The organism is Pseudomonas sp. B8(2017) (genome assembly GCF_002113575.1).
GTDB classification, from domain to species: domain Bacteria; phylum Pseudomonadota; class Gammaproteobacteria; order Pseudomonadales; family Pseudomonadaceae; genus Aquipseudomonas; species Aquipseudomonas putida_Z.
Window position 1 is genome coordinate 1 of the sequence record NZ_NEIO01000006.1, and the last position, 113,527, is coordinate 113,527.

Below are 113,527 nucleotides of genomic sequence, written 5' to 3' on the forward strand. Positions count from 1 at the left end.
GACCTGGTGATCAAGCTGAGCAACGGTGAAAGCATCACCATCGCTGCGGGCTCGAAAGAAGCCTCGATCACCATCGATGCGCCGAGCGACGATGTGTATGTCGATGCCGAAAACCTGAGCGTGACCGTTACCGGCACCACCGGTGGTGACTTCGAGAAGCTGGACGTCAGCAGCACTGCGGCTGTGACCAAGGTCACTGACACCATCGACACCACCACCGTGACCCTGACCGCCACGCAAAGCGTGGTCGAGGGCGGCGTGGTGACCTACACCGCATCGGTCAACCACAAAGTCACCGGTTCGGACCTGGTGGTGAAGTTGGCCAACGGCCAGACCATCACCATCCCGGTGGGCGAGTCGTCGGCTTCGGTGCCGTTCACCGCACCGAACAACGTCCATAACACCAACCTGGACCTGACCAACAAGATCACCGACATCTCGGGCGGCAATTACGAGAAGACCGTGGCCGTTGGCGAGCCGGTGACCACCGTCACCGACAACCCGGCGACTCCGGACGTCACCACGCTTACCCTGACCGCGACGGACACCGTGGCCGAAGGCGGCAAGATCACCTACACCGCTACCTTGACCAACAAGGCCGGTACCGACCTGGTGATCAAGCTGAGCAACGGTGAAAGCATCACCATCGCTGCGGGCTCGAAAGAAGCCTCGATCACCATCGATGCGCCGAGCGACGATGTGTATGTCGATGCCGAAAACCTGAGCGTGACTGTCACCGGCACCACCGGTGGCGACTTCGAGAAGCTCGACGTCAGCAGCACCGCGGCTGTGACCAAGGTCACCGACACTATCGACACCACCACCGTCACCCTGACGGCGACTTCGACCGTCGCTGAAGGCGGCGTGGTGACCTACACCGCGTCGGTTAACCATAAGGTCACCGGTTCGGACCTGGTGGTGAAACTGGCCAACGGCCAGACCATTACCATTCCGGTGGGCGAGTCGTCGGCTTCGGTACCGTTCACCGCGCCGAACAACGTCCACAACACCAATCTGGACCTGACCAACAAGATCACCAATATCTCGGGCGGCAATTACGAGAAGACCGTGGCCGTTGGCGAGCCGGTGACCACCGTCACCGACAACCCGGCGACTCCGGACGTCACCACGCTCACCCTGACCGCGACGGATACCGTGGCTGAAGGTGGGGCGATCACCTATACCGCCAGCCTGACCAACAAGGCTGGCACCGACCTGGTGATCAAGCTGAGCAACGGTGAGACGATCACCATCGCCGCCGGCTCGAAAGAAGCCTCGATCACTATCGACGCCCCAAGCGACGACGTCTACGTCGATGCCGAAGACCTGAGCGTGACTGTCACCGGCACCACCGGTGGCGACTTCGAGAAGCTGAACATCAGCAGCACTGCAGCCGTGACCAAGGTCACCGACACCATCGACTCCACTACCGTCACCCTGACCGCGACTTCGACCGTCGCTGAAGGTGGCGTGGTGACCTACACCGCGTCGGTCAACCACAAAGTCACCGGTTCGGACCTGGTGGTGAAGTTGGCCAACGGCCAGACCATCACCATCCCGGTGGGCGAGTCGTCGGCTTCGGTGCCGTTCACCGCACCGAACAACGTCCATAACACCAACCTGGACCTGACCAACAAGATCACCAATATCTCGGGCGGCAATTACGAGAAGACCGTGGCCGTAGGCGAGCCGGTGACCACTGTCACTGACAATCCGGCCACTCCGGACATCACCACGCTCACCCTGACCGCAACGGACACCGTGGCCGAAGGTGGCAAGATCACCTACACCGCTACCTTGACCAACAAGGCCGGCACTGACCTGGTGATCAAACTGAGCAACGGTGAAACCATCACCATCGCGGCCGGTTCGAAAGAAGCGTCGATCACCATCAATGCCCCAAGCGATGACGTCTACCTCGATGCCGAAAACCTGAGCGTGACTGTCACCGGCACCACCGGTGGCGACTTCGAGAAGCTGAACATCAGCAACTCTGCAGCTGTGACCAAAGTCACCGACACCCTCGATAACACCGGGCTGACCCTGACTGCTACTCCTACCGTCCAGGAAGGTGGCCAGATCACCTACACCGCCACCTTGACCAACAAGGCCGGCACCGACATGACCATCAAGCTAAGCAACGGCGCCGTCATCAGCATCGAAGCGGGCAAGCTCTCCGGTAGCGTTACCGTTCCGGCGCCTACCGATGACGTCTATATCGATGCAGGCAACGTTTCGGCGAAGATCACCGAAACCAGCGGTGGCAACTTCGAGAAACTGAATGTCAGCGATACGGCGGCGGTCACTGCGGTAACGGATACCATCCAGACCACCACCCTCAGCATCAGCGGCACCTCCGCGGTCGCCGAAGGTGGCGATGCCACGTACGTCCTGAACCTGACCAACAAGGCCGAGAGCGACGTCACCGTCAAACTGACCTACACCGGCACCGCGGCCGATGGCACGGACTACACCGGCGTGGCCACCGTGGTGATCAAGGCCAACAGCACGCAGGCAACGTTCACCATCCCGACCCTCAAGGACAACTTCACCGAGGGCACCGAGCATTTCACTGTCAAGATCGATTCGGCCACTGGCGGCAACTTCGAGAAGCTCGACATCAGCTCCAGCGCCGGCAGCGTGACCACCCAGATCTTCGAGCCAGCCCCGGTTCTGGACCTGGATGGCAACGACTCCAGCGGCAAGACCGGTGCCGACTACCAGACCACCTTCACCGAGAACCAGCCAGGCAGTGGTGTGTCGATCGGCGATGTGGACGTCACCATCACCGACTTCGACAGCTCGAAGCTGACTGGCGCGACGGTCACCCTGACCAACCGCCAGCCGGGTGACGCACTGAACCTGGGCAACAGTGTCAACGGCATCTCGATCAATGCCAACAGCACCGACGGCAAGGTAGTCCTGACCCTGAGCGGCGCTGCATCGCTGGCCGACTATATCCAGGCGATCAAGAACATCACCTTCATCAACAGCAGCGAGAACCCGAGCACCACGCCTCGCATCATTACCGTGACGGTGACCGACGGCGTTAATACCTCGAACACCGCCACGACCACGGTGAATGTGATCGCAGTCAACGACGCACCGGTTGCCACCGGCGGCGCCGTCACTGGCGTCGAAGACACGCCGCTGGTGCTGACCTGGAACGACTTCAACATTTCCGACGTCGACAGCCCCCTGTCGAGCCTGGGTGTGACCTTCACCCAGCTGCCAGCGGGTTCCCTGCAGCTCTTCAACGGCACCGCCTGGGTCAACGTCGCCCAGAACCAGACCGTCAGCCAGGCCGACATCGCTGCCGGCAACCTGCGGTTCGTGCCGAAACCCAACGAGTCGGGTATCGACGGATATGGCGGAACGGGCGTCGGCAACAAGCAGGCCGACTATGCCCAGATCAAGTACAAGCCTACCGACGGTACCGCTGCTGGTGGCGAGGCCACGCTGAAGGTCGATATTGCACCTGTAGCCGACAAGCCTGGCCTGAACATCGGCAGCAACACCCCCGATTCGCTTGGCCTGACCAAGGAAACCTGGAACAGCCTCACGGGCCTGGGCACCAACGGCAACGGCATCAGCGGTACTGCGCTGAAGAACGTGTTCGCCAACTCTGGCAGTGCCAGCAAGACCGAGCAGGTTACCAGCGCCGATTCGGGCGGTAGCGTTGCCGCCGGCACTGGCTCCAAGACCTCCGGCCTGATCTACCTGGAAGCCGGCCAGACCTACACCTTCAGCGGCACCGCCGATGACAGCCTGCAGGTCTACATCGGCAAAACCAGCGTGGTCGGCGCCACCTGGGGGGCGGGCGGTACGATCTCCGGTAGCTTCTCGCCGCCTGTCAGCGGCTACTACACCCTGGAGATCTACCACGCCAACCAGTCCGGCCCGGGCAGCCTGGATATCAACGTCAAGGTCGGTAACGGCCCGGTGACCGACCTGAGCAGCTCGGCCATCCCGATGTACCCGAACGTTGCGGCGATGGGTAACGCCGGGCTTTCCGTGTCCGATTTCCATGGCAGTGACGGGCAGGGCTACTACGACGGCTACAAGCTCAACGAAGGGCCGGAGAACGGCACCGTCAAGCTGGTTGGCATTTCCACCAACCTGACCGACACTGACGGCTCCGAGAGCCTGAGCGTCAAGCTGGACGGCATTCCGGCAGGTTCGGTGCTCAGCGATGGTGCCGGTCATACCGTAACCGTCGGCGCCACTTCGGTTGACGTCACCGGCTGGAGCCTCAACGGCCTGAGCATCAAACCGCCGGCGTACTACCAGGGCAGTTTCGATGTGAAGGTCACCTCGACCGCCACCGAGAGCGTGGGCGGCAGCAAAGCCTCCACCGAAGGCACGATCAAGGTAACTGTCTATCCGGACACCTACACCGCCAACAACCTGACCACCGACAGCGACAGTTTCACCGGCACCGCCACCAGCGACATCATCGTTGCCGACATCAGTGGCCTGCATGTGACGCCGGGTCAGGACTACAACATTGCGTTCATCGTCGATACCTCAGGCAGCATGGGCAGCGCGGTCGATGCCGCGCGCAACTCGTTGAAGTCGGTGTTCGATACCTTGGCCAACAGCGTCAAGGGCGCGCAGTCCGGTACAGTGAACATCCTGCTGGTGGACTTCTCCACCCAGGTGAACAGTACGGTTTCGGTCAACCTGGGCGACAAGAACGCGTTGAGCACGCTCTACACTGCGCTCAATACGCTCTATTCCAGCGGCTCGACCAACTACGAGGATGCCTTCAAGACCACCGCCAACTGGTTCAAGCAATTGATGGACGCGGGCAACACCGGTAGCCGCCAGACGTTCTTCATTACCGACGGCCAGCCGAACGTGTACCAGGCTGGCGAACGTGAGGGCACCTTCAAGAACATCGGCACCACGGTGGATTCCGTGCTCAAGTCGATCAGCTACAAGTTGGGCGACGTGGTCACCAACAAGATGGTGGGCAGCGACAACCGCTTCAGCATCGATGCCAAAGGCAACATGACCGCCGAGTACTGGGGCAAAAAGGGCTGGACCAACGACAGTGGTGCGTCTGGACAGCTGCATGCCCAAGGTGATGGCACCTTTGAGTTCTCCTACGCTGAAAGCGGTTACTACTATGTGGACTACAACTCGCAACAAAGCTTCCTGTTGCTGTCCAACCTGTCTGGCGTGGAAGCCATCGGCCTGAACAGCGCGGTCAATGTCAACGACCTGAAGCCCTACGACACCGATAGCAAGCCGCAGACCAACATCGACCCGAGCAAACTGGCGGAAGCGATCCTGGGCCACACCGAAGCCACCGTGCCGGGCAATGACACCGTCAACGGTGGTGATGGCAACGACATCATCTTCGGTGACCTGGTGAGCTTCGGTTCGGTCGCCGGCAACGGTGTCGAAGCCATACAGGGCTATGTCGCAGGCCAGCTGGGTGTGGCCCTGGGTGATGTCGACGGTCGCGTGCTGCACAAGTACATCGTCGAGCACGTCAGCGAATTCGATGTCTCGCGCAGCAACGATGGCAATGACATTCTCAACGGTGGTGCGGGCAATGACCTCCTGTTCGGCCAGGGCGGCGACGACACCCTCGACGGTGGCAAGGGCAATGACATCCTGATCGGTGGCCTGGGCAAGGACACTTTGCTCGGTGGTGAAGGCAATGACATCCTGCTTGGCGGCAAGGGCGATGACACCATGACCGGTGGCAGCGGTGCCGACACCTTCGTATGGAAGGCTGGCGATACCGGCAATGACGTGATCAAGGACTTCAAGGTGGCCGAAGGCGACCGCATCGACCTGAAGGACCTGCTCCAGGGCGAGAAGGGCAGCACCATCGACAACTACCTGAAGCTCACCACGGTGGAAGGCACGACGACGCTGCAGGTCAGCAGCGAAGGCAAGCTCAATGCCGCCGGTGGTATCGCCAACGCCGATGTGACCATCAAGCTGGAAGGGGTGAACTGGTCCAACACCACGATCAACTCGTTGATCAGCGGTGCTGACCCGACCATCATCGTCCACAACAAGGACAGCTGATGCGCCAATGGGCTGCCCTGCAGCCCATCGCCATCACCGGCTTCAGGCTGGCGCTGTCCCTGTAGGAGCGGCCTTGTGTCGTGATGGGCTGCAGAGCAGCCCCCAGGTCTTCGGCATTGTTGCCGAAACCGTGGGGCCGCTTTGCGGCCCTATCGCGACACAAGGCCGCTCCTACAGGGCGCGTGCCTGGGCCTTTCCCGCAACTCCATGACAGCGCATACTCTGGTGCCGGGCCGGCGTGCCTGGTGATCTTTGCCTATGCTGCTGTCTACCACCAAGGAACCAATGTGACGAGGGACACCGCCATGTTCTACGTGCAACGCGATGCCGCTGGCCAGTTGCTGCGGGTAGAAGCAGCCGCTTTTGACGAGTTCACCGAAATGCTCCCCGCCGACCATGCCGATATCCAGGAATGGTTTGCCCATGACGTGGTGGAAAACAGCCTAAACCAGCTCAAGCAAAGCGACCTCGACATGATCCGCGTGCTCGAGGACCTGATCGATGTACTGACCGCCAAGGGTGTGTTCAAGATCACCGACCTGCCCCCCGGTGCGCAGGCCAAGCTGCTCAACCGTTCTACAGCGCGCAAGGCGCTCAGCAGTCTGAACAACCTCATTGATGAAGAAGAGCAGGGCGGCTTGATCTGATTGCGTAGCACCCCTGGCAGCAGTGCTATGGTTATTCTTTAACGGTATTTAAAATAAAGCTCTTATGACTTTATAGTCACTTCCACTGCGTACCCGTCGACCAATCGATGCGCCGCACGACTTGAACCCACACGGGAAATCCCCGTGCGTTTCTGATCGTTGCGCGCCATTGAAGTCGCGCACTGCGTGGGAGTGAAAAATGTCAGCCGCCTCGAACGCCTTGTCGATCATCGACAGCGCCCAGCCGCAACGCTTCGAAATCCGCCCGTTCTCCGGTGCCGTGGGCGCCGAGATCATCGGCCTGGACCTGGCCAAACCGGTCAACGCCGAGGATTTCGCCCGTATCCATCGCGCCCACCTCGACCACCATGTGCTGGTGTTCCGCGACCAGCGCATCAGCCCCGACCAGCAGATCGCCTTCAGCCGCCGCTTCGGCCCATTGCAGATCCATGTGCTCAAGCAGTTCCTGCTCGCCGGCCACCCCGAGATCCTGATCGTTTCCAACATCGTCGAAAACGGCCAGAACATCGGCCTGGGTGATGCCGGCAAGTTCTGGCACTCGGACCTGTCGTACAAGGAACTGCCCAGCCTCGGCTCCATGCTGCATGCCCAGGAACTGCCCGACGAGGGCGGCGATACCCTGTTCGCCGACATGCACAAGGCCTGGGACGCCGTACCCGCGGCCCTGCGCAAGGTCATCGAGGGCCGTGATGCTGCGCACTCCTACACCGCCCGTTACGCCGAGACCAAATTCGAAGGCAACTGGCGCCCGACCCTGACCGCCGAGCAACTGGCGCAGGTACAGGAAGTCATCCACCCGGTGGTCCGTACCCACCCGGAAAACGGCCGCAAGGCGCTGTTCGTCAGCGAAGGTTTCACCACCCGCATCGTCGGCCTGCCAAGCGACGAAAGCCGCGACGTGCTGCAACAGCTGTATGCCCTGAGCGTGCTGGAGCAGAACATCTACCGCCACCAGTGGCAGCCCCACGACCTGGTGTTCTGGGACAACCGCTCGCTGATCCACCTGGCCACCGGCTGCCCCGCACACCTGCGGCGCAAGCTGTATCGCACCACCATCCAGGGCGATGCCCCGTTCTGACGACTGAGGAAACCCATCATGCGTAAATCCATCAGCCGCCTGGCGGCAAGCATCGGCCTGGGCGCAAGCCTGGTCGTAGGCAGCCTGGCGGCCCCCGCCGCGGCGCAAGCAGAAGGCAAGATTCGCATCGCCGAACAGTTCGGCATTGTCTACCTGCTGCTGAACGTAGTGCGTGACCAGCATCTGATCGAAAAACATGGCAAGGAGCAGGGCATCGACATCGAAGTCGATTGGGCCCAGCTGTCGGGTGGTTCGGCCATCAACGACGCACTGCTGTCCGGTTCGGTGGACATCGCCGGTGCCGGCGTCGGCCCACTGTTGACCGTGTGGGACCGTACCAAGGGCCGACAGAACGTCAAGGCCGTGGCCTCGCTGGGCAACTTCCCGTACTACCTGGTCAGCAGCAACCCCAACGTGAAGACCATTGCCGACCTCTCCGACAAGGACCGCATCGCCGTGCCGGCGGTAGGCGTTTCGGTGCAGTCGCGCTTCCTGCAATACGCCGCCGCCCAGCAATGGGGCGACAAGGAATACAACCGCCTCGACAAGTACACCCTGGCCGTGCCGCACCCGGATGCCACTGCCGCGCTGCTGGCCGGCGGCACCGAACTCAACGGACACTTCTCCAACCCGCCGTTCCAGGACCAGGTGCTGGCCAACAAGAACGTGCACGTGGTGCTCAACAGCTACGACCTGCTCGGCCCCAACTCGCCGACCTTGCTGTTCGCCACCGAAAAATTCCGCAAGGACAACCCCAAGACCTACAAGGCCTTCGTCGATGCGCTGGCCGAAGCCGCGGACTTCGCCCAGAAGGACAAGGCGGCCGCCGCCGACACCTACATCCGCGTGACCAAGGCCAAGATCGACCGCGACACGTTGATCAAGCTGATCGACAACCCGCAGTACGAATTCACCGTCACGCCAAAGAACACCTACAAGCTGGCCGACTTCCTCTATCGAGTAGGCGCCATCAAGCACAAGCCGGAATCGTGGAAGGACTACTTCTTCCAGGATGAACGCCCGCTGCAGGGGAGCTGACCGATCATGACCGCCCCATTGCCAGGCCACACGGCCAGCAACCTGAGCCGTGTCGCAACGCCGCCTTTGCTCAAGGTGGATAACCTCAGCCTCGAATACCGCACCGCGCAACGCGTGGTGCGGGCCACCCACCAGGTCAGCTTCGAAGTCGACCGTGCCGACCGCTTCGTGCTGCTCGGCCCCTCCGGCTGCGGCAAGTCCACCTTGCTCAAGGCCGTGGCCGGGTTCATCTCGCCCCAGGAAGGGCAGATTCTGCTGCAAGGTCAGCCAGTCAGCGGCCCAGGCCCCGACCGCATCGTGGTGTTCCAGGAGTTCGACCAGCTGCCGCCATGGAAGACGGTGAAACAGAACGTCATGTTCCCTCTGCTGGTGTCGGGCCAGCTGAAACGCGCCGAGGCCGAGGAGCGGGCGCTGCACTACCTGGAAAAAGTCGGCCTGGCCGCCTTCGCCGATGCCTACCCACACACCCTGTCGGGCGGTATGAAAGCGCGCGTGGCGATTGCCCGGGCCTTGGCCACGCAGCCGAAAATCCTGCTGATGGACGAACCGTTCGCGGCACTTGATGCGCTGACCCGGCGCAAGATGCAGGAAGAACTGCTGCTGCTGTGGGAGGAGGTGCGTTTTACCCTGCTGTTCGTTACCCACTCCATCGAAGAGGCTCTGGTGGTCGGCAACCGCATCCTGCTGCTGTCGCCCCACCCGGGGCGGGTGCGTGCCGAAGTGCACAGCCACCAGTACGACTTGGGCAGCCTGGGTGGTAGCGACTTCCAGGCCAGTGCCCGGCGCATCCATCGTTTGCTGTTCGATGAGGCGGCTGCCCCCGAACAGCCCGACGATCTTGGTTTCAACGATATCCGTATCGCCTACTGACAGGAGCTTCAGCCATGACCACTACACCTGTACGCCAGGAATACGAGGTGCAGCTGGAGCCTTTGCTCAGTGTGCCTGTGGAGCGCAACCTGCCGTTGGCTCAGCGCCTGTGGCAGCACGGCTGGTTGCGCAAGGCGGTCATCCTGCTGGTGATCGCCGTGCTGTGGGAGGCCATTGCCCGCTACCAGGGCAACGATCTGCTGCTACCAACCTTCCTGCAGACGGCCACGGCGCTGTGGGACGGCATGGTCAGCGGTGAGTTGCCGGCCAAGGTTGGCGTGTCGCTGGTGATTCTGCTCAAGGGTTACCTGCTGGGGATCATCCTGGCCTTCGGCCTCACCAGCTTGGCGGTGTCGACCCAGCTTGGGCGCGATCTGCTGGGCACCCTGACCTCGATGTTCAACCCGTTGCCGGCGATTGCCCTGTTGCCGCTGGCTTTGCTGTGGTTCGGGCTGGGCGACAACAGCCTGATCTTCGTGCTGGTGCACTCGGTGCTCTGGGCGCTGGCGCTGAATACCTATGCGGGTTTTCTCGGCGTGTCGGAAACCCTGCGCATGGCCGGGCGCAATTACGGCCTGAAGGGGCTGCGGCTGGTGCTGCATATCCTTGTCCCGGCGGCGCTGCCATCAATCCTCTCGGGGCTGAAGATCGGCTGGGCGTTCGCCTGGCGTACACTGATCGCTGCCGAGCTGGTGTTCGGGGCCAGCAGTGGCAAAGGCGGGTTGGGCTGGTACATCTTCCAGAACCGCAACGAGCTGTACACCGACAAGGTGTTTGCCGGGTTGGCGGTGGTGATCCTGATCGGCTTGCTGGTGGAAGGGCTGGTGTTCAATACCCTCGAGCGGCTGACGGTGCGGCGTTGGGGGATGCAGCGCTAACTGGTATGCCTGTGCCGGCCTCTTCGCGGGCTTGCCCGCTCCCACAGGAAAACCACACACTTCAGAATCTGTAGAGTACCTGTGGGAGCGGGCAAGCCCGCGAAGAGGCCAGCACAGGCTAAAAATTCTGGTACTGCGCCGCCGCATTGCTCAGGATCTTGCCAATCTCCTCCCGCAAGCCGCCCGGCTGCTCCACCACCACCCCATCGCCATGGCTCAACAGCCACCAGCGCAACGGCCAGCCGTCACTCACCGTAGCCTGCAACCGATGCCCGTGCTCCAAGGCCGTCAGCTGCATGTCGCTACTCAACGGCGCAACCCGCAACTGCCGCGCCAGCGTATCGCTGATCCGCGCCACCAACTCCACCCCCTCGCCCCGAGCCGGTTGCAGCGCATCACCGCGCAGGTGCGTCAACAAGTCGAAATTGCCGCGCAAGTCGCCCACTGCGCTCGCCGACCAATGCCAGCCAAACGGGATGCTCTTGTCATTGCGCTCCAGCGGAAATATCAGCGACAGCTCATTGAGATCACGCTCGACAGTGCGTTTGCTGACAGTGAAGCCCACGTCACGCAGGCGCCAGACCAATTCGGCGCTGGTAATGCCTGGGGAACGGCTGGGCAACTGGCGCAGCAGCGCCCACTGTCGGCTGAGGGTGGCGCGAGTTGTGGCGAACGGCAAAAGATAACGTCCTTGTCTAGGCTTGCCGCAATAGGATGGCGGCAGGCGTGGGTCATGGCAATTGGCCACAGCCTGCTCAGATCAAGGAAGTCGCATTTGGTTGCCTGGCGCCGAATCGTTCGCGACAGGTTTTGACGTTACGTCACGCAGAATCACGCCTCATCACAGCCGAAGGTTGGGGTTGTGTGTCGTTCAATGAGGATGAACATGTCTGCTGCCAGCAATATCCATTCGCTGCTTGCCCGCCTTTTGCCCGAGCGGGTCATTGCCCCACCGGCCGCTGTCGGGAGGCGACAGCGACTGTTTGCCGGGATAGGGTTGCCCAGCCAGCGCTCGCTGCTGGTCAGCCGCCTGGACGAAGCCAGCGACTTGCAGGCGGTGTACGTCGACCTGCGCCGCCAGGCCTTGCAAGGCAGCGTGGCGGCGCTCAACGACCTTGGCTGGATCTGGCTCAACGGCAAATACTGGCGTGCTGACACCGTGTTGGCCGGCCACCTGTTGCGCATGGCGGCCCTGCAAGGCAATGCCGCGGCATGGTTCAACCTTGGGCAGCAACATTACTTCGGCAAAGGCATCGAGCCCTCTTACATGCAGGCGGCGGAGTGCTACCGGCAGGCTTTCGAGCGGGGCATGCTGCATGCCGCTGCCGCGCTGGGTGACCTGTACGAGGAAGAGGTGTGTGATGGCGGCCTGAAGTGGCAGGTCGACCTGGTGCAGGCCTACCAGTGGTTCCTGCGCGGGGCCGAGCAGGGCGAGGCACGCTGCCGTTTCGAGGTGGGCTACCGGCTGATGCATGGGCTGTACGTGGAGGCTGATCTCAAGGCCGCGCTGTACTGGCTGGAGCTGGCAGCTGCTGCGGGGGTGGTACAGGCGGCCGAAGAGCTGGCGGTGCACTTCAGCAGCCGTGACGAGGGCCGCTACCAGGAGTGGCGTGACCGGGCGGTGCAGATGGGCAGTACATTGGCCTTGACCATGAAGCTGGAAGACCAGATACAGCCCTGAATTTGCTGCTGCTTGTCCGGGCCCTTTCGCGGGCTCGCCCGCTCCCACAGGAATTGCACAAATTTCAGGTCCTGTGAGGTCCCTGTGGGAGCGGGCAAGCCCGCGAAAGGGCCAGTAAGACAAAAGCATGAACAACATTTCACCCGGGCTATCCGTCACCCCCGGTTGACGACAGGGGGAGGCACAGGCGTATATTGATAGTTAGCAAACTATGAATATCCTTGGTTCCTGTCATGTCCCTTGATCTCCTGCGCCTGCAAGTCAGCAGTGGCATGGTGGTTGCCGCCCGCCATTGGCGGCGCATCTGCCATACCGCCCTGACCGGTTACGGCATTTCCGAGGCCTGCGCCGCGCCGTTGCTGATGATCGTGCGCCTGGGTGACGGCGTGCATCAGGTGGCCGTGGCCCAGGCCGCTGGCCTGGAAAGCCCGTCGCTGGTGCGCCTGCTCGACCAGCTGTGCAAGGCTGGCCTGGTATGCCGCAGCGAAGACCCATTGGACCGCCGCGCCAAGGCCCTGAGCCTGACCGCCGAAGGCCGCACCCTGGCCGAGTCCATCGAAGCCGAGCTGGTGCGCCTGCGCCGCGAGGTGCTGCATGGCATCGACCAGGCCGACCTGGAAGCCGCCTTGCGCGTGCTGCGTGCCTTCGAAGCCGCCGGCCTGGGCAACACAGGCGGGGCAGCATGAACGGTTTCTTCAGCTCGGTGCCCCCGGCCCGCGACTGGTTCTATGGCGTGCGTACCTTTGCCGCCTCCATGATCGCCCTGTACATCGCCCTGCTCATGCAGTTGCCGCGCCCCTATTGGGCCATGGCCACGGTGTACATCGTCTCCAGCCCGTTCCTTGGCCCCACCAGCTCCAAGGCCCTGTATCGTGCCGTGGGCACGCTGCTCGGTGCCGGCGGGGCGATTTTCCTGGTACCACCGCTGGTGCAGTCGCCGTTGCTGCTGAGCATCGCCATCGCCCTGTGGACCGGCACCTTGCTGTTCCTTTCGCTGAACCTGCGCACCGCCAACAACTATGTGCTGATGCTGGCCGGCTACACCTTGCCGATGATTGCCCTGGCGGTGGTCGACAACCCGCTTGCTGTGTTCGACGTGGCGTCTTCCCGCGCCCAGGAAATCTGCCTGGGGATCGTCTGCGCGGCGGTGGTCGGGGCGATCTTCTGGCCACGACGGCTGGCGCCAGTTGTAGTCGGTGCCACTGGTAGCTGGTTCACCGAAGCGATCCGCTACAGCGACACCTACCTGGCCCGCCAGGCCAGCGCAGACCAGGTTGGAGGCATGCGCGGGGCGATGGTTGCCACCTTCAACTCGCTGGAGCTGATGATCGGCCAGCTCGGCCATGAAGGCGCCGGTCCGCACACCCTGAAGAATGCCCGCGAGTTGCGCGGGCGCATGATCCACCTGCTGCCCGTGATCGATGCCCTCGACGACGCCCTGGTCGCCCTCGAAGGCCGCGCCCCGGCACAGTTCGCCCAGTTGCAACCGTTGCTCGATGCCGCCCGCGAATGGCTCAAGGGCACCGTCGACAGCGCCTCCGTCGCCCGCTGGACCGCCCTGCACGAACAGATCGAGCGCCTGCAGCCCGGCGCCGCTGCCCTCGACCAGCGTGCCGAACTGCTGCTGTCCAACGCCCTGTATCGCCTGACCGAATGGGCCGACCTGTGGCAGGACTGCTGCAGCCTGCAACATGCTCTGCGCAGCGACGATTCCAAACCCTGGCGCGCGGTGTACCGCCACTGGCGCCTGGGCCGCCTGACGGCGTTCTTCGACCGTGGCCTGATGCTGTATTCGGTGGCCTCAACCGTGCTGGCGATCGTTGTCGCCTGCGGCCTGTGGATCGGCCTGGGCTGGAACGACGGCGCCAGCGCAGTGATCCTCGCCGCCGTGTCGTGCAGCTTCTTCGCCGCCATGGACGACCCGGCGCCGCAGATCTACAGGTTCTTCTTCTGGACGCTGATGTCGGTCATCTTCTCCAGCCTGTACCTGTTCCTGGTGCTGCCCAACCTGCACGACTTCCCGATGCTGGTGCTGGCCTTCGCCGTGCCATTCATCTGCGTTGGCACCCTGACCGTGCAGCCGCGCTTCTACCTGGGTACCTTGCTGACCATCGTCAACACCTCGACCTTCATCAGCATCCAGGGTGCCTACGATGCTGACTTCTTCACCTTCCTCAATTCCAACCTGGCCGGTCCCGTGGGGCTGCTGTTCGCCTTCATCTGGACCTTGGTGATGCGCCCGTTCGGCGTGGAGCTGGCAGCCAAGCGCATGACCCGCTTCGCCTGGCGCGACATCGTCGAAATGACCGAGCCGGCCACCCTGGCCGAGCACCGCCAGGTCGGTGTGCAGATGCTCGACCGCCTGATGCAGCACCTGCCGCGCTTGTCGCAAACCGGGCAGGACAGCGGCGTGGCACTGCGCGACCTGCGCGTGGGGTTGAACCTGCTCGACCTGCTGGCCTATATGCCGCGTGCCGGGCAGCAGGCTCGCGAGCGCCTGAACACGGTAGTCGAGGAAGTCGGCGCGCACTACGCCGCCTGCCTGCGCGCCGGCGAGCGCCTGCACGCCCCGGCCGCGCTGCTGCGCAACATGGAGCGCGCGCGCCTGGCGCTGAACCTGGATGAACTGTACGAGCGCGGCGATGCCCGTACCCACCTGCTGCACGCGCTGAGCGGCCTGCGCCTGGCGCTGCTGCCGGGCGTGGAGGTGATGCTCGAGCCAGCCGAACAACCGCAACTGCCCCCCGGCCTCGACGGAGCGCCCCTGTGATTGGTGAACTGGATATCAGCGGGGTATTCCTGCCCACGCTGCTGGTGATGATGTTTGGCACCTACCTGCTGTTCCTCGGGGTGCACGCGGTGCTGGTGCGCCTGCATTTCTACCGCCTGGTCTGGCACCGGGCGTTGTTCAACGTTGCTCTGTATGCCGTGCTGCTTGGTGCGGTGGACCACTTTTGCCGAAACCTGATGCTGCCATGAAAAAACCTTTGCTGACCCTGGGCCGTGTGGTCCTGACCTTGCTGGTAGTGACCTTCGCCGCCGTGCTCGTGTGGCAGATGGTGGTGTACTACATGTTCGCCCCCTGGACCCGCGACGGCCACATCCGCGCCGACGTGATCCAGATTGCCCCGGACGTGTCCGGGTTGATCCAGAAGGTCGAGGTGCGTGACAACCAGACCGTCAAGCGCGGCGATGTGCTGTTTACCATCGACCAGGACCGCTTCACCCTGGCCCTGCGCCAGGCCAAGGCGACCTTGGGTGAGCGCCAGGAAACCCTGGCCCAGGCCTCCCGCGAAGCGCAGCGCAACCGCAAGCTGGGCAACCTGGTGGCCGCCGAACAGCTGGAAGAAAGCCAGTCCCGCGAGGCCCGTGCCCGTTCCGCCGTCAGCGAAGCGCAGGTGGCCGTCGATACCGCCCAGCTCAACCTCGACCGCTCGGTGGTGCGCAGCCCGGTGGACGGTTACCTGAACGACCGAGCACCGCGTAATCACGAATTCGTCACCGCCGGCCGCCCGGTGCTGTCGGTGGTCGACAGCGCCTCGTACCACGTCGATGGCTACTTCGAGGAAACCAAGCTTGGCGGTATCCACATCGGCGATGCCGTGGACATTCGCGTCATGGGCGACAACACCCGCCTGCGTGGTCATGTGCAAAGCTTCGCCGCCGGCATCGAAGACCGTGACCGCAGCAGTGGCGCCAACCTGTTGCCCAACGTCAACCCCGCATTCAGCTGGGTGCGCCTGGCCCAGCGTATTCCGGTGCGCATCGCCTTTGATGAAGTGCCGCAAGACTTCCGCATGATTGCCGGGCGAACCGCCACGGTGTCGATCATCGAGGGCCAGCGCCCATGAAACAGCTGATCCTGGCGGGGCTGTGCCTGTCGTTGGGGGCCTGCATGATGGTCGGCCCCGACTATGAGGTGCCGAAGGACGCGGCGGTGCAACGCAGCGACCTCAACGGCCCGCTGCGCCAGGATGCCGACAGCGTGGTATCGGCACCGGTGCCTGAGGACTGGTGGCAGCTGTATCAGGATCAACGGCTGAACGAGCTGGTGCGCCAGGCCCTGAGTGCCAACACCGACCTGCGCGTGGCTGCCGCCAACATTGCCAAGGCGCGCGCCCAGGTCGAAGTGGCTGAGTCGCAAGGTGGCTTCAACGGCGGCGTCAAACTTGGCGCCCAGCGCCTGCAGGAATCGGGCGAGGCCTTCCTGCTGCCAGAGAAAGTGCCGGTGGCCAACATCGGCGAAGCCATCATCAGTGCTTCGTACCAGTTCGACCTGTGGGGTACTTTCAAGCGTGGCACCGAGGCGGCCAAGGCCAATGCCGACGCAGTGCAGGCCGCCGCCGATACCGCCCGCATCACCTTGGTGGCGGATGTGGTCAAGGCCTACACCCAAGTGTGCTCGGCCAACGAGGAATACCACATTGCCCGCGAGTCGCTCGATCTGCAGGAGCAGAGCGTGAAGCTCAACCAGCGCCTGCGTGATGCCGGGCGTGGCGACGAAACCCAGGTCACCCGCTCGCAGACCCAGTTCAAATCCTTGCGCGCCGAACTGCCACGCTTCAAGGCGGAGCGCGAGACGGGCATCTATACCCTGGCTGCCTTGTTGGCAAAACCGGTCGACCAGCTGCCTGCCGGCACTGCCGATTGTGCCGAGCTGCCGCACCTTAACCAGCTGGTCCCGATGGGCGATGGCGCGGCGTTGCTCAAGCGCCGTCCAGACGTGCGCCAGGCCGAACGGCAGCTGGCCGCTGCCACTGCCTACATCGGCGTGGCCACCGGCGCCCTGTACCCCGACATCAGCATCGGCGCCCAGGTTGGCACCATCGGTATCCTCGAGAACCTTGGCGAGCCGGCGACCAACCGCTGGGGCTTCGGCCCGCAGATCAGCTGGACCATCCCCACCAATGGCACCCGCGCCCGCATTCGCATGGCCGAAGCCTCGACCCAGGCAGCCCTGGCGAATTTTGACGGGGTAGTGCTGAACGCCATTCGCGAGACCCAGACCCGCCTGGCGCAGTACAGCGCCCTGCTGGACCGGCGTGACGCGCTGGCCGAGGCGGAGAAGTCGGCCAAGGAAGCGGCGGACCAGACGCACCGGTATTACCAGGCGGGGCGTGAATCGTTCCTGGCCGACCTGCAGGCGACGCGTACCTATACCGACATGCGCGCGCAGCTGGCAGCGGCCAATAGCCAAGTGGCTCAGGGGCAGATTGGAGTGTTCCTGGCGTTGGGTGGGGGGTGGAAGGACACCGCCAAGCCTTGAGGCCCAATCGCCGGCAAGCCAGCTCCCACAGGTACTCCACCGCCTTTGAGACCTGTGGTTCACCTGTGATAGCCGGCTTGTGCATGCCTTGAAGTTGGTCCGGACCATGTGGGAGCTGGCTTGTGCATGCCTTGAAATTGGTACGGACCATGTGGAAGCTGGCTTGTGCATGCCTCGAAGTTGGTGCGGACCATGTGGGAGCTGGCTTGCCGGCGATGAGGCCCAGGCAGGTCAGCGCCTGCCACAGGCCTGATGAGTACCCTGTGGGAGCTGGCTTGCCGGCGATAGGGCCCTGACAGGCAAAGCCCCATCAAAGCCAAATTGCATCCCAGTGCGGATAATCCCTCACCCTCGCGACCAATCCTGCCCGCTTCGGATTCATGACGATGTACCGCGCCATTGCCTGCACATTCTCCTCCCGGCGCAATGCCCGGTCATGAAATCCCTTCTGCCAGAGCTGGCCGCTTCGCCCTTGATACCTGTTGATCATCATGGTGCTGCGAGATTTCACCCTGCGCATCAAGCGCTTCAGGCTGCCCGGTCCAAGCTCGACCAGCCAATGAAAATGATCTGGCATCACCACCCAGGCCAGCGATCTGACGGCACCTTCCTCTTCAGCCTGGCGCAACTCGGCAACCAGCAAGCGGGCCGAGTGAAAATCAGTGAATATTGGGGCCCGGTCGAGGGTTGTGCTGGTAAGCAGATACAATCGACTGGTTTCCGAAAAACGGCCAAGCCGTAACTGGTCTGAGTGGGGGCGATCCATGTTCCCTGTCTCCTGATGGTTTGCTCCTCAGGCTAGTGGCTATGGATCTGCGAATAACCAATCAATTGGTACCCGGTGTTTCCAGTGACATCGGCGCAACCTTTATCGCCGGCAAGCCAGCTCCCACCTCGACCGCATCTCCCCAAAGCCATGTGCAATACCTGTGGGCAGGCAACACAAGACAGAATCTCCCACAGGTTCAGCGCATCCCCCTCTTCATCTGATTTGTACCAAGATTTTTCATGAAATCCGCCCGGCACCCTTGAGCGAAGCAAAGTGGGAGTGAACAATGTTCTCTTTCGCATTCCCTTCGAGACTGGCCATGAAAACCCGTTCCCGTCTGCTTGCCTGGCTGCCGGTTATATTGCTCGGCCCGGTGCTGGCGCTGTGCAGCACCCTGGCGCTGGCCGAAGCCCCCGCCGAGGCCACCAAGGCCCTGCACCTGCTGGACTACATTGGCGCCGACTACCCGCCCACCGTGCAAGGCGGCAAGGTGATCGACGATGGTGAATACCGCGAGCAGCAGGAGTTCAGCGCGGTATTGGCCGACTTGGTCAAAGGCCTGCCTGCGCATGCTGAACAAGCAGCCCTGGAGCAGGGCGTCCAGGCGCTGCGCCAGGCCATCGACCAGCGCCAGGACGGCCCGGCTGTTGCCAGGCAGGCCCGCCAGCTGGGCGCACGCCTGGCGGTGGCCTACGAGGTCAGCCAGGCTCCAGTGATTACCCCGGACCCAGCCCGCGGCGCTTCGCTGTATGCGCAAAACTGCTCGATCTGCCACGGCGACACTGGCGCTGGCGACGGCCCGGCCGGCGTGGGCCTGGAGCCTGCACCCGCCAACCTGCGCGATGTTTCGCGCCTCGACCAGTTGAGCCTGTTCGACCTCTACAACACCCTGGCCCTGGGCATCGATGGCACCGAGATGCCTTCGTTTGCCGACCAGCTGGACGACCGCCAGCGTTGGGATGTGGCTGCCTACATCGCCAGCTTCACCGCCAAGCCAGAAGCCGGAAAAGGCGACAAGACTTGGAACATCGCCGACCTGGCCCGCCAGACCCCGGCCGAAGTCGCCGCCAGCGAAGGTGCCACGGCCGTGGAGGCGTTCCGCGCCCAGCGCGCCCAGCCGCCGCAGGTCAAGCGAGGCCCTGCGCAATTGCTCGAATACACCGCGAGCACCTTGGACAAGAGCCTGGCGGCCTACCGCGCAGGTGATCACGACCAGGCCTATGACCTGTCAGTAGCGGCCTACCTGGAAGGCTTCGAGCTGGTGGAAAGCTCGCTGGACAACATCGACACCCAGGCGCGCAAGGACACCGAAAAATCGCTGATGGCCTACCGTCAGTCGCTGCAGGACGGCTTGCCCGTGGCCCAGGCCGAGCAACGCCTGAGCGAAGCCAAGGCCAAGCTCGAGCAGGCTTCCAAACTGCTGGGCAGCGATGGCTTGAGCTGGTCGCTGAGCTTTGTATCCGGCTTGCTGATCCTGCTGCGCGAAGGCCTGGAGGCGATTCTGGTGCTGGCGGCGATCCTGGCCTTCCTGCGCAATACCGGCCAGCAGTCGGCGGTGCGCAGCGTCAACATCGGCTGGGGCCTGGCGCTGGTGGCTGGGTTCGCAACCTGGGCGCTGGCAGCCTACGTGATCGACGTCGGTGGCGCCCAGCGCGAACTGCTGGAAGGCTGCACGGCGCTTTTCGCCGCGGTGATGGTGCTGTGGCTTGGCGTGTGGATGCACGACCGCCGCCATGCCGCCGCCTGGCAGGACTACATCAAGAGCAGCCTGGTCAGTGGTGGTGGACGTTTCGGTTTTGCCGTGCTGGCGTTCTTCTCGGTTTACCGCGAACTGTTCGAAGTGATCCTGTTCTACGAAACCCTGTGGCTGCAGGCCGGCCCAGCCGGGCACCAGGCGGTGCTGGCGGGTGGTGCCACGGCGCTGGTGCTGCTGGTGGGGTTGGCCTGGGTGATCCTGCGTGGCTCGGCCAAGCTGCCGCTGTCGCTGTTCTTCAGCATCAACGCCGCGCTGCTATGTGCCTTGTCGGTGGTGTTCGCCGGGCATGGCGTGAAGGCGTTGCAAGAGGCCGGGGTACTTGGAACACGGCCGGTGGCGTTCTTCGAGTTCGACTGGTTGGGGATTCACGCTGACGCCTACTCGCTTTCGGCGCAGGCGCTGGCCTTGCTGGCCATCGTGTTCCTGTACGGGCGCTCGCGCCTGGCGGAGAAGCGCAGGGCAGCGGCCAACTGATTGGGGCCGCGCTGCGGCCCATCGCCGGCAAGCCAGCTCCCACCCCGACCGCATCGGCTTCAAGCCATTTGCAGTACCTGTGGGAGCCGGCTTGCCGGCGATGGGCTGCAAGGCAGCCCCTGGCATTATCAGTTCAGGCCGGCTGTGGCGCCTTGAGAATGTTCTGCAGCAACTGGACACTTTCGACAGCGTCATGACCCAGGCTGGTCAGGTAGCCGCCATCAGGTTGATCGGTCAGCCCCTTTTCATGCAGGCGTTGCGCGGCGGCTACCAGGGCGGGGGAAGCGTTCTTGTGAATCTTGATGCCTTCCTGGCTGCTGTCGTGCTTGAACAGCGAAAGGACTTCCAGTTCAGCGATCAGATCGGGGGTAAAAGGCATGGCGACTCCTGACTTCCAGACAAGGATGACGGCACCGTTCTACGGTGCCTGATCTTCGAGTGTAGCCGGGTTATTCGTCCTCGCCTTGATCCATCTCAGGCGGCAGCTCCGGCAGCGCGCGCAGGGCATTCTCGTACCACTCGCGGTCGAACTCGCGGTCTTCCACCAGCATGTTGTCAATTTCGAAGGCCAGTACATGGGCCATCAGGTTGAGAATGTCTTCGCGCTCGTAACCGACCAGGGTCAGTTTGTTGAACGTGGCTTTCGCCGCCGCCGGGTCGCCGCTTTCTATCTGGTTCTCGATGGCCTGGGTCAGCGTTGCCTCGGCGAAGGCTTCGTCGTCGTCATTGTCGATGTCGGTGGGCTCGCTCATGGCGGTACTCCTAGGATGGGATGCACAGTGTGCCACGCCTGTGGCGGCAATGCCCGGGCATTGACGGGGCGCATGACGCTGGTCAGGAGCGGGCGTACGGTCTATAAAAGCCGGGCCAACCCCTTACGGCCTGGAGGCTGTTACCTCATGCTCAAGCTTCATGGATTCTCGGTCAGCAACTACTACAACATGGTCAAGCTGGCCCTGCTGGAAAAAGGCCTGCCCTTCGAGGAAGTCACCTTCTATGGCGGCCAGGCGCCACAGGCGCTGGAAGTGAGCCCGCGAGGCAAGGTGCCGGTGCTGCAGACCGAACACGGCTTCCTCAGCGAAACCAGCGTGATCCTCGACTATATCGAGCAGACCCAGGGCGGCAAGGCGCTGCTGCCGGCCGACCCGTTCGGGCAGGCCAAGGTGCGTGAGCTGCTCAAGGAAATCGAGCTGTACATCGAACTGCCGGCGCGTACCTGCTATGCCGAGTCTTTCTTTGGTATGCAGGTCGAGCCGCTGATAAAGGAAAAAGCCCGTGCCGACCTGCTGGCCGGTTTTGCCACGCTCAAGCGCAACGGCCGCTTCGCACCCTATGTGGCGGGTGAGCAACTGACCCTGGCAGACCTGATGTTCTGCTTCTCGGTCGACCTGGCCTGCGCGGTGGGCAAGAAGGTGCTGAACATCGACTTCCTGGCGGACTTCCCGCAGGCCAAGGCGTTGCTGCAGCTGATGGGCGACAACCCGCACATGGCGCGAATCGTGGCGGACAAGGAGGCGGCGATGCCGGCCTTCATGGAGATGATTCGCAGCGGCAAGCGCTAAAAGCTGGGGCTGCTTCGCAGCCCATCGCCGGCAAGCCCGCTCCCACAGTTACAGCCACGCTATACCTGTGGGAGCGGGCGTGCCCGCGAACGAGGGCGAAGCCCTCGCAATGGGCCTTAACGCGAAGCCAGCAGCGCCTTGCCGCGGGCGACGGCCGCACGCACCTGCGCCGGTGCGGTACCACCAATGTGGTTACGGGCATTCACCGAGCCTTCCAGGGTCAGCACGGCAAACACGTCCTGCTCGATCTGGTCGCTGAACTGGCGCAGTTCGTCCAGGCTCATTTCGGCCAGGTCCTTGCCGGTGTCCACGCCATACTTCACCGCGTGACCCACGATCTCGTGGCAGTCACGGAACGGCAGGCCACGGCGTACCAGGTAGTCGGCCAGGTCGGTGGCAGTGGAGAAACCGCGCAGGGCCGCTTCACGCATGATGGCGTGCTTGGGCTTGATTGCCGGGATCATGTCGGCAAAGGCACGCAGCGAGTCGCGCAGGGTGTCGGCGGCGTCGAACAGCGGTTCCTTGTCTTCCTGGTTGTCCTTGTTGTAGGCCAGCGGCTGGCCTTTCATCAGGGTCAGCAGGCCGGTCAGGGCGCCGAACACACGGCCGCTCTTGCCACGTACCAGTTCCGGCACGTCCGGGTTCTTTTTCTGCGGCATGATGGAGCTGCCGGTGCAGAAGCGGTCTGGCAGGTCGATGAACTGGAACTGCGCGCTGGTCCACAGCACCAGCTCTTCGGAGAAGCGCGACAGGTGCATCATCGCCACGCTGGCGGCGGCGCAGAATTCGATGGCGAAGTCGCGGTCCGACACGCCGTCCAGCGAGTTGCCGGCCACGGCTTCGAAGCCCAGCAGCTTGCAGGTGAGTTCACGGTCGATCGGGTAGGTGGTACCTGCCAGCGCGGCGCTGCCCAGGGGCATGCGGTTGGCACGCTTGCGGCAATCGACCAGGCGCTCGTAGTCGCGGCTGAGCATTTCGAACCAGGCCAGCAGGTGGTGGCCGAAGGTGACCGGCTGGGCCGTCTGCAGGTGAGTGAAACCGGGCATGATGGTCTCGGCTTCACGCTCGGCCTGCTCCAGCAGGCCCTGCTGCAGGCGGGTGATTTCGGCCAGGATCAGGTCGATTTCGTCGCGCAGCCAAAGGCGAATGTCGGTGGCCACCTGGTCGTTGCGGCTACGGCCGGTGTGCAGCTTCTTGCCAGTGATGCCGATACGGTCGGTCAGGCGTGCCTCGATGTTCATGTGCACGTCTTCGAGGTCGACACGCCAGTCGAAGGTGCCAGCCTCGATCTCGCCCTGGATGGTCTTCAGGCCATCGATGATGGTGTCGCGCTCGGCATCGCTGAGCACGCCGACCTGCGCCAGCATGGTGGCATGGGCAATCGAACCCATGATGTCGTGGCGGTACAGGCGCTTGTCGAAATCGACCGAGGCGGTGAAACGGGCGACGAAGGCGTCGACGGGCTCACTGAAGCGGCCGCCCCAGGACTGATTGGTCTTGTCGGTGCTCATGGATTCACTCATTGCAGGCGTGAACGAAAAAGTGGCGCCGATGATAGCAGGGTTTGGGCTGGCCGCCGCAGGGCGCTGGTCGAGAGAAATGCGCGGAAAACGATAGAGAAGGATTTGCAGGAATGAACGGCAGTGTTCCACGGACCGTCTACAGTTGGACAGAGGACTGGCAGTGAATCTGCCGGCCGAGTGAATCTTTGGCCATCGCACCGGTCTAGAGCGTGACCTTAGTGTCGCTCGAACCATACCTGTCTACGCTATACCTGTGCGAGACTCATTCAGGAATCCAGCGCAATTATGAATGTCCTGATCGTTGATGACGAACCCCAAGGCCGTGAGCGCCTTAGCCGGCTGCTCGGCGAACTGGAGGGTTACACCGTGCTGGAGCCTAGCGCCACCAACGGCGAGGAGGCCTTGGCGCTGATCGAAAGCCTCAAGCCCGATGTGGTCCTGCTGGACATCGGCATGCCAGGCCTGGACGGCCTGCAGGTTGCTGCTCGCCTGTGCGAGCGCGAGGCGCCGCCGGCGGTGGTGTTTTGCACCGGGGACGATGAATACGGTGCCGAGGCTTTCAAGGACAGTACCCTCAGCCATGTGACCAAACCTTTCCAGGCCCAGGCCTTGCGCGATGCCTTGCGCAAGGCTGAAAAGCCCAACCGCGCCCAATTGGCGGCGCTCACCAGGCCGGCCAATGAAGGCGGAGGCCCGCGTAGCCACATCAGTGCCCGCACGCGCAAAGGCATCGAACTGATCCCTTTGCCCCAGGTGATCTATTTCATTGCCGATCACAAGTACGTGACCTTGCGCCACGAGGCCGGGGAAGTACTGCTCGACGAGCCCCTCAAGGCCCTGGAAGACGAGTTTGGCGAACGCTTCGTGCGTATCCACCGCAATGCGCTGGTCGCCCGTGAGCGGATCGAACGCCTGCAGCGCACGCCGCTGGGGCATTTCCAGCTGTACCTGAAAGGCCTGGACGGTGACGCCCTGACCGTCAGCCGGCGCCATGTGGCCGGTGTGCGCAAGATGATGCAAACCCTCTGAGCCTGTACCGGCCCAATCGCCGGCAAGCCAGCTCCCACAGGTATAGCGTCAGCCTTGAGCCTTGCACGGCTTTTGTGGGAGCTGGCTTGCCGGCGATTGGGCGGTACAGGTAAGCACAGGATCCTGATCCACATCTGCTAGCGATACCGGCGATGCTGTTATGATCGACAGCATTTCTCTGGATCGGGGCGTTCCATGTCCACTCGCGAAATCCGCATTGCCACCCGTAAAAGTGCCTTGGCCCTGTGGCAGGCCGAATACGTCAAAGCCCGCCTCGAGCAGGCCCACCCCGGTCTGCTGGTGACCTTGGTGCCCATGGTCAGCCGTGGCGACAAGCTGCTCGACGCGCCGCTGGCAAAGATTGGTGGCAAGGGCCTGTTCGTCAAGGAACTGGAAACCGCCCTGCTGGACAACGAAGCCGACATCGCCGTGCATTCGATGAAGGACGTGCCCATGGACTTCCCCGAAGGCCTGGGCCTGTATTGCATCTGCGAGCGCGAAGACCCGCGTGATGCCTTTGTTTCCAATACGTTTGACAGCCTTGATGCGCTGCCTGCCGGCAGCATCGTCGGTACCTCCAGCCTGCGTCGCCAGGCCCAGTTGCTGGCGCGTCGCCCGGACCTGCAAATCCGCTTCCTGCGCGGCAACGTCAACACCCGCCTGGCCAAGCTGGATGCCGGTGAGTACGACGCCATCATCCTCGCCGCCGCCGGCTTGATCCGCCTGGGCTTCGAAGACCGCATCACCTCCACCATCAGCGTCGATGACAGCCTGCCGGCTGGCGGCCAGGGCGCGGTGGGCATCGAATGCCGCAGCGCCGACCAGCAAATCCACGCGCTGCTGGCGCCGCTGCACCATGCCGATACCGCCGACCGGGTTGTGGCCGAACGCGCCCTGAACAAACGCCTGAATGGTGGCTGCCAGGTACCGATTGCCTGCTATGCGGTGCTGGAAGGTGACCAGCTGTGGCTGCGTGGCCTGGTCGGCCAGCCCAGCGGCGGTACCCTGCTGGTGGCCGATGCCCGCGCCCCACGTACTGCCGCCGAAACCCTGGGCGTGCAGGTGGCCGAGGACCTGCTGGGGCAGGGCGCCGAGGCCATCCTCAAGGAAGTCTACGGCGAGGCCGGCCACCCGTGAGTTCGTGGCGCCTGTTGCTGACCCGGCCTGCCGAGGACTGTGCGGCACTGGCGCAAAGCCTGGCAGCGGCGGGGATAGCCAGCAGCTGCCTGCCGCTGCTGGCAATCGAGCCCGTCGCTGTGGATAACCAGCAACGCCTGTTGCTGGAAGGCCTGCAGGGCTTCCAGGCGATCATCGTGGTCAGCAAGCCGGCAGCCCGCTTGTTGCTTGAGCAACTGGCCGATGCCGGCCTGCAGCCACCCGTGCAAGGCTGGTTCACTGTGGGCGAGGCAACCGCCGCCGTGCTGCAGGGTGCGGGCCTGGCGGTGAGCTTCCCCCCACGTGGCGATGACAGCGAAGCGTTGCTGGCGCTGCCAGCCCTGCGCCAGGCAGTTGCCGTGCCGGCACCGCGGATCTTGATCGTTCGTGGCGTCGGAGGTCGCGAACTGCTGGCAGAGCGTCTTGCAGAGCAAGGTGCTAGTGTCGATTATCTGGAACTGTATCGTCGCTGCCTGCCGGCTTACCCGGCAGGCACCCTGATGCGCCGCATCGAAGCGGAACGCCTCAATGGCCTGGTGGTCAGCAGTGGGCAGGGTTTTGAACACTTGCAGCAGATGGCCGGCGCCGATTGGCCGCAGCTGGCGCGTCTGCCGCTGTTCGTGCCCAGCCCTCGGGTTGCCGAGCAGGCCAGGGCCGCCGGGGCCCAACAGGTTGTGGATTGCCGTGGCGCCAGTGCCACGGCCTTGCTGGCAGCCGTGCAGCGCAGCGCTGCACCTGCCTCTTAAGGCGCTAAGCTGAACGCGATGCGCCCCCATGCAAAGGATGGATACGTGAGCGAGACTGTCTTGTCCAATAACGATCAGCCGTCGGCACAAGCGCCGGCGGAACCCGTCACCACCCCACCTGCCAAGCGCTCCGGCAGTGGCCTGGCAACGCTGGCCCTGCTGTTGGGCGCGGCCGGGGTGGCGGTAGGTGGCTGGGGTGTCTGGCAGGTGCGTCAACTGCAAGGCAGCGAATTCAACCAGGGCCAGCACATCGAGGCGCTGAACCAGCGCGCCGAGGCCCTGCAGCAGCGTGAACAGCAGATCAGCGCGCAACTGGCCAGCCTGCCAGCGGCCAGCGAGCTGGAAGACCGCCGCCGCCTGGTGGCGCAGTTGCAAGGCGACCAGCAACGCCTCAGCCAGCGCCTGGAAACCGTACTGGGCGAAAGCCGCAAGGAATGGCGCCTGGCCGAGGCCGAGCACCTGCTGCGCCTGGCCACCCTGCGCCTGTCTGCGCTGCAGGACATCACCAGTGCCAAGGCCTTGGTCGAGGGGGCGGACGAGATCCTGCGCGAGCAGAGCGATCCGGGTGCCTTCGCCGCCCGTGAGCAACTGGCGCGCAGCCTGGCCACGCTCAACAGCACTCAGCAACCGGACCGTACCGGCCTGTTCCTGAAACTGGCCGCTCAGCGTGAGCTGGTGCAGCAACTCAGCGCCCAGTCGCCGGAGTTCGACACCAATGCCGATGCCTTGGGCGCGCTCACCGCCGATGGTGACGGCGCCAGTCGCCTGTCCCAGTGGTGGGCCGAGATCTCCAAGTACTTCCAGATCGACTTCAACGCCGATGACAACGTGCGTCCGCTGCTGGCCGGGCAGCAACTGAACCAGCTGCGCCTGGCCCTGAGCCTGACCATCGAGCAGGCCCAGTGGGCAGCGCTCAATGGCGACAGCAAGGTGTACACCCAGGCGCTGGACGACGCCCGCAGCGTGCTGCTGGCCAATTTCAACGCCGACAACCCGCAAAGCAAGGCCATGCTTGACAGCCTCAATGCCCTGGCCGAGCAGCCGGTGTCGGTGGTTACCCCCGACCTCAGCGAAAGCCTGGCCGCAGTGCAGGCCTATATACAGCGCCGCCACCTGCCGGCCGAGGCTGAAGGGGGCAAGCCATGAAGCGTGTCTACCTGCTGGCCGTGCTGGCGATCGTGGTCGCCGCGGCGCTGGGTGTTGCGGTCGCCAAGCACAGCGGCTACGTGCTGATTTCCTATGGCAGCTTCCGCTACCAGTCGGGACTTTGGGCGGCCCTGGCCGGCTTGCTGGCTGTAGTGCTGCTGCTGTGGCTGGTGCGCTACCTGGTCGGCCTGGTGCTGACTTCCAGCGGCGTGGTCAACCCGTGGTCGCGGCGTAATCGCAGCCGGCGCGTTCGTCTGGCCATCGAGCAGGGTCAGCTGGACCTCGCCGAGGGCCGTTGGGCCAGTGCCCAGCGCCATCTGCACCGTGCCGCCGAGGCCGAGCGCCAGCCGTTGCTGTACTACCTCGGTGCCGCGCGTGCCGCCAACGAGCAAGGCCGAACCGAAGACAGCGACAACCTGCTGGAACGTGCCCTGGAGCGCCAACCGCAAGCGGAACTGGCTATCGCCCTGACCCATGCACAGTTGCAGATGGACCGTGGCGAAAGCGACGGCGCCTTGGAAACCCTGCTGGCCATGCAGGAGCGCCACCCGCACAACGGCCAGGTGCTGCGCCTGCTGCAGCGCCTGCACCTGGAGCGCGGCGACTGGTCGGCACTGATCCGCCTGCTACCCGACCTGCGCAAGGGCAAGGTGCTGCCGGCCGCCGAGCTGGCAGCCCTGGAACAACGTGCCTGGGGCCAGAACCTGAGCCTGGCCACCACCCGTGGCGAGGACGCGCAAAGTGCCCGTCAGGCCTTGGAGCGCGCCTGGCAGCAACTGACCGCAGCCCAGCGCCAGGAGCCACAGCTGGTGCTGGCCTATGCCGAGCAATTGCGCCAGGTGGGTGCCCAGAGCGAAGCCGAACAAGTGCTGCGTACCGCCCTCAAGCGTGAATACGAAAGCCACCTGGCCCGCCTGTACGGCCTGGTGCGCGGCGATGACCCGGCGCGCCAGCTGCAAACAGCCGAAGGTTGGCTCAAGGCCCACCCGCAAGATGCCAGCCTGCTGCTTACCCTGGGCCGTCTGAGCCTGCAGAACCGCCTGTGGGGCAAGGCGCGCGACTACCTGGAAAGCAGCCTGCGCATGGAGCGCAACCCCGAGGCCTGTGCCGAGCTGGCGCGCCTGCTCGCTGGCCTGGGCGAGACCGAGCGCAGCAACCAGCTGTTCCAGGAGGGCCTCGGCCTGCTGGACGAGCGCCTGCTGGCCCTGCCTTTGCCCGAAGGCGTACGCGCCTGACCTACCCCAGGGCCCGCGCAAAGGTGCGGGCCTTGGGGGCGGGTAACCTTTCTCTCGATGTAAGTTAGATTTGCAATCCATTTCTTCAGACGTTTCCTACTGCATAGTTGGAAATTTCCTTCGCGATTCAGCGACTTGTCGTTGCTGTCGCGCCTTGAAACAAAGCGCGTCTTTCCTCTACCGTTTCAGGCCACTTCATTATCCCGGGACCTTCACCGCCCATGCTGCCGGCCCGTTTGCGCACCTTTTTCCTACCTGCCTGCCTTGCTGCACTGGCGGTACTGGCCGCGTCCTTCCACCTGGAAAGCGTCCTCGGGCTGGTGCCCTGCCCGTTGTGTTTCAGCCAGCGGCTGCTGCTTGGCGTGTACGCGCTGCTGTGCCTGGCGGCAGTGCTGCAGGCACCGGGTACGGCGGGCATTCGCTGTTACGCGCGGGCGACGCTGGGCTGTTCGCTGGCCGGGGCGTTGCTGGCAGCGCGACATGTCTGGTTGCAAGGGGATGACGGGGCCATCCCGGTCTGCCCGGTGCCGCTCGGGCGGCTGTTCGAGCAATCCTGGGGCGAGGCGGCACGGCAATTGTTGTTCGGCGGCCCGGATTGCAACTCGCTGACCTGGAGCTTTCTCGACCTGACCCTGCCCGAGTGGAGCCTGCTGGCCTTCCTGCTGCTGGCGGTGCTGCCCTTGAGTTGCCTGCTGGCGTATCGTTTCCGCACCCTGGCGAGAACATGACCTGGCGCAAGGTTGCGCCATTGGCACGACCAATGGCCGTGTAACAGGGTATTAAACACTTGTATGAACTTTGTCCGCTGCGTACCTTGAAGGGCAGCACGCGCGGGAATAATCTCCCAGCACGCATACCGAAAACACAACTGCTCGATGCCGCCTGCTGATGTCACCTTTGTGCTGCACGGTCGTGGTGCGAGGTGCAGCGGCATCTACCCAGAAGGGAAGAGATCGCCATGCTCGATAGTTGTCAGAACGCTCAGGAACGCTGGGGTGGGGTTCACAAACTGATCGACCGCTGGCTGGAGGAGCGCCAGGAACTGGTGCAGGCTTTCCGCGCGCTGCGCGATGCCAAGCCGGCCTTCGCCGACAAGGACACGAACGGGGAGTTTTGCGCGCTCCTTGTCGACTACGTTTCGGCGTGGCATTTCGAAGTCTGCGAGCAGCTGGTCAGTGAGGCCAAGGCCTTCGGCGACGAGAAGGCGCTGAAGTTGGCCGAAGATATCAACCCACGGATCAACGACAGTACTCAGATCGCACTGGCCTTCAATGACCATTGCGCCAAGGGTGAATGCAAGGACACCGAACGCTTTGCCGAAAAGCTGGGCAAGCTGGGTGGCCTGCTGCACGAGCGCTTCGAACTGGAAGACTGCCTGATCGAAGTGTTGCACAACGCGCACAAGGAAGAAGGCGCGGTCCAGGCTTGAGGGTTGGCGTCAGTCGCCAACCGCCAGCAGTTCGATCTCGAACACCAGGGGTGTATAGGGGGCGATCAGGTCGCCCGCGCCCTCGGCGCCATAAGCTTGCGCTGAGGGAATCACCAGGCGCCATTTGGCGCCGGTGTGCATCTTTGGCAAGGCCACCTGCCACCCTTCGATTACCGAGTCCAGGCTGAACCACTGGGGCGTCTGGTTCTGGTCGAACACCGAGCCGTCTGGCAGCCTGCCCACGTAGCGCACCTGCACCTTGCCACCGGCTTTGGGCTGCGCGCCCGTACCTGCTTGCAGTTCGCTGTAGAGCAAGCCCTCCGGTAGTTCGTGCACGCCATAACGACCACGCTCGTTGGCCATGAAGCGTGTTTCGGCAGCTTGAAGTTTCTGCATGGCGGCATCGCCTTCCTGGGCTTCCTGCTGCTGGAGCAAGGCCTGCATGCGTGCCTTGTCGAGTTTCAGCGGTTGCCCCTGGTAGGACTGGCGCAGGCCTTCTACCAGCGCATCCAGTTGCAGGCCCGGCATATCCTGGCGCAGCCGCTCACCCAGGCTGGCGCCGATGCTGTAGGCGAGGTCATGTTCTTCGCTGTCGGCTAGGGCGATGGGTGCCAGCAGGCATAAACCTAAAACAAGATATCGAGGCATGGTCAGTTCCTGCGCCAATGAGCGGGGAAGTATGCCAGTGTTTCGACAGATTTCAGTTTTTGTATCTACCGGTACTGGCCCTATCGCCGGCAAGCCAGCTCCCACCTCGACCGCATCGACTTCAAGTCAGGCGCAGTACCTGTGGGAGCTGGCTTGCCGGCGATAGGGCCGGTACAGATAATTGCCAAATATCAGCAATGATTTATTCAGCAACTACACTTGCTCGGAGCTGCAAGATAACAACTTTGCCCAGGCATGCAACGCGGCGTAAATAATACTGTCAACATGCCCTAGCGGCGGTAGCAGCAGAAGCATAGTATGAGCCGCAATCTCGTCAGCCAGGAGGTAAACCATGTCGGCTAAAAAGAAGCCAGTAAGCACGCCGTTACACCTGCTCCAGCAACTTTCGGGCAGCTTGCTCGAACACTTGGAAGATGCCTGCTCGCAAGCGCTGGCTGATGCGGAAAAACTGCTGGCCAAGTTGGAAAAGCAGCGTGGCAAGGCCCAGGAAAAACTGCACAACGGTCGCCTGAAACTGCAAGACGCGGCCAAGGCAGGTAAAGCCAAGGCGCAGACCAAGGCGCAAAAAGTCATTGGCGAACTTGAAGAACTGCTCGACTCCCTCAAGGAACGTCAAACCCAGACCCGTTCTTATATCCAGCAACTCAAGCGCGATGCCCAGGACAGCCTCAAGCTGGCCCAAGGTGTAGGCAAGGTTCGCGAAGCTGCAGCCAAGGCGCTTGACCAGCGTGCTGCCAAGACCTCCAAACCGGCAGCCGCCAAACCTGCCACCAAGGCTGCTACGGCCAAACCTGCAGCCAAGCCGGCCGCCAAGGCCACTGCTGCCAAACCTGCGGCCAAGCCAGCCGCCAAGGCCACTGCTGCTGCCAAACCTGCGGCCAAGCCGGCAGCCAAGGCGACTGCTGCTGCCAAACCTGCAGCCAAGCCAGCCGCCAAGGCCACTGCTGCTGCCAAACCTGCAGCCAAGCCAGCCGCCAAGGCCACTGCTGCTGCCAAACCTGCGGCCAAGCCAGCCGCCAAGGCCACTGCTGCGGCCAAACCTGCGGCCAAGCCAGCCGCCAAGGCCACTGCTGCTGCCAAACCTGCAGCCAAGCCGGCTGCCAAGGCCACTGCTGCTGCCAAACCGGCAGCCAAGCCAGCAGCCAAAGCCACCGCAGCCGCTAAACCTGCAGCCAAGCCAGCGGCAGCCAAAACGCCAGCCAAAGCCGCTGCTGCCAAGCCGGCCACGAAACCAGCTGCCGCCAAGGCCCCAGCACGTACGGCCGCCAAACCCGCCGCCAAGCCAGCAGCTGCCAAGCCTGTTGCCAGCAAGCCAGCCGAAGCCAAACCGGCTACGCCAGCCGCCAGCACTCCGGCCGTCGCGACCAACTCGGCCACCCCGGCAACTTCGGTAGCGCCATCGGCACCTGCCAGCACCCCGGCTCAGGCACCGTCTTCGGCGTCCTGAAGCGCTGCCGCCGCGACGCGCAACCGAACCAGCGCGTCGTGGTGGCGGGCCTGGGCCGGCGCCAGCCGGTCCAGCCAGTTTTCCATGGGCTCATGGGCGCCCACCGGCCACTGTCGCGAACGCTCCTGCAAGCGTTCCAGCAAGGCTTTCTCGGCTTGTAACTCCAATCCTTTCACCTGCTCCCGCAACGCCGCCAGCTGCGCATCACCTTGCGCCGCTGCTCGCCACTGTTGGCGCAAGCTACGTAACGGGTTGACCACTTCGCGCTGCCAGGGCTCGGTAACCTCGCGCAATGCCTGTACGCGATCGTCCCGCACGGCCACGCCACGTGCCTGCAACCAGGTTGCGCACAGCAGCAGACAGGCATCGCCACCCAGCGCCTGCAGGTCTAGGCAGGCGGCTTCCACGCCGGGCCTGGCGTACAGGGCCAGGGCGTGATTCCACAGGTCGGTGTGCATGGTTCCACTCGCGCTATGGGCCGAGGAAGCTGGTAGACTCCGCGACCATCATGATCAGACTATCCAACCTCACTTTACAGCGTGGTCCGCAGCGCTTGCTAGAAGGCGCCGAGATGACCCTGCACACCGGTCACAAGGCCGGCCTGATCGGCGCCAACGGCGCCGGAAAATCCAGCCTGTTCGCCTTGCTGCGCGGTGAGCTGTCGCCTGATGCCGGCGATTGCCAGCTGCCCGGTGACTGGCGCATCGCCCACATGCGCCAGGAAGTCGATACCCTCGACCGCCTGGCCGTGGACTATGTGCTCGACGGTGACGTGCGCCTGCGCAAGGTCCAGGCCGAACTGGCCGCGGCCGAGCAGGCCCACGACGGTACCGCCCTGGCGCGCCTGCACATTGAGCTGGATAGCGCCGACGGCTATACCGCCGACGCCCGCGCACGCAAGTTGCTGGCCGGCCTTGGTTTCACCAACGAACAGATGGACCGCCGCGTCGGCGACTTCTCCGGTGGCTGGCGGATGCGCCTGAACCTGGCCCAAGCCCTGATGTGCCCGTCCGACCTGCTGCTGCTCGACGAGCCCACCAACCACCTGGACCTGGACGCTATCCTGTGGCTGGAGGACTGGCTCAAGGGCTACCCCGGCACGTTGTTGCTGATCTCCCACGACCGCGACTTCCTCGATGCCGTGGTCGACCATGTGCTGCACGTCGAGCAGCGCAAGCTGAACCTGTACAAAGGCGGCTACACCGCCTTCGAGCGCACCCGGGCCGAGCGCCTGGCGCAACAGCAGCAGGCCTACGAGAAACAGCAGGCCCAGCGTGCGCACATGGAAAAGTACATTGCCCGCTTCAAGGCCCAGGCCACCAAGGCCCGCCAGGCACAGAGCCGGATCAAGGCCCTGGAGCGCATGGAGGAGCTGTCGGCGGCGCATGTCGATTCGCCGTTCGACTTCGTTTTCCGCGAGTCACATAAAATCTCCAGCCCGCTGCTCAGCCTGTCCGAAGGCCGTCTGGGCTACGGTGACAAGGCGATCCTCGACAAGGTCAAGCTGCAGCTCACCCCCGGTGCGCGCATTGGCCTGCTCGGCCCCAACGGCGCTGGCAAGTCGACCCTGATCAAAAACCTCGCAGGCGAGCTCGAGCCATTGTCGGGCCGCCTGGTGCGGGGTGAGAACCTGGCTGTGGGCTACTTTGCCCAGCACCAGCTGGATTCGCTGGACGACAAGGCCAGCCCGCTGCTGCACCTGCAACGCATTGCCCCCACCGAGCGTGAGCAGACCCTGCGCGACTTCCTGGGTGGCTTCGACTTCCATGGCGATCGCGTCGACGAGCCGGTGGTGAACTTCTCCGGTGGTGAGAAGGCCCGCCTGGCGTTGGCCCTGATCGCCTGGGAGCGACCGAACCTGCTGCTGCTCGACGAACCGACCAACCACCTCGACCTGGAAATGCGCCTGGCGCTGACCATGGCCCTGCAGGAGTTTGCCGGTGCCGTGGTGGTGGTGTCGCACGACCGTCATCTGCTCAAGAGCACTACCGACGACTTCCTGTTGGTGGCTGACGGCAAGGTCGACATCTTCGATGGTGACCTGGACGACTACAGCCGCTGGCTGGTCGAGTACCGCCAGCGCAGCGCGCCGGCCAGTACCGCCCCGGTCAACCCGGACAAGACCGACAAGAAGGCCCAACGCCAGGCTGCCGCAGCCTTGCGCCAGCAACTGGCCCCGCACAAGAAGGCTGCCGACAAGCTGGAAGCCGAGCTCAACCAGGTGCACGCGCAACTGGCCGAGATCGAGACCGCGCTGGGTGATGGTGGCCTCTACGACGCGTCGCGCAAGGACGAGTTGCGTGACCTGCTGGCGCGCCAGACCAAGCTGAAGCAGCGCGAAGGCGAACTGGAAGAGGCCTGGATGGAAGCGCTGGAAACCCTCGAAAGCATGCAGGCCGAGCTCGAGGCGCTGTCCTGATGGAGGAACTGCGTTCGCTGCTGCCAGGGCAATGGATGGACACCTTCTGGCTGGGCTTGCAGATCCTGTTGATCCTGGTAGCGGCCTTCGTCCTGCAGCGCATCGTTGCACGCGGGCTGAGCCGCCTGAGCCAGCGTTACCCGTTGCCGCCGGAACTGCTGGTGCCGGTGCGTGGCGGCCTGCGCTGGCTGATCATGGGCAGCGCGTTGCTGTTTGTGCTGGAGCGCCTGGGTGTATCGGCGACTGTGCTGTGGACAGCACTGTCCGGCTTCGTCGCGGTGGCGGCAGTGGCCTTCTTCGCCATGTGGAGCGTGCTTTCCAACCTGCTGTGCGCGGTGCTGATCTTCACCGTCGGGCCGTTTCGTATTGGTGACGTGGTCGAACTGGTCGACACCCTGGACAAGCCGGGCGTCAAGGGCCGGGTGATTGCCATCAACCTGCTGTTCACCACCCTGATGGAAATGCCCGAGGCGGGCGGGGCGCTGGTGCAGGTGCCCAATAGCCAGTTCTTCCAGAAGTCGGTACGGCGCTGGCGCGGGGCTGAGGTGCAGTCCATGCACAAAGAGTCGCCTGTCGAGGCTGACTGAACCTGCACCGGCCTCTTCGCGGGTAAACCCGCTCCCACAGGAATTCCGCAGCCCTTGGGGACAGCGCGATACCTGTGGGAGCGGGTTCACCCGCGAAGAGGCCAGCACAGACAATACAAATCCTTCAGAAATCGCTGGTTATTTTTTCACCAACACCTTAGCTTAACGTTTTGCAACATATGTTCGAGCGAGGTGTGTGATGTCGATGGAAGTGTGGTTGGGCTTCTTTGCCGCCTGTTGGGTGATCAGTCTTTCACCCGGTGCCGGGGCGATTGCCTCGATGTCCAGCGGCCTGCAATACGGCTTCTGGCGTGGTTACTGGAACGCCCTGGGCCTGCAACTGGGCCTGATCGTGCAGATCGCCATCATCGCCGCCGGCGTCGGCGCCATCCTGGCCGCCTCGGCCACGGCCTTCCAGATCATCAAATGGTTCGGCGTCGCCTACCTTGTCTACCTGGCCTACAAGCAATGGCGAGCCTTGCCGATGGACATGAGCGATGAATCCGCCGTGCGCCCTATCGGTAAACCGCTGAGCCTGGTGTTCCGTGGCTTCCTGGTCAACGTCAGCAACCCCAAGGCACTGGTGTTCATGCTGGCGGTGCTGCCGCAGTTCATCAACCCGCATGAGCCGCTGTTGCCGCAGTATGTGGCGATCACGGTGACCATGGTCACCGTGGATATGCTGGTGATGGCGGGGTACACCGGGTTGGCTGCGCGGGTTTTGCGCTTGCTGCGTACGCCCAAGCAGCAGAAGCGTTTGAACCGGACGTTCGCCGGGTTGTTCATTGGCGCGGCCACCTTCCTGGCGACTTTGCGTCGCGCGCCAGTCTGACAGACCGTATGTAGGCCATTCGCGGGCTTGCCCGCTCCCACAGGTATTACTGCAGCCCTGAGGGCAGCGCAGTACCGGTGGGAGCGGGCAAGCCCGCGAATGGGCCACCTCTATTTCTGCTTGTCCACCAACCCCTTGAGCAAATCCACCGGCAGCGGAAAGACGATGGTCGAGCTCTTGTCCCCCGCAATCGTCCCCAGCGTCTGCATGTAACGCAACTGCATCGCCCCAGGCTCCTTGCTCAGCATCTGCGCCGCCTGCATCAATTTCTCCGACGCCTGCAACTCACCCTCGGCATGGATCACCTTGGCCCGTCGTTCACGCTCGGCCTCGGCCTGGCGGGCAATGGCACGCACCATCGATTCGTTGAGGTCGACGTGCTTGATCTCGACGTTGGCCACCTTGATGCCCCAGGCATCGGTCTGTGCATCCAGCACCTGGCGAATGTCCGAGTTCAGCTGCTCGCGTTCGGCCAACAGTTCATCCAGTTCGTGCTTGCCGAGCACCGCGCGCAGCGTGGTCTGGGCCAGCTGGCTGGTCGCCACGAGGAAATCCTCGACCTGGATGATCGCCTTCTGCGGGTCGAGCACGCGGAAGTAGACCACGGCGTTGACCTTGACCGAGACGTTGTCGCGGGTGATCACATCTTGCGGTGGTACATCCAGCACCACGGTGCGCAGGTCGACCCGCACCATTTGCTGGATCACCGGGATCAGCAGGATCAGCCCCGGCCCCTTCACCTGCCAGAAGCGCCCCAGCTGGAACACCACGCCGCGCTCGTACTCGCGCAGGATGCGGAATGCCGACAGCAACAGCATCGCCAGCACGATCAGCACCGCGCCGAAGCCCAATTGCATGAACATGGTCATTCTCCTTGCGCCGCGGGCGCGGCGGCGCTCACTTCCAGCATGACGCCATGGCGCGCGGTCACCCGCACGTTCTGGCCCGCTTGCAGTGGCGTTGCACACTGCGCCTGCCATTGCTCGCCCTGGGCCAGCACGAAGCCACAGAACGGGTTGCCTGCCATCACCTGGGTGACGGTGGCCAGGCTGCCGACCAGGCCGGCGTCACCGCTGACCAGCGCCCGTCGGCGGGCCTTGAGCGCCATGCCCAGCACACCGCCGATCAGCAGCGCCGAGAGCCCCGCCAGGGTGCCGATCAGGGCCAGCGGGATACCGAAACCAGGGGCATCGGTGTCGATCAGGATCAGCGCGCCGACCACGAAGGCGACGATGCCGCCAAAGCCGACCACGCCGAAACTGGGCAGGAAGGCTTCGGCGATCATGAAGGCGATACCGAGCAATATCAGCGCCACCCCGGCGAAGCTCACGGGCAACAGCTGCAGGGCATACAGCGCCAGCAGCAGGCAGATGCCGCCGACCACGCCGCCTACCGTCGAGCCGGGGTTCATGAACTCGAACAGCAGGCCGTACACACCGATCATGATCAGGATCAGCGCCACGCTGGGGTTGGTGATGACTGCGAGCACCCGTGTGCGCCAGTCCGGCAGGTGCTCGACCAGGCTGGCGCCGGCAGTCTGCAGTTGCTGGGGCTGGCCAGCGACAGTGAGCGTTTTGCCATCGAGCTTGCGCAGCAGGTCGGGCAGGTCATCGGCCACCAGGTCGATCACGTCGAGCCGCAAGGCCTCGCTGGCGGACAGGCTGACCGCCTCGCGCACAGCCTTCTCCGCCCAGTCGGCATTGCGCCCGCGCAGCTGCGCCAGGCCACGAATGTAGGCTGCCGCATCGTTGACCTGCTTGCGCGCGAGGGTTTCGTCATCGCTGCCTTTGGCCTTGTCGTCCTTGGGCGTGCCTGGCGGGGCGCCTATCTGCACGGGGGTTGCGGCGCCCAGGTTGGTACCGGGCGCCATGGCCGCGACATGGCTGGCATAGAGGATATAAGTGCCAGCGCTGGCGGCGCGGGCACCACTGGGGGCGACGAAGGTTGCGACCGGCACGGGGCTGGCGAGAATCGCCTTGATCATCTGGCGCATGGCGCTGTCGAGCCCGCCCGGGGTGTCCATGCGGATAACCACCAGTTGCGCACCCTGCGCCTTGGCCTGGTCGAGGCTGCGCACCAGGTAGTCGGCGCTGGCCGGGCCGATGGCGTCATCGATGCCCAGCACCCAGACTGCACCGGGCGCTGCCAAGCTGCCTGGCGTGATACCAAGCAGCAACAGCAGCAACAGCCAGCGCCAGCAGCGGGTGATCACCTGTCGTCACCTCGTTTGCCTCTATTGCACAAGTTTAGCCCTGCCTGCTGGTACCCGACCTAAAATTGGAAATTGGGGGGCGAAACCGGAGGTGCATCATGCGTATGGCAAAGACCCTGCAGGATCGCCTGGACAAGGCCAACTGCGATTACGACATCATTCCCCATCCACATTCGGCCACCAGCCTGGAGTCGGCCCGTACGGCCGGCGTGCCCGCCGAGCGGGTCGCCAAGTCGGTGATGCTCGATGACCGTCATGGCAACTACATCATGGCCGTGCTACCGGCCAACCGGCATCTGGACATGACCAAGGTGCGCATGTCCGGGGCCTGGCAACTGACCCGTGAAAGCGGCCTGCCGAGCCTGTTCGGCGACTGCGAGCGCGGTGCCGTACCGGCGCTTGGCGATGCCTACCAGATAAAGATGCTGCTTGATTCGAGTCTTACCCGCCAAGGCGATGTCTATCTGGAGGCGGGTGATCACGATCACCTGATCCACATGAGCATGGAGCAATATCTGAAGCTGGTGCCGCGCGCCGAAGTGCGTGAGCTCAGCTGATGCTCTCAACCCATGCCGGGCCGGCATCGTCGACGACCGGTCTGGCGACGAGGAGGAACCATGGATAAGCCGATTCATCCTTTGTCCGAGATTTTCAAACAGCTGGGGCTGTCTGACGATCCGGTCGATATCGACCGTTTCATCACCACCCATTCGCCGCTCGACGACGATATAAAGCTGGTTGACGCGCCTTTCTGGAACGATTCACAGCGCGATTTCCTGAAAGAGAAGTACATCGCTGATGACGACTGGATTCCGATGATCGACCAACTGAACGAGGCGCTGCACCTGCGCAAAAAATAAAGCGCCGAGTGGTGCCTGACGAGTGATTGGCCGTTGCTATGCTCAGGAAAACAACAAGGGGATAGCGCGATGAAAGATCCCTACGCACCGGGCTTCTGGTGCTCCGTGACGATCCTGGGCACATTGACGGCCAGTTATTTCTACGGCATACGGCAAACGCAACAGATGAACCAGGCAGTGCACTTTCTGTATGCCGCTGCCGCCGTCACCGTGGCGGTTGCACTGGTGGCGCTGACCTGGATCGCCTGGCAGCAACTGCACCTGAACAAGCGTGAGGTGGTGCAGGGGCGAACGTTGCTGACCATTTGGAACACCAAGGTCGCGCTACGCCGCGTCGAGACGGTGTTCGACCGCTACTTCTGGGGCAGCTACTGGCATTCGGGGCGCACCTTCGAAGAGGTCATGGGCGAGCTCAAGGGCACGCCGCTGGAGCAGAGCCTGGATGCCCTGAAACGCCAGTGCCGCTTGCTCGATCGCGAAATTCATGACCACCATCACCACTGGCTGGCCAATGCCCGCGACCTGTCCAGCGTGGCCCAGGCCATGGCCCGTGAACGCTACCAGCTGGATGTGGGAGAGCCGACCCGCAGCGGCCATGGCAACACCGCCGTGCTCAACCGGGACCTGGAAGTGCTGGTGTACACCTGGTCGGCGCGCCTGCGCAGCTTCGACCATCAGCTGGACGAACTGGAGCGCGCCTACCATTGAGGCGCTTCATTCACCGCGGATGTATTGCTCCAGTTTCAGGATCAGGTTTGCCTGTTCGGCGATGGTTTCCTTGACCAGGTCACCGATCGACAGCAGGCCGAGCAGCTCGCCATTGCTGACCACCGGCAGGTGGCGCAGGTGGCGGTTGGTCATCAGGTTCATGCAGTACTCGAGGTTCTGCTTCGGTTCCACGGTGACCACCGGCGCACTCATGATCTCGCGCACAGGGGTGGCGGCGGACGAGCGGCCCTTCAGCACCAGTTTGCGCGCATAGTCCCGTTCACTGACGATACCCACTACCTGGTTGGCCTCGACCACCGGTAGCGCACCGACGTTTTTCTCCGCCAGCAGCTTCAGGGCGTCGAGTACCGAGTCATCCGGGCCGATGGTGTACACGGTCTGGTGCTGGGACTTGGTCTTGAGGATTTGGTCGACGGTCTTCATACGGGCCTCTGCGGGTGAAAAAAGCGATGTCTCGGAGTAAATAAAGCATCCGGTACGGCGCTCTGCACGGCAATGCAGGAAACGGCATCGAGTCGATTGAAAAACGTCATGAGCGGTCGCCTGTGCCGGCCTCTTCGCGGGCATGCCCGCTCCCACAGGTTGCGTAATTCCTGTGGGAGCGGGCGTGCCCGCGAAGAGGCCGGTAGAGTTGGCTCAGAGCTTTGGCATCTGCCCGATCCGCGCCACCATCTCGCTCACCACCTGCAAGTCCAGCATGAACTGCTCAACGGTCTTGAACTCGTTGTCGTTGTGCCCGGTGTACTTCACATCCGGCATGGCCAGGCCGAACTGCACGCCGTTAGGCAAGTCGTGTACCGAGGTGGCACCCGCCGAGGTACCGAACTCGTGCTTCATGCCCAGGTTCTCGGTGGCCACATCAAGCAAGGCCTTGACCCATTCGCCCTCGGGGTTGCGGTACATCGGCTCGTCCAGGCTGTAGTCGAAGGCCACCGAGGTATGGCTCTGCCGGGTCCATTTGCCCAGCTTGTCAGCCAGTTCGTCCTTGATCGTGGCAATTGGCTTGCCTTTCGGAATGCGCAGGTTCACCGCCAGTTTCAGGCCTTTTTCATCCACCCCGACAAAGGTCAGCGAGGCGGTCAGCGGGCCCATGAACGAATCCTTGAAGCCCACGCCGAGCTTGTTGCCCAAGTAGTCCAGGCCCCAGTTGTCGGCGGCATAGCGGGCGGCATCGGTGAAGTGGTTTTGCTTGAGCGGCACATCCTTGCCCAGGCCGTTGATGAAACCAAGCATGCGCGCCACCGGGTTGACCCCGGACTCCGGCTCCGAAGAGTGGGCGGAAACGCCGGTCACGGTGAGCAACACCTGCTTGCCATCGGCCTTGGCGGCGATGCTGAAGTCGCCGCCATTACGCTTCACGTAATCGGCGCCGGCTTTTTCCAGCTGGCTGGCCAGCTTCGCCGGGTTGTCGGTGACCAGGGTCGCGACGGAGGTTGTCGGGATCTGGTTGGTGGCCAGGCCGCCGGTCAGGTTGACGATCTCGGCACCCTTGCCACTGGCCTGGCGCTTGCTGAAGCTGGCCATGATCGTGCCGTAGCCTTTCTCGGCGATGACCACCGGGTAGCCGCCATCGAGGGCCAGGTTGTAGTCGGGCGTGGGGTTGCGCTCGAAGTAGTAGGGGATGGCATCACCGCTGGTTTCTTCAGTGGTGTCGATCAGCAGCTTGAACTGGCGAGCCAGCGGCAGGTTCTCGTCCTTGGCCACTTTCAGCGCGTACATCGCCACGACAATGCCGTTCTTGTCGTCTTCGGTGCCACGGCCGTACATGCGATCGCCGACCAGGGTGACCTTGAACGGGTCCAGGCGCGTGCCATCGGCCAGCTTCCAGTTGTCCGGGTTGACCGGCACCACGTCGGCGTGGGCATGGATGCCGACCACTTCCTTGCCGCTGCCCAGCGAAATCTCGTACACCCGGTTGTCGATATTGCGGAAAGCCAGGCCGAAGCTGTCGGCCAGGGCCTTGATCTTGTCGGCGATCCTGAGGAACTCGGGGTTCTCGTGCTGCGGCGTGCCTTCGACGTTGAAGGTGGGGATGGCCACCAGTTCACGCAGGGTTTCGCTGGCAGCCTTGCCGTACTTGATGCGGGTATACAGGCCGAGCAGGCGGTTGATCTCGTTCTGCTGCTCGGCGGCCAGTGGCTTGCCGGCCAGGTAGGCATCCAGGGTTGCCGCGAGGTTGTCGGCCTTGGCCAGGTCGCTGCCTTTGAGCTTGCCGAGGAACTGCTTGAAGTCGCTTGGGTCGCTGCCGTCGAAGGCTTTGACGATGGCCGCGGACTGCTGCTGGGTAAGGTTGGCCTGTGCCGGTTGGGTGAACAGGCCGATGCTGGCCAGCAGCAGGGTGGTGGCGGTAAGTTTTTTCAGGTGCATGGTTGTGCGCATTCCTTCGCCAATCATTGTTGTGGGTTGCCCGTCGGGAAACGGGAAGACGCCCACGCTAACACCAATGACCCGTGGCACGGGAGTGCCAGAAACGCGACATGTCGCACAAACGAAAAAGCCCCGGGCACAGGCCCAGGGCTTTTTGATATGGCGCACTCGGCGGGATTCGAACCCACGACCCCTGCCTTCGGAGGGCAGTACTCTATCCAGCTGAGCTACGAGTGCAACGCGCACGCATGATACCCATCTGATCCGATGGCGTCCATCGCCTTGATCTGTAGCCGTTTTTACCTTTCGCCGAGAGCTGCCGACAGCAGCAATCACAAACGCATCTATCCATATGCGATATCGATATTTCCACAGCAGTTATTATGCCCTCTATTCTCTGGTCACAACTTGTTATAACAAGTATTCGATCAGCGAAGAGACCCCATGGCCGAACTGCTCCCCCTGTCCCCGGTACCGCTTTACACCCAGCTCAAGGAATTGCTGCGCGAGCGCATCCTCGACGGCACTTATCCATCGCATAGCCGCATGCCCTCGGAAAGCGAGCTGGGCAAGGCTTTCGACGTCAGCCGCATCACCGTGCGCCAGGCGCTGGGCGACCTGCAGAAGGAAGGGCTGATTTTCAAGATCCACGGCAAGGGCACCTTCGTCGCCAAGCCCAAGGCTTTCCAGAACGTCAGTACCCTGCAGGGGTTGGGCGAGTCGATGACGCAAATGGGTTACGAGGTGATCAACCGCCTGCGCAGCTTCCGCCATGTGCCGGCCAATGCATTGGTGGCCGCGCGGCTGCAGGTCGAGGAGGGCAGCCTGGTTACCGAGATCCGCCGAGTACGGCTGATCAACCGCGAGCCGGTGTCGCTGGAGCTGACCTGGTTGCCCAAGGCCGTCGGCGAAAAGCTGGAAAAGGCCGACCTTGTCACCCGCGACATTTTCCTGCTCCTGGAAAACGACTGCGGCATTGCCCTTGGCCACGCCGACCTGGCCATCGATGCCGTGCTGGCCGACAGCGACCTGACCCAGGCCCTGGATGTTGAAGAAGGCTCGCCAATCATGCGCATCGAGCGCCTGACCCATGCCGCCGACGGTACGCCACTGGACTTCGAACACCTTTACTACCGCGGCGATGCTTTCCAGTACCGCCTGCGCATCGACCGCCAGAAGGGGAGCAAGGCATGAGCATCCAGACCCAGGACTACGACATCATCGTCATCGGTGGCGGTACCGCCGGGCCGATGGCGGCGATCAAGGCCAAGGAGCAGGACAAAAGCCTGCGCGTGCTGCTGCTGGACAAGGCCAACGTCAAGCGCAGCGGTGCCATCAGCATGGGCATGGATGGCCTGAACAACGCGATCATCCCAGGTCACGCCACCCCCGAGCAGTACACCAAGGAAATCACCGTGGCCAATGACGGCATCGTCAACCAGGCCACGGTGCATGCCTACGCTACCCACAGCTTCGAAACCATCGAGCAACTCGACCGCTGGGGGGTGAAGTTCGAGAAGGACGAGACCGGCGACTACGCGGTGAAAAAGGTTCACCACATGGGTGCCTACGTGCTGCCCATGCCCGAAGGCCACGACATCAAGAAGGTGCTGTACCGTCAGCTCAAGCGTGCCCGGGTCGAAATCAGCAACCGTATGGTCTGCACCCGTGTGCTACTCGATGGTGAAGGCGCGGCCGCTGGCGTGCTGGGTTTCGATTGCCGTAGCGGTGAGTTTCGCGTGGTGCGGGCCAAGGCGGTGATCCTTGCCTGCGGCGCGGCCGGGCGCCTGGGCCTGCCGTCGTCGGGCTATCTGATGGGCACCTACGAGAACCCGACCAACGCCGGTGATGGCTACGCCATGGCCTACCATGCAGGTGCCGAACTGGCCAACCTCGAGTGCTTCCAGATCAACCCGCTGATCAAGGACTACAACGGCCCGGCCTGTGCCTACGTCACCGGCCCACTGGGTGGATATACCGCCAACAGCAAGGGTGAGCGCTTTATCGAGTGCGACTACTGGAGCGGCCAGATGATGTGGGAGTTCCATCAGGAACTCGAGGGCGGCAATGGCCCGGTGTTCCTCAAGCTCGATCACTTGGCCGAGGAAACCATCCAGAACATCGAAGAGATCTTGCACAGCAACGAGCGCCCCAGTCGTGGCCAGTTCCACGCCGGGCGTGGCACCGATTATCGCCAGCACATGGTCGAGATGCATATCTCGGAGATCGGTTTCTGCTCGGGGCATTCGGCGTCGGGGGTGTGGGTCAATGAAAAGGCCGAGACCAGCGTCAAAGGGCTGTATGCCGCGGGCGATATGGCAGCGGTGCCGCACAACTACATGCTCGGGGCCTTCACCTATGGCTGGTTTGCCGGTGTGAACGCTGCGCATTACGTGACCGGGCGCGAATTCGCCGAGGTCGATGCCGAACAGGTCGAGCGCGAGCGCGCGCGGGTGTTTGCCCCGCTGCAGCGTCAGCATGGCCTGCCGCCGGCGCAGGTCGAGTACAAGCTCAGACGCATGGTCAACGATTACCTGCAGCCGCCGAAGGTGACCAAAAAGATGGAAATCGGCCTGGCGCGCTTTGCCGAGATCGAACGTGACCTGGACCAGATGAAGGCCAGCAACCCTCACGAACTGATGCGTGCGATGGAAGTTTCGGTGATTCGCGATTGCGCCGAGATGGCGGCGCGGGCCTCGCTGTTCCGCGAGGAAAGCCGCTGGGGGCTGTACCACCACCGGGTGGACTTCCCTGAGCGCAATGATGGCGAGTGGTTCTGCCATTGCCATCTGAAAAAGGGCGAGAACGGTGAAATGACCAGTTTCAGGAAAGCGGTCGAGCCTTACCTGATTGCGTTGGACGCAGAAGAGCAGACCGCCTACGACCAGCTGCGGGTAAAGGCCGATGCAGCCTAGGCGACGTTGTGTCCTGTGAACACTTCGAAGAACGAGGGCCGCAGGCCCCGAGGACTCCGTGAAATGGCCTACCAGCCGCAAGAAATCTTCTTTCGCAGCAGCGCCCCCGTCACCATCGACGAAGACAAGTGCATCGCCGAAAAAGGCTGCACCGTCTGCGTGGAGGTTTGCCCCATGGACCTGCTGGCGATCAACCCGGCCACGCAGAAGGCCTACATGGCCTTCGACGAATGCTGGTACTGCATGCCCTGCGAAAAGGACTGCCCCACGGGTGCGGTGAAGGTCGACATCCCGTACCTGCTGCGCTGATTCATCCCGCCATCCGGCGCACCACCGGACGCCCTCCTGCTGTGCCCCTCGTTTCCCACCACCCAAGCCGGGCGGCGGAGACGACCCAACTCTTATAACGACTCGAGGGGAAACACCCATGCGCCTTGTTGCAACCGTGGCCGGCCTCGCGCTGGCGCTCACTGGCCTGAATGCCAGCGCCGAAACCATCCGCATCGCCATTGGCACCCAGGACACCACCATCAACTGCGCCACTGGTGGCCTGCTGATACGCGAGCTTGGCCTGCTGGACAAGTACCTGCCGCATGACGGCAAATACAAAGATGCCAAGTATCAGGTGGAGTGGAAGAACTTCACCAGCGGTGCGCCACTGACCAATGAAATGGTCGCTGGCAAACTCGACTTCGGTGCAATGGCCGACTTCCCCGGGTCGTTCAACGGTGTTGCTCACCTGGATGCCGGCAAGCGCAGCCTATTCGTAAGCGTGCTGTCGGGCAGCGTGCACGGCAGCGGCAATGGCATCGTCGTACCGGCGGCGTCCAGCGTGCAGTCGCTGGCTGAACTCAAGGGCAGGACCATTTCCGTGCCGTTCGCCTCCACCGCCCACGGCATGCTGCTGCGTGCCCTAGCAGCCCAGGGCTGGGACCCGCAGAAGGATGTGCGAATCATCGCCCAGGCGCCGGAAATCGCCGGTTCCGCCCTGCGTAGCAACCGCATCGAGGCCCATGCCGACTTCGTGCCGTTCGCCGAACTGTTCCCCAACCGCGGCTTCGCCCGCAAGATCTATGACGGCGCCCAGGCCAACGCACCGACCTTCCATGGCGCTTTGGTCGATGCCGATTATGCGCAGAAATACCCCGAAGTGGTCACCGCCTACCTGCGCGCCAGCCTCGAAGCCGATCGGCTGATCGCTGCGGAACCTGAGAAGTACAGCGAGTTGATCGAGAAAGTCACCGGCATCGAGGCCGAGGTCAATTACCTGTTCCACGGCCCGCTCGGCCTGCAGACCCGCGACCTGACATGGAAGCCTGAATACCGTCAGGCAGTCGCAACCTCCATCGATACGCTCAAGCTGCTTAAAAAGACCGACCGCGGCCTCGACACCGACAAGTTCATCGACGACCAGTACATCCGTGCGGCCTTCAAGGAGGCTGGCCTGGACTACGACAAGGCGCTGAAAGACTACGATCCGCAGCCACTCAAGGCCAATGACGCGCTGACAGGCAAACCGATTACTGACTTCAGCCGCCTGGCACAGATCTGGGTGCGCGGTGAAGGCAAGGTCCGCCACTACGCTTCGCCGGAGGCCGCGCTTGGCGCCTTGGCCCAGCTGGAGCAGGAGGGCAAGGACATCCGCGCCATCTACGCCCAGGCCGCCGACAGCGGAATCAAGTTGCTGGCGAACCAGGCCTGGTTCGTGCGTAACGCCAAGGGTGAACTGGCGGCGTTCCTGCTCAAGGACCAGGCCGAGCAGTATGCCAAGGCCCATGGCGGTGAAGCGCTGGACTTCGTCAGCGCCAACCAGAAGCTGGTCGCCCAGCGCTGACCGGGAGGCACCGACATGACCTGCAACCTCAAGCGCTGGCCGGTGCGCCTGGCTTCGCTGCTGGCCTGCCTGCTGTTCTGGCAGGTCGCGGCGAGCGTGAAGCTGGACCTCGGGCTGCTGACGTTCACCTATGTCCCCACACCGAAGGCGGTGCTGGAAGCTGCCTGGCAGTTGCTGACTTCCAGCACCCTGCTGGCGCACCTGGGCAGCAGCCTGTCACGGGTGTTTGCCGGTTATGGCGCCGCGGCGCTGATTGGCGTGGCCCTGGGGTTGTTGATCGGCCGCTCGAAATGGGCCGAGGACACCCTGATGCCACCACTCGAAGTGCTGCGGCCGATTCCGGCGGTGGCGTGGATCCCGCTGGCGATCCTGATGTTCCCGTCGTCGGAACTGTCGATGGTGTTCATAACCTTCACTGGCGCGCTGTTCCCGATCCTGCTGAACACCGTGCACGGCGTCGAGGCCATCGACCCGCGCCTGGTGGCGTCGGCGCGCAGCCTCGGTGCAGAGCGTTGGTCGATCCTGCGCGAAGTGGTGTTGCCTGGAGCGCTGCCAAGCATCGTCACTGGCCTGGCCATCGGCATGGGGACTTCATGGTTCTGCCTGGTCACCGCCGAGATGATTTCCGGACAGTTCGGTATCGGCTACTACACCTGGGAGTCGTACACCTTGCAAAACTACCCGGACATCATCGTCGGCATGCTGCTGATCGGCGTGCTGGGCATGGGCAGCAGCGCCCTGGTCAAGCGCCTTGGGGAATTGGCCACGCCTTGGTACCGCACGCGGAGGGCCAGCTGATGACCAGTTATCAACCAGCACCAGGGCGTATCGACGGGCGTGGCCTGTCGATTCGACTGGGGCACGGCAGCGAAGCATTCGAGGCGGTGCAGCGTCTGGACTTTGCCGTAGAGCCTGGCGAGTTCGTCTGCATCCTTGGCCCCTCCGGTTGCGGCAAGTCGACGTTGCTTGGCGCCCTGGCCGGGCACCTGGTGCCCAGCAGCGGCCAGTTGAGCGTGGATGGCCAGACCGTTGCCGGGCCGTCACCGCAGCGTGGCATGGTGTTTCAGCACCACACCTTGCTGCCTTGGCGTAGCGTGCTCGACAACGTGGCCTTTGGTCTGAAGATGCAGGGCCAGAGCCGCGCCGAACGTCGCCGGCAGGCTCGTGAAATGCTGCAACTGGTGGGGCTGGCCGACTTTGCCGGGCGCTGGCCCAGTCAGTTGTCCGGCGGTATGCAGCAACGGGCCGAGATTGCCCGGGTGCTGATCAACCGGCCGCGCCTTTTGCTGATGGACGAACCCTTCGGTGCCCTGGATGCGCAAACCCGTGCACGCATGCAGGAGCTGTTGCTGGATATCTGGGCAAGCATCCGCACCACCGTGGTGTTCGTCACCCACGATATCGACGAGGCGCTGTTCCTGGCCGACCGTATCCTGGTGATGAGCCCGCGACCTGGCCGCTTTATCGAAGACATGCACCTGGAGTTTCCGCGCCCACGCCGCGCCAGCCTGCTGACCAGCCCTGAATTCACTCACCTCAAGCGTCACTGTCTGGCCTTGCTCCGTCACGAGGAAGGCCGCGAACTTCCGCGCCTGACCCCGCTGGGCCTGCCGGACACTGAGCACCCACCGCTACGGATCGCGCTATGACTGAACGAACGACTGACAACCCCGACATCCTTGCTCTTCTGCCTCGCCTTGGTGCCGCTGATGCAGGCGTGCGCCGCATCGCCCTGATCGAACTGGCCGACCTGGAAGACCCGGATGGCTTGCCATGGCTCACCGATGCACTGCTGGTGGATGCCGCCGACGAGGTGCGTGCCGAGGCCGCGCGCCTGCTCGAGGCCTGGGAAGAACCCGAAGTTGTGCAGGCCCTGTGCGCTGCGCTGGCCGATGCTGCCGAGCCGGTACGGCTGGCTGCCGCCCAGAGCCTCAGCGAACTCAAGAGCCTTGAAACCGGTCAGCTGATCCTGCCATGGGTCAAGCATGCCGATGCCTTCGTCCGTGCAAGCGCCCTGCGTGCCTTGCGCGAGCTGCGCCTGGAAGATGCTGCAGAGCCTGCACTGCTGGCCCTGGCCGATGGCGACGCCGCGGTCCGGCGTGAGGCAGTGGGTATTCTTGGCTGGCTCAAGCACCAGCCGGCATTGCCAGCATTGGCAAAGCTTGCCGCAGACGAGCCGGACACCGAGGTGCGGCGCGCGGCCATTGGTGCGCTGGGCCTCGCCCGCGACAGCGCGGTGGTGCCAGCATTGGTGGCTGCATTGGCTGACAAGGCCTGGCAAGTGCGCGAAGAAGCCGCCACCACGCTAGGCAAGGTGGGCCTGGCCCCAGCAGGCCCGGCACTGGTAAATGCCCTTGCCGATGACTTCTGGCAAGTACGTCTGCGTGCGGCGCGGTCCCTGGGGCGGCTGCGTCATGCTGCGGCCCTGGACGCGCTTGGCGAGTTGCTCGGCCACGGCATTGCCAACCTGCGCAAGGAGGCGGCTCTGGCCCTGGGTGAGCTGGGCCAGGCGCGTGCCTTGCCGGTGCTGCAGGCCGCCGAGGCCGATAGCGACCCCGAGGTGCGCAAGGCTGTGCGGATCGCCATGGCGCAACTGCGCGGGGCCTCCTGATGAACGCCCCGCAAGCTATTCGCAACATGCGCGGGCCCGGGCAACTGGTGCTGCAATGGCAAGACGGCGAACACAGCTTCAGCCATGCCCGCCTGCGCGGTGCTTGCCCCTGTTCACAATGCCGAGCGGCACGGCTGCAGGGGAGCATCAGCCTGGTTCGCGATGATGTGCGCGTGGTGCAAATCGAGCCGCAAGGATATGGCGTGCAGCTGGCGTTCAGCGATGGGCATGAGCGGGGTATCTACCCTTGGGCTTACCTGCGTGACCTCAGTGCCCGGTGAGACCTGAATTCGCAAGCGGTCCGCGTACCCTGTGGGAGCGGCTTTAGCCGCGAAGAATCCAACGCGGTGCATGGCACCGGCTGCGCCGGTGTTCGCGGCTAAAGCCGCTCCCACAGGGGCCCTGCTAATTCAGTGAGTCATGGGCAGTTCTATGAGTACGGGCCCGTTCCCACAGGCTCAGAGCGCAATCAGCTCCGGCCTCAGCCCTTCGACCCGGCGCACCGGCGGCGTCAGGTAGCCGCCATCCCCCGTGATCTGGTGCAGCACCTTCTCCCGCAGCTCGTGAAGTGCCACGCCCGTACGCAACCGTGGGTGTGGCAGGTCGATCTCCACCACCGACTTGATCCGCCCCGGGCGCGGCTCCAGAACCACCACCCGGTCGGCCAGGTAGGTGGCCTCCTCGGCGTCATGGGTGACCAGCAGCGTGGTGATGCCGGCACGTTCGCGAATGGCCAGCAGCTCGTCCTGCAGTTGCTGGCGGGTCAGCGCATCCAGCGCGCCGAACGGTTCGTCGAGCAGCAGGATACGCGGGCTGGCTACCAGGCCTCGGGCGATCGCCACGCGCTGGGCCATGCCGCCGGACAGCTGGTGTGGATAGGCCGACTCGAAGCCGACCAGCCCCACCAGTTGCACGAACTCGTGTACCCGCCGCGCGCGCTCACCCTGGGTGAGCGGTTCGTTGACCAGGCCCAGGGCAATGTTCTGCTCCACGCTCAGCCAGGGGAACAGCCGGTGTTCCTGAAACACGATGCCGCGTTCGCTACCAATGCCGCTGACAGCGTGGCCGTCCACACGGATATTGCCGCTGTAGTCGGTATCCAGCCCTACCAGCAGGCGCAGCAGGGTGGATTTGCCACAGCCGGAAGCACCAACGATGGCGATGAACTCACCCTGGTTGATCGACAGGTTGAAGTTGCGGATGGCTTCCAGCGGCTGGCCATCGACGCTGAACACTTTGCCGACCCCCTCGAAGCTGACCAGGGGCGGGGTGACGTCGGGCTGGTTGGCCGCGTGCAGGTGCGAGGTATTGAAGGCGTTCATGCGGTTCTCCAGCGCGTGGCGCGCGATTCGAGGCGTTGTCCAAGGGTGCCGAGCAGGGCGCCGACCAAGCCGATCAGCAGCATGGCGGCCATTACCTGGTCCATGCGGAACAGTTGCTGGGCGCCGATCATCAGGCTGGCGATGCCACCGTCCGAGGGCATGAAGTATTCGGCACCGATGGTGCCCAGCCAGGCGTAGATCAGCGACAGGCGCAGGCCGGCAAAAATGGCCGGGGCTGCGCCGGGCAGCACCAGCAGGCGCAGGCGTTGCCACAGGTTCAGGCGCAGGGTGCGCGCGGCTTCACCCAGCTGCGGCGAGAGGCTGGCGATACCGCGCTGGGTGGCGATCAGCAACGGGAAGAACGCAGCCATGCCGACGAATACCTGCTTGGCCCCTTCACCCAGGCCGAACCAGGCTGTGAGCAGCGGCACCCAGGCAAACAGCGCCACCTGACGCAAGGCCGACAGGCTGGGCCCGAAGATACGTTCGGCATTGGCCGAAAGCCCCAACAGCAAACCGACCAGCAGGCCAGCGCTACCGCCCAGCAGCAAGCCGGCCAAAGCGCGCTGCAGGCTCAGCAGCAAGGCTTGCGGCAGCGAACCATCGGCCAGGCCGGTCAGCAGGGTGCGCAACACTTCAAGTGGCGAGGTCAGGATGTTGCTGTCGACCCAGCCAAAGCTGCTGCTGGCCTGCCACAGTGCCAACAGTGCCAGTGGCAGCAGCAGGCTTTGCCAACCCCGCGGCACGGGGCCACGGTGCTGCTCCCCTGTGGCCGCTTGCGGCCAGTACAGCAGGCGCTTTTCCAGGGCCGAGAAGCCGCGCTCCAGCAGTGCGCCGACCAGGCCGATCACCAGGATGCACAGCAGCACCAGGTCGAGCATGAACAGCTGCCGTCCCCACACCATCAGGTAGCCAATCCCTTCGCTGGAGGCCAGCAGTTCGACCGCCAGCAGCGAGGTCCAGCCGGTGGCCAGGGCCAGGCGTACGCCGGTGAGGAAGGCGGGCAGGGCAGCCGGTAGCAGCAGGCGCAGGAACAGTAGATGGCGAGGCAGGCGCAGCACCGCAGCGGCCTCTCGCAGCTTGGGCTGGGCATCGCGTACACCGACCAGCGTGTGCAAGGTAACGGGGACCACCACGGCTTTCACCAGCACCACCAGCTTGAGCAACTCGCCGATCCCGAAGAACAGCATGAACAACGGGATCCAGGCCAGGGTAGGAATCTGTGCCAGCGCCACGAAGGTCGGCAGCACCAGCGCCTGCGCCCGCTGCGAAGCACCCAGCCAGACCCCCAGCAGCAACCCGCTGCCGATGCCGACCGCCAGCCCCCAGAACAACCGCTGCAAGCTTATCCACAGGTGCCCCCACAGCTCGCCGGAGCCAAACTCCACCGCGCTCTGCCACACCAATGCTGGCGCCGGCAGAATCTGCTCGCTCATCCAGTGCTCCCGGCTGGCCACCACCCACAGCAGTGCAACCAGCACAGGCAAGACCCAGGGCAACAAGCGGGCGCGATCCTTGTGGGAGCGGCCTTGCGTCGCGAAAGGGTCGCGCAGCGACCCCCGGAACAATCCCCGACCTCTGCTCAGAATTCCATTCATCGGCCATCTCTCGAAGCGTTGTTAGATTATTCATTTATGGAATTAAAAATTCTAAAAAATGACTTTCAAGAGATAAGAGCATGCGCTTCATGCATACGGAAGCCCCTCGCCGTTGCGTTTTCCTCATATTTTCCATGCGTTTTCCGCAAGCCAGCCGCAGGCCCGCGTGCCGCCTGATTTATGCCTTCCAGTTACTGAAGAATGAAGTTTTGATCTTTGTAGGTTCTAACCAGACCTGCCTAGCTTCTGGCCAAAGCGCCGGCCATCGCCGGTGGCAGCCTGCCAAGGAGCCTTGCCATGAAAACCCCGCTGCGCCATCTGATCACCGCCCTTGGGCTGGCCCTCACCCTCAGCGCCCACGCAGCTGAACCGGCCAAGCCAGCAAGCATCCGCATCGCCGTGCCCGACCTCAGCGCGGGCAGCAAGCCCAGCGCCGGTGGCGTGGTCGACGTGCTGCGTGACCAGCAACTGCTGGAGAAGGAATTCGCCAAGGACGGCATTCGCATCGACTGGCACTTCTTCAAGGGCGCCGGGCCGGTGGTGAACGAAGCGCTGGCCAACGGCCAGGCCGATTTCGCCTACCTCGGCGACCTGGCCGCCATCGTCGGCAAGGCCAATGGCCTGGACACCCGCGTGCTGTCGGCGGGGGTACGTGGGGTGAAGAGCTACCTGGGCGTGGTGCCCGGTTCCGGCATCAAGACCCTGCACGACCTCAAAGGCAAGCGCGTGGCGGTGTTCCGTGGCACCGCCAACCAGCTGTCGTTCGCCAGCGCCCTGGCCAGCCAGGGGCTTAGCGAGCGCGACCTGAAGGTGATCAACCTGGACTTCAACGCCGCCAATGCCGCACTGGCCGCCAAGCAGATCGACGCCACCTGGGGCCTGTCCAACCTGCTGTCGCTGCGCGAGCGCGGGCTGGTAGAGCTACCGGTCAACTCGCGTGACCTGGAAGGTGCCGGCAGTACCCAGGCGGTGCTGCTGGGCACTGGCGATTTCATCCGCAAATACCCCGAGCTGGTGCAGCGCCTGGTCAATGCCCAGCAACAGGCCAGCGCCTGGCTGCGCGACGAACACAACCGCGAGGCCTATGTCGAGCTGGTGGCCAGCAATGCCAACTGGCCGCGCAGCATCCTCAGCGACGACCTGGCCAAGGAAGACCTGGCCCATTACTTCGATCCACGGCTGGACGCCGAATTCGTCGGCCAGCTGCAACAGGGCGTGGACCTGGCCGCCAAGGAGCGCCTGATCCGTCGTGGCTTCCAGGTGGCCGACTGGATCGAACCACGCTTCCTCGATGCCGCCCTGCAACAGAAGCAGGCCGTGCAGGCCGCCCGCTGAACCCCGATAACCCGACAATGACCGCAAGGACACGACCATGAGCAACGCCGCCCTGGCCACCGCGCCACAAACCCTCGAACTCGACATCCACCCGGTTGCCGGCCGCATCGGTGCCGAAATTCGCGGGGTGCAATTGTCCGCCGACCTTGATGCCGCCACCCTCGACGCCATCCAGGCCGCGCTGGTGAAGCACAAGGTGATCTTCTTCCGTGGCCAGACCCACCTGGATGACCAAAGCCAGGAAGCCTTCGCCAAGTTGCTCGGTGAGCCGGTCGCCCACCCCACCGTGCCGGTGGTGGATGGCACAAGCTACCTGTTGCAGCTCGATGGTGCCGAAGGCCAGCGGGCCAACTCCTGGCACACCGACGTGACCTTCGTCGACGCCTACCCCAAGGCCTCGATCCTGCGCAGCGTGGTGGCGCCGGCATCCGGTGGCGACACCGTGTGGGCCAACACCGCCACGGCCTACCAGGAGCTGCCCGAGCCGCTGCGCGAGCTGGCCGACAAACTGTGGGCGGTGCACAGCAACGAATACGACTACGCCAGCGTGAAGCCCGATGTGGACCCGGCCAAGCTGGAGCGCTATCGCAAAGTGTTCACCTCCACGGTGTACGAGACCGAGCACCCGGTGGTGCGCGTGCACCCGATCAGTGGCGAGCGGGTGCTGCAGCTGGGGCATTTCGTGAAGCGCATCAAAGGTTATTCGCTGGCGGATTCGCAGCACCTGTTCGCGGTGCTGCAAGGGCATGTGACGCGCCTGGAGAACACCGTTCGCTGGCGCTGGCAGGCGGGGGACGTGGCCATCTGGGATAACCGCGCGACGCAGCATTATGCGGTGGATGATTACGGGACCCAGCCGCGGGTGGTGCGGCGGGTGACCCTGGCGGGTGAGGTGCCGGTCGGGGTGGATGGGCAGTTGAGCCGCACCACGCGTAAAGGCTGATATCGCCGGGGCCGCTTTGCGGCCCTATCGCCGGCAAGCCAGCTCCCACAGGTACATCACAGGCCAGAAGGCAGCGGTGATCTTGTGGGAGCTGGCTTGCCGGCGATTCGGGGGCAAAGCCCCCGCCAGCTACAACTCGGTATCACAGGCAATCAATTGTCTGACCAGCCCCTGAGCCAACGGCGATAGCCCATACCCCACCCGGCTCACCACCCCATAACGGGTATAGAACGCTTCTTCCTGCTCCACCGTCAGGTCGGCCAGCTGCAATGCCACCAATCCCCCGTCACGCTGATACGGCCGCAAGTTGGCATTGCAGGCAATGCCGATGGTGTCCGAATGCATCACCACATTCAGCAGTGCATAGCCATGCTCGCACTCCACCGTCGGCAGAAAATCCTGCCGACCGCTGAGGTCGCTGAGGATCTTGCGGATGTTCGGCGGGCGGAAGGTGGTAGCCAGTGGGTAGTCGAACAGGTCGCGCGCCCGCACGCTCTCGCGCTCGGTCAACGGGTGCCCGACGCGGCAGCAGAAATGCCAGCGCTGCGGCGTCAGCTTGTGCACCTGGTAGTCCGGGTCGGACTCGAACTGGCGGGTGTCAGCGACGAAGAACTCGATCTCCTCGGCAACCAGCTTGCGGTTCAGCGCCTGCCAGTTGTCCACCTGGAAGCAGGTACGTGCCGCGGGGTATTCGGCGACGAAGCGTGCCACCGCCCGCGGTACCAAACCCCCTGCCGGCGCCGGGCCGGAGCCGAAGCGCACCACGCCGGTAGTGGCACCGTTGAACTGGTGGATCTCGTTGACCAGGTTGTGCGCCCCATGCACCAGCCGCCGTGAATGCTCCAGCACCAGCAGGCCCTGGCGAGTCGGCGCCAGCTCCTTGCTGGCGCGGTCCACCAGGCGGCAGCCGATGTTGTGCTCGAGGGTCTGGATGCTGCGGCTGAACGCTGATTGCGACAGGTTCACCGCAGCCGCCGCAGCAACAAAGCTGCGGTGCTCGACAAGGGCAATGTAGTGGCGCAGCTGACGGAGATCGATATGCATTTTTTACATTGAAACTTTCGGTCGAATGCAATTGCTGACAAGGGTTAGCCCCCTTATAAAGGGAGTCACTTATTCCACAAAATATGAATTACAAATATTTATATCGCCTAAAAGAATATAAGCCCGACTGACCGCGATTCGGTTCCGCCAACGGAAATGCTCGCCAGGGCCCATGCCTCAAGGAGCATTTGCATGTCCGGAGTTTCCCGTTGGCCTGCGCGCGCGTCGCGTTTCACCTTGCAACCCTTGGCTGCCGGCGTGCTGCTGGCGGCATCCTCTGCCAGCTTCGCCGAAGAGCCGGTCAGCGCCACCCCGGCGGTGGAGCAGGAAGCCAAGCTCGGCACCGTCACGGTCAATGCCCGCCGCCGCGAAGAAACCGCGCAAAGCGTGCCCACGCCGATCAGCGTGCTCGACAGCGAAACCCTGGAAAGCCAACGCATCTACCGTGTGCAGGACCTGCAGCAACTGGTACCCAGCACCAACGTCGCCTACGTTCATGCCCGCCAGTCGAGCATTTCGATCCGTGGCCTGGGCAACAACCCCGCCAGCGATGGCCTGGAAGGCAGCGTCGGCATCTACCTGGACAACGTCTACCTCGGCCGCCCCGGCATGGCGGTGTTCGACCTGCTGGACGTGGAGCAGCTGGAGGTGCTGCGCGGCCCGCAAGGTACGCTGTTCGGCAAGAACACCACCGCCGGCGTGCTCAACATCACCACGCGCAAGCCCACCTTCCACCGCGAGGGCAGCATCCAGCAGTCGATTGGTGAAGACGGCTACCTGCAAACCCAAGGCAGCTTCTCGGGGCCGATCAGCGACACACTGGCCGGGCGCATCAGCGCCTATCGCACCGAAGACGACGGCTATGTGAAGAACATCCACAACGGCGACGACCTCAACGGCGGCAAGCGCCAAGGTTTTCGTACCCAGCTGCTGTTCAAACCGAGCGAAACCTTCAACCTGCGCTGGATCGGCGAATACAACGAAGAAGACTCCGACAACGGCATCCTCAGCCTGTACAGCTCCGGCCCGACCATCAATGGCGTCAACCGCTATGAAAGCCTGGCCGCCCAGGCCGGCGCGACGTTGGTGTCGGGCAAGCACCGCAAGGTCAACTTCGACGCCGACCAGCAGGTGACGGTGTTTCAGGGCGGTACCTCGGTGGAGGCCAACTGGACCCTGCCCAACGACTTCACCCTGACCTCGATCACCGCCTACCGCTGGTGGGACTTCACCCCGCGCAACGACGACGGCCTCAACGTACCGGTGTTCTACAGCGCGGGGGTGTCGGTGCGCGACAAGCAGTACTCGCAGGAAATCCGCCTGGCTTCGCCCACCGGTGGTGCCTTCGACTACGTGCTGGGCGCGTACTACTTCAAGCAGGACCTGGACAACAAATCCTTCACTTTCTATGGGCCGCAGGCGGACATCTGGAACCTCACCCCGGCCGGCGCCCTGGCCAACGTCGACACCATTGGCAACGGGCACATCGATACGGACAGCTACGCGCTGTTCGCCCAGGGCACCTGGCACATCACCGACCGCCTGGACTTCACCGCCGGCGTTCGCGGCACCTATGAAGAAAAGAGCGCCTGGGTGACCCGCGATGCACCAACCGGCGGTGCGGCAGTAACCGGGGCCGCCGCTGCAGCACGCCAGGCCCGGGTAGGCGCCTACGATTCAGGCGACCTCAACCAGTACAGCTTCAGCCCCTCTGGCCTGCTGGGCCTGAGCTACCGGTTCAACGAACAGTTGCTGGGCTACGCCACCCTGACCCACGGCGAGAAGTCTGGCGGCATCAACCTTACCGTTGGCGCTGCGCCACGGCTGGGCACCGACTCGCTGCTGGTCGGCACCGAGCGGGTCAACAACGCCGAACTCGGCTTGAAAAGCTCGCTGTTCGACGACCGCCTGCAACTCAATACCAACCTGTTCTGGGCCGAAGTGCATGGTTACCAGGCCAACGTCTACGACCAGATCAACCGCGTGCAGTACCTGGCTAACGCCGGTCGCGTGCGCTCGCGTGGCCTGGAGTTCGAAGCCACGGCGCTGCCGCTGCGCGGCCTCACGGTCAACTTCAACGGCTCGTGGAACGACGTGCGCTACACCGAGTACAAGGACGCCCCATGCCCGCCGGAGGTGAGCCTGGCCAATGCCACTGCCACCTGCGATTTGTCCGGCCACCAGGTGGTCGGCGCCTCCAAGTACATCGCCAACCTCAACACCCAGTACAAGTGGCAGGCCAGCGAGCACATCGAACCCTACGTCACCGCCAGCTACGCCTTCCGCTCCAAGGCAGTAGGCACCATCGACGATTCCGATTTCGGCCAGATCCCCAGCTACGCGCTGGTCAACCTTTCCGCCGGTGTGCGCCTGGACCAGGGCGACGGCGTGGTCGACCTGTCGCTGTGGGTGAAGAACGCCGGTGACAAGACCTACTTCACCAGCCTGTGGAACTCCGCCAACGGTGGCTATGCCGGCGTGCTCGGCACCCCGCGCACTTTCGGCGCCACCGCCCGTTACGACTTCTGAGCACAAGGAGCTATGCCATGAATGCCAAGACCGAAACCCCTGCATTGCCTGAAGGCGCCTGCCTGACCGCCAAGGTTCCCGAGCGTGACGAGGCGCTGCTCGGCGACGTGGTGGTCAACCCGTATCGCCTGGCGCCGCTGACCGCGATCATTCGCGACGGTGGGCGCAGCCTGAGTGCCGCGCACGTGCGCGTGCTGGGGCGGGGCGAGCGCGGTGTGGACATCGCCTACGAGGTGTCCGACCGTTCGTTGTGGACCTATGGCGGCATCCCGGTATTCGGCCTGTACCCGGATCACGTCAACCAGGTGGAAGTGACCTACAAGCTCGACGGCGAGCGCATCCGCGAGCAGTACCAGATCTACGCCCCGGCCGTGCGCCTGCCGGTGGTGGCCAGGCAGACCGCCGCCTTGCCTGAAGTGCAGCCAGTCAAGGTAGCGCCAGGTTTTGAACAGCGCCTGTACCTGTTCAACCACCTGCAGGGGGACATCCCGGGCGGGCGCGCCTTCAAGTGGAATGCCCTGGGCGGCGCGGCGGAATGGGACCAGGTGGGCAACAACTGGATCGCCGACAGCAATGGCGACGTGCGCTGGTACCTGGACATCGAGCAGATCCACGACTCCAACCGCCGCGATGGCCTGGGCGGCACCATGGGCTTCCAGCAGACTCGCGACGGCAAGCTGATCTGGGGCCAGGGCCAGACCTACTCCAAGTACGACCTGCTGGGCCGGCGCATCTGGCAGCGCAGCCTGCCCGACAAGTTCGCCGACTTCTCCCATGAAATCCGCGAGACCGCCAATGGCACCTACCTGCTGCGGGTGGGCACCAGCGACTATCGCCGGCCCGACGGCAAGCGCGTGCGCTCGATCCGCGACCACATCATCGAGGTCGACGAGGCCGGTGATGTGCTGGACTTCTGGGACCTCAACCAGATCCTCGACCCGTACCGTGGCGACCTGCTGGAAACCCTGGGCAAGGCAGCCATCCAGTTGCCGGCCGGGGTGCAGAAACAGGACGAGCGGCTGGCCAATGAACTGGCCGAGGGTGACCTGCCCTTTGGTGACACCCCGGGGGTGGGCACCGGGCGTAACTGGGCGCACGTCAATGCCATCGACTACGACGCCGATGATGACAGCATCATCGTTTCAGCACGGCACCAGGGCGTGGTGAAGATCGGCCGCGACAAGCAGGTGAAGTGGATTCTCGCCTCGCCCCAAGGCTGGCCTGAGCGTCTGCGCGAGAAAGTGCTGAAGCCGGTGGCGAGCGAAGGCTTCGACTGGTCGTGGACCCAGCACACCGCCTGGCTGACCGGCAAAGGCACACTGACCGTGTTCGACAACGGCTGGGGCCGCGACTTTGCGCCGACCAGGCTGACCGGCAACTACAGCCGGGCGGTGGAGTACCGCATCGACGAGGCCAAGGGCACGGTCGAACAGGTGTGGGAATATGGCAAGGAGCGCGGTGACGAGTGGTACAGCCCGGTGACCTCGGTGGTGGCCTACCGGCCGGAGACCGACACCCAGTTCATCTACTCGGCCTCGGTGAACTTCCTGACCCCGGAGAAACTGACCACCACCGTGCTCAACGAGGTGCGGCGCGGGACCCAGGAGGTGCTGGTGGAGCTGAAGGTGCACAGCCGGCAGCCGGGCAGCGTGGGGTACCGGGCCCTGGTGATCGACCTGGCCAAGGCCTTCTGACCCATCCCTTCCGGGAGGGCCGTCGGTCCTCCCATCACATTTCCTTCAGCTCGTTCGTCTAACCTGTACTGGCCTCTTCGCGGGCACGCCCGCTCCCACAGGTACTGCACCGAGTTCGAAACCGGTGGGGTACCTGTGGGAGCGGGCGTGCCCGCGAAGAGGCCCGTTGCCATTATGCAAATGATGAAATTTCCGCCAGGGTGTTCAACCATTCGTTCTTTTTTTCGAACAGCCTATTGTCCAACACCCCAGCAGCCGCTTAGCATTCGTTTGAGATTTCAAACGCTCGATGCCCTGCCTTGGGCGCTTTTCAACAATCAACAATTCGGGAAGCCGACATGCAGCTCAAAGACGCTCAGTTGTTCCGCCAGCAAGCCTACATCAATGGTGAGTGGCTGGATGCGGACAACGGCCAGACCATCAAGGTCACCAACCCGGCCACTGGTGAAGTCATCGGTACCGTGCCGAAGATGGGCACCGCGGAAACCCGCCGCGCCATCGAAGCCGCCGACAAGGCCCTGCCGGCCTGGCGTGCCCTGACCGCCAAGGAGCGTTCGGCCAAGCTGCGTCGCTGGTTCGAACTGATGATCGAGAACCAGGACGACCTGGCTCGCCTGATGACCACCGAACAAGGCAAGCCGCTGGCCGAAGCCAAGGGCGAAATCGCCTACGCTGCCTCGTTCATCGAGTGGTTCGCCGAAGAAGCCAAGCGCGTCTACGGTGACACCATCCCGGGCCACCAGCCAGACAAGCGCCTGATCGTCATCAAGCAGCCAATCGGCGTTACCGCGGCCATCACCCCGTGGAACTTCCCGGCCGCCATGATCACCCGTAAAGCCGGCCCGGCCCTGGCCGCTGGCTGCACCATGGTGCTCAAGCCTGCCTCGCAGACCCCGTACTCCGCCCTGGCCCTGGTCGAGCTGGCCCACCGTGCCGGCATCCCGGCTGGCGTGCTGAGCGTGGTTACCGGCAGCGCTGGCGAAGTTGGCGGTGAACTGACCGGCAACTCCCTGGTCCGCAAGCTGTCCTTCACCGGCTCGACCGAAATCGGTCGCCAGCTGATGGAAGAATGCGCCAAGGACATCAAGAAGGTTTCCCTGGAGCTGGGTGGCAACGCCCCGTTCATCGTGTTCGACGACGCCGACCTGGACAAGGCGGTCGAGGGCGCGATCATCTCCAAGTACCGCAACAACGGCCAGACCTGCGTCTGCGCCAACCGTATCTACGTGCAGGACGGCGTCTACGACGCGTTCGCCCAGAAGCTGGCCGCCGCTGTTGCCAAGCTGAAGATCGGTAACGGCCTGGAAGAAGGCACCACCACTGGCCCGCTGATCGACGGCAAGGCTGTCGCCAAGGTCCAGGAACACATCGAAGACGCCGTTGGCAAAGGCGCCAAGGTACTGTCCGGTGGCAAGATCATCGAAGGCAACTTCTTCGAGCCGACCATTCTGGTCGACGTACCGAAGACCGCTGCTGTCGCCAAGGAAGAGACCTTCGGCCCGCTGGCGCCGCTGTTCCGCTTCAAGGACGAGGCCGAAGTCATCGCCATGTCCAACGACACCGAGTTCGGCCTGGCCTCGTACTTCTACGCCCGCGACATGAGCCGTGTGTTCCGTGTTGCCGAAGCCCTGGAATACGGCATGGTAGGTATCAACACCGGCCTGATCTCCAACGAAGTGGCACCGTTCGGTGGCATCAAGGCTTCGGGCCTGGGCCGCGAAGGTTCCAAGTACGGTATCGAGGACTACCTCGAAATCAAATACCTGTGCATCAGCGTCTGATAGCACGGTAACGGCTTTACCTCTGCCAGCGGGGCGCGAGAGCGACGTCTCGCTGGCCTTTTTTACATCGCAGTACCTGGTGGCCAGGGCGTTCACGGCAGTCGATCAACGAATACTGTTCGCGAGCACTCCCAGCCACCCCCGAATAAAAGCGCCACTCCAAACCGGCGCAATGAGGGCATTATGAGCAAGACCAACGAATCCTTGATGCAACGTCGTGTCGCCGCCGTCCCACGTGGCGTTGGCCAGATCCACCCGATCTTCGTCGATACCGCGAAGAACTCGACCGTGATCGACGTTGAAGGCCGCGAACTGATCGACTTCGCCGGCGGCATCGCAGTACTGAACACCGGCCACCTGCACCCGAAAGTGGTTGCGGCCGTGCAAGAGCAGCTGACCAAGGTCAGCCACACCTGCTTCCAGGTGCTGGCCTACGAACCTTATGTAGAGCTGTGCGAAAAGATCAACAAGCTGGTCCCAGGCGACTTCGACAAGAAGACCCTGCTGGTCACCACCGGCTCCGAAGCCGTTGAAAACGCCGTCAAGATCGCCCGTGCCGCCACTGGCCGCGCTGGCGTCATCGCCTTCACCGGCGGCTACCACGGCCGTACCATGATGACCCTGGGCCTGACCGGCAAGGTCGTGCCGTACTCCGCTGGCATGGGCCTGATGCCAGGTGGCATCTTCCGCGCCCTGTTCCCGAGCGAACTGCACGGCATCAGCGTTGACGACGCCATCGCCTCGGTCGAGCGCATCTTCAAGAACGACGCCGAGCCGCGCGACATCGCCGCGATCATCCTCGAGCCGGTACAAGGCGAAGGCGGCTTCCTGCCAGCGCCGAAAGAGCTGATGAAGCGCCTGCGCGCCCTGTGCGACCAGCACGGCATCCTGCTGATCGCCGACGAAGTACAGACCGGCGCTGGCCGTACCGGCACCTTCTTCGCCATGGAACAGATGGGCGTTGCGCCTGACCTGACCACCTTCGCCAAATCCATCGCTGGCGGCTTCCCGCTGGCCGGTGTGTGCGGCAAGGCCGAGTACATGGACGCCATCGCTCCTGGCGGCCTGGGCGGCACCTACGCCGGTTCGCCGATCGCTTGCGCCGCGGCCCTGGCCGTGATCGAAGTGTTCGAAGAAGAGAAACTGCTGGATCGCAGCAAAGCTGTGGGTGAGCGCCTGACCGCTGGCCTGCGCGAAATCCAGAAGAAGTACCCGATCATCGGCGACGTCCGTGGTCTGGGCTCGATGATCGCTGTCGAAGTCTTCGAGAAAGGCTCTCACACCCCGAACGCTGCTGCCGTTGGCCAGGTTGTCGCCAAGGCTCGCGAAAAGGGCCTGATCCTGCTGTCCTGCGGCACCTACGGCAACGTCCTGCGTATCCTGGTTCCGCTGACCGCCGAAGACGCTCTGCTGGACAAAGGCCTGGCTATCATCGAAGAGTGCTTCGCTGAAATCGCCTGATGTGACGTGCTTCAGAAAAAACCCGCTTCGGCGGGTTTTTTTTGTGCCCAGGAAAGCCTTGGGGCGCTATCGTTGTCGGAGGATTTGCTCAGGAAGCTGCGACGGACTGTGTGTCAGGGCTATTCAGGAGTTGGCGATGAACGCTGCAGACCCCACCCCACCAAGTGTACTGATTGTCGAGGGCGACCCCTGGGTACGCGACATGCTCAGCGAAATGCTGCTAAGCGTGCGCTGTGATGCCCGGCTGCAGGTCTGCGCCGACGGCTCGCAGGCCTTGAGTGCGCTGTCCAGCAAGCCCGACCTGATCATCGCCGCGCGCGAACTGGCCGGTGTCGATGGCCTCGACCTGTTGCGCAAGGTGCGCGCCAAAGGTTCGGGGTTGCCGTTCATTCTCATGAGCAACCGCAGCGACAGTGCCAGTGTGCGCGAAGCACTGCCCTTGCACCCCACGGCCTACCTGAGCAAGCCGCTGAACCTGGACACCCTGCGCAAGCGCCTGGAAGAGCTGCTGTTGGCGGTTGGCGAAGAGATCGCCTGCCCGGTGCCGGCCTTGCAGGCAGGTGCCAGCCTGCCGGCCTACCTCGAACAGCGTCGCGCTACCGCCGATGGCGGGCCGCTGCTGGCCGATGTGCAGGTGGCGATCAAGCGCGCGCTCAACCCCCAGGGCCTGAACCTGAGAGTGCTCGAAGAGGAAGTGCAGGGCGACCCGCAGATCACCGCCGTGCTGATCGCTGCGGCCAACAGCGCAGCGCTGCACCGCGAAGCACCGGTGCAAACGTTGCTGCAGGCCTTGAACAAGCTTGGCAGCACCCAGAGCATGAACCTGATCCTGGGCATGACCCTCAAGCGCAGTGCGCGCCTCAGCGACCCGCTGCTGGCGGAGCATGCGGCCCGTTACTGGGAGTTGTCGCTGCACGCTGCCGAATATGGCCGCACCTTGGCACGCATGCTCGAGCTGGACGAAGGGCGTTGTTATTGCGCGGGGTTGCTGCATTGCCTGGGCGACCTGGCGGTGCTGCGCTGCCTGCAGGAATGGCGGCTGGCTGGGGGCGAGCTGGATGAGGACCAGGTGCAGCTGTCGCTCAATGAGTTCGGGGCGGCGTTCGGCTCGGCGCTGCGTACGCGCTGGCGGTTGCCGCTGGGGTTGCGCGAGTTGATCGCGGCGATCTACCAGCTGGGCGGCGGGGTGTATTCGCGGGAGATCCTGGCCATGAACCTGGCCGGGCAGTTGTCGCGGCTGCCGGCCGAGCAGGGGCTGGAGAAGGTGGCCAGCAGCAAGACCGCGCGCCTGCTCAAGCTTGGCCTGCCGGAACTGAGGCGGTTGCGTAAGGTGGAGAACCCGGAGGTGAAGCCGCAGGAAGAGCCGCCGGTGGCTGAGGCCGAGGTTTCCAGCTGAGATTTTGGGGCCGCTTTGCGGCCCATCGCCGGCAAGCCAGCTCCCACAGGTACTGCACAAGGCTGGAGGATTGCGCCGTACCTGTGGGAGCTGGCTTGCCGGCGATTGGGGTGCAGAGCACCCCCAGGGCTCAGCCGCGGACGATCTGGTTCTTGCCCTGGCGCTTGGCCTGGTACATCGCCGCATCGGCCCTGGCATACAGGCTGTCCAGTGCCACATCGTCGTCAGTCAGCCCGGTCACCCCCTGGCTCACCGTCACCCCGTAGGTCTGCTCCCCATGGCTGAAGCTCAGCCGCTGGATCTGCCGTTGCAAGCGCTCGGCAATCTGCTCCGCGACCTGGGCACTACAGCCGGGGAACACTGCCGCGAACTCCTCGCCACCAATGCGCCCGAACAGGTCACCTCGGCGTAGCACGGCCTTGCCGCTATCGGCGATCTGCTGCAACACCTGGTCGCCTTCCTGGTGACCGTAGCTGTCGTTGATGCGCTTGAAGTCGTCGATGTCCAGCAGCAGGAAAGCCAGTGGCGTACCGTCTTCGCGGGCGCTGTCGAAGGCTTGCTGGGCGCATTCGAAAAAGTGCCGGCGGTTGCTGCTCTGGGTCAGCACGTCGGTGGTGGCCAGGCGCTGCAGTTCACCTTCGAGCTGCTTCTTCTCGGTGATGTCTTCGGCGATGCCGACGATGATCACCCGGTCGCCATCGCGTTGCTGGTTGATGTAGCACTTGTCGCTCAGCCAGCGTAGCTGGCCGTCGGCATTGAGGATGCGGTACTCGCGGTCTTCCACCGAGCCCTTGAGCAGTACCTGGGCCAGGCTGCGCTCGGCGAACTCCAGGTCGTCCGGGTAGATGCTGTCGCGCCACTCGTTGTAGTCGGCCAGCACCAGGCTGGCCGGGCGGCCGAAGATGCGCTCGTAGGCGGGGCTGACGTACAGCACCTGACGGGCTTCCCAGTCGAAGGCCCATAGCACCGCGTTGACGCTGTCGAGCAGCGAGCTGAACAGCTGCTCGCGCTCGCTCAGGCGGGCAACCTCGCCCTGGGCGTGGAGCAGCGCAAGCAAGGTCTGGGCGGCTTCGGGAGGCGGGGTGCCGGGCAGTGTCGTTGGAATGTTCTTGGCCATGTGCACGGAGCAGATCTCGGCGTGAAAGCGTGCGGCCAGCATCTGGCCCGCCACGCGGGCGATGTGCCAGATATGAGTGTAAACGAGAGGGCGAAGTTCCGGGCGGCACGCCCCGCCAAAGGGGCGTGCCGATCAACGGCGGTCAGGCGCCGGTCGGGCGCAGGGAGTAGGTCTTGAGCTGTCCCGCGAAGTCGCGCAGGGCATGGATGCCGCTGGTTTCCGCCTCGTGTACCCAGTCCTTCATGGCGGCCAGCATGTCGTGGCCGTTGGCGCTGGTGCGCGCCCAGATCTGCTGCAGGGCCAGGCGTTTTTCGTAGATGGTCTTCAGCGCCTGGCTGTGGGCGAGCATCGACTCGATGCGCACATGGTGGCGGTCTTCCAGCAGGCTGGTCTCGCGCGACAACAGGCGCTTGGCGCGGCGGAAGTGGTGGCGCAGCGAGGCATCGACGCGGGCCAGTTCCTGCTTGACCAGCGGGCCGATCACCAGCTTGCGGTACTGGGCCATGATCTGGAAACGGTTGTTGAGGATGGCCATGGCGGTGTCCATGTCCAGGCTGGCTTTGCCGGCCACCCGGTGGGCGATGGGCGCGACGCGCTGCACCTTTGCCAGGCGCAGCAGGCAGAACAGGCGGATCCACGCCCAACCCATGTCGAACTCCCAGCGCTTGACCGACAGCTTGGCCGAGTTGGGGTAGGTGTGATGGTTGTTGTGCAGCTCTTCGCCACCGATGACGATGCCCCACGGCACCAGGTTGGTGGCGGCGTCGCGGCACTCGAAGTTGCGGTAGCCGAGAGCGTGGCCCAGGCCGTTGACCACGCCGGCGGCCCAGAACGGAATCCACATCATCTGCACTGCCCAGATGGTGATGCCGATGGTGCCGAACAGCAGCAGGTCGATTACCGCCATCAGCGCGATGCCGCCCAGCTTGTAGCGCGAGTAGAGGTTGCGCTCGATCCAGTCGTCCGGGCAGTTCTTGCCGTAGATGCGCAGGGTTTCCGGGTTGCGCGCCTCTTCCCGGTAAAGCTCGGCACCCTTGCGCAGCACCGTGCCCAGGCCCTTGTACAGCGGGCTGTGCGGGTCGTCGGGGGTTTCGCACTTGGCGTGGTGCTTGCGGTGGACGGCAGTCCATTCGCGGGTGTTCTGCGCCGTGGTCAGCCACAGCCAGAAACGGAAGAAGTGCTTGAGCGCGCCATTGAGCTCCAGGGCCCGGTGCGCGGAATAGCGGTGCAGGTAGACCGTGACGCTGACGATGGTCACGTGGGTCATCAGCAGGGTGATGCCGACCAGTTGCCAGGCCGACAAGTCGAGCAGGCCGTTGTACCACATAGGTGTAAATACCCTCGGAATGCAGGAGGAGGGGCTGATTATCCCTTGGGCAGGAAATAAATACAGTCACCCGTTCAGATAGGAAGTCACGACATGTTTCAGCCTTTATAATGCCCCATCATTTTTTATGGGCAATTGCACCCGACATGTCTGTTTCCGTTCGCGACGCCTTGCGCATGGCTGCGCTGTATGTGGTGCTCTCGATCCTCTGGCTGACGCTGGCCGAGGTGGTGTTGCACGGCATGACCGAGGATCCCCTGGCACTGACCGTGGGCCGGCAGATCAACGTGGTGGTCTGGGTGCTGCTGAGCGCCTTGCTGATCTATGTATCGAGGGTACGTCTGCTCGACTTCATCGGCGTTGGCGCGCGTATGCGTGGTGAAGACCGTGAACGCCTGCGCATGGCTGCGGCAGTGTTCGACAGCACCCTCGAAGGCGTGCTGGTGACCGATCGCGATGGCCTGATCGTGCACGTCAACCGTGCCTTCATGCGAATCACCGGCTACCAGCAGGACGAGGTCATCGGCCAGCGTCCGAACAAGTTCAAGTCGGGCCGCCATGGCCTGGCGTTCTACCAGCAGATATTCGCCACCCTGGCGGAAAAGGGCGAGTGGAGCGGCGAAATCTGGAACCGGCGCAAGAGTGGTGAAATCTACCCGCAGTGGCAGACCATTTGCGCCATCCGCGACGATGAAGGCGAGCTCAGCCATTACGTGGCGGTGTTCAGCGACATCAGCGCGATCAAGCATTCGGAACAGGAATTGGCCTACCTGGCCCACCACGACCCGCTGACCGACCTGCCCAACCGCCTGCTGTTCAACGACCGGGTCGAGCAGGCCCTGGCGGCAGCCCAGGCCAACAAGCGTGGTTGTGCCCTGCTGTTGCTGGACCTGGACCACTTCCAGAGCATCAACGACGGCCTTGGCCATACCATTGGCGATCAGTTGCTGAAACTGGTGGGCGAGCGCCTGGGTGAGGTGCTGGGCAGCGGCGTGACCCTGGCGCGCCTTGGGGGCGACGAATTTGGCGTGCTGGCGGAAAACTGCCATGAGGTCGGCCAGGCGGGCAAGCTGGCGCAGGGCATCATCGAGCGCATGCGCGAGCCGTTCCTGTTCGACGGTCACCGCCTGTTCATCAGTGTCAGCGTGGGCATCAGCCTGTTCCCCAGCGATGCCTTGGGTGCCGAGCAGTTGCTGCGCAATGCCGACTCGGCGTTGTACAAGGCCAAGAGCAACGGGCGGGCCTGCTATGCGCTGTACACCGAAGAGCTGACCGCCCACGCCCAGCAGCGGGTTGAAACCGCCGGCGATCTGCGCCGGGCCCTGGAGCAGGACGAGCTGCGGGTGTTCTACCAGCCGGTGCACGACCTGGCGAGCGGCCGCCAGGTCGGCGTCGAGGCCCTGGTGCGCTGGCAGCACCCCCAGCGCGGCCTGGTGCCGCCGGGCGAGTTCATCCCGATTGCCGAGCGTACCGGGTTGATTGCCGAGATCGACGCCTGGGTACTGCGCCAGGCGTGTCGGCAGATGGTGCGATGGCAGGGTGAAGGGCGGCAGCTGGCGTTCGTGGCGGTGAACATCTCCAGCCGCCTGTTTGGCCAGCACGAGCTGTACCAGCAGGTGGCCGAGGTGCTGCACGACACCGGTCTGGACCCGGCCTTGCTGGAGCTGGAGGTGACCGAGAGCGCGGTGATGGAGGACCCGGAGGTGGCCCTGGAGCAGTTGCATCGCCTGCGCGAGCTGGGGGTGACCCTGGCCATCGACGACTTCGGCACCGGTTATTCATCGCTGCTGCGGTTAAAGCGCTTGCCGGTGCAGAAGCTGAAGATCGACCAGGGCTTCGTTGCCGGGTTGCCGCTGGATGAGGACGACATCGCGATCGTCCGGGTGATCATCGCCCTGGCCCGCAGCATGGGCATGCAGGTGCATGCCGAGGGCATCGAGCAGGCAGAGCAGGCCAGTTTCCTGCTGCATGAGCTGTGTCAGCTGGGGCAGGGGTACTGGTTCGGGCGGCCGGTGCCTGCCGGGGATTTGCGCTGGGGTTGAGATCGCCGGGGCCGCTTTGCGGCCCTTTCGCCGGCAAGCCAGCTCCCACAAGTACTCACAAGGCTAGAGGGCAGCGCTGGCCCTGTGGGAGCTGGCTTGCCGGCGATGGGGCGCGCAGCGGCCCCCGAACTATCGTTTGTTCAAGCCTTTCGCCAACCGGTCTCCACCCAGCTGGATTAACGCCACCAACGCCACCAGCATGGCAATCACGGTCAGCATGATCTGGCTGTCGAAGCGCTGGTAGCCATAGCGGTAGGCGATGTCCCCCAGTCCCCCGGCACCGATCGCTCCGGCCATGGCCGAGGAGTTGATCAGGGTCACCAGGGTAATGGTGAAGCCCCCGACAATCCCCGGCAGCGCCTCTGGCAGCAGCACGTGCCAGACAATGTGCCAGCGTCGGCAGCCCATGGCCTGCGCAGCCTCCACCAGGCCGTGGTCGACTTCGCGCAGGCTGACCTCGGCAATCCGCGCGAAGAACGGCGTGGCGGCAATGGTCAGCGGCACCACCGCCGCCCACACGCCATAGGTGGTACCCACCACCAGGCGGGTGAAGGGGATCAGCGCGACCATCAGGATCAGGAACGGGATCGAGCGGAACAGGTTGACGAAGGCACCCAGCACCCGGTTCAGCAGCGGCGCCTCGAAGATCCCGCCCTTGTCGCTGGTGACCAGCAGCACAGCCATCGGTACCCCCACCAGCAGGGCGATCAGCGACGACACGCCAACCATCAGCAGGGTATCGAGCAAGCCTTCCAGCAGGCGATCAAACCACATGGCCCAGTACCTCCACGTCCTCGGCCCAGCGGCGGGCGCGTTCCAGCAATTGATGGGTGTCGTGCGGCGACTGCTGCACCGACAGGATCAGCTGCCCCAGGGCATGCTCGCCAATGGTTTCCACACCGCCCTGCAGCAGGCGCACGCGGCCGCCAAGGTCGTTGAACAGGGCAGACAGTTCGGGCTCGCCGACCAGGGTCAGCCTCAGCACCACGGCACTGTCGCGGCTTGCCGGGCTGGCCCGCAGGCTGGCTTGCAGCGCGGCTGGCAACCTGGCTTGCAACGGTGCCAGCAGGGTACGGGTGACCTCGTGGCGTGGTGAGCCAAACACCCGCCAGACCTCACCCTGCTCGACCACTTCTCCACGTTCCAGCACCACCACCCGGTGGCAGATATCGCGGATTACCGCCATCTCGTGGGTGATCAGCACGATGGTCAGGCCCAGGCGCTGGTTGATGTCGCGCAACAGTTCGAGAATGGAAGCGGTGGTTTCAGGGTCCAGCGCCGAGGTGGCCTCGTCGCACAGCAGGATCTCGGGGTCATGCACCAGCGCCCGGGCAATACCCACACGCTGCTTCTGCCCGCCGGACAGCTGCGCCGGGTACACGTGGTGCTTTTCCTGCAGGCCGACCAGCTCAAGCAGTTCGCGTACCTTGCGCTGGCGTTCGGCCTTGGCCACGCCGGCCACCTTCAGGGGCAGCTCGACGTTCTGCCACACGGTCTTGGCCGACATCAGGTTGAAGTGCTGGAAGATCATGCCAATACGCCGGCGCAGGGCTACCAGGTGGTCCTCGTCGAAGGGCGCGATGTCTACCTGGTCGATCAGCACCCGGCCCTGGCTGGGTTGCTCCAGGCGGTTGATGGTACGCAGCAGCGATGACTTGCCGGCGCCGCTGCGGCCGATGATGCCGAAGATCTCGCCATGGCGGATGTTCAGGTCGATGCCTTGCAAGGCCGGTTGCGCCTGGCCCGGGTAGGTCTTGCCCAGGCCGATGAAGCGCACATGGGCTTCATTGACCTCCGGGCGCAAGGCCTGCTCCCTGGCCGTTGGCGGCAGTGGTTGTGCGGTGGGCGCCCGGAGCGCGCTGGCCTGGCTCATGTCAGCCCTCCCAACCGGCCTGGTAGAGCTTGCCGTGGGTTTTGTCCAAGGCTGCGCGCACCACTGGCGAGTGCTGGTAGATGTCGACGAACTTGGCCAGGCGTGGGTCGTCCTTGCTTTGCGGGCGAATGACGAACTGGATCACGTACTCCTTGTTCTCCAGGCCGTCGAACAGCAGAGCGGAGCCAGCGTCGAAGCTGTTGGCCAGGCGGATGTAGGCCGGGTAGCCCTGCACCAGGTCGGCGTCGTCATAGGCGCGTACCAGCTGTACGGCCTCGACCTGAAGGATCTTCAGTTTCTTCGGGTTGGCGACGATGTCGTCCTCGGTGGCCTTGTAGCCGACCCCCGGCTTGAGGGTGATCAGCCCGGCCTTGGCCAGCAGCTGCAGGCCACGGCCGCTGTTGATCGGGTCGTTGGCGATGGCCACGCTGGCACCTTCGGGCAGGTCGGCGAAGCTCTTGTACTTTTTCGAGTACAGGCCGACGTTGTTGATGATGCCCGGGGCGTAGGGCACCAGGTTGAAGCCCGCGGCCGCCTTGGCGTTTTCCAGGAACGGGATGTGCTGGAAGTAGTTCACATCGATGTCGCCGCTGTTGAGGCTGACATTGGGTGCGATCCAGTCGCTGAACTCGACCAGCTTCACTTCCAGGCCTTGCTTGTGCGCTTCTTCCACTGCGGCTTCCAGCGGGATGGCAAAGGCCGAGGTGGTGCCGATCTTCAGCGGTTCGGCAGCCAGCGCGCTGGCGGACAGGCCGAGGGTGAGGGCAATGGCCGCGACGGGCCGGAACAGTTTATCAAGCATGGTGCAGGGCTCCAGTCGGGGCAGGGGTAGAGGTAAAGCGGTAAGCCGCGCCCGGGTGGTCGGCGGGCAGGTGCGGGTGGTCGGCCTGGAACAGTTTTTCGCGCAGGGTGCCTTCGGCGTAGGCGGTCTTGTAGCGGCCACGCTGTTGCAACTGCGGGATGACCAGGTCGATGAAGTCCTCGAAGCTTTCCGGGGTTACGGTGCGGGTCAGGTTGAAACCGTCCAGGCCGGTTTCATCGATCCAGGCGATCAGCTGCTCGGCCACCTGCTCGGGCGCGCCGACCAGGGTCACGTAACGGCCACCCAGGGCGTGCTGCTGCAGCAGGCGCCGGCGGGTCCAGGCGTTGTCCTGCAACTGGCGCGTGGCCGACTGGATGGCGTTGCCCTGGCTGAAGGCAATCGGCTCGTCCAGGGCGTAGGCGGCGAAGTCGATGCCGGTGGACGCTGCGAAGTGCGCGACCCCGGCCTCGGCGCTGGCATGGCGCAGGTACTCGGCATGCTTGGCCTGGGCCTGCTGCTCGGTGGCGGCGACGATCACCGTGATGCCCATGAACACCTTGACTGCTTGCGGGTCGCGGCCAGCGGCCTGGGCGGCGGCGCGCACCTTGTCGACCTGAGCGCGGGTGGCGGCCTTGTCCTGGCCACTGATGAACACGCATTCGGCATGGTTGCCGGCGAAGGCCAGGCCACGCTGCGAGCTGCCGGCCTGGAACAGTACCGGTGTACGTTGCGGCGAGGGCTCGCACAGGTGGTAGCCGTCGACCTTGTAGAACTCGCCCTGGTGGTTGACCTTGCGCACCTTGTCGGGCCTGGCATAGACGCGCTGCTGGCGGTCGGCGACCACGGCATCGTCGGCCCAGCTGCCTTCCAGCAGCTTGTACAGCACCTGCAGGTACTCGTCGGCCTGGTCGTAGCGGCGGTCATGCTCGGGTTGCTGCGCCAGGCCCATGGCCCGGGCGGCGCTGTCGAGGTAGCCGGTGACGATGTTCCAGCCCACCCGGCCATTGCTCAGGTGGTCCAGGGTGGAAAGGCGCCGGGCGAACAGGTACGGCGCTTCGTAGGTGAGGTTGGCGGTAAGGCCGAAGCCCAGGTGGCGGGTGACGGCGGCCATGGCCGAAACCAGCAGCAGCGGGTCGTTGACCGGCAGCTGGATCGACTCCTTGAGGGTGACGTCCAGCGACTGGCCGTAGATGTCGTAGGTGCCGACGATGTCGGCGATGAACAGCCCGTCGAACAAGCCGCGCTCCAGCAGGCGCGCCAGGCTGGTCCAGTAATCCAGGGTCTTGTACTGGGTCGAGGTGTCCCGTGGGTGGGTCCACAGGCCGTGGTTGATGTGCCCGATGCAGTTCATGTTGAAGGCATTGAGCAGGATCTGTTTGGCCATCAGATGGTCCCCCGGCGTGGTGGGTTGGCATCGTTGAGGTAGTAGTTGCCGATGGCGTGGTACTTCCAGCGCACCGGGTCGTGCAGGGTGTGCACGCGGGCGTTGCGCCAGTGGCGGTCGAGGTTGTGTTCGGCCAGGGTGGCCTGGCTACCGCCCAGTTCGAACAGGGTGGTGCCGGCCGCGAGGGAAATCTCGGTGCTGATGGCACGGGCCTCGGCCACCGCGATGGAAGCGGCGGCCACGTTGTCGGCAGTGCTGTCGTCGCGGGCGCGGTCCAGGTATTCGCCGGCGCGTTCCAGCAAGGCTTCTGCGGCGTGCAGGCGGATCGCCAGGTGGCCGAAGCTTTTCAGCGTCAGCGGGTCATCGCTGGCCTTGTCCAGGCCGGAGTCGACCCAGGGGCGGCTGCGGGTGCGCACGAAGTGCAGGGCATCTTCGTATGCGGCGCGGGCGATGCCGGTGTCGATGGCCGCATGAAGGATCTGCGCCAGCGGGCCGACCGGGGTAGGGCGTTCGAAGGCGCTCTGGAACGGCACCACGTCGGCGGCGCTGACGTACACGTTGTCGAACACCACCGAGCCGCTGCCGGTGGTGCGCTGGCCGAAGCCGCTCCAGTCGTCGATCACCTGCAGGCCCTGGCTGTCGGCCGGGACGAAGGCCAGGTGCTGCACGCCCTGTTCATCGACCACCGAGGTGGGAATGCGCTGGGCGTAGATGGCGCCGGTGGAGTAGAACTTGCGGCCGTTGATGCGAAAGCCATCGCCGTCGCGGGTCAGGCGAGTGGTGCGCTCGTTGGCGGTCTTGGTGCCCAGTTCGGCCAGGGCGTTGCCGAAGCGGCTGCCGGCCAGTACTTCGGCGTACAGGCGCTGTTGCTGTTCGGGTGTGCCGTTTACCCGCAGCACTTCCAGGCCGTAGAAATGGTTTTGCGGGATTTGCCCGAGCGAGCCGTCAGCCTGGGCGATGCGGGCGATGACCTTGGCCAGGGTGACGTTGGACACGCCGGCGCCGCCAAAGGCCTTGGGCACGCTGATGGCCCACAGGCCGGAGCGGGTGAACAGTTCCAGTTCGGCGTGCGGCAGGCGGCGCTCGCGGTCGCGCAGGGCGCTGTCGCGGCGCAGGTGTCGGGCGACTTCTTCGGCGACGTTCAGGGCTTCGGTGTCGCTGGTGATGATGTTTGTAGTCATGGTGTTTCTCCGGGGGCCGCTGCGCGGCCCTTCGCGGGCTCGCCCGCTCCCACAGGTAAAGTGATGCCTGTTCAGGCGCTGGTAATCCTGTGGGAGCGGGCGAGCCCGCGAAGGGCTGCGTAGCAGCCCCAAAGGCAGCAAGTCAGATCCAGGAATGCCGCGCGGGCAAGGTGCCGTTGAGGTGGTAAGCGCCAACCGCGTGGTACTTCCAGCGCACCGGGTCATGCAGGGTGTGCACCCGGGCATTGCGCCAGTGGCGGTCGAAGTTGAACTCGGCGAGGGTGGCGCGGCTGCCGGCCAGCTCGAACAGCTTTTCGCTGGCCTGCAGGGCAATCTCGGTAGTCAGCACCTTGGCCTCGGCCACCGCGATCGAGGCCCGTGCCGCGCTTGCTGCATCGATCGGCGCGGCGTTGACCTCGTCCAGGACCCGCGCGGCCTTGCGCAGCAGCGCTTCGGCGGCGTGCAGCTCGAGCTTCAGGCGGCCGATGTCGGCGATTACATAAGGGTCGTCGCTGGCGCGGTCGACCTTGGCCTCGATCCATGGCCGGGCCTTTTCGCGCACGAAGCTGATGGCGTCTTCGATCGCCGCTTCGGCGATGCCAGCATCGATCGCCGCCTGGATCAGCTGCGAAGCAGCGCCCTGGATGTTGGGAATGTCGCGCTGGCGCCAGTTGTCGATCACCAGGTCGGCATCCACCGGTACCTGGTCGAGCAGCACGGTGCCGCTGGCAGTGGTGCGCTGGCCAAACCCGGACCAGTCATCGACGATGCGCAGCCCCGGGCTACCTCGGCGCACGAATGCCAGGCGCTGGCGGCCTTCGTCGTCCAGTGCCTTGACTGCCACCCAGTGGGCGAACAGGGCACCGGTGGAATAGAACTTCTCGCCGCTGATGTGATAGCTGTCGCCGACGCGGGTGATCCTGGCCTTGAGGGTCAGGGTGTCCTTGGTGCCGCGTTCGGGGCCGGCATTGCCGATGCGCCAGCCATCGAGCACGCTGCGGAAGATCACCGCCTGCTGCGCCTCGGTGGCAGTCAGGCGCAGCAGTTGCAGCATGCCGAACTGGTTCTGCGGGATCTGCCCCAGGGCCGGGTCGGCGGCGCTGATCAGGCGGAACACTTCGGCCACGGTCTCGAATGACACATCGGGGCCGCCATGGGCCTTGGGTACGCTGATGCTGCCCAGGCCGCTGCGGGTGAACAGTTCGATCTCGGCCCATGGCAGTTTGCGTTGCTGGTCGCGGCGGGCGGCCTGCTCGCGGGCGACCTCGGCCAGTTCGCGGGCCGCTTGCAGGGCTTCGGCGTCGTTGCGCAGTACCTTGGCCGGCAGCAGCAGGGGCGAGCTGTCGAGATCGCTGTGGAATTGGGTATTGGGTTGGCTGGACATCAGTACCGCTCCTTGGCTGCACTCAATGCCCTGGCGTTACGCACTGGGGTGATTGTGATCCTGACCATTCCTGACCTCACAAAAAAGTAATGCCGCTACAGCTGATCGCGACAGATGTGTGCTGGTCCGGTGGTCCGGTTTATATACCCTAATGCTTTATAAAAAGTTTATGAACTAACTCTTTGGAATATGTATAGAAGGAGGGATTTGCTGTGGATGTACTGGCCCTATCGCCGGCAAGCCAGCTCCCACAGGACGCCACAGGTCTTGATTACTGTGGGGTATCTGTGGGAGCTGGCTTGCCGGCGATAGGGCCAGTGCAGGTTTACTCGGAGGCAGCAGTCCCCAGGAACTTGCGCAAGAACTGCCGGGTACGCTCTTCCTTTGGCGCCGCAAACAGCGCCTTGGCCTCGCCCTGTTCCACGATCACGCCCTTGTCGAAGAAGATCACCCGGTTCGCCACATCGCGGGCAAAGCTCATCTCGTGGGTAACGATGATCATGGTGCGCTTCTCCTCGGCCAGGCCGCGGATGGTCGCCAGCACTTCCCCCACCAGTTCGGGGTCCAGCGCCGAGGTCGGTTCGTCGAACAGGATCACCTCCGGCTCCATGGCCAGGGCGCGGGCGATGGCCACCCGTTGCTGCTGGCCACCGGAAAGGCGCCGCGGGTAGGCGTCTTCCTTGCCCGCCAGGCCAACCTTGGCCAGCAGGCGCCGGCCCAGTTCGATGGCCTGCTCGCGGGGCGTCTTCTTGACGATCACCGGCCCCTCGATCACGTTTTCCAGGGCGGTGCGATGAGGGAACAGGTTGAAGTTCTGGAACACGAACCCGGCCTGCTGGCGCAAGCGGCGAATCGCACTTTGCTGCCCGCCCAGCGGGCGGTTGGCGTCGATGCTGATGTCGCCAATCTGGATCTGCCCGGCATCGGGTGTTTCCAGCAGGTTGAGGCAACGCAGGAAGGTGGTCTTGCCCGAGCCGCTGGGGCCGATGATGGCCACCACTTCGCCGGGCTGCACGGTCAGGTCGATACCGTTGAGCACGGTCTGGCCCTTGAACCGCTTGGTCAGGCCTTTGACTTCAATCATGCTCAATGCTCCTGGTCATGCTGGTTGACTCGCGCTTCCATGCGGTTCTGGAAGTGCGCGAGGATGCTGCACAGCACCCAGTAGATGACCGCCACCGCCACGTACATGGTGAACACTTCGAAGGTGCGCGCGGTAATCAGCTGGGCCTGGCGGAACAGCTCGGGCACCTGGATGGTCGCCGCCAGGGCGGTGTCCTTGACCAGCGAGATGAAGCTGTTGCCCAACGGCGGCAGTGCGGTGCGCAAGGCCTGGGGCAGGATCGCCCGGCGCATGGCCTGGACGCGGGTCATGCCGATACTGGCGGCGGCTTCCCACTGGCCACGGTCGATCGAGGAAATCGCCGCGCGCAGGATTTCGCAGATGTAGGCGGCCATGTTCAGCGACAGGCCGATCAGCGAGGCCGGGATCGGGTCGAGCTCGATGCCGATCTGCGGCATGCCGAAGTAGATGACGAACAGCTGCACCAGCAGCGGCGTGCCGCGGAAGAACGACACGTAGACCCGCGCCAGCCAGTTCAGCGGCAAGATCTTCGACAACCGCATCAGTGCCAGGGCAAAGCCCAGCAGCAGGCCGAAGAACATGCCGCCAACACTGAGCAGCACTGTATAACCCGCGCCCTTCAGCAGGAAGGGCGCGGAGTCGACAACGAGTTGCAGGCTTTCAGCAATCATTTGGTGACATCGGCACCGAAGTATTTCTCGGACAGCTTGGCCAGCGTGCCGTCAGCCTTGAGCTTGTCCAGCGCCTTGTTGATCGCTGCCAGCAGTTCCGGCTCACCCTTGCGCAGGGCCACGCCGCTTTCCAGGCGCGAGAAGGCATCGCCGGCCAGTTCGGTGTCCTTGGCTTTTTGCGCGTATTCCAGCGCGGCCAGGCGGTCGATCAGGATGGCGTCGATGCGGCCGTTGCGCAGGTCGGCGAACTTGCTCGGGTCGTCTTCATAGGTGCGCACATCGGCTTGCGGCACGTCCTTCTTGACCCATTGCTCGTAGTTGGTGCCCAGGCCCACGCCGACCTTCTTGCCGGCCAGGTCTGCGGCCTTGTGGATGTTCAGCTGCTCGGCCTTCTTCTTCAGGATCAGCGCCTGGATGCCGGAGATGGTGTAAGGCTCGGAGAAGTCATACTTCTTCTTGCGCTCTTCGGAAATGGTCACCTGGTTGATCACCACGTCCAGGCGCTTGGACTCCAGTGCGGCGAGGATGCCGTCCCACTTGGTCGGCTGCACCTTGGCCTTTACCCCCAGCTCCTTGGCCAGCAGTTCGGACAGTTCCACTTCGAAGCCGGTCAGCTTGCCGTTTTCGTCCTGGAAGCTGAACGGTGGATAGGTGCCTTCGAGGCCGACGTTGATCACGCCTTTTTCCTGGATGGTCTTCAGCTGCTCGCCGGCGAAGGACTGGCCGAGCAGGCCGGCACCCAGCAGGAGTGCCAGGCTGGCGTTGAGTAGCGGTTTGGCGAATTTCGACATTTCAGAGCCCCGCGCTTGTTGTGTAAGTGGTGGGTGGCGACTATAGGGTCGGCTGCTTAGGCCAGGAAATACTAAAAAATTATTTTGTTATTTCCTTTTTAGTTTTTGCCAGGTGCTGGCTGCTTTGAGGGTAGGCGAGGTTGCCTGCTCCGTCATCGCGGCTTATGCCTGACTTAGCGCAGGATGGAATAAAGCGTTGTTTTTTCCAAGGGATGGATTTGCCGTAGAGTGGATTGCATGTAGGCAGGTTCGGCCCTTTCGCGGGTAAACCCGCTCCCACAGAGACCGCACAGGCATCGAAACCTGTGCAGTCCCTGTGGGAGCGGGCGAGCCCGCGAAGAGGCCGGACCTGCAAATAAAAATGAGTTTGGCCTACTCAGGCAGGAGAAAACCGTGAGCGAACAACCTTCATCCGGGCACTGGCAGTTGCAGAGCATCGTCAACGGCCTGCGCGGTGCCCGTGAACAATGGCGTACCCGCAATGGCCGCAGCAGCGGCGAGCAGGGCGGGCGTGAGCTGCCTTCGCGCGAAGCGATGCGGCACATCCTGGAGCAACTGTGCGGCGCACTGTTCCCCATGCGCCTTGGCCCGGTCGACCTGCGCGAAGAAAGCGAAGACTTCTACGTCGGGCATACCCTGGATGCCGCGCTGACCGCCTTGCTGGCCCAGGCCCGCCTGGAGTTGCGCTACGCCGCACGGCAAAGCAAGGGCGAGCTGGCCGGCGTCGATGCCCATGCGCTGAGCCTGGTGCAGGGCTTCGCCGCCGCCCTGCCGGGCCTGCGCGTGCTGCTCGACACCGACGTGCTGGCCGCCTACCACGGCGACCCGGCGGCGCGCAGTGTCGATGAAGTGCTGCTGTGCTACCCAGGCATCCTGGCGATCATCCACCACCGCCTGGCGCACCATCTGTACCAGGCCGGCCTGCCGCTGCTGGCGCGGATCAGCTCGGAGCTGGCGCATTCGGCCACGGGGATCGACATTCACCCCGGGGCGCAGATCGGCCCGAGCTTCTTCATCGACCACGGTACCGGCGTGGTGATCGGCGAAACCGCGATCATCGGCGAGCGCGTGCGGATCTACCAGGCAGTGACCCTGGGCGCCAAGCGCTTCCCCAGCGATGAGTCGGGCACCCTGCACAAGGGCCTGCCACGCCACCCGATCGTCGAGGACGATGTGGTGATCTATGCCGGGGCCACTGTGCTGGGGCGGATCACCATCGGCAAAGGCTCGACCATTGGCGGCAATGTGTGGCTGACCCGCAGTGTGCCGGCCGAGAGCAACATTACCCAGGCCAACCTGCAGCTGGATTGCCAGGACAAGAACTGATCTGGTATTTCCTTGGCCTGTACCGGCCTCTTCGCGGGCTTGCCCGCTCCCACAGGTACTGCACAAGATTCAATGTCTGTGCGGTCCCTGTGGGAGCGGGCAAGCCCGCGAAGAGGCCAGTGCAGGAGGGCACCAATCAGCGCCCCGATTCGCATTGAAATCCGATCCATGTTTAACTTGAACGCTTGTTCAATGAAAAACGCTGGTCCGCTGCCGGTGTTCAACAGGAGGATTCCTTTGCTGAACCCGTTCATTCCGAGCCTTACGTCATTCGACGAGGTGCGCCCCCAATGAGTGCACCGACCCCTTCCCTTGCCAATGGCAAGATCCGCATGAACCCTCCGGTGTTCTATTTCGCGGCAAGTTTCATCCTCATCTTCGGCCTGGTGGTCATTTCCTATCCGCAAGCAGCAGGCGACTGGTTGCTGGCGGCGCAGAACTGGGCGGCCAACACGGTCGGCTGGTACTACATGCTGGCGATGACGCTGTACCTGGTCTTCGTGGTGGTCACCGCCTTGTCCGGCTACGGCAAGATCAAGCTCGGTGCCGACCACGACGAGCCCGAGTTCAGTTACCTGTCGTGGGCCGGCATGCTGTTCGCCGCCGGCATCAGCATCACCTTGTTCTTCTTCTGCGTGTCCGAACCCCTGACCCACATGCTGCAGCCGCCCCAGGGCGAAGCGGGCACGGCCGAGGCCGGGCGCCAGGCAATGCAGATCCTGTTCCTGCACTGGGGCCTGCATGGCTGGGGCGTGTTCGCCTTCGTCGGCATGGCCCTGGCCTACTTCGCCTACCGGCACAACCTGCCGCTGGCCTTGCGTTCGGCGCTGTACCCGCTGATCGGCAAGCGCATCAACGGGCCCATCGGTTATGCGGTGGACGGCTTCGGCATCATCGCCACGGTGTTCGGCCTGGGTGCCGACATGGGTTTTGGCGTGCTGCACCTGAACGCCGGCCTCGACTACCTGTTCGGCATCGACCACAGCCAGTGGGTGCAGGTGCTGCTCATCACCCTGATGATGGGCGCGGCGGTGGCCGTGGCCGTCGCCGGGGTGGAGAAGGGCGTGCGGGTGATGAGCGACATCAACCTGTTCCTGGCCTGCGCGCTGTTGCTGTTCGTGTTGTTCGCCGGGCCTACCCAGCACCTGTTCAACACGCTGATCCAGAACCTCGGCGACTACCTGGGGGCCTTGCCGCGCAAGAGTTTCGACGTTTATGCCTACGGCGAGAACCGTGACTGGCTGGGCGGCTGGACGGTGTTCTACTGGGCCTGGTGGATTGCCTGGGCGCCGTTCGTGGGCCTGTTCATCGCCCGCATCTCCCGTGGCCGCACCATCCGCGAGTTCGTCTTTGGTGTGCTGTTGATTCCGCTGGGCTTCACCCTGGCGTGGATGTCGATCTTCGGCAACAGCGCCCTGGACCAGGTCATCAACCACGGCATGACCGCTCTGGGCCAGTCGGCGCTGGATAACCCGTCGATGAGCCTGTACCTGCTGCTGGAGACCTACCCCTGGAGCAAGACGGTGATCGCCATGACGGTGTTCATCAGTTTCGTGTTCTTCGTCACCTCGGCCGACTCGGGCACCGTGGTGCTGTCGACCTTGTCGGCCAAGGGTGGTGATGCCGACGAGGATGGGCCGAACTGGCTGCGCATCTTCTGGGGCGCGATGACGGCGCTGATCACCAGTGCGCTGTTGTTCGCCGGCAGCATCGATTCGCTTAAATCGGCGGTGGTGCTGACCTCGCTGCCGTTCTCGCTGATCCTGCTGTGCATGATGTGGGGGCTGCACAAGGCGTTCTACCTGGAGTCGCAACGGCAGATCGCGCAGATGCATTCGCTGGCCCCGTTCGCCCAGTCACGCCGCGGCCGTGGTGGCTGGCGCCAGCGCCTGAGCCAGGCGGTGCACTTCCCGTCGCGTGATGAGGTGTACCGCTTCATGGACGACGTGGTGCGCCCGGCAATTGCCGATGTGCGTGAAGTGTTCGAGCAGAAGGGCCTGGTGCTGATTACCCAGGACGACCCGAGCCACGACAACGTCAGCCTGAAGATTGGCCATGGCGAGGAACAGCCGTTCATTTACCAGGTGCAGATGCGTGGCTACTTCACGCCATCGTTCGCCCTGGGTGGGCTGGGTACGCAAGAGTTGAAGAACCGCCGTTACTACCGGGCGGAGGTGCACCTCAGCGAAGGCAGCCAGAACTATGACCTGGTGGGCTACAGCAAGGAGCAGATCATCAACGACATCCTCGACCAGTACGAACGGCACATGCAGTACCTGCATTTGGTCAGGTAATAACCTGTACCGGCCTCTTCGCGGGTAAACCCGCTCCCACAGGTATAACACTGGCTTCAATACCGGTGCGGTACCTGTGGGAGCGGGTTTACCCGCGAAGAGGCCGGCACTGCTGATGCATCTCTATCAGAAGGGCGCATCCCCGAGGATGGTCGCCCGATGCATCACCCGCCGGTTCGGCCGGTAGTCATCCACGGCAAAATGCTGGGTCACGCGGTTGTCCCAGAACGCCACGTCATTCTCCTGCCACCGCCAGCGAATGCTGAACTCCGGCCGCGTCGCATGGGCAAACAGCAGCTTCAGCAGTGCCTCGCTTTCCAGTTCGCTCAGCTCATTGATGCGCGTGGTGAACCCCTCATTGACGAACAACGCCTTGCGCCCGCTCACCGGATGCGTGCGCACCACCGGGTGCGACAGCGGCGGGTTGTTGCGCCGGGTTGCTTCCCAGCGCGCCAGGTCTTCCGGCGTGGTACCAAAGCGCTCCAGCGGGAACGACTTGGTGAAGTCATGGGTAGCGGTCAGCCCGTCGAGCAGCTCGCGCAGCGGCGCCGACAAGGCTTCGAAGGCAGCGATGCCGCTGGCCCACAGGGTGTCGCCGCCGTAGGCCGGCAACTGCTTGGCGCTGAGCACCGCGCCCAGGGCCGGGGTCGGCAGGAAGGTCACGTCGGTGTGCCACACGGCGTTGTCGCGCACATCGGTAACCGCCGTGTCGAGGATCAGCACCTGCGGGGTTTCCGGCACGTTGGGGTAGATCGGGTGGATGTGCAGGTCGCCGAAGCGGGCGGCAAAACGTGCCTGCTGCTGCGGGTTGATCGGCTGGTCGCGGAAGAACAGCACCTGGTGTTGCAGCAGCGCCTGCTCGATGGCGTCACGTTCTTCAACGGTGATATCGCGGCTGATGTCCACGCCACTGATCTGGGCGCCAAGCGCCGGGCTGAGGGGGGTGATGGTCAGGCTCATGTCGGTCTCTTCAATCAGGCGCCAGGCTGCTGGCGTGGTCAACAGGATTCAGTGGCTCTGCCCGTGCCAAGGCACCAGTTTGCGTTGCAGGGCACGCAGACTCATTTCCAGGGCGAAGGCGATCAGCGCGATCAGCAGGATCCCCAGCACCACCACATCGGTAACCAGGAACTGCGCCGCCGACTGCACCATGAAGCCCAGGCCGCTGGTGGCGGCGATCAGCTCGGCGGCCACCAGGGTCGACCAGCCAACCCCCAGGCCAATGCGGATGCCGGTGAGGATGTCGGGCAGGGCGCTGGGCAGGATCACGTGGCGGATCAGCTGGGCCTTGGTCGCGCCCAGCGACTGCGCGGCACGCAGCTTGGCCGGGTCGACCGTGCGCACGCCGGTGGCGGTGGCAATGGCGATGGGGGCGAAGATTGCCAGGTAGATCAGCAGCACCTTGGACAGCTCGCCGATGCCGCACCAGATGACGATCAGCGGCAGGTAGGCCAGCGGCGGGATCGGCCGGTAGAACTCGATCAGCGGGTCGAGAATGCCGCGGGCCACGCGGTTGTAGCCGATGGCGATACCCACCGGGATGGCGGTGAGGGTGGCGGCAAGCAGGGCCACGCCGATGCGCCCCAGGCTGGCACCCAGGTGCTGCCACAGGCTGGCATCCATGTAGCCTTGAGTCAGCAGGGTCCCGGCCTTGGCCAGGATGTCGGCGGGCGAGGGCAGGAACAGCGGCTCGATCCAGCCGGCCGCGGTCACCAGCCACCAGGCCAACAGCAGGCTGGCCAGGGTCAGGGTGCTGATCCAGCGGGTGGGCAGGGGGCGGCGCAGCTTGGTGGCTGGCCGGGGTTGGGTGTTGCGTTTGCCGGCGACCGGCAGGTCCAGGCTGCTCATGCGCGCTCCTGCAGGCTTTGACGTTGGGAGAACACCCGCGCCAGTACGTGCTCGCGGGTCTCGATGAAGGCCGGGTCGGACTTGATCGCCCGCGCCGGTTCACCGGCTGCGTAGCGTTGGCCGAAGTCCAGTTGCAGGCGCTCCACCACGCGCCCCGGGTTGGGCGCCAGCAGCACCAGCTCGCTGGCGAGGAACACTGCTTCTTCGATGTCGTGGGTAATCAGGAACACCGGCTTGGCGGTGCGTTGCCATACCTGCAGCAACAACTCCTGCATCTGTTCGCGGGTGAAGGCATCCAGTGCGCCGAACGGCTCGTCCATCAGCAACACCCGTGGGTCGGCTGCCAACGCCCGGGCCAGGCCCACGCGCTGCTTCTGGCCACCGGACAATTGCCAGATACGCCGCTCGCCAAAGCCGTCGAGGTCGACCAGGGCCAGCATCTCGCGGGCCTTGGCTTCACGCTCGGCGCGGGGCACGCCGGCCAATTCCAGGCCGAAGGCGACGTTGCCCAGCACGTTCTGCCAAGGCAGCAGCGCATCGTCCTGGAACACTACACCGCGCTCGGCGCCGGGGCCCTGGACGGGCACGCCGTCCAGGGTGATGCGCCCGCCGCTGGGGGCGACGAAGCCGGCGATCAGGTTGAGCAGCGAGGTCTTGCCGCTGCCGGAAGGCCCCAGGGCCACCAGCAGTTGGCGTGGCCCCAGACTCAGGTTGATGTCGGCCAGTACCGGGGTTTCGGCACCGGGGTACTGTGCGCTGATGCGCTCCAGTTCGAGCAAGGCCATGGCAGGCTCCGGTCGGTTTTCTACAGGCTTAGTTGGGGAGGTACTGGGCGCTGACGTACGGCGAGTAGTCCGGCAGCACCGCGTCGACCTTGCCTTGCTGCTTGAGGAAGGTGGCCGTGTCGGTCAGCGCCTGGGTGGTCGGCGCGCCCAGTGCGTTGGCCTGGTCGGCGGCCAGCGGGTAGACGTTGCCCTGCAGCAGCACCGGGATGTCAGCAGGCTTGGCGCCAGACAGTTTGGCCAGCTTGCTCACGTTGTCGGGGTTGGCCAGCCAGGCTTGCGGGTTCTTGCGGTAGTCGGCGTAGGCGTCGAGGGTGACCTTGGCAAAGGCCTTGACCACATCGGGGTGCTTGGCGGCGAAGTCCTTGCGCACGATCCATGCGTCGAAGGTCGGTGCGCCTTTCTCGGCCAGCTCGCCGGAGGTGATCAGCACCTTGCCGTTTTCCTTGGCCACGCCCAGGGCCGGGTCCCAGACGTAGGTGGCGTCGATGTCGCCGCGCTTCCAGGCGGCAATGATCGCCGGCGGCGCCAGGTTGAGGATCTGCACCTTGGACGGGTCGATGTTCCAGCTCTTCAGCGCAGCCAGCAGGCTGTAGTGGCCGGTGGAGACGAACGGCACGGCGACTTTCTTGCCGACCAGGTCTTGCGGCGTCTTGATGCTGTCGCGGGCGACCAGTGCTTCACCGGCGCCAATCTGCGTGGCGATCAGGAAGGTCTCGACCGGCAGCTTGCGGGTGGCTGCGGCGGCCAGTGGGCTGGAGCCCAGGTAGCCGATTTGCACATCGCCGCTGGCTACGGCGGTGATCACGTCGGCACCGTTGTCGAATTTGCGCCAGTCGATGCTGGCCTTGCTGGCTTTTTCGTAGTTGCCATCGACCTGCGCCACCTTGGCCGGGTCGACGGTGGTCTGGTAGGCCACGGTCAGGTCGGCAGCCTGGGCCAACCAGCTGGCGCTGGCGAGGGTCAGGGCGGCGAACAGGCGCAGCGGAGCATGCGGGATCATGGTGAACCTCTCGTCAGGCAATCGATGTGATGGATGGCGAGAAGGCTAAATGATCTAAGAAAGGTAAAATAAATAACTTTTTTGCATTAGCTTAGGAGCCAATTGCTTTAACCACGCTGTCTTACGCGATCCTCTGTGGGAGCGGGCGTGCCCGCGAAGCAAGCGACGCCGTGGATGGCACCGGCGTAGCCGGTGTTCGCGGGCATGCCCGCTCCCACATCGAGCGCACGAAGGCCGCAACATAGGTAATCCTGGGCAATGGCGAAATCACAGACGGCTGCTAGGCTTTTTCGTCCCGATAGAACGATACGGAATTAGGTTATGAGCAAACGTTTGCAAATAACCAGTGGTTATGAAAAGCGAGCTGCTACTAACGAAACGCAGTAACAGTTCCTAACATATTCCTTAAAAATCTTACCAATTCATAAAACGGTCATTTTGGATTTATAGGATTGTCATTATCCTGTAGCGCAGGTGGCGTCTTAGACCAAAGTCGCGAAACGTTTAGAAACGATTGACTAAACGGTCACGCTTTGGGACTAAATCGCCAATCCACGGTGAGCGGGGCAGCAGATCCCACCGCCAGAGATACACAAGAATTAGAACGTAGAGGAGCAAAACATGTACAAGTCCAGCCTGGCCCTGGCCGTGGCACTGGGGGTTCTCGCCCAACAAGCAGGCGCTGCCGGTTTCGTTGAAGACAGCAAACTGTCGCTCAGCTCGCGCACCATGTACTTCAACGACGACAACCGCGAAAGCGGTATCGACCAGAAAGAAAGCGGTCAGGGCTTCAAGCTCGACTACCTGTCTGGCTTCACCGAAGGCACCGTAGGTTTTGGTGTCGACGTTCAGGCACTGTGGGGCATTCACCTGGATGGTGGCCGTGGTAGCCGCCCAGATGCCAACAACACCTTCTTCCCAAGCGACTCCGATGGTTCGGCAGTCCACAACTGGGCACGCATTGGTGGTAACGCCAAGGCTCGCTTCTCCAAGACCGAGGTCCACTACGGTAGCGCCCTGGCGCCTATGCTGCCGATCCTGGTCTCCAACGATGGCCGTCTGCTGCCGCAGACCTTCGAGGGCGGCACCCTGCAGTCGAAGGAAATCGACAACCTGACCTTCAACGCAGGTCAACTGACCCACGCCATGGGTCGTGCTTCGAGCAACCGTACCGGTCTTTCCGTTTCTGGCGCCTTCCGCGACAGCAACAAGTTCCAGTTCGCCGGTGGTGACTACAAGCTCACTCCAGACCTGACCCTGCAGTACTACTACTCGAACCTGGAAGACTTCTACAAGCAGCACTTCCTGGGTGCTACCCACGTCTTCAAGATCGCCGACAACCAGTCGTTCAAGACCGACCTGCGCTACTTCGATAGCCGCAGCGACGGCAAGAATGGCGAGACCGGTTACGCCTTCGACAACAACGGTGGCTACGCGAAGAACGCGGGCGAGGTCGACAACAAGACCTGGAGCGCCATGTTCACCTACACCCTGGGTGGCCACGCGCTGATGCTCGGTCACCAGCAAGTGGGTGACGATGGTGGTTTCGTCTGGCTGAACCAAGGTAGCGTCCGCAAGGACGGCGCCACTTCCTCGCTGGAAGGCAATGGCGGCGCGAGCTTCTACCTGTTCACCGACAGCATGATCAACCAGTTCGCTCGTGCCGGTGAGAACACCACCTTCGGTCAGTACTCCTATGACTTCGCGTCCCTGGGCGTTCCAGGCCTGAAGGCTTCGGTGGCCTACCTGCGTGGTGACGACATCCGCAACAAGTCGGGCGACGGCAGCTACAACGAATGGGAACGTGACGCACGCGTCGACTACACCATTCAGCAAGGCTCCCTCAAAGGCCTGGGCTTCAGCCTGCGTCAGGGTGTTTACCGTGGTAGCGGCGAAAGCATCGGTGACAAAGACCAGACTCGCTTCATCGTGAACTACACTTACAACTTCCTGTAAGTCGTAGCTGAACAAGAAGCCTCGCCTAGTGCGAGGCTTTTTTGTGTCTGCAATTTCGTATGCATTATGGTTATAAACAAATCAGTATTTATTCTTTTTGTTTTTAATCGAATGCAGGCACATTGAACCCACACGGTACAGAACCCAGCACAGGAGCCGCAGCCCATGAGCCTAAAACTCGGCGATATCGCCCCCGATTTCGAACAGGATTCCAGCGAAGGCAAGATCCGCTTCCACGAGTGGCTGGGCAACAGCTGGGGGGTGTTGTTCTCTCACCCGGCCGACTTCACTCCGGTGTGCACCACCGAGCTGGGCCTTACCGCCAAGCTGAAGGACGATTTCGCCAAACGCGGGGTCAAGGCCATCGCCCTGTCGGTGGACCCGGTCGATTCGCACCACCGCTGGATCGATGACATCAACGAAACCCAGAACACCGTGGTCAACTTCCCGATCATTGCCGACGCCGACCGCAAGGTGTCCGACCTGTACGACCTGATCCACCCGAACGCCAGCGACACCCTGACCGTGCGCTCGCTGTTCGTCATCGACCCGAACAAGAAGGTGCGCCTGACCATCACCTACCCGGCCAGTACCGGGCGCAACTTCAACGAAATCTTGCGGGTGATCGACTCGCTGCAGCTGACCGACAACCACAAGGTCGCCACACCAGGTAACTGGCAGGACGGTGACGACGTGGTAATCGTGCCCTCGCTGAAGGACGAGGAAGAGATCAAGCAGCGCTTCCCCAAAGGTTACCGGGCGGTCAAACCCTATCTGCGGCTGACCCCGCAGCCCAATCGTTAAAGGATTCCTCGTTGCATTGCTCTTAGCCAAAGCAGGGATATTCGGGCCGTTTCGACGGCCCTTTTTTATGCCTGCTGAAACTGCGTTGGCTTCTTCGCGGGTAAACCCGCTCCCACAGGGATAGCGCAAGTCTCAGGCCTTGTGCGGTCCCTGTGGGAGCGGGTTTACCCGCGAAAGGGCCAAAACAGCAGATAGATAAAAAATGGAATAAACAAATGAAAAAATATGATTTCTAGATATATGCGGCGACTGTTAATGTCACCTCCAACAGAACACAAGGAAGCGCTGCAATGCTGGTCGTCTCAATCGGTGGTAGCCCCAGTACCCGTTCACGCTCCGGCGTGCTGCTGGAGCGTTCTCGCCAGTGGCTGCAGGACCGTGGCGTCGAGGTGGTGACGTTCCAGGTTCGTGACTTTCCCGCCGAAGACCTGCTGCACGCCCGATTCGACAGCCCGCAGGTGCAGCACTTCCAGCAGCTGGTGGCCCAGGCCGATGGCCTGATCGTCGCCACGCCGGTGTACAAGGCCTCGTTCGCCGGTGCCCTGAAAACCTTGCTCGACCTGCTGCCCGAACGCGCCCTGGTACACAAGATCGTGTTGCCGATCGCCACCGGCGGCAGCATCGCCCACATGCTGGCGGTGGATTACGCACTGAAACCCGTGCTGTCGGCACTCAAGGCGCAAGAGACCCTGCAAGGGATCTTCGCCGACGACAGCCAGGTCGCCTACGCAGAAGGCTCCAGGCCCGCGCAGCTGGTAGCGGCGCTGGAAGAGCGCCTGCAGGACGCGCTGGAAACCTTCCACGTTGCACTGGCCCGTCGGCCGCGCCCCGTGGCCCCCGGCGTATTGAACGAACGCCTGATCAGCGCTCGCTGGAGCATCTGACCGGCCCAACCCGCTTTACCACCTTACTCGCCCGACAACGAGGCAAGCAGGTGCAACCCGAACCCACTCGCACAGGAGAGCGCCATGCGCACAGTCTTCTTGCGTCGCGGTCTGGTCGCCCTGTTTGCGGCGGCTGTGTCCTTCGGCGCCATCACCCAAGCCCAGGCCGAGAGCCTGCGTATCGGTTACCAGAAATACGGCACCCTGGTGCTGCTCAAGGCCAAGGGCACGCTGGAAAAGCGCCTGGCCGAGCAGGGCGTGCAGGTGCAATGGACCGAGTTCCCCGGCGGCCCGCAGCTGCTTGAGGGGCTGAACGTCGGCTCCATCGACTTTGGCGTCACCGGTGAAACCCCGCCGGTGTTCGCCCAGGCCGCCGGTGCCGACCTGCTGTACGTCGCCTACGAGCCGCCAGCGCCGCACAGCGAGGCGATCCTGGTGCCGAAGGGCTCGCCGATCCAGTCGGTCAAAGACCTCAAGGGCAAGAAAGTCGCCCTCAACAAAGGCTCCAACGTTCACTACCTGCTGGTTCGCGCCCTGGAAGACGCAGGCCTGAAATACAGCGACATCCAGCCGGTGTACCTGCCCCCGGCCGACGCCCGCGCCGCCTTCGAGCGCGGCAGCGTGGACGCCTGGGTGATCTGGGACCCGTACCAGGCTGCCGCCGAGAAACAGCTGCAGGCTCATACCCTGCGTGACGGCAAGGGCCTGGTCGACAACCATCAGTTCTACCTGGCCACCCGCAACTACGCGACCCAGCACCTAGCGGTGATCAACACCCTGATCGAAGAAGTGCGTGCCGTGGGTGAATGGTCCCAGGCCAACCCGCAGGAAGTGACCGACCAGGTCGCGCCGCTGCTCGGCCTGCCTGCCGACATCACCCTGACCTCGGTCAAGCGCCAAGGGTACGGTGCCGCGCCGCTCACCCCGGAAGTGGTGGCCGCGCAACAGAAGATCGCCGACACGTTCCAGGCACTGAAGCTGATTCCCAAGCCGCTGAGCATCAAGGACGTGATCTGGACACCCCCGGCCAAGGTCGCCAGTGCGCCTTGATTGATTTGCCTGCGCCGGGGCGCCGCCCTGGCTGAGCCCCCTTGAGGAGACAACTCCAATGAGCCTTAACATCTTCTGGTTCCTTCCTACCCACGGTGACGGCAAGTACCTGGGCACCTCCGATGGCGCGCGCGCCGTCGACCATGGCTACCTGCAGCAGATCGCCCAGGCGGCCGACCGGCTCGGCTTTGGTGGCGTGCTGATCCCTACCGGGCGCTCCTGCGAGGACTCCTGGCTGGTCGCGGCATCGTTGATCCCGGTGACCCAGCGCCTGAAGTTCCTGGTCGCCCTGCGCCCCGGGATCATTTCGCCGACCGTGGCGGCACGCCAGGCAGCAACCCTTGATCGCCTGTCCAACGGCCGCGCGCTGTTCAACCTGGTGACCGGTGGCGACCCGGACGAGTTGGCCGGTGACGGCCTGCACCTGAACCATCAGGAACGTTATGAAGCTTCTGTAGAGTTCACCCGTATCTGGCGCAAGGTGCTGGAAGGCGAGGTGGTCGACTACGACGGCAAGCACATCCAGGTGAAGGGCGCCAAGCTGCTCTACCCGCCGATCCAGCAACCACGCCCGCCACTGTATTTCGGCGGTTCCTCCGAAGCCGCACAGGACCTGGCCGCCGAGCAGGTCGAGCTGTACCTGACCTGGGGCGAGCCGCCGAGTGCGGTCGCTGAAAAAATTGCCCAGGTGCGTGAGAAAGCCGCCGCCCAGGGCCGCGAAGTGCGCTTCGGCATCCGCCTGCACGTGATCGTGCGGGAAACCAACGAAGAAGCCTGGGCCGCTGCCGACAAGCTGATCTCGCACTTGGACGACGACACCATCGCTCGCGCCCAGGCCTCGCTGGCGCGCTTCGACTCGGTCGGCCAGCAACGCATGGCCGCCCTGCACAACGGCAACCGTGACAAGCTGGAGGTCAGCCCCAACCTGTGGGCCGGTGTCGGCCTGGTGCGTGGCGGTGCCGGTACCGCGCTGGTAGGGGATGGCCCGACCGTGGCGGCGCGGGTCAAGGAATATGCCGAGCTGGGCATCGATACCTTCATCTTCTCCGGCTACCCACACCTGGAAGAGTCGTACCGGGTGGCCGAGCTGCTGTTCCCGCACCTGGATGTGCAACGCCCGGAGCAAGCCAAGACCGGTGGTTATGTGAGCCCGTTTGGCGAAATGGTGGCCAACGACATCCTGCCCAAGTCCGTTGCGCAGAGCTGAGGGCCAGGCCATGAGTCGTGCAACTTCCAACAACCTTGGCCAGCGCCTGGCGCCATGGGCGCTGCCGGTACTGCTGCTGGCTGCCTGGCAGCTGGCGGTCAGCGCCGGCTGGCTGTCGACGCGCATCCTGCCCGCGCCCAGCGCCGTGGTCAGCGCCGGCGTCGAGCTGGTGCGCAGCGGCGAGATCTGGACCCACCTGGCCATCAGTGGCTGGCGTGCCGGGCTGGGCTTCGTCATCGGTGGCAGCATCGGCCTGGTGCTGGGCTTCATCACCGGCCTGTCGAACTGGGGCGAACGCCTGCTCGACAGCTCGGTGCAGATGATCCGCAACGTGCCGCACCTGGCGCTGATCCCGCTGGTGATCCTGTGGTTCGGTATCGACGAGTCGGCAAAGATCTTCCTGGTCGCGCTGGGCACGCTGTTCCCGATCTACCTGAACACCTATCACGGCATCCGCAACGTCGACCCGGCGCTGGTGGAGATGGCGCGCAGCTATGGCTTGTCCGGCTTCAGCCTGTTCCGCCAGGTGATCCTGCCCGGGGCATTGCCTTCGATCCTGGTGGGCGTGCGCTTTGCCCTGGGCTTCATGTGGCTGACCCTGATCGTTGCCGAAACCATTTCGGCCAATGCCGGCATCGGTTACCTGGCGATGAACGCCCGTGAATTCCTGCAGACCGACGTGGTAGTGCTGGCCATCGTCCTGTATGCCGTGCTCGGCAAGCTTGCCGACCTCGCCGCCCGCGGCCTGGAGCGTGTGTGGCTGCGCTGGCACCCGGCCTATCAAGTGGCGAAGAAGGAGGGCGCATGACCGTACTCAAGGAACAGCCGCCACGCCTGCTGCGTGGCATCCCGCTGGCTTCCAGCGGCCTGCGCAAGACCTTTGGCCAGCGCGAGGTACTGAAGGGTATCGAGCTGCATATTCCTGCCGGCCAGTTCGTCGCCATCGTCGGCCGTAGTGGCTGCGGCAAGAGCACCTTGCTGCGCCTGCTGGCCGGTCTCGATCAGCCCACTGCAGGCCAGTTGCTGGCCGGTGCCGCGCCGTTGGAGCAGGCCCGCGAAGAAACCCGCCTGATGTTCCAGGACGCGCGCCTGCTGCCATGGAAGAAGGTGATCGACAACGTTGGCCTGGGCCTGTCTGGCGACTGGCGCCCGCGTGCGCTGGAAGCGTTGGAGTCGGTTGGCCTGGCCGACCGCGCCAATGAATGGCCGGCGGCACTCTCGGGTGGCCAGAAGCAGCGTGTGGCCCTGGCCCGGGCGCTGATTCACCAGCCGCGCCTGCTGCTGCTGGACGAACCGCTCGGTGCGCTGGATGCATTGACCCGTATCGAGATGCAGCAACTGATCGAACGCCTGTGGCGTCAGCACGGCTTCACCGTGTTGCTGGTCACCCACGATGTCAGCGAGGCAGTCGCCGTAGCTGACCGGGTGATCCTGATCGAGGACGGCGAGGTCGGGCTCGACCTCACTGTCGACCTGGCACGGCCTCGGGCGCGTGGTTCGCACCGCCTGGCTGCGCTGGAAAGCGAAGTGCTCAACCGTGTTCTGTCGGCCCCGGGCGCTGCGCCCGAGCCGGATCCTGTAGCCCCTTTGCCCACGCAACTGCGTTGGGCGCACTGACTGACTCACTTACCAGACTGAAGCCATAGAGAAGGAATCAAATCATGACCATCAAAGCCATCAACGTTCGCAACCAGTTCAAAGGCACCGTGAAGGAAATCCTGGAAGGCCCGGTACTGTCGGAAATCGACGTGCAGACCGCCTCGGGCATCGTCACTTCGGTCATCACCACCCGCTCCGTGCGTGAGCTGGAGCTGCAGGTGGGCAGTGAAGTGATTGCCTTCGTGAAGTCGACTGAAGTATCCATCGCCAAGCTGTGATGGGTGTGGGCCATGGGGCTGCTTTGCAGCCCTTCGCGGGCACGCCCGCTCCCACAGGTACTGCGCAGGTTTCAGGTTTTGCGCGGGCCCTGTGGGAGCGGGCGTGCCCGCGAAGGGCCGCACAGCGGCCCCAATGATCTCAGCTGGAACGCTTGGCCAGAAAAGGCGGCAGATACAACCCCAGATACGCCTCGAACACTCGCTTGCCTTCCTCGGCCATGCGCGGGGTGATCGCCTCATGCAGCTGCACCGACCGCGCATACACCCGGTCGCTCAATTCCATGGCCAGGGCAAACACATCCACATCCGCCGGCATCACTGGCAGATGAAAGTGCTGGTCGAACAACTTGTGCATCAAGTCGCCCAGTTCCATGTCGTGCTGCCGGTCGGCCTGCACCACTTCGCTCAGGCCATGCTGGGCCAGGATCAGTTGCCGCGCCGCGGCGTCCTCGTTGTAGATATCCAGCATGCGCTGCTCGATCAGCCGTGACAGTTCGTGCCAGGTGTTGAACGCACTGCTGTCGATCGGCGCGCTCAGCGCTTCACGGAAGGCCCGGTGTACATCGGCCGTCAACGCCTCCAGCAGCGCCGGCACGCTGGCGAAGAAGTGGTACACCGAAGACGGTGGAATCTGCGCACGCTCGGCCACGCTGTAGATCGACAGGCTCGCCACCCCCAGCTCGGCCAGCAACTCGCGTGCAGCCGCCAGGATCGCCTCGATCCTGGCCTGGCTGCTGGCGCGCGGCTTGCGCGGGGTGGCAGTGCGGGTCATCAGTTGCTGATCGCCAGGATGCTGGCCTGGTAGGCGCCGACGAACAGGTCGAAGTCGCCGACTTCCTGCTGTTCCAGGCGCGACTGCTCGGCCAGCGAGTCGCGGGCGAGGGTTTCGAAGGCCTGCTGGCGCTCGACCGGCAGTGGCTGTTCGCGGAAGGTTTCGGCGTGGATGCGGCTCTGGCGCAGGGAGAACTTGACGAAGCTCTCGTCATGCTCGGTCATGCGTGCCAGCACCTGGGCCGACGGGGTCAGCGAGGCGTCGTCGACCTTGGCCTGCTGGGCATCTAGGGCCTTGCCGTGTTCTGCACCGCCTTGCGCCTGGTCGAGCAGATCGGCCAGTGGCCGAATACGCTCGATCAGCTCGCTGGCCCACGCCTTCAGGCCGATCGGCTGGCCATTGCGATGCAGTTCCAGGCCCGGGCGCCGGCCTTCCTTGACCACGGTCAGGAAGTTGTTGGTGCACTGGCCGCATTCGCCGTTGTCCAGTTGCGGGCTGTCTTCCAGCGCGCAGAACAGCAGGAACGCGTCGAGGAAGCGCGCCTCGGTCAGGTCGATGCCCACCGGCAGGAACGGGTTGATGTCCAGGCAACGCACTTCCACGTACTGCACGCCGCGCGAGGTCAGGGCCTGGATCGGCCGCTCGCCGGTGTAGGTGACGCGCTTGGGGCGAATGTTCGAGTAGTACTCGTTTTCGATCTGCAGGATATTGGTGTTCAGCTGTACCCACTCGCCATCCACGTGCGTGCCGACTTCGACGTAAGGCGGGTAGGGCGTGCCCACCGCCTTGCGCAGGCTGTCGGTGTAGCTGGCCAGGTTGTTGTAGCACGGCGTGAGGCCGGCCTGGGCGTTGCTCTGGTAGCCCAGGTCGCTCATGCGCAGGCTGGTGGCGTAGGGCAGGTACAGGGTTTCGGCGTCCAGCTCTTCGAGCTGGTGCGGGCGGCCACGCAGGAAGCCTTTGTCCAGGGCCGGCGAGGCGCCGAACAGGTACATCAGCAGCCAGCTGTAGCGGCGGAAATTGCGGATCAGCGCGATATAGGCCGACGACTGGTAGTCGCGGTCGCTCTCGCTGCCGCCTTCTGCGGCGCGCAGCAACGGCCACAGCGCTTCGGGCAGCGAGAAATTGTAATGGATACCGGCGATGCACTGCATGGTGCGGCCGTAGCGCAGGGCCAGGCCCTTGCGGTAGACGTGTTTGAGCTTGCCGATGTTCGAGCTGCCGTACTCGGCGATCGGGATGTCCTCCTCGGCCGGCAGCGTGCAGGGCATCGACGGGCTCCACAGGTATTCGTCGCCCAGCTTGCTGTAGACGAAACGGTGGGTCTCTTCGAGGCTTTCCAGCACCTTGGCCGGGTCGGGCAGGGCTGGGGTGATGAACTCCAGCAGCGACTCGGAATAATCGGTGGTGATCTGCTCGTTGGTCAGCGCCGATCCCAGTGCTTGCGGATGCGGGGTCTGGGCCAGGCGACCTTCGTCGGTCACGCGCAGGCATTCGCGCTCAATACCGTGCAGGCACTGCTTGAGCAGGGGGAGATTGGCGCCGAGCAGGCTCAGGCGGCGGTTGAGGAGGTCGCTCAAGATGTATTCCTTCACGCGTCAGTCGCCCCAATATGGGGGTAGAAAAGACGGTCTACAAGGGTAGTGGGAAAAGGAACTGGCGTTGTCGCCTGGTTTACGCGGTTCCGGCATTGCGCAGCGCCGACTTCGGGGGCCGCTTCGCAGCCCATCGCCGGCAAGCCGGGCTCCACAGGTAAACCACGATATTCAGGCTTGTGGATTACCTGTGGGAGCCCGGCTTGCCGGCGATGGGGCGCGAAGCGGCCCCCGGCTGTTGCCGAAAATACCGCAGATACCGCTTGGTGAGCTAGAGAACCGCGAAGGTTCCTTGCGCTTTCGCCACCAGCTTGTCGCCCTGAACTACGTCGGCGTCGACCACCAGGGTGCGCCGCCCGGCGTGCAGCACACGGGCGGTGCACAGCACCTCGCCGTCACTGACGGCGCGCATGTAGTTGATCTTGCACTCGATGGTGACGCTTTGCTGGTCGAAGCCATGGCTGGCCGAGCAGGCCAGGCCCATGGCGATGTCCACCAGGCTGAAGATCGCCCCGCCGTGCAGCTTCTGGCCACGGTTGCGCAAGTGTGGCTCGAGCGCCAGGGCTACCTCGGCAACACCTGTTTCCAGGCGTTGCAGGCGGCAGCCGAGGAGCTGGCTGAAGGCGCTTTCGACGTATTCGCGTGGAACGTCCATCACTTCTTCTTCAGCTGCTTGGCGTTGGCGAACAGGGCGGCCATGGCGTTGTTGGCCGGTGCCGCAGTGGCGGTTTCGCGCTGGCGCGGCGCCTGCTGCTGGCGGTTGCCGCCATTGCCACGGTTACCACCGCGGTTGCCGTCTACCTTCTCGCCCGGGGTGTCGCTCATGCGCATGGACAGGCCGACGCGTTTGCGCGGGATGTCCACTTCCATGACCTTGACCTTGACCACGTCGCCGGCCTTGACCGCTTCACGTGGGTCCTTGATGAACTTCTCCGACAGCGCCGAGATGTGCACCAGGCCGTCCTGGTGCACGCCGATGTCGACGAAGGCACCGAAGTTGGTGACGTTGGTCACCACGCCTTCGAGGATCATGCCCGGTTCCAGGTCCTTGAGGTCCTCGACGCCGTCCTGGAAGGTGGCGGTCTTGAACTCGGGGCGTGGGTCGCGGCCAGGCTTGTCCAGTTCCTGCAGGATGTCGGTGACGGTCGGCAGACCGAAGGTTTCATCGGTGAATTTCTTCGGGTCCAGGCGCTTGAGGAAGCTGCTATCACCGATCAGCGAGCGGATGTCGCGGTCGGTGTCGGCGGCAATGCGCTGCACCAGCGGGTAGGCCTCGGGGTGAACCGCGGAGGCGTCCAGCGGGTTGTCGCCGTTCATCACGCGCAGGAAGCCGGCGGCCTGTTCGAAGGTTTTCTCACCCAGGCGGCTGACCTTTTTCAGCGCAGCACGAGTGGCGAACGGGCCGTTGGCATCGCGATGGGCGACGATGTTCTGCGCCAGGGTGGCGTTGAGGCCGGAGATGCGCGTCAGCAGCGCCACCGAGGCGGTGTTGACGTCCACGCCCACGGCGTTCACGCAGTCCTCGACCACGGCGTCCAGGCCGCGCGCCAGTTTCAGCTGGGACACATCGTGCTGATATTGGCCGACACCGATGGATTTCGGGTCGATCTTCACCAGTTCGGCCAGCGGGTCCTGCAGGCGGCGGGCAATCGACACGGCGCCACGGATCGACACGTCCAGGTCCGGGAATTCGCGGGCGGCCAGTTCCGATGCGGAATACACCGAAGCGCCAGCCTCGGAGACCATGATCTTGGTGATCTTCAGCGCCGGGTACTTCTTGACCAGCTCCGCCACCAGCTTGTCGCTTTCGCGGCTGGCGGTGCCGTTGCCGATGGCGATCAGCTCCACCGAGTGCTTGGCGCACAGTGCAGCCATGATCGAAATGGTGCGGTCCCAGTCGTTCTTCGGCGCGTGCGGGTAGACCGTGGTGTGGTCCAGCAGCTTGCCGGTGGCATCGACCACGGCGATCTTGCAGCCGGTGCGCAGGCCCGGGTCGAAGCCCAGGGTGGCACGCGGGCCGGCCGGGGCGGCCAGCAGCAGGTCGTGCAGGTTGTGGGCGAACACATTGATCGCCTCGCCTTCGGCGTTGTCGCGCAGCTCGCCGAACAGGTCGGTTTCCAGGTGGGTGTAGAGCTTGACCTTCCAGGTCCAGCGCACCACTTCGCCCAGCCACTTGTCGGCCGGGCGGTTGCGGTTCTCGATGCCGACGTGGTTGCCGATCATCAGTTCGCACGGGTGCAGAGTGCCGGGCAGTTCTTCGCCGACTTTCAGCGAGGCGCTCAGCACGCCTTCGTTACGCCCGCGGAAAATTGCCAGGGCGCGGTGCGACGGAGCGTTGCGCAGCAGTTCGTCATGGGCGAAGTAGTCGCGGAACTTGGCGCCTTCTTCTTCCTTGCCAGGCACGACGCGGGCGCTGAGCACCGACTCCTGCTTGAGGAAGCTGCGCAGCTTGTCGAGCAGGGCGGCGTCTTCGGCGAAGCGCTCCATGAGGATGTACTTGGCGCCTTCCAGCGCGGCCTTGACGTCGGCCACGCCCTTGTCGGCGTTGACGAAGCGTGCGGCTTCGCTTTCCGGGGCCAGGTCTGGGTTGTTGAACAGGCCGTCGGCCAGCTCGCCGAGGCCGGCTTCCAGGGCGATCTGGCCCTTGGTGCGGCGCTTTTGCTTGTACGGCAGGTACAGGTCTTCGAGGCGGGTCTTGGTATCGGCCAGCTTGATCTCGCGGGCCAGTTCCGGGGTCAGCTTGCCCTGCTCCTCGATGCTGGCCAGGATGCTGGCGCGGCGCTCGTCGAGTTCGCGCAGGTAGCGCAGGCGCTCTTCCAGATGGCGCAGCTGGGTGTCGTCCAGGCTACCGGTCACTTCCTTGCGGTAGCGGGCGATGAAGGGCACGGTCGAGCCTTCGTCCAACAGGCCCACGGCCGCCTCGACCTGCTGGGGGCGTACGCCCAGTTCCTCGGCGATACGGCTGTTGATGCTGTCCATGTAAACCACCTGACATTTGTGAATACGGGGGTCGCCTGTGGGCCTTTCGCCCGGCGGCGCTGGATGAAAGCCGCGCATTATACCCATCGCAAACGGCTTGCGGTGATGGCGCCCGGCCAGCCGAAACTGGCGCCGGGGGAAAAATCTGCTAACAATGCTCACGCAACGTGCAGCAATGGCTACGCCATAATGCGCGGCGATATCAGAGGAGTTATTCATGACCGGCACGCCAAACACCGCTGAAGGTGACAAGATTCTCATCGTCGACGACGACCCGGGGCTGAGCAGCCTGCTGGAACGTTTCTTCACCAGCAAGGGCTACCGTGCCCGTGCGGTGCCCAACACCGAGCAGATGGACCGCCTGCTGCAGCGTGAGGTGTTCAACCTGGTGGTGCTCGACCTGATGCTGCCCGGCGAGGATGGCCTGTCGGCGTGCAAGCGCCTGCGCCAGCAGAACAACCAGATCCCGATCATCATGCTCACCGCCAAGGGCGACGAGCTCAGCCGTATCAAGGGCCTGGAGCTGGGCGCCGACGATTACCTGGGCAAGCCGTTCAACCCGGACGAGCTGATGGCCCGGGTCAAGGCCGTGCTGCGCCGCCAGGCGCCGAGCGTGCCGGGTGCGCCTGGTAGCGAAGACGAGTCGGTCACCTTCGGCGACTACGAGCTGTCGCTGGCCACCCGCGAACTCAAGCGTGGCGACGAAGTGCACATGCTCACCACCGGCGAGTTCGCCGTGCTCAAGGCGCTGGTGATGCACGCACGCGAGCCTCTGACCCGCGACAAGCTGATGAACCTGGCGCGTGGCCGCGAATGGGATGCGCTGGAACGCTCCATCGATGTGCAGATTTCGCGTCTGCGCCGCATGATCGAGCCGGACCCGTCCAAGCCGCGTTATATCCAGACCGTGTGGGGCGTGGGCTACGTGTTCGTGCCGGACGGAAACGCCGGTAAATGATGCCGCGCCGTCGATGAAAACACCGCTCTGGTTTCCGCAAAGTTTCTTCGCTCGCACCCTGTGGCTGGTGTTGATCGTCGTCCTGTTCTCCAAGGCCTTGACCCTGGTCTACCTGTTGATGAACGAGGATGTGCTGGTCGACCGTCAGTACAGCCACGGTGTTGCGCTGACCCTGCGCGCCTATTGGGCGGCCGACGAAGAAAACCGCGACAAGATCGCCGAAGCGGCAGGCCTTATCCGGGTCACCGGCTCGGGCGTGCCCGAGGGTGAGCAGCACTGGCCCTACAGCGAAATCTACCAACGGCAGATGCAGGCCGAGTTGGGCGAAGACACCGAGGTACGGCTGCGCATTCATGCGCCGCCGGCGTTGTGGGTCAATGCGCCAAGCCTGGGCCCGGGCTGGTTGAAGGTTCCGCTGTACCCGCACCCGCTGCGTGGGCAGAAGATCTGGAACGTGCTGGGTTGGTTCCTGGCCATCGGTCTGTTGTCCACAGCTTCGGCCTGGATCTTCGTGCGCCAGCTGAACCAGCCGCTCAAGCGCCTGGTGTTCGCCGCCCGGCAGCTGGGCCAGGGGCGCAGCGTGCGCCTGCCGATCAGCGACACGCCCAGCGAGATGACCGAGGTGTACAAGGCCTTCAACCAGATGGCCGAGGATGTCGAGCAAGCCGGGCGCGAGCGCGAGCTGATGCTGGCCGGGGTTTCCCACGACCTGCGCACACCGCTGACGCGCCTGCGCCTGTCGTTGTCGTTGCTGGACAGCGACAGCGAACTGAGTGACGACATGGTCCGCGATATCGAGGACATGGACGCGATCCTCGACCAGTTCCTGGCCTTTATCCGCGATGGCCGTGACGAGCCGGTTGAGGAGGTCGACCTGGCCGACCTGGTGCGCGAAGTGGTGGCGCCGTACAACCAGCCGGAAGAACGGGTGCGGCTGTGCCTGGAGCCGATCCCACCGTTCCCGCTGCGCCGGGTTTCGCTCAAGCGCATGCTGGGCAACCTGATCGGCAATGCCCTGCACCACGCCGGCAAGGGGGTAGAGGTGGCCGCCTATGTGTCGGGCGACGAGAGTGCGCCGTATGTGGTGCTGAGCGTGCTGGACCGCGGGGCGGGGATCGACGAGTCGGAGCTGGAGACCATCTTCAACCCGTTCATTCGTGGTGACCGGGCCCGGGGTGGCAAGGGCACCGGGCTGGGGCTGGCGATCGTCAAGCGGATTGCGGCGCAGCATGGTGGGAATGTGGAACTGCGCAACCGCTCTGGTGGCGGGATCGAGGCGCGGGTACGGTTGCCTTTGGGGCTGTTGCTGCCGCGTAATGCTGTATGAATCTGGTTGGCTGCATCGGCCCTATCGCCGGCAAGCCAGCTCCCACAGGTAATCCACAAGCCTGAAGGTCGTGGTAATCCTGTGGGAGCTGGCTTGCCGGCGATAGGGCCGGTACAGGCTTGAATCAGCCCTTACCCTTGGTCCGAGTCTGATTAGGCCCACCATTCTTCTCGAGATGCTCGATAATCATGCCGGCCACGTTCTTGCCGGTGGTCACTTCAATCCCCTCCAGCCCCGGCGACGAGTTCACCTCCATCACCAGCGGCCCATGGTTGGAGCGCAGGATATCCACACCCGCCACACTCAAGCCCATCACCTTGGCCGCGCGAATGGCGGTCATGCGTTCTTCCGGGGTGATCTTGATCAGGCTGGCCACCCCACCGCGGTGCAGGTTGGAGCGGAATTCCCCCGGCTTGGCCTGGCGCTTCATCGACGCGATGACCTTGTCGCCGACCACGAAGCAGCGGATATCCGCGCCACCCGCTTCCTTGATGTATTCCTGCACCATGATGTTCTGCTTCAACCCCATGAACGCCTCGATCACCGATTCGGCGGCCTTGGTGGTTTCGCACAGCACCACGCCGATGCCCTGTGTACCTTCCAGCACCTTGATCACCAGCGGGGCGCCGTTGACCATCTGGATCAGGTCGGGGATGTCGTCCGGCGAGTGGGCGAAGCCGGTAATCGGCAGGCCGATGCCGCGCCGCGACAGCAGTTGCAGCGAGCGCAGCTTGTCGCGGGAGCGGGCTATCGCTACCGACTCGTTGAGCGGATACACGCCCATCATCTCGAACTGGCGCAGCACCGCGCAGCCATAGAAGGTCACCGAGGCACCGATGCGCGGGATCACCGCGTCGAAGCCTTCCAGCGGCTTGCCGCGGTAGTGGATCTGCGGCTTGTGGCTGGCAATGTTCATGTAGGCCCGCAGGGTATCGATCACCACCATTTCGTGGCCCCGCTGGGTACCGGCTTCGACCAGGCGGCGGGTGGAATACAGACGCGGATTGCGCGACAGCACAGCGATCTTCATGCAGCACCTGTGGCAGGAGAAAGGGTGGCCGGGAAGGCCGGTTTGTCTTGTACGTATTTGAGGCCAGGGTTGACCACCAGCTGGCCATGGATCAGGGCCTTGGAACCCAGCAACAGGCGATAACGCATGTTCTTGCGGCAGGCCAGGGTGAACTCCACCTCCCACACACCATCGCCCAGGGCCAGTGACGTGCGGATGACATAGCGGGTCTGGGCCTGGCCGTTGGAGCTCTTGATGGTTTTCATGGTCACCAGCGGTGCCTCGCAGCGGCGGTGGCGCAACTGCACCACCGAGCCCAGGTGTGCGGTGAAGCGGACCCAGGGCCGGCCGTCGCGCTCGAACGGTTCCACCTCGGTGGCGTGCAGGCTGGAGGTGCTGGCGCCAGTGTCGATCTTGGCGCGCAGCCCGGCCACGCCAAGGTCGGGCAGGGCGACCCACTCGCGCAGGCCGATCACAGTCAAATGGTCAAATGTCTTCACGGAACGCACCCTGCGGATGAGGTGGTGAACTGTAAGCACGGCGGGGATTTTTTGCATCCGATCGTTACGGTAGTACAGTTCGATGAAACACAGCGTTCGAGGTAACGGGATGGCACAAAAAGCCGAAGACGACGACAAGGTCCGCCTGGACAAATGGCTGTGGGCGGCACGCTTCTACAAGACCCGCGCGCTGGCCAAGGCGGCGATCGAGAGCGGCAAGGTGCATTGCCGGGGTGAGCGCTGCAAGCCGGGCAAGGAGCCGCGGGTGGGTGACGAGTTCGTGCTGCGCACCGGGTTCGACGAGCGCACCGTGGTGGTGAAGGCTCTGTCGGTGGTGCGGCGTGGGGCGCCAGAGGCGCAGACGTTGTACGAGGAGACCGAGGACAGCGTGCGCCGGCGTGAGCAGGCGGCGGAACTGCGCAAGGCTGGGGCGATGGGCGTGACCACCGATGGGCGGCCGACCAAGAAGCAGCGGCGGCAGATTCACCAGTTGCATGGGAGCTTCGAATAGCCGGGGCCGCTTTGCGGCCCATCGCCGGCAAGCCAGCTCCCACGGGTACTGCGCAAGCCCTGAAACTTGTGCAATCCCTGTAGGAGCGGCCTTGTGTCGCGATGGGCTACGCAGTAGCCCCAAGGATCTAGCGGGTTACCGCCAAGCGCCCGACCAACGGTAACTTGGCTGCGATCGCGAACAACGGCGCCGTCCAGCGCATCAGCACCGCACTCCCCTTGGCCGCCAGCGGTGTGTAGCAGCTCCAGCCCAACGCCAGCACCGCCATCAGCAGCCCGCCGATGTAGTCATCCTGCCCCCAGTGGGCACCGGCCACCAGGCGCGGCAACATGAACAACACCGCCAGCCCCCAGACAACCATGTACTGCACCAGGCGGCGGCTGAACACGCTCATGAACAGCGCCCAGACCAGCAGCACCGAGGCATGATCCCCCGGGAAACTCTTGCTGGAACGGTCCTTGAGCTCCCAGGCCGCCTCCAGGTTCGGATAGTAGTCGCTGAGGTGCACCACATCGTCGAACATCATCGAAGGGCTCTTGTGCTGCCAGCCGGCTGCATCCACCCACTTGGAAAACAGCGCGCGAATCACCACTAAGAGGATTAGCGTGACCAGGAAGCCGAAAAAGGCCTGGCGCACCTGGGATGCCTTGAACACCCAGTCGCCACGAATAAGCACTGCCAGAAGGATCAGGCCGACGACGATGTCGAATGGGCGCAGGCTACCGACGGTCCAGATGTAGCGCCAGGTGGTGTTGTGGGCCAGCGGCGCATTCAGGCTGTGGAACAGCCACTCGTCGAAAGTCAGGCACAAGATCTGGCCAATGGGCCATAACCAGAAACACAGTAGAGCGACAGGAAGCAGCGTACAGGCTGCCAATGGCCCCCAGGACCACCTTGCTTGGAACAGTGGTCGATTGTCCATAAAATACCTCTATTGCAAACAGGAATCGGAGCGCCTTGTGAGCGCTCTGTCACGGGGTTCTCGGATGTTTCCGACAACCCTTGTAACCATTTTGTCATCATTTTCAGATAGCCAAAACCTATGAGCGACTTGCCTGATACCGATTTCACCCAACGTTTCATCTTCGACGAGCGCGATGTGCGCGGCGAGTGGGTGTCTCTCGATGACAGCTACGCCGCGGTGCTGGCGCGTCATGAGTACCCGCAGCCGGTGCAGGCACTGCTGGGCGAGCTGATGGCCGCCACCGCCTTGCTGGTGGGGGCGCTGAAGTTCGACGGCCTGCTGATTCTGCAGGCGCGTTCCGCAGGGCCGATCCCGCTGTTGATGGTCGAATGTTCCGGTGACCGGGACATCCGTGGCATGGCCCGCTACGAAGCGGACCAGATCCCGGCGGATGCGACCCTGTCGCAGCTGATGCCCGACGGCCACCTGACCCTGACCATCGATCCGGTCAAGGGCCAGCGCTACCAGGGCACCGTCGACCTCGACGGCGCCGACCTGTCGGAATGCTTCACCAACTACTTTGTGCAGTCACAGCAACTCAACACCCGCTTCTGGCTCAACGCCGTGGGTGGCAAGGCCCGTGGCTTGCTGCTGCAACAGTTGCCGCGCGATCGCCAGCCGGACGACGAAGAGCGCGAGGACAGCTGGCAGCATGTGGTAGCCCTGGCCAAGACGCTCAAGCCCGAAGAGTGGTCGGAAGACAACGAAACTCTGTTGCACCGCCTCTACCATGAAGACGCAGTACGCCTGTTCGATATTCAGCCGCTGCGTTTCAAATGCAGCTGCTCGCGCGAACGTTCCGGCAATGCGCTGGTCAGTTTGGGCGAGCACGATGCCAAGGCGCTGGTGGAAGAATGCGGCGGGCAGGTTGAGATCGATTGCCAGTTCTGCAACGAGCGCTATTTCTTCGACGCCAGCGATGTGGCGCAACTGTTTGCCGGTGGCGGCACTGACGTAGCCTCAGAAACTCGTCACTGAAACGTTTAACTACAGGACAATCTCCTGTCGAATTGCGCAAAAGCGCAGTTCTGACAGGAGGGGCCTACTTTTTTTGGGCGTTTCTGGCATAATCCGGCCACTTTTTTCGCTGTAGTAGTTTTTTCAAGACAACTACAAAACGTTTGGAGCACTCGGCCTCGGGCCGGATGGGGTATCTCATGACGCAAGCCAACAACACCGTGTACACCGACCTGAGCGTCGATGAGCTGGTAAAAGAAGCGCTGCAACGCGGTGAAGGCGTACTAGCCGATACTGGCGCACTGGTCGTGGAGACCGGTCACCGTACTGGCCGTTCGCCGGCTGACCGTTTCATCGTCGAAGAGCCTTCCACCCAGGACGCCATTTCCTGGGGCCCGATCAACCGCAAGTTCCCGGCCGACAAGTTCGATGCCCTGTGGGACCGCGTCGAGGCGTTCAACAACGCCCAGGATCACTTCGTTTCCTACGTTCACGTAGGGGCGGCCGCCGAGCACTACCTGCCGGTGAAGATGACCACCCAGACTGCCTGGCAGAACCTGTTCGGTCGTTGCCTGTTCATCAACCCGGAGCAGTACAACCCGGCTGGCCGTGGCGAGTGGCAGGTCCTCAACGTCGCCAACTTCGTGTGCGAGCCTGAGCGTGACGGCACCAACTCCGATGGTTGCGTGATCATCAACTTCGCCCAGAAGAAGGTGCTGATCGCTGGCATGCGCTACGCCGGCGAAATGAAGAAAGCCATGTTCTCGGTGCAGAACTTCCTGCTGCCGGCTGCCGACGTGCTGCCAATGCACTGCGCCGCCAACATCGGCGAAGCGGGCGATGTGACCCTGTTCTTCGGCCTGTCCGGCACCGGCAAGACCACCCTGTCGGCCGACGAAAGCCGTTACCTGATCGGTGACGACGAGCACGGCTGGGGCGAGGGCGTGGTCTTCAACATCGAAGGCGGTTGCTACGCCAAGTGCATCGACTTGTCCGAGAAGAACGAGCCGGTCATCTGGAAAGCCATCAAGCATGGCGCCGTGCTGGAAAACGTCGTACTCGACGCCAACAAGCACGCCGACTACACCGATGTCAGCCTGACCCAGAACAGCCGTGCGGCCTACCCGCTGGAGCACGTTGCCAAGCGTTCCGAAGCGAACCTGGGCGGCGAGCCGAACGCAGTCATCTTCCTGACCTGCGACCTGACTGGTGTTCTGCCTCCGGTTTCGATCCTGAACAACGAGCAGGCGGCCTACCACTTCCTGTCCGGCTACACCGCGCTGGTCGGTTCCACCGAAATGGGTTCGGGCAGCGGCATCAAGTCGACCTTCTCCACCTGCTTCGGCGCACCGTTCTTCCCGCGCCCGGCTGGCGAGTACGCCGAGCTGCTGATCAAGCGTATCAAGGGCTTCGACTCGAAGGTCTACCTGGTCAACACCGGCTGGACCGGCGGTGGCTACGGCGTTGGCAAGCGCTTCAGCATCCCGACCACCCGTGCCGTGATCGCTGCGATCCAGAGCGGCGCGCTGATCGGTGCCGAAACCGAGCACCTGGACATCATCAACCTGGACGTGCCGAAGGCCGTTCCGGGCGTTGACACCGAGCTGCTCAACCCGCGCACCAACTGGGCTGACAAGGCTGCCTACGACGAGGCCGCCAAAGGCCTGGCCAAGCTGTTCATCGAAAACTTCAAGAAGTTCGAAGTTTCCGACGCCATCAAGGCCGCTGGCCCGCAGCTGTAAGCTGCACCTGCCCGCAATGAGAAAGCCGCCCCTTGGGGCGGCTTTTTTGTTCCTGTGAATTAGCGCGGTCATTGTGGGAGCGGGCAGCGGAAATCCGGTTTTTCTGTTTCACTGTCAGCATCCATTGCGAAGACAAGAGTCAGCCAGATGACCGAATCCCCTCAGCGCACTGCCTTCTCCCACTTCCACCCCATCCTCACCCGCCCCCAGGACAATGACCTGAACGGCCACATCGCCGGTGCCACCGTGCATGGCTTCTTCGAAACCGCCATCCAGGCGTTCCTCGTCGAACAGGCCGACCTGGACCTGCGTGACGGCGAGCTGGCGGCCTTCGTGGTCAGTTCGGCGGCGGATTTCTACGCGCTGCCAGGCTTCCCGGACGTGCTGGAAGTGGGGCTGGGGGTGGCACGCCTGGCGGGCAGTACGGTGGAGTACCGCCTGGCCCTGTTCCGCCCGGGGGAGCCGGAGGCGTGTGCGGCAGGCTCGGTGGTGCAGGTGTTCATCGATCGCGCCAGTGGCCGGCCAGTGGCATTGCCAGAGGCGCTGCAGGTGATCCTGTCTGGTGTACTGCTGGAACAGCAGGCATAAAAAAGCCCCGCTGGCAGGGGCGGGGCTTTTGTTGCCGGGGCAAGGCCCTCAGGCGTTAGTCGCGCCAGTGGCGCTTGTGCTTGCGATGGCCGTAGTGGTGGCCACGGTCCCAGTGGCGACGGTCGTCGTCATAACCACGACGGTAGCGGCGGCCATCGTGGTAATCGTCTCTGTCGGCCTCTTTACCCAGGTAGTTACCCAGTGCGCCACCGGCACCACCGCCGGCTGCTGCGCCAATGTAGCTACCGGTAGTGCCGCCCACGGAGCGGCCGACCACGTTACCGCCTGCTGCGCCCAGCGCGCCGCCGATAGCGGCTTCGCCACGTTGACGCTTGTCGGCACCCAAGGCACCGCCAGCCGCGCCGCCCAGGCCGGCACCAATGGCGCCGCCGGTGCTACCACCGATGGAGTTGCCCACCACGGAGCCCAGTACCCCACCCAATGCGCCGCCAATGCCGGCCTCGGTGGTGCCGCCTGCCATGGCAACGCCGCTGAGCAAGCTGAAAGACAACAACAGTATCGAGGAGTACTTCTTCATCAAGAGAGCCTCATAAGGATGACGAGGCGATTTTTGAGCCTTGCAGGCACGCCTGGCAACGGAAATCCGACGAGTAACACGAGTTGTACACAATTCTCTAACTTACTGTATTTACTGTGAAACTTTATCGTTTTTTCGCTGTCTGAGACCTTTATGACGAAGCCCTGAACCGCTATGGAACAGGGCTTTTTTCGTTTTTGGCGGCACGGCTTCCGGCCTCTTCGCGGGCACGCCCGCTCCCACAGGTACAGCACAGGAATCGAAACATGTGGAACTCCTGTGGGAGCGGGCATGCCCGCGAAGAGGCCAACACCATTCCTACAGGATGCGCCCGTCGTCCCGCGCCCGCTCCAGCTTGATGGCGATGAACTTCGAGGTCGGTGTATGGCTGCCATCGCCAATGCTTTCCAGCGGCACCAGCGGGTTCACCTCCGGGTAGTACGCCGCCGCCTGCCCGGCCGGGATGTCGAAGGCCAGCAGGGTGAAGCCGTGCACACGGCGCACATGCTCATCCCCCCACAACGACACGATGTCGACCTGCTGCCCCGGCTGGAAGCCCAGGCGGATGATGTCGGCTTCGTTGGCGAACAGCACCTCGCGCTGGCCACGCACGCCGCGGTAGCGGTCGTCCAGGCCGTAGATGGTGGTGTTGTACTGATCGTGCGAGCGCATCGACTGCATGATCAGGTCAGGCACCTGGCCGCTGGCGCGTACACGCTCGTCGAGCAGCGTGTCGGGCAGCAGGTTGGCCTTGAAGTTGGCGCGGCCGGTGCTGGTATTCCATTCGCGGCTGGCAGCGCTGTTGCCCAGGTAGAAACCGCCCGGCTCGCGCAGGCGCTGGTTGAAGCCGCTGAAGCCAGCGATGGTGTCGCCGATCAGCTCGCGGATACGGTCGTAGTCAGCCACCAGCCAGTGCCAGTCCACGGGCTTCTTGCCCAGGGTGGCGGCGGCGATACCGGCGATGACCGCCGGCTCCGAGCGCATCTGCGTCGACAGCGGCTTGAGCTGGCCATTGGAGGCGTGGACCATGCTGAACGAGTCCTCTACCGTTACCGCCTGTGGCCCTTCTGCCTGCAGGTCGATGTCGGTGCGCCCCAGGCACGGCAGGATCAGTGCCTGCTTGCCGTGCACCAGGTGGCTGCGGTTGAGCTTGGTGCTGATGTGCACGGTCAGCTCGCAGTTGCGCAGTGCCTGGGCGGTGCGCTCGGTGTCTGGCGTCGCCTGGGCGAAGTTGCCGCCCAGGCCGATGAATACCTTGGCCCGGCCGTCGAGCATGGCGTGGATCGCCTCGACGGTATTGTGGCCATTGTGCCGGGGCACGGGGAAGCCGAAGCGCTGCTCGATGGCGTCCAGCAGGGCCACCGGCGGGCGCTCGTTGATGCCCATGGTTCGGTCACCCTGCACGTTGCTGTGACCACGCACCGGGCACAAGCCTGCGCCTGGCACGCCGATATTGCCGCGCAGCATCTGCAGGTTGACGATTTCCTGGATGGTCGGCACCGAGTGGCGGTGCTGGGTAATGCCCATCGCCCAGCACATGATCACCCGCTTGCCACGGCAGTACATGCGCGCGGCCAGTTCGATGTCGGCCAGCGCCAGGCCGGACTGGGTCTGGATGTGCTCCCACGGGGTGGCATCCACTACCGCCAGGTAGTCGTCGACGCCATGGCCATGTTCGGCGATGAAGGCGTGGTCGAAGACTGCCGGTTCGCCGTTGGCCTGGGCTTCGCGTTCCCATTGCAGGACGAACTTGGCCATGCCGCGCAGCAGCGCCATGTCGCCGCCCAGGGCCGGGCGGAAGAATGCGGTGTTGGTCGGCCGGTCGCTGTTGGTCAGCATCTCCAGCGGGTTCTGCGGGTGCTGGAAGCGCTCCAGGCCACGCTCCTTGAGCGGGTTGATGCACACCACCTGGGCACCGCGCTTTACCGCATCGCGCAGCGGGTCGAGCATGCGCGGGTGGTTGGTACCGGGGTTCTGGCCCCAGACGAATATCGCGTCGGCGTGCTCGAAGTCGTCGAAGGTGACGGTGCCCTTGCCGACCCCGACGCTTTGCCCCAGGGCCACGCCGCTGGCCTCGTGGCACATGTTCGAGCAGTCGGGGAAGTTGTTGGTGCCGTAGGCACGCACGAACAGTTGGTACAGGTACGCAGCTTCGTTGCTGGCGCGCCCCGAAGTGTAGAACTCGGCCTGGTCAGGGCTGGCCAGCTTGTTCAGCTCGCGGGCGATCAGGGTGAAGGCGGCGTCCCAGCTGATCGGCTGGTAGCGGTCGCTGGACGCGTTGTAGACCATCGGCTCGGTCAGGCGCCCCTGGTACTCCAGCCAGTAGTCGCTCTGCTGCAGTAGCGACGTGACGCTGTAGCGGGCGAAAAAGGCGGCATCGACGCGGCGCTTGGTCGCCTCCCAGTTCACTGCCTTGGCACCGTTCTCGCAGAACTTGACCATGCCGCTTTCCGGCGAGTCGCCCCAGGCGCAGCCGGGGCAATCGAAGCCGCCGTTCTGGTTGGTCTTGAGCAGTGCGCGAATGTTCTTCAGCGCGTTATCGCTGCCAACCCAGACCTTGGCCACGCTGCGCAGCGCGCCCCAGCCACCGGCGGGGCCGTGGTAGGGCTTGTAGCGAGGGGAGGAGGCTGGGGCGTTGTCCGGGAGGTGTTGGTACGAGGTCACGACTGTTACGACTCCGCCGCTGGGCTGTAGACCCGCGGTGCGCTGTGCTTGGGCAGATGGATAAGGTTGAGGTTGTGCTTGCGCGCCCATTGCAGGGCAAGACCGGTGGGCGCCGACAGGCTGACCAGGGTCTGGATACCGGCCCGCAGCACCTTCTGGATCAGCTCCAGGCTGCAGCGGCTGGTGACGATGGCCAGGCCACCCTGGCTGTCGATGCCTTGGCGCAGCAAGGCGCCGATCAGCTTGTCGAGGGCGTTGTGCCGGCCGATGTCTTCGCGGCCGAGCAGCAGTTCGCCGTGGCGGTCCATGAACAGCGCCGCATGCACCGCGCCGCAGTGCTGGCCCAAGGGCTGGAAGGCATCGATACGCTCACGCAGGCCGACCAGCCATTGCGCCGGTGGCAAGGGGGCGCCAGGCAACTTGGCCAGCTCTGGCAATGCCTGCTCCAGTGCTTCGACCCCGCACAGGCCGCAACCACTGGTGCCGGCCAGCTGGCGGCGCTGGTTTTTCAGGTTCCAGAACGCACGGCTGGAAATCTCCAGGTCGGCATACATTGCCGAGCCGCTGCCGGAGAGTTTCAGGTCGTAGATTTCCGTGGTGCCTTCCACTATGCCGCTGCCGACACTGAAGCCGACGGCGAAGTCTTCCAGGTCGGTGGGGCTGACCAGCATCACCGCCTGGTTCAGGCCGTTGTAGACAATGGCCAGGGCCACTTCTTCGGCCAGGGGCGTGCTGTCGCGTCTGGCGTCATTGAGCTGGACGTAATCGTAGGTATTGCTGGCGGCGGGCATGGTCAAGGGCGATGAGGCCGCGCAGACCGGAGGTTTGCTGTTCATCGGGGCTGACTTTTCATCGGGGCTATCGGCAGCTTTCAGATAGCACAAGCCTAGGCGTGCGGACCGGCGGCGTCTAATCGCTAGGGTCTATGCCTTGATAGACCGCGTCGATTGGTCGCATGGGGGCGCCAGGGGAAAAGCTGGCCTAGACTGCTGTGTCCGAGGTTTCGTCAACAAGGAGAGCGCTATGAGCTTGTTCAGTTTCGTCAAGGAAGCGGGCGAGAAGTTGATCGACCTGCTGACCCCCGGCAATGCCAATGCCGAAGAGCAGCTGAAGAAACACGTGGAAAGTGTCGGCCTGGGCAACCCGAATATCACGGCCACTGTAGAGGGAGACACGATCATCCTCAAGGGTGAGGTGGCCAGCCAGGAGGAGAAGGAGAAGATCATCCTGGCGGCGGGCAACGTCGCTGGCGTGGCCAGTGTCGATGACCAGATCACCGTGACCGGACCGGTGGCCCAGGCCGCGCGGTTCGTGACGGTGGAGAAGGGTGATACGTTGAGCGCCATTTCGAAGAAGGTGTATGGCGACCCCAACAAGTATCAGAAGATATTCGAGGCCAACAAACCGATGCTCAAGCACCCGGACAAGATCTATCCGGGGCAGGTGTTGCGTATTCCTGAATGATCTCTGCAGCCTGTACCGGCCCTATCGCCGGCAAGCCAGCTCCCACAGGATTATCACAGGCCTGAGGGCCTGCGAGGTACATGTGGGAGCTGGCTTGCCGGCGATAGGGCCCTCACAAGCCTGCCAACAATTCCCGGTAATCCTCGACCGCCGCAAACTCCGCGGTATCCCGCGGCCCTGCCTGGCTATCCGGCTGGCGCACCGCCAGCAGATGCCCCACGCCAAACCGTCGTGCACTGCGCAGAATCGCCAGGGTGTCATCGATGAACAGGCTGCGCTCCGGTTCAAAGCCGATGTCCGCCTGCAATGCGTCCCAGAACTGCGGGCTTTCCTTCGGGTAGCCGTAGTCATGTGAGCTGATCAGCCGTTCGAAATAAGGCGCCAACTCCACCCGCTCCAGCTTCAGCGACAGCGAATCCCGGTGCGCATTGGTGATCATCACCACGCGCTTGCCCGCGTCGCGGATCGCGGCAAGGAAAGTATCGGCATCCGGGCGCAGGGCGATCAGGTCGGCGATTTCCTGTTTCAGCTCGCGGATCGGCAGCCGCAGTTCGCGGCTCCAGAAGTCCAGGCAATACCAGTTCAGCGTGCCGGCATTGCGTTCGAACAGCGGCTGCAGCTCCATTTCCGCCATGGCCCGGCTCACCCCGTGCAGCTCGGCATAGCGCTGGGGCAGGTGGTCCAGCCAGAAGCGGTTGTCGTAATGCAGGTCGAGCAGGGTGCCGTCCATGTCCAGCAGGACGGTATCGATGGCAGACCAGGGAAGAACAGGCATGGGAAACTCTCGATCAGTCGGCAAGCCACGGTATAGTAACCCGTTCACGCCAAGGAGCCGCCCCATGCGCCAGAAACCCACCGTCCTCAGCCGCGAAATCGTCGCCAGCAGCCGCCTGTTTCGCGTCGAAGCCGTGCAATTGCGCTTCAGCAATGGCAACGAGCGTACCTACGAGCGCCTGGTGGGCCGGGGTAATGGCTACGGCGCGGTGATGATCGTGGCCATGCTCGATGCCGAGCACGCGGTGCTGGTGGAGGAATACTGCGGCGGCACCGACGAATACGAGCTGTCGTTGCCCAAGGGCCTGATCGAGCCGGGCGAGGACGTGCTGGCGGCAGCCGACCGGGAGCTCAAGGAAGAGGCCGGTTTTGGCGCGCGCCAGCTGGAGCACCTGACCGAGCTGTCGCTGTCGCCGGGCTACATGAGCCAGAAGATCCAGGTGGTGCTGGCCAGCGACCTTTACGAGGAGCGCCTGGAGGGCGACGAGCCGGAGCCGATGCGGGTCGACAAGGTCAACCTGCGCGAACTCTCGGCCCTGGCCATGCACCCACAGTTCACCGAGGG

General features: G+C 63.8%; 102 protein-coding genes and 1 tRNA gene (1 of these 103 cut by a window edge). 62 read left to right on the top strand and 41 right to left on the bottom strand.

The features are described 5' to 3' along the window. From CAG22_RS11205 to CAG22_RS11230, 6 genes are all read left to right on the top strand, one after another. Window positions 1-6,048 (top strand): immunoglobulin-like domain-containing protein (locus CAG22_RS11205; RefSeq protein ID WP_305880243.1); only part of this gene is annotated, 6,048 nt, incomplete at its 5' end. 305 nt (window positions 6,049-6,353) lie between these two features. Then, entirely contained in the window at window positions 6,354-6,695 is a 342-nt protein-coding gene (locus CAG22_RS11210) for a hypothetical protein (protein ID WP_025337260.1), read from the top strand. A gap of 199 nt (window positions 6,696-6,894) precedes the next feature. Then, the gene (locus CAG22_RS11215) at window positions 6,895-7,794 is read left to right on the top strand and encodes a TauD/TfdA family dioxygenase (RefSeq protein ID WP_085691932.1); all 900 of its coding nucleotides are present in this window, start codon (window positions 6,895-6,897) and stop codon (window positions 7,792-7,794) included. Between the two features lie 18 nt (window positions 7,795-7,812). Next, entirely contained in the window at window positions 7,813-8,832 is a 1,020-nt protein-coding gene (locus CAG22_RS11220) for an ABC transporter substrate-binding protein (protein ID WP_025337262.1), read from the top strand. A gap of 6 nt (window positions 8,833-8,838) precedes the next feature. After that, window positions 8,839-9,702: an ABC transporter ATP-binding protein gene (locus CAG22_RS11225; protein ID WP_085705481.1), complete on the top strand. Its 864-nt coding sequence runs from the start codon at window positions 8,839-8,841 to the stop codon at window positions 9,700-9,702. Window positions 9,703-9,716: 14 nt separating this feature from the next. Continuing rightward, window positions 9,717-10,580 carry an ABC transporter permease gene (locus CAG22_RS11230; RefSeq protein ID WP_015268522.1) on the top strand — a complete coding sequence of 288 codons (864 nt, stop codon included), beginning with the start codon at window positions 9,717-9,719 and terminating at the stop codon, window positions 10,578-10,580. A gap of 118 nt (window positions 10,581-10,698) precedes the next feature. On the opposite strand, the gene CAG22_RS11240 is transcribed toward CAG22_RS11230, so the two are convergent. Beyond that, window positions 10,699-11,259, bottom strand: a complete 561-nt coding sequence (locus tag CAG22_RS11240) for a WYL domain-containing protein (protein ID WP_025337264.1) — start codon at window positions 11,257-11,259, stop codon at window positions 10,699-10,701. A 207-nt stretch (window positions 11,260-11,466) separates the two neighbouring features. Here CAG22_RS11240 and CAG22_RS11245 point away from each other — a divergent pair, with 207 nt between their 5' ends. From CAG22_RS11245 to CAG22_RS11270, 6 genes are all read left to right on the top strand, one after another. After that, complete coding sequence (locus CAG22_RS11245; RefSeq protein WP_085691933.1) at window positions 11,467-12,261, top strand: tetratricopeptide repeat protein; 795 nt, start codon at window positions 11,467-11,469, stop codon at window positions 12,259-12,261. A 233-nt stretch (window positions 12,262-12,494) separates the two neighbouring features. Then, window positions 12,495-12,947 carry a MarR family winged helix-turn-helix transcriptional regulator gene (locus tag CAG22_RS11250; RefSeq protein ID WP_025337266.1) on the top strand — a complete coding sequence of 151 codons (453 nt, stop codon included), beginning with the start codon at window positions 12,495-12,497 and terminating at the stop codon, window positions 12,945-12,947. Beyond that, the gene (locus CAG22_RS11255) at window positions 12,944-15,031 is read left to right on the top strand and encodes an FUSC family protein (RefSeq protein ID WP_025337267.1); all 2,088 of its coding nucleotides are present in this window, start codon (window positions 12,944-12,946) and stop codon (window positions 15,029-15,031) included. Before CAG22_RS11250 ends, CAG22_RS11255 begins: the two co-directional genes overlap by 4 nt. Further along, window positions 15,028-15,240 carry a DUF1656 domain-containing protein gene (locus tag CAG22_RS11260; protein WP_003255905.1) on the top strand — a complete coding sequence of 71 codons (213 nt, stop codon included), beginning with the start codon at window positions 15,028-15,030 and terminating at the stop codon, window positions 15,238-15,240. Before CAG22_RS11255 ends, CAG22_RS11260 begins: the two co-directional genes overlap by 4 nt. Next, window positions 15,237-16,112, top strand: a complete 876-nt coding sequence (locus CAG22_RS11265; RefSeq protein WP_010951565.1) for an HlyD family secretion protein — start codon at window positions 15,237-15,239, stop codon at window positions 16,110-16,112. Before CAG22_RS11260 ends, CAG22_RS11265 begins: the two co-directional genes overlap by 4 nt. Then, the gene (locus CAG22_RS11270; protein WP_085705482.1) at window positions 16,109-17,527 is read left to right on the top strand and encodes an efflux transporter outer membrane subunit; all 1,419 of its coding nucleotides are present in this window, start codon (window positions 16,109-16,111) and stop codon (window positions 17,525-17,527) included. The genes CAG22_RS11265 and CAG22_RS11270 overlap by 4 nt, the downstream gene beginning before the upstream one ends. Window positions 17,528-17,837: 310 nt before the next feature. Here the strand turns inward: CAG22_RS11270 and CAG22_RS11275 are convergent, their stop codons facing one another. Then, window positions 17,838-18,293: a transposase gene (locus tag CAG22_RS11275; RefSeq protein ID WP_085705483.1), complete on the bottom strand. Its 456-nt coding sequence runs from the start codon at window positions 18,291-18,293 to the stop codon at window positions 17,838-17,840. Between the two features lie 289 nt (window positions 18,294-18,582). On the opposite strand from CAG22_RS11275, the gene CAG22_RS11280 reads away from it, so the two are divergent. Next, window positions 18,583-20,526 (top strand): FTR1 family protein, encoded by a 1,944-nt coding sequence (locus CAG22_RS11280; RefSeq protein WP_085691935.1) that lies wholly within the window; start codon window positions 18,583-18,585, stop codon window positions 20,524-20,526. A 133-nt stretch (window positions 20,527-20,659) separates the two neighbouring features. Here the strand turns inward: CAG22_RS11280 and CAG22_RS11285 are convergent, their stop codons facing one another. Then, on the bottom strand, window positions 20,660-20,905 hold the full coding sequence (locus CAG22_RS11285; protein WP_015268535.1) for a TIGR02647 family protein: 246 nt from the start codon (window positions 20,903-20,905) through the stop codon (window positions 20,660-20,662). Window positions 20,906-20,975: 70 nt separating this feature from the next. Continuing rightward, window positions 20,976-21,278, bottom strand: a complete 303-nt coding sequence (locus tag CAG22_RS11290; protein WP_085591763.1) for a hypothetical protein — start codon at window positions 21,276-21,278, stop codon at window positions 20,976-20,978. Window positions 21,279-21,425: 147 nt separating this feature from the next. Here CAG22_RS11290 and CAG22_RS11295 point away from each other — a divergent pair, with 147 nt between their 5' ends. Next, window positions 21,426-22,088 (top strand): glutathione S-transferase, encoded by a 663-nt coding sequence (locus CAG22_RS11295; RefSeq protein ID WP_025337273.1) that lies wholly within the window; start codon window positions 21,426-21,428, stop codon window positions 22,086-22,088. A 116-nt stretch (window positions 22,089-22,204) separates the two neighbouring features. Here the strand turns inward: CAG22_RS11295 and argH are convergent, their stop codons facing one another. Next, window positions 22,205-23,599 (bottom strand): argininosuccinate lyase, encoded by a 1,395-nt coding sequence (gene argH, locus CAG22_RS11300; RefSeq protein ID WP_025337274.1) that lies wholly within the window; start codon window positions 23,597-23,599, stop codon window positions 22,205-22,207. Window positions 23,600-23,896: 297 nt separating this feature from the next. On the opposite strand from argH, the gene CAG22_RS11305 reads away from it, so the two are divergent. The 7 genes from CAG22_RS11305 to rsd all read left to right on the top strand — a co-directional run bounded on the left by CAG22_RS11305 (window position 23,897) and on the right by rsd (window position 30,351). Further along, window positions 23,897-24,640: a LytTR family DNA-binding domain-containing protein gene (locus tag CAG22_RS11305; protein ID WP_015268539.1), complete on the top strand. Its 744-nt coding sequence runs from the start codon at window positions 23,897-23,899 to the stop codon at window positions 24,638-24,640. Window positions 24,641-24,835: 195 nt separating this feature from the next. Continuing rightward, window positions 24,836-25,777, top strand: coding sequence for a hydroxymethylbilane synthase (gene hemC, locus CAG22_RS11310; RefSeq protein ID WP_025337275.1), 942 nt, complete (start codon window positions 24,836-24,838; stop codon window positions 25,775-25,777). Further along, window positions 25,774-26,541, top strand: a complete 768-nt coding sequence (locus CAG22_RS11315; protein WP_085705484.1) for a uroporphyrinogen-III synthase — start codon at window positions 25,774-25,776, stop codon at window positions 26,539-26,541. The genes hemC and CAG22_RS11315 overlap by 4 nt, the downstream gene beginning before the upstream one ends. 45 nt (window positions 26,542-26,586) lie before the next feature. Next, window positions 26,587-27,687 carry a uroporphyrinogen-III C-methyltransferase gene (locus CAG22_RS11320; RefSeq protein WP_084785108.1) on the top strand — a complete coding sequence of 367 codons (1,101 nt, stop codon included), beginning with the start codon at window positions 26,587-26,589 and terminating at the stop codon, window positions 27,685-27,687. Beyond that, window positions 27,684-28,922, top strand: coding sequence for a heme biosynthesis protein HemY (locus CAG22_RS11325; RefSeq protein WP_085705485.1), 1,239 nt, complete (start codon window positions 27,684-27,686; stop codon window positions 28,920-28,922). The genes CAG22_RS11320 and CAG22_RS11325 overlap by 4 nt, the downstream gene beginning before the upstream one ends. Window positions 28,923-29,143: 221 nt before the next feature. Continuing rightward, window positions 29,144-29,650 (top strand): disulfide bond formation protein B, encoded by a 507-nt coding sequence (locus tag CAG22_RS11330; protein ID WP_085664199.1) that lies wholly within the window; start codon window positions 29,144-29,146, stop codon window positions 29,648-29,650. A 230-nt stretch (window positions 29,651-29,880) separates the two neighbouring features. Next, on the top strand, window positions 29,881-30,351 hold the full coding sequence (rsd, locus tag CAG22_RS11335) for a sigma D regulator (RefSeq protein ID WP_085691938.1): 471 nt from the start codon (window positions 29,881-29,883) through the stop codon (window positions 30,349-30,351). A gap of 9 nt (window positions 30,352-30,360) precedes the next feature. Here rsd and CAG22_RS11340 read toward each other — a convergent pair whose 3' ends face one another. Next, on the bottom strand, window positions 30,361-30,999 hold the full coding sequence (locus CAG22_RS11340) for an FKBP-type peptidyl-prolyl cis-trans isomerase (RefSeq protein ID WP_085691939.1): 639 nt from the start codon (window positions 30,997-30,999) through the stop codon (window positions 30,361-30,363). Between the two features lie 352 nt (window positions 31,000-31,351). Between CAG22_RS11340 and CAG22_RS11345 the strand changes: the two genes are divergently transcribed. Beyond that, entirely contained in the window at window positions 31,352-32,467 is a 1,116-nt protein-coding gene (locus CAG22_RS11345) for an AlgP family protein (protein WP_085705486.1), read from the top strand. Here the strand turns inward: CAG22_RS11345 and CAG22_RS11350 are convergent. Beyond that, on the bottom strand, window positions 32,443-32,925 hold the full coding sequence (locus CAG22_RS11350) for a TIGR02444 family protein (RefSeq protein ID WP_085705487.1): 483 nt from the start codon (window positions 32,923-32,925) through the stop codon (window positions 32,443-32,445). The two genes, CAG22_RS11345 and CAG22_RS11350, sit on opposite strands and share 25 nt — an antisense overlap. Window positions 32,926-32,975: 50 nt before the next feature. On the opposite strand from CAG22_RS11350, the gene CAG22_RS11355 reads away from it, so the two are divergent. The 3 genes from CAG22_RS11355 to CAG22_RS11365 all read left to right on the top strand — a co-directional run bounded on the left by CAG22_RS11355 (window position 32,976) and on the right by CAG22_RS11365 (window position 36,305). Continuing rightward, window positions 32,976-34,886, top strand: coding sequence for an ATP-binding cassette domain-containing protein (locus CAG22_RS11355; protein ID WP_085691942.1), 1,911 nt, complete (start codon window positions 32,976-32,978; stop codon window positions 34,884-34,886). Then, window positions 34,886-35,473, top strand: coding sequence for a mechanosensitive ion channel family protein (locus tag CAG22_RS11360; protein WP_085705488.1), 588 nt, complete (start codon window positions 34,886-34,888; stop codon window positions 35,471-35,473). The genes CAG22_RS11355 and CAG22_RS11360 overlap by 1 nt, the downstream gene beginning before the upstream one ends. Window positions 35,474-35,672: 199 nt before the next feature. Further along, window positions 35,673-36,305, top strand: coding sequence for a LysE family transporter (locus CAG22_RS11365; protein WP_046616418.1), 633 nt, complete (start codon window positions 35,673-35,675; stop codon window positions 36,303-36,305). Window positions 36,306-36,415: 110 nt separating this feature from the next. On the opposite strand, the gene CAG22_RS11370 is transcribed toward CAG22_RS11365, so the two are convergent. After that, entirely contained in the window at window positions 36,416-37,168 is a 753-nt protein-coding gene (locus CAG22_RS11370) for a slipin family protein (RefSeq protein ID WP_025337287.1), read from the bottom strand. A gap of 2 nt (window positions 37,169-37,170) precedes the next feature. Then, a complete protein-coding gene (locus tag CAG22_RS11375; protein ID WP_085705489.1) occupies window positions 37,171-38,517 on the bottom strand; it encodes a nodulation protein NfeD in 1,347 nt (448 codons plus the stop codon). A gap of 98 nt (window positions 38,518-38,615) precedes the next feature. On the opposite strand from CAG22_RS11375, the gene CAG22_RS11380 reads away from it, so the two are divergent. The 3 genes from CAG22_RS11380 to CAG22_RS11390 all read left to right on the top strand — a co-directional run bounded on the left by CAG22_RS11380 (window position 38,616) and on the right by CAG22_RS11390 (window position 40,085). Beyond that, the gene (locus CAG22_RS11380; RefSeq protein WP_003260230.1) at window positions 38,616-39,074 is read left to right on the top strand and encodes an aminoacyl-tRNA deacylase; all 459 of its coding nucleotides are present in this window, start codon (window positions 38,616-38,618) and stop codon (window positions 39,072-39,074) included. 60 nt (window positions 39,075-39,134) lie between these two features. Continuing rightward, window positions 39,135-39,377 (top strand): DUF2789 domain-containing protein, encoded by a 243-nt coding sequence (locus CAG22_RS11385; RefSeq protein ID WP_085705490.1) that lies wholly within the window; start codon window positions 39,135-39,137, stop codon window positions 39,375-39,377. Window positions 39,378-39,446: 69 nt separating this feature from the next. Next, window positions 39,447-40,085 (top strand): NADH:ubiquinone oxidoreductase subunit N, encoded by a 639-nt coding sequence (locus tag CAG22_RS11390; RefSeq protein ID WP_085591786.1) that lies wholly within the window; start codon window positions 39,447-39,449, stop codon window positions 40,083-40,085. A gap of 6 nt (window positions 40,086-40,091) precedes the next feature. Here the strand turns inward: CAG22_RS11390 and CAG22_RS11395 are convergent, their stop codons facing one another. From CAG22_RS11395 to CAG22_RS11405, 3 genes are all read right to left on the bottom strand, one after another. Beyond that, window positions 40,092-40,529 carry a CBS domain-containing protein gene (locus CAG22_RS11395; protein WP_085705491.1) on the bottom strand — a complete coding sequence of 146 codons (438 nt, stop codon included), beginning with the start codon at window positions 40,527-40,529 and terminating at the stop codon, window positions 40,092-40,094. A gap of 213 nt (window positions 40,530-40,742) precedes the next feature. Then, window positions 40,743-42,473 (bottom strand): dipeptidase, encoded by a 1,731-nt coding sequence (locus CAG22_RS11400; RefSeq protein ID WP_170929290.1) that lies wholly within the window; start codon window positions 42,471-42,473, stop codon window positions 40,743-40,745. Between the two features lie 160 nt (window positions 42,474-42,633). After that, window positions 42,634-42,710, bottom strand: a tRNA-Arg gene (locus CAG22_RS11405). Between the two features lie 207 nt (window positions 42,711-42,917). Here CAG22_RS11405 and CAG22_RS11410 point away from each other — a divergent pair. From CAG22_RS11410 to CAG22_RS11445, 8 genes are all read left to right on the top strand, one after another. Beyond that, window positions 42,918-43,667 carry a GntR family transcriptional regulator gene (locus CAG22_RS11410; protein WP_015268562.1) on the top strand — a complete coding sequence of 250 codons (750 nt, stop codon included), beginning with the start codon at window positions 42,918-42,920 and terminating at the stop codon, window positions 43,665-43,667. After that, complete coding sequence (locus CAG22_RS11415) at window positions 43,664-45,388, top strand: fumarate reductase/succinate dehydrogenase flavoprotein subunit (protein ID WP_085591790.1); 1,725 nt, start codon at window positions 43,664-43,666, stop codon at window positions 45,386-45,388. The genes CAG22_RS11410 and CAG22_RS11415 overlap by 4 nt, the downstream gene beginning before the upstream one ends. 63 nt (window positions 45,389-45,451) lie before the next feature. Then, the gene (locus tag CAG22_RS11420) at window positions 45,452-45,697 is read left to right on the top strand and encodes a ferredoxin family protein (protein ID WP_008096634.1); all 246 of its coding nucleotides are present in this window, start codon (window positions 45,452-45,454) and stop codon (window positions 45,695-45,697) included. Between the two features lie 118 nt (window positions 45,698-45,815). Further along, a complete protein-coding gene (locus CAG22_RS11425) occupies window positions 45,816-47,222 on the top strand; it encodes an ABC transporter substrate-binding protein (protein WP_085591792.1) in 1,407 nt (468 codons plus the stop codon). Window positions 47,223-47,237: 15 nt separating this feature from the next. Further along, window positions 47,238-48,020, top strand: coding sequence for an ABC transporter permease (locus tag CAG22_RS11430; RefSeq protein WP_085591794.1), 783 nt, complete (start codon window positions 47,238-47,240; stop codon window positions 48,018-48,020). After that, window positions 48,020-48,871, top strand: a complete 852-nt coding sequence (locus CAG22_RS11435) for an ABC transporter ATP-binding protein (RefSeq protein WP_085705493.1) — start codon at window positions 48,020-48,022, stop codon at window positions 48,869-48,871. The genes CAG22_RS11430 and CAG22_RS11435 overlap by 1 nt, the downstream gene beginning before the upstream one ends. Further along, entirely contained in the window at window positions 48,868-49,833 is a 966-nt protein-coding gene (locus tag CAG22_RS11440) for a HEAT repeat domain-containing protein (protein ID WP_085618377.1), read from the top strand. Before CAG22_RS11435 ends, CAG22_RS11440 begins: the two co-directional genes overlap by 4 nt. Then, a complete protein-coding gene (locus CAG22_RS11445) occupies window positions 49,833-50,114 on the top strand; it encodes a gamma-butyrobetaine hydroxylase-like domain-containing protein (protein ID WP_085705494.1) in 282 nt (93 codons plus the stop codon). Before CAG22_RS11440 ends, CAG22_RS11445 begins: the two co-directional genes overlap by 1 nt. Window positions 50,115-50,291: 177 nt before the next feature. Here the strand turns inward: CAG22_RS11445 and CAG22_RS11450 are convergent, their stop codons facing one another. Both CAG22_RS11450 and CAG22_RS11455 read right to left on the bottom strand, forming a co-directional pair. Next, the gene (locus CAG22_RS11450; protein WP_085705495.1) at window positions 50,292-51,155 is read right to left on the bottom strand and encodes an ABC transporter ATP-binding protein; all 864 of its coding nucleotides are present in this window, start codon (window positions 51,153-51,155) and stop codon (window positions 50,292-50,294) included. Then, window positions 51,152-52,753 carry an ABC transporter permease gene (locus CAG22_RS11455; RefSeq protein WP_256575245.1) on the bottom strand — a complete coding sequence of 534 codons (1,602 nt, stop codon included), beginning with the start codon at window positions 52,751-52,753 and terminating at the stop codon, window positions 51,152-51,154. Before CAG22_RS11455 ends, CAG22_RS11450 begins: the two co-directional genes overlap by 4 nt. 297 nt (window positions 52,754-53,050) lie before the next feature. On the opposite strand from CAG22_RS11455, the gene CAG22_RS11460 reads away from it, so the two are divergent. Both CAG22_RS11460 and CAG22_RS11465 read left to right on the top strand, forming a co-directional pair. Beyond that, window positions 53,051-54,088, top strand: coding sequence for an ABC transporter substrate-binding protein (locus CAG22_RS11460; protein ID WP_085691948.1), 1,038 nt, complete (start codon window positions 53,051-53,053; stop codon window positions 54,086-54,088). A 37-nt stretch (window positions 54,089-54,125) separates the two neighbouring features. Next, window positions 54,126-55,031, top strand: a complete 906-nt coding sequence (locus CAG22_RS11465) for a TauD/TfdA family dioxygenase (RefSeq protein WP_025337303.1) — start codon at window positions 54,126-54,128, stop codon at window positions 55,029-55,031. Between the two features lie 129 nt (window positions 55,032-55,160). Here CAG22_RS11465 and CAG22_RS11470 read toward each other — a convergent pair whose 3' ends face one another. Next, entirely contained in the window at window positions 55,161-56,075 is a 915-nt protein-coding gene (locus CAG22_RS11470; protein WP_075044302.1) for a LysR family transcriptional regulator, read from the bottom strand. A gap of 156 nt (window positions 56,076-56,231) precedes the next feature. Here CAG22_RS11470 and CAG22_RS11475 point away from each other — a divergent pair, with 156 nt between their 5' ends. From CAG22_RS11475 to CAG22_RS11495, 5 genes are all read left to right on the top strand, one after another. Further along, the gene (locus CAG22_RS11475; protein ID WP_371916852.1) at window positions 56,232-58,604 is read left to right on the top strand and encodes a TonB-dependent receptor; all 2,373 of its coding nucleotides are present in this window, start codon (window positions 56,232-56,234) and stop codon (window positions 58,602-58,604) included. Window positions 58,605-58,621: 17 nt separating this feature from the next. Further along, window positions 58,622-60,298, top strand: coding sequence for an aryl-sulfate sulfotransferase (locus CAG22_RS11480; protein WP_025337306.1), 1,677 nt, complete (start codon window positions 58,622-58,624; stop codon window positions 60,296-60,298). Between the two features lie 338 nt (window positions 60,299-60,636). Continuing rightward, complete coding sequence (gene gabD, locus CAG22_RS11485; protein ID WP_015268576.1) at window positions 60,637-62,079, top strand: NADP-dependent succinate-semialdehyde dehydrogenase; 1,443 nt, start codon at window positions 60,637-60,639, stop codon at window positions 62,077-62,079. A 183-nt stretch (window positions 62,080-62,262) separates the two neighbouring features. Beyond that, complete coding sequence (gene gabT / locus CAG22_RS11490; protein WP_085705497.1) at window positions 62,263-63,540, top strand: 4-aminobutyrate--2-oxoglutarate transaminase; 1,278 nt, start codon at window positions 62,263-62,265, stop codon at window positions 63,538-63,540. A gap of 136 nt (window positions 63,541-63,676) precedes the next feature. Beyond that, on the top strand, window positions 63,677-64,936 hold the full coding sequence (locus CAG22_RS11495; RefSeq protein ID WP_075044305.1) for a response regulator: 1,260 nt from the start codon (window positions 63,677-63,679) through the stop codon (window positions 64,934-64,936). Window positions 64,937-65,066: 130 nt separating this feature from the next. Here the strand turns inward: CAG22_RS11495 and CAG22_RS11500 are convergent, their stop codons facing one another. Beyond that, a complete protein-coding gene (locus CAG22_RS11500) occupies window positions 65,067-66,095 on the bottom strand; it encodes a sensor domain-containing diguanylate cyclase (protein ID WP_085705498.1) in 1,029 nt (342 codons plus the stop codon). A gap of 100 nt (window positions 66,096-66,195) precedes the next feature. Continuing rightward, complete coding sequence (gene desA, locus CAG22_RS11505) at window positions 66,196-67,380, bottom strand: delta-9 fatty acid desaturase DesA (protein ID WP_085705499.1); 1,185 nt, start codon at window positions 67,378-67,380, stop codon at window positions 66,196-66,198. Between the two features lie 146 nt (window positions 67,381-67,526). Here desA and dibA point away from each other — a divergent pair, with 146 nt between their 5' ends. Further along, complete coding sequence (gene dibA, locus CAG22_RS11510) at window positions 67,527-69,422, top strand: phosphodiesterase DibA (protein ID WP_085705500.1); 1,896 nt, start codon at window positions 67,527-67,529, stop codon at window positions 69,420-69,422. Between the two features lie 129 nt (window positions 69,423-69,551). On the opposite strand, the gene CAG22_RS11515 is transcribed toward dibA, so the two are convergent. The 9 genes from CAG22_RS11515 to tcyJ form a co-directional block, all read right to left on the bottom strand. Continuing rightward, window positions 69,552-70,196 (bottom strand): methionine ABC transporter permease, encoded by a 645-nt coding sequence (locus tag CAG22_RS11515; RefSeq protein ID WP_008096606.1) that lies wholly within the window; start codon window positions 70,194-70,196, stop codon window positions 69,552-69,554. After that, window positions 70,186-71,295 (bottom strand): methionine ABC transporter ATP-binding protein, encoded by a 1,110-nt coding sequence (locus CAG22_RS11520; RefSeq protein ID WP_085705501.1) that lies wholly within the window; start codon window positions 71,293-71,295, stop codon window positions 70,186-70,188. The genes CAG22_RS11515 and CAG22_RS11520 overlap by 11 nt, the downstream gene beginning before the upstream one ends. Before the next feature lies 1 nt (window position 71,296). Next, on the bottom strand, window positions 71,297-72,097 hold the full coding sequence (locus CAG22_RS11525; protein WP_085705502.1) for a MetQ/NlpA family ABC transporter substrate-binding protein: 801 nt from the start codon (window positions 72,095-72,097) through the stop codon (window positions 71,297-71,299). Beyond that, the gene (locus CAG22_RS11530) at window positions 72,090-73,481 is read right to left on the bottom strand and encodes an LLM class flavin-dependent oxidoreductase (protein ID WP_085705503.1); all 1,392 of its coding nucleotides are present in this window, start codon (window positions 73,479-73,481) and stop codon (window positions 72,090-72,092) included. Before CAG22_RS11530 ends, CAG22_RS11525 begins: the two co-directional genes overlap by 8 nt. Further along, on the bottom strand, window positions 73,481-74,662 hold the full coding sequence (locus CAG22_RS11535) for an SfnB family sulfur acquisition oxidoreductase (protein WP_085618360.1): 1,182 nt from the start codon (window positions 74,660-74,662) through the stop codon (window positions 73,481-73,483). Before CAG22_RS11535 ends, CAG22_RS11530 begins: the two co-directional genes overlap by 1 nt. 142 nt (window positions 74,663-74,804) lie before the next feature. After that, window positions 74,805-76,046 (bottom strand): SfnB family sulfur acquisition oxidoreductase, encoded by a 1,242-nt coding sequence (locus tag CAG22_RS11540; RefSeq protein ID WP_085591821.1) that lies wholly within the window; start codon window positions 76,044-76,046, stop codon window positions 74,805-74,807. Between the two features lie 325 nt (window positions 76,047-76,371). Beyond that, window positions 76,372-77,130, bottom strand: coding sequence for an L-cystine ABC transporter ATP-binding protein TcyN (tcyN, locus tag CAG22_RS11545; RefSeq protein WP_013970435.1), 759 nt, complete (start codon window positions 77,128-77,130; stop codon window positions 76,372-76,374). A gap of 2 nt (window positions 77,131-77,132) precedes the next feature. Next, a complete protein-coding gene (gene tcyL / locus CAG22_RS11550) occupies window positions 77,133-77,801 on the bottom strand; it encodes a cystine ABC transporter permease (protein ID WP_025337317.1) in 669 nt (222 codons plus the stop codon). After that, entirely contained in the window at window positions 77,798-78,592 is a 795-nt protein-coding gene (gene tcyJ / locus CAG22_RS11555) for a cystine ABC transporter substrate-binding protein (protein ID WP_085691958.1), read from the bottom strand. The genes tcyL and tcyJ overlap by 4 nt, the downstream gene beginning before the upstream one ends. Before the next feature lie 393 nt (window positions 78,593-78,985). Between tcyJ and epsC the strand changes: the two genes are divergently transcribed. Together epsC and betT are read left to right on the top strand one after the other, a co-directional pair. Next, the gene (epsC, locus tag CAG22_RS11560) at window positions 78,986-79,918 is read left to right on the top strand and encodes a serine O-acetyltransferase EpsC (protein ID WP_025337318.1); all 933 of its coding nucleotides are present in this window, start codon (window positions 78,986-78,988) and stop codon (window positions 79,916-79,918) included. A gap of 332 nt (window positions 79,919-80,250) precedes the next feature. Continuing rightward, entirely contained in the window at window positions 80,251-82,212 is a 1,962-nt protein-coding gene (betT, locus tag CAG22_RS11565) for a choline transporter BetT (protein ID WP_170929293.1), read from the top strand. A gap of 126 nt (window positions 82,213-82,338) precedes the next feature. Here the strand turns inward: betT and tauD are convergent, their stop codons facing one another. The 4 genes from tauD to tauA are packed head-to-tail and all read right to left on the bottom strand — an operon-like array spanning window position 82,339 to window position 85,845. Further along, a complete protein-coding gene (tauD, locus tag CAG22_RS11570; protein WP_075046922.1) occupies window positions 82,339-83,172 on the bottom strand; it encodes a taurine dioxygenase in 834 nt (277 codons plus the stop codon). A gap of 48 nt (window positions 83,173-83,220) precedes the next feature. Further along, complete coding sequence (gene tauC, locus CAG22_RS11575; protein ID WP_075044313.1) at window positions 83,221-84,060, bottom strand: taurine ABC transporter permease TauC; 840 nt, start codon at window positions 84,058-84,060, stop codon at window positions 83,221-83,223. Then, a complete protein-coding gene (gene tauB, locus CAG22_RS11580) occupies window positions 84,057-84,845 on the bottom strand; it encodes a taurine ABC transporter ATP-binding subunit (protein WP_075044314.1) in 789 nt (262 codons plus the stop codon). Before tauB ends, tauC begins: the two co-directional genes overlap by 4 nt. A gap of 28 nt (window positions 84,846-84,873) precedes the next feature. Then, entirely contained in the window at window positions 84,874-85,845 is a 972-nt protein-coding gene (tauA, locus tag CAG22_RS11585) for a taurine ABC transporter substrate-binding protein (RefSeq protein ID WP_075044315.1), read from the bottom strand. A gap of 621 nt (window positions 85,846-86,466) precedes the next feature. Here tauA and CAG22_RS11590 point away from each other — a divergent pair. From CAG22_RS11590 to CAG22_RS11625, 8 genes are all read left to right on the top strand, one after another. Continuing rightward, a complete protein-coding gene (locus CAG22_RS11590) occupies window positions 86,467-87,801 on the top strand; it encodes an OprD family porin (RefSeq protein ID WP_085591825.1) in 1,335 nt (444 codons plus the stop codon). 165 nt (window positions 87,802-87,966) lie between these two features. Further along, the gene (locus CAG22_RS11595) at window positions 87,967-88,605 is read left to right on the top strand and encodes a peroxiredoxin (RefSeq protein ID WP_013970445.1); all 639 of its coding nucleotides are present in this window, start codon (window positions 87,967-87,969) and stop codon (window positions 88,603-88,605) included. A 290-nt stretch (window positions 88,606-88,895) separates the two neighbouring features. Continuing rightward, window positions 88,896-89,489: an NADPH-dependent FMN reductase gene (ssuE, locus tag CAG22_RS11600; protein WP_085591827.1), complete on the top strand. Its 594-nt coding sequence runs from the start codon at window positions 88,896-88,898 to the stop codon at window positions 89,487-89,489. Window positions 89,490-89,573: 84 nt separating this feature from the next. Continuing rightward, on the top strand, window positions 89,574-90,539 hold the full coding sequence (locus CAG22_RS11605) for a sulfonate ABC transporter substrate-binding protein (RefSeq protein ID WP_085705504.1): 966 nt from the start codon (window positions 89,574-89,576) through the stop codon (window positions 90,537-90,539). A 58-nt stretch (window positions 90,540-90,597) separates the two neighbouring features. Next, the gene (gene ssuD, locus CAG22_RS11610; RefSeq protein WP_025337326.1) at window positions 90,598-91,746 is read left to right on the top strand and encodes an FMNH2-dependent alkanesulfonate monooxygenase; all 1,149 of its coding nucleotides are present in this window, start codon (window positions 90,598-90,600) and stop codon (window positions 91,744-91,746) included. A 10-nt stretch (window positions 91,747-91,756) separates the two neighbouring features. Then, window positions 91,757-92,554 carry an aliphatic sulfonate ABC transporter permease SsuC gene (ssuC, locus tag CAG22_RS11615; RefSeq protein WP_039614250.1) on the top strand — a complete coding sequence of 266 codons (798 nt, stop codon included), beginning with the start codon at window positions 91,757-91,759 and terminating at the stop codon, window positions 92,552-92,554. Further along, entirely contained in the window at window positions 92,551-93,363 is an 813-nt protein-coding gene (ssuB, locus tag CAG22_RS11620; RefSeq protein WP_013970450.1) for an aliphatic sulfonates ABC transporter ATP-binding protein, read from the top strand. Before ssuC ends, ssuB begins: the two co-directional genes overlap by 4 nt. A gap of 44 nt (window positions 93,364-93,407) precedes the next feature. Then, window positions 93,408-93,623, top strand: coding sequence for a molybdopterin-binding protein (locus CAG22_RS11625; protein ID WP_003255829.1), 216 nt, complete (start codon window positions 93,408-93,410; stop codon window positions 93,621-93,623). 139 nt (window positions 93,624-93,762) lie between these two features. On the opposite strand, the gene CAG22_RS11630 is transcribed toward CAG22_RS11625, so the two are convergent. The 4 genes from CAG22_RS11630 to CAG22_RS11645 form a co-directional block, all read right to left on the bottom strand. Next, window positions 93,763-94,395, bottom strand: a complete 633-nt coding sequence (locus tag CAG22_RS11630; protein WP_025337328.1) for a TetR/AcrR family transcriptional regulator — start codon at window positions 94,393-94,395, stop codon at window positions 93,763-93,765. Beyond that, on the bottom strand, window positions 94,395-95,972 hold the full coding sequence (gene gshA / locus CAG22_RS11635; RefSeq protein ID WP_075044319.1) for a glutamate--cysteine ligase: 1,578 nt from the start codon (window positions 95,970-95,972) through the stop codon (window positions 94,395-94,397). Before gshA ends, CAG22_RS11630 begins: the two co-directional genes overlap by 1 nt. A 286-nt stretch (window positions 95,973-96,258) precedes the next feature. Next, window positions 96,259-96,642, bottom strand: coding sequence for a PaaI family thioesterase (locus tag CAG22_RS11640; protein WP_003257433.1), 384 nt, complete (start codon window positions 96,640-96,642; stop codon window positions 96,259-96,261). Beyond that, window positions 96,642-98,966, bottom strand: a complete 2,325-nt coding sequence (locus CAG22_RS11645; RefSeq protein ID WP_025337330.1) for a Tex family protein — start codon at window positions 98,964-98,966, stop codon at window positions 96,642-96,644. Before CAG22_RS11645 ends, CAG22_RS11640 begins: the two co-directional genes overlap by 1 nt. A 217-nt stretch (window positions 98,967-99,183) precedes the next feature. Here CAG22_RS11645 and ompR point away from each other — a divergent pair, with 217 nt between their 5' ends. Both ompR and CAG22_RS11655 read left to right on the top strand, forming a co-directional pair. After that, window positions 99,184-99,924 (top strand): two-component system response regulator OmpR, encoded by a 741-nt coding sequence (gene ompR / locus CAG22_RS11650; RefSeq protein WP_012270052.1) that lies wholly within the window; start codon window positions 99,184-99,186, stop codon window positions 99,922-99,924. Between the two features lie 13 nt (window positions 99,925-99,937). Next, window positions 99,938-101,251, top strand: coding sequence for an ATP-binding protein (locus CAG22_RS11655; RefSeq protein WP_085691962.1), 1,314 nt, complete (start codon window positions 99,938-99,940; stop codon window positions 101,249-101,251). A gap of 124 nt (window positions 101,252-101,375) precedes the next feature. Here the strand turns inward: CAG22_RS11655 and rimK are convergent, their stop codons facing one another. Together rimK and CAG22_RS11665 are read right to left on the bottom strand one after the other, a co-directional pair. After that, window positions 101,376-102,281 carry a 30S ribosomal protein S6--L-glutamate ligase gene (rimK, locus tag CAG22_RS11660; RefSeq protein WP_015268602.1) on the bottom strand — a complete coding sequence of 302 codons (906 nt, stop codon included), beginning with the start codon at window positions 102,279-102,281 and terminating at the stop codon, window positions 101,376-101,378. Further along, window positions 102,278-102,760, bottom strand: a complete 483-nt coding sequence (locus CAG22_RS11665; RefSeq protein WP_085705505.1) for an ATP-dependent zinc protease — start codon at window positions 102,758-102,760, stop codon at window positions 102,278-102,280. Before CAG22_RS11665 ends, rimK begins: the two co-directional genes overlap by 4 nt. Window positions 102,761-102,869: 109 nt before the next feature. Here CAG22_RS11665 and CAG22_RS11670 point away from each other — a divergent pair, with 109 nt between their 5' ends. After that, complete coding sequence (locus CAG22_RS11670; RefSeq protein ID WP_013970457.1) at window positions 102,870-103,271, top strand: RNA-binding S4 domain-containing protein; 402 nt, start codon at window positions 102,870-102,872, stop codon at window positions 103,269-103,271. 127 nt (window positions 103,272-103,398) lie between these two features. Here CAG22_RS11670 and CAG22_RS11675 read toward each other — a convergent pair whose 3' ends face one another. After that, window positions 103,399-104,193, bottom strand: coding sequence for a phosphatase PAP2 family protein (locus CAG22_RS11675; RefSeq protein ID WP_085705506.1), 795 nt, complete (start codon window positions 104,191-104,193; stop codon window positions 103,399-103,401). A 120-nt stretch (window positions 104,194-104,313) separates the two neighbouring features. Between CAG22_RS11675 and hslO the strand changes: the two genes are divergently transcribed. From hslO to CAG22_RS11690, 3 genes are all read left to right on the top strand, one after another. Continuing rightward, entirely contained in the window at window positions 104,314-105,213 is a 900-nt protein-coding gene (gene hslO, locus CAG22_RS11680) for an Hsp33 family molecular chaperone HslO (RefSeq protein WP_085705507.1), read from the top strand. A gap of 179 nt (window positions 105,214-105,392) precedes the next feature. Continuing rightward, window positions 105,393-106,934 carry a phosphoenolpyruvate carboxykinase gene (locus CAG22_RS11685; RefSeq protein ID WP_039614246.1) on the top strand — a complete coding sequence of 514 codons (1,542 nt, stop codon included), beginning with the start codon at window positions 105,393-105,395 and terminating at the stop codon, window positions 106,932-106,934. Window positions 106,935-107,081: 147 nt separating this feature from the next. Next, window positions 107,082-107,522, top strand: coding sequence for a thioesterase family protein (locus tag CAG22_RS11690; RefSeq protein ID WP_085705508.1), 441 nt, complete (start codon window positions 107,082-107,084; stop codon window positions 107,520-107,522). A 55-nt stretch (window positions 107,523-107,577) separates the two neighbouring features. On the opposite strand, the gene CAG22_RS11695 is transcribed toward CAG22_RS11690, so the two are convergent. The 3 genes from CAG22_RS11695 to fdhD form a co-directional block, all read right to left on the bottom strand. Continuing rightward, on the bottom strand, window positions 107,578-108,060 hold the full coding sequence (locus CAG22_RS11695; protein WP_015268607.1) for a glycine zipper domain-containing protein: 483 nt from the start codon (window positions 108,058-108,060) through the stop codon (window positions 107,578-107,580). 318 nt (window positions 108,061-108,378) lie between these two features. Then, window positions 108,379-110,724: an FdhF/YdeP family oxidoreductase gene (locus tag CAG22_RS11700; RefSeq protein ID WP_085705509.1), complete on the bottom strand. Its 2,346-nt coding sequence runs from the start codon at window positions 110,722-110,724 to the stop codon at window positions 108,379-108,381. Between the two features lie 5 nt (window positions 110,725-110,729). Then, window positions 110,730-111,560 (bottom strand): formate dehydrogenase accessory sulfurtransferase FdhD, encoded by an 831-nt coding sequence (gene fdhD / locus CAG22_RS11705; RefSeq protein WP_075044326.1) that lies wholly within the window; start codon window positions 111,558-111,560, stop codon window positions 110,730-110,732. A gap of 187 nt (window positions 111,561-111,747) precedes the next feature. On the opposite strand from fdhD, the gene lysM reads away from it, so the two are divergent. After that, entirely contained in the window at window positions 111,748-112,188 is a 441-nt protein-coding gene (gene lysM / locus CAG22_RS11710; protein WP_085591840.1) for a peptidoglycan-binding protein LysM, read from the top strand. 112 nt (window positions 112,189-112,300) lie between these two features. Here the strand turns inward: lysM and yrfG are convergent, their stop codons facing one another. Further along, window positions 112,301-112,963, bottom strand: a complete 663-nt coding sequence (gene yrfG, locus CAG22_RS11715; protein WP_085591842.1) for a GMP/IMP nucleotidase — start codon at window positions 112,961-112,963, stop codon at window positions 112,301-112,303. A 64-nt stretch (window positions 112,964-113,027) separates the two neighbouring features. On the opposite strand from yrfG, the gene nudE reads away from it, so the two are divergent. Beyond that, on the top strand, window positions 113,028-113,527 hold the 5' portion of the coding sequence (gene nudE, locus CAG22_RS11720; RefSeq protein ID WP_015268611.1) for an ADP compounds hydrolase NudE. It continues 67 nt past the right edge of the window; only the first 500 of its 567 coding nucleotides appear in the window; its start codon is at window positions 113,028-113,030; the stop codon falls past the right edge of the window.

Coding starts and splice junctions, on each gene's coding strand:
- CAG22_RS11225 (WP_085705481.1), top strand. CDS start 8,839: ATGACCGCCCCATTGCCAGGCCACACGGCCAGCAACCTGAGCCGTGTC.
- CAG22_RS11390 (WP_085591786.1), top strand. CDS start 39,447: ATGAAAGATCCCTACGCACCGGGCTTCTGGTGCTCCGTGACGATCCTG.
- CAG22_RS11530 (WP_085705503.1), bottom strand. CDS start 73,481: ATGGCCAAACAGATCCTGCTCAATGCCTTCAACATGAACTGCATCGGG.
- CAG22_RS11675 (WP_085705506.1), bottom strand. CDS start 104,193: ATGGACAATCGACCACTGTTCCAAGCAAGGTGGTCCTGGGGGCCATTG.
- CAG22_RS11690 (WP_085705508.1), top strand. CDS start 107,082: ATGACCGAATCCCCTCAGCGCACTGCCTTCTCCCACTTCCACCCCATC.
- tauC (WP_075044313.1), bottom strand. CDS start 84,060: ATGAGCAGCCTGGACCTGCCGGTCGCCGGCAAACGCAACACCCAACCC.
- CAG22_RS11250 (WP_025337266.1), top strand. CDS start 12,495: ATGTCCCTTGATCTCCTGCGCCTGCAAGTCAGCAGTGGCATGGTGGTT.
- argH (WP_025337274.1), bottom strand. CDS start 23,599: ATGAGCACCGACAAGACCAATCAGTCCTGGGGCGGCCGCTTCAGTGAG.
- desA (WP_085705499.1), bottom strand. CDS start 67,380: ATGTGGTACAACGGCCTGCTCGACTTGTCGGCCTGGCAACTGGTCGGC.
- CAG22_RS11440 (WP_085618377.1), top strand. CDS start 48,868: ATGACTGAACGAACGACTGACAACCCCGACATCCTTGCTCTTCTGCCT.
- CAG22_RS11455 (WP_256575245.1), bottom strand. CDS start 52,753: ATGAATGGAATTCTGAGCAGAGGTCGGGGATTGTTCCGGGGGTCGCTG.
- gabD (WP_015268576.1), top strand. CDS start 60,637: ATGCAGCTCAAAGACGCTCAGTTGTTCCGCCAGCAAGCCTACATCAAT.
- tcyJ (WP_085691958.1), bottom strand. CDS start 78,592: ATGTCGAAATTCGCCAAACCGCTACTCAACGCCAGCCTGGCACTCCTG.
- CAG22_RS11480 (WP_025337306.1), top strand. CDS start 58,622: ATGAATGCCAAGACCGAAACCCCTGCATTGCCTGAAGGCGCCTGCCTG.
- rsd (WP_085691938.1), top strand. CDS start 29,881: ATGCTCGATAGTTGTCAGAACGCTCAGGAACGCTGGGGTGGGGTTCAC.
- CAG22_RS11500 (WP_085705498.1), bottom strand. CDS start 66,095: ATGCTGGCCGCACGCTTTCACGCCGAGATCTGCTCCGTGCACATGGCC.
- ssuD (WP_025337326.1), top strand. CDS start 90,598: ATGAGCCTTAACATCTTCTGGTTCCTTCCTACCCACGGTGACGGCAAG.
- betT (WP_170929293.1), top strand. CDS start 80,251: ATGAACCCTCCGGTGTTCTATTTCGCGGCAAGTTTCATCCTCATCTTC.
- CAG22_RS11280 (WP_085691935.1), top strand. CDS start 18,583: ATGTTCTCTTTCGCATTCCCTTCGAGACTGGCCATGAAAACCCGTTCC.
- CAG22_RS11305 (WP_015268539.1), top strand. CDS start 23,897: ATGAATGTCCTGATCGTTGATGACGAACCCCAAGGCCGTGAGCGCCTT.
- CAG22_RS11525 (WP_085705502.1), bottom strand. CDS start 72,097: ATGCTTGATAAACTGTTCCGGCCCGTCGCGGCCATTGCCCTCACCCTC.
- CAG22_RS11450 (WP_085705495.1), bottom strand. CDS start 51,155: ATGAACGCCTTCAATACCTCGCACCTGCACGCGGCCAACCAGCCCGAC.
- CAG22_RS11290 (WP_085591763.1), bottom strand. CDS start 21,278: ATGAGCGAGCCCACCGACATCGACAATGACGACGACGAAGCCTTCGCC.
- CAG22_RS11385 (WP_085705490.1), top strand. CDS start 39,135: ATGGATAAGCCGATTCATCCTTTGTCCGAGATTTTCAAACAGCTGGGG.
- CAG22_RS11670 (WP_013970457.1), top strand. CDS start 102,870: ATGGCACAAAAAGCCGAAGACGACGACAAGGTCCGCCTGGACAAATGG.
- CAG22_RS11230 (WP_015268522.1), top strand. CDS start 9,717: ATGACCACTACACCTGTACGCCAGGAATACGAGGTGCAGCTGGAGCCT.
- CAG22_RS11460 (WP_085691948.1), top strand. CDS start 53,051: ATGAAAACCCCGCTGCGCCATCTGATCACCGCCCTTGGGCTGGCCCTC.
- CAG22_RS11285 (WP_015268535.1), bottom strand. CDS start 20,905: ATGCCTTTTACCCCCGATCTGATCGCTGAACTGGAAGTCCTTTCGCTG.
- ssuE (WP_085591827.1), top strand. CDS start 88,896: ATGCTGGTCGTCTCAATCGGTGGTAGCCCCAGTACCCGTTCACGCTCC.
- CAG22_RS11445 (WP_085705494.1), top strand. CDS start 49,833: ATGAACGCCCCGCAAGCTATTCGCAACATGCGCGGGCCCGGGCAACTG.
- hslO (WP_085705507.1), top strand. CDS start 104,314: ATGAGCGACTTGCCTGATACCGATTTCACCCAACGTTTCATCTTCGAC.
- CAG22_RS11640 (WP_003257433.1), bottom strand. CDS start 96,642: ATGGACGTTCCACGCGAATACGTCGAAAGCGCCTTCAGCCAGCTCCTC.
- CAG22_RS11275 (WP_085705483.1), bottom strand. CDS start 18,293: ATGGATCGCCCCCACTCAGACCAGTTACGGCTTGGCCGTTTTTCGGAA.
- CAG22_RS11475 (WP_371916852.1), top strand. CDS start 56,232: ATGCTCGCCAGGGCCCATGCCTCAAGGAGCATTTGCATGTCCGGAGTT.
- CAG22_RS11420 (WP_008096634.1), top strand. CDS start 45,452: ATGGCCTACCAGCCGCAAGAAATCTTCTTTCGCAGCAGCGCCCCCGTC.
- ssuB (WP_013970450.1), top strand. CDS start 92,551: ATGACCGTACTCAAGGAACAGCCGCCACGCCTGCTGCGTGGCATCCCG.
- CAG22_RS11515 (WP_008096606.1), bottom strand. CDS start 70,196: ATGTGGTTTGATCGCCTGCTGGAAGGCTTGCTCGATACCCTGCTGATG.
- tauA (WP_075044315.1), bottom strand. CDS start 85,845: ATGATCCCGCATGCTCCGCTGCGCCTGTTCGCCGCCCTGACCCTCGCC.
- hemC (WP_025337275.1), top strand. CDS start 24,836: ATGTCCACTCGCGAAATCCGCATTGCCACCCGTAAAAGTGCCTTGGCC.
- CAG22_RS11625 (WP_003255829.1), top strand. CDS start 93,408: ATGACCATCAAAGCCATCAACGTTCGCAACCAGTTCAAAGGCACCGTG.
- CAG22_RS11590 (WP_085591825.1), top strand. CDS start 86,467: ATGTACAAGTCCAGCCTGGCCCTGGCCGTGGCACTGGGGGTTCTCGCC.
- CAG22_RS11380 (WP_003260230.1), top strand. CDS start 38,616: ATGCGTATGGCAAAGACCCTGCAGGATCGCCTGGACAAGGCCAACTGC.
- CAG22_RS11350 (WP_085705487.1), bottom strand. CDS start 32,925: ATGCACACCGACCTGTGGAATCACGCCCTGGCCCTGTACGCCAGGCCC.
- CAG22_RS11265 (WP_010951565.1), top strand. CDS start 15,237: ATGAAAAAACCTTTGCTGACCCTGGGCCGTGTGGTCCTGACCTTGCTG.
- CAG22_RS11355 (WP_085691942.1), top strand. CDS start 32,976: ATGATCAGACTATCCAACCTCACTTTACAGCGTGGTCCGCAGCGCTTG.
- CAG22_RS11345 (WP_085705486.1), top strand. CDS start 31,352: ATGTCGGCTAAAAAGAAGCCAGTAAGCACGCCGTTACACCTGCTCCAG.
- CAG22_RS11470 (WP_075044302.1), bottom strand. CDS start 56,075: ATGCATATCGATCTCCGTCAGCTGCGCCACTACATTGCCCTTGTCGAG.
- dibA (WP_085705500.1), top strand. CDS start 67,527: ATGTCTGTTTCCGTTCGCGACGCCTTGCGCATGGCTGCGCTGTATGTG.
- CAG22_RS11255 (WP_025337267.1), top strand. CDS start 12,944: ATGAACGGTTTCTTCAGCTCGGTGCCCCCGGCCCGCGACTGGTTCTAT.
- CAG22_RS11400 (WP_170929290.1), bottom strand. CDS start 42,473: ATGCACCTGAAAAAACTTACCGCCACCACCCTGCTGCTGGCCAGCATC.
- CAG22_RS11270 (WP_085705482.1), top strand. CDS start 16,109: ATGAAACAGCTGATCCTGGCGGGGCTGTGCCTGTCGTTGGGGGCCTGC.
- CAG22_RS11595 (WP_013970445.1), top strand. CDS start 87,967: ATGAGCCTAAAACTCGGCGATATCGCCCCCGATTTCGAACAGGATTCC.
- CAG22_RS11215 (WP_085691932.1), top strand. CDS start 6,895: ATGTCAGCCGCCTCGAACGCCTTGTCGATCATCGACAGCGCCCAGCCG.
- CAG22_RS11435 (WP_085705493.1), top strand. CDS start 48,020: ATGACCAGTTATCAACCAGCACCAGGGCGTATCGACGGGCGTGGCCTG.
- tauD (WP_075046922.1), bottom strand. CDS start 83,172: ATGAGCCTGACCATCACCCCCCTCAGCCCGGCGCTTGGCGCCCAGATC.
- CAG22_RS11370 (WP_025337287.1), bottom strand. CDS start 37,168: ATGTTCATGCAATTGGGCTTCGGCGCGGTGCTGATCGTGCTGGCGATG.
- CAG22_RS11535 (WP_085618360.1), bottom strand. CDS start 74,662: ATGACTACAAACATCATCACCAGCGACACCGAAGCCCTGAACGTCGCC.
- CAG22_RS11695 (WP_015268607.1), bottom strand. CDS start 108,060: ATGAAGAAGTACTCCTCGATACTGTTGTTGTCTTTCAGCTTGCTCAGC.
- CAG22_RS11210 (WP_025337260.1), top strand. CDS start 6,354: ATGTTCTACGTGCAACGCGATGCCGCTGGCCAGTTGCTGCGGGTAGAA.
- CAG22_RS11645 (WP_025337330.1), bottom strand. CDS start 98,966: ATGGACAGCATCAACAGCCGTATCGCCGAGGAACTGGGCGTACGCCCC.
- CAG22_RS11415 (WP_085591790.1), top strand. CDS start 43,664: ATGAGCATCCAGACCCAGGACTACGACATCATCGTCATCGGTGGCGGT.
- CAG22_RS11655 (WP_085691962.1), top strand. CDS start 99,938: ATGAAAACACCGCTCTGGTTTCCGCAAAGTTTCTTCGCTCGCACCCTG.
- CAG22_RS11360 (WP_085705488.1), top strand. CDS start 34,886: ATGGAGGAACTGCGTTCGCTGCTGCCAGGGCAATGGATGGACACCTTC.
- CAG22_RS11365 (WP_046616418.1), top strand. CDS start 35,673: ATGTCGATGGAAGTGTGGTTGGGCTTCTTTGCCGCCTGTTGGGTGATC.
- tcyN (WP_013970435.1), bottom strand. CDS start 77,130: ATGATTGAAGTCAAAGGCCTGACCAAGCGGTTCAAGGGCCAGACCGTG.
- CAG22_RS11685 (WP_039614246.1), top strand. CDS start 105,393: ATGACGCAAGCCAACAACACCGTGTACACCGACCTGAGCGTCGATGAG.
- CAG22_RS11495 (WP_075044305.1), top strand. CDS start 63,677: ATGAACGCTGCAGACCCCACCCCACCAAGTGTACTGATTGTCGAGGGC.
- fdhD (WP_075044326.1), bottom strand. CDS start 111,560: ATGAACAGCAAACCTCCGGTCTGCGCGGCCTCATCGCCCTTGACCATG.
- CAG22_RS11220 (WP_025337262.1), top strand. CDS start 7,813: ATGCGTAAATCCATCAGCCGCCTGGCGGCAAGCATCGGCCTGGGCGCA.
- CAG22_RS11430 (WP_085591794.1), top strand. CDS start 47,238: ATGACCTGCAACCTCAAGCGCTGGCCGGTGCGCCTGGCTTCGCTGCTG.
- gabT (WP_085705497.1), top strand. CDS start 62,263: ATGAGCAAGACCAACGAATCCTTGATGCAACGTCGTGTCGCCGCCGTC.
- CAG22_RS11245 (WP_085691933.1), top strand. CDS start 11,467: ATGTCTGCTGCCAGCAATATCCATTCGCTGCTTGCCCGCCTTTTGCCC.
- CAG22_RS11520 (WP_085705501.1), bottom strand. CDS start 71,295: ATGAGCCAGGCCAGCGCGCTCCGGGCGCCCACCGCACAACCACTGCCG.
- CAG22_RS11465 (WP_025337303.1), top strand. CDS start 54,126: ATGAGCAACGCCGCCCTGGCCACCGCGCCACAAACCCTCGAACTCGAC.
- CAG22_RS11630 (WP_025337328.1), bottom strand. CDS start 94,395: ATGACCCGCACTGCCACCCCGCGCAAGCCGCGCGCCAGCAGCCAGGCC.
- lysM (WP_085591840.1), top strand. CDS start 111,748: ATGAGCTTGTTCAGTTTCGTCAAGGAAGCGGGCGAGAAGTTGATCGAC.
- CAG22_RS11425 (WP_085591792.1), top strand. CDS start 45,816: ATGCGCCTTGTTGCAACCGTGGCCGGCCTCGCGCTGGCGCTCACTGGC.
- CAG22_RS11340 (WP_085691939.1), bottom strand. CDS start 30,999: ATGCCTCGATATCTTGTTTTAGGTTTATGCCTGCTGGCACCCATCGCC.
- CAG22_RS11325 (WP_085705485.1), top strand. CDS start 27,684: ATGAAGCGTGTCTACCTGCTGGCCGTGCTGGCGATCGTGGTCGCCGCG.
- ompR (WP_012270052.1), top strand. CDS start 99,184: ATGACCGGCACGCCAAACACCGCTGAAGGTGACAAGATTCTCATCGTC.
- CAG22_RS11410 (WP_015268562.1), top strand. CDS start 42,918: ATGGCCGAACTGCTCCCCCTGTCCCCGGTACCGCTTTACACCCAGCTC.
- ssuC (WP_039614250.1), top strand. CDS start 91,757: ATGAGTCGTGCAACTTCCAACAACCTTGGCCAGCGCCTGGCGCCATGG.
- CAG22_RS11605 (WP_085705504.1), top strand. CDS start 89,574: ATGCGCACAGTCTTCTTGCGTCGCGGTCTGGTCGCCCTGTTTGCGGCG.
- CAG22_RS11330 (WP_085664199.1), top strand. CDS start 29,144: ATGCTGCCGGCCCGTTTGCGCACCTTTTTCCTACCTGCCTGCCTTGCT.
- CAG22_RS11295 (WP_025337273.1), top strand. CDS start 21,426: ATGCTCAAGCTTCATGGATTCTCGGTCAGCAACTACTACAACATGGTC.
- CAG22_RS11395 (WP_085705491.1), bottom strand. CDS start 40,529: ATGAAGACCGTCGACCAAATCCTCAAGACCAAGTCCCAGCACCAGACC.
- rimK (WP_015268602.1), bottom strand. CDS start 102,281: ATGAAGATCGCTGTGCTGTCGCGCAATCCGCGTCTGTATTCCACCCGC.
- yrfG (WP_085591842.1), bottom strand. CDS start 112,963: ATGCCTGTTCTTCCCTGGTCTGCCATCGATACCGTCCTGCTGGACATG.
- CAG22_RS11540 (WP_085591821.1), bottom strand. CDS start 76,046: ATGTCCAGCCAACCCAATACCCAATTCCACAGCGATCTCGACAGCTCG.
- tcyL (WP_025337317.1), bottom strand. CDS start 77,801: ATGATTGCTGAAAGCCTGCAACTCGTTGTCGACTCCGCGCCCTTCCTG.
- tauB (WP_075044314.1), bottom strand. CDS start 84,845: ATGGCCTTGCTCGAACTGGAGCGCATCAGCGCACAGTACCCCGGTGCC.